Below are 112,510 nucleotides of genomic sequence, written 5' to 3'. Positions count from 1 at the left end.
GGACGAATACGCCACGGCGGGCTGCGCGACGTTCGTCGCCGGGGCCTGGGGCGTGGGGGAAACCGACTTCAGCGACGGCGAGCCCACGAACGACGAGTGCGCCCTGGTGCCCGTGATGGCGGACGGGGAGCCCTTCTGGATCGCGTCGCGCGAGTTCGAGGGCGACATCCATCTCGAGGGGCTGGAGCACAGCTTCTCGACCGCCGCGGCGTTGATATCCGAGACGAGCTACTCGCTCGTCCTCCGCAACTTCACCTTCGAGGAGATCTTCTCCGGCAGCCTCACCGTGACGTACCTGACAGGCGATACCGTCACCCTCTCCATCGAGTAGAGCTCGTCCTTTGAGGAGGCGGGAGCGGTGAGCGACGAGGTCTCCCCGTGCTCACCGCGACCGTCGAGAGCCGCGAGAGCTGCGAACGATGCTACTCGTACGCCCACAGGACGAGGAACTTGGTCGTGTTGCTCCCCGGATTGAACGCGTCACCCTCGTGGATGCTTGCCGTGAACCTGATCGCTCGGTTGTTGTCGAACAGCGACGCACTGTGCCCGATAGAGCCCTTGTGGCCATCGATCTGGACGGAGACCGTGCCGGGGACGATCTTTCTCCCATCTCCGAGCCGCTTGTAGCGACGGTGAGCTCGGCTGTATTCGGCGGGCGTCGGCGCCTTGTAAGAGCAGGACGGCCTGCCTTCGCAAGCTGCTACGCTGGCTGATCGTGGAGGACGACGCGAGGCTCAGACGCGCGCTGGGCGAGGCACCTCGAGGTGCGCGGCGTCGAGGTCGTCGCCTGCGCGTCGATGGCCGAGGCGTATCGCGCGCTCGCGGACGGGGCGTTTCAAGGGATCATCGCCGGCGGACCTCGATCCAGGTCGAGGAGCAGGTCCGCACCATCCTGGTCGACGAGGCGCTCGCGCGCGCCGGAGGGAGCCGGCGGAAGGCGGCGCAGCTCCTGAACATCTCGCGCCAGCTGCTCCAGCACAGCCTCCGGCGGCGGTCGTAGGCGGTCGTAGGCGGTCGTAGAAGAGGCCCGCGCCACGAAAATACGGCGAGGTTCGACGCGTGCCTGTGCTACAGCGCGAGAGCGCCGCGCGAGAACGCGGGATGGATCGGCGCAAAAATGACGCGATCCACGCCTGAGCTCGACGCTCGTCCGTCAGCTCACGCAAATTCGCGCAAATTCACGCAAGTCGAGAGGGACATCAGGCGATGACTCGAACACGAACCACGACCCGCGAAGTCGCACGTTCGGTGACGTGGGGCCTCGTCGCCACGATGGTGCTCGGGGCCCTCATCCTGGTGGGCTCCCGCAACCTCGCCCACTTCGATGCGGCGCTCGTGGCCTACACCTTCTCGATCCTCTTCGCGACCTTCGGCCTCACGTACCGCTACGTGATGTGGCTATCGCGTCCACCGACCGCGCTCTACTGGCGGCGCGGCTGGCAAGCGTTCCTCCGGCGCGGCTTCCGGCTGCGCAACGCCCGCTCCTGGCTGTCCCGCTTCAGCCTGGATGTGCTCATGAACCGCTTCATCGTGCGGCGCGGAGCGCTGCGCGGCTTGACGCACCTGCTCATCATGTGGGGCTGCACCCTCGCCGTGGCGATCACGTTTCCGCTCGTCTTCGGCTGGCTCCACTTTCGTCCGGTGCCCTCCGATCCGGCGCTCTACGAAGCGGTGGTCTTCGGATTTCCTGCGTTCCAGTTCCCCCACGACTCGGCGCTGGGGTTCTTCCTGTTCCACGGCCTCGTGTGGGCGTCGTTCCTCGTGATCGCGGGGGTCATGCTGGCCATGCGGCGCCGGATGCGGGAGCAGGGCGCGGGCGCGCTGCAGCGGTTCGCCGAGGATCTCATGCCGCTCCTCCTGCTGTTCGCCGTGAGCGTCACGGGGCTCATGCTGACGGCGAGCTATACGTGGATGAAAGGGTACGGGTTCACGTTCATCTCCATCCTGCACGCCGTCACCGTGATCATGACGTTCGTCTGGCTGCCGTTCGGCAAGTTCTTCCATATCTTCCAGCGCCCGGCCCAGCTGGGCGTCGGCTTCTACAAGGACATGGGGCGCGCCGAGGAGAAGGCGCACTGCCGGCGCTGTGGACACGCCTTCACCTCGCGGATGCACGTGCTCGATCTGATCCAGGTGGAGCGAGAGCTGGGATACCGCTACGAGATCCCTGGCAGCGAGGCCGAGCACTACCAATGGATCTGCCCGCCCTGCCGGCGCGCGTCGTTCGCGCTGGCGCAGGGGTTGTCGTGGCATGGCCGCCGCGGCGGCGCGCCGCTGCCGAGCGAGGGGCCTCTCCCCATGCCGGTGTATGCCAATCCTGGGCTCGGCGAGGGCCCTCTGGACACGGAAGACGCGGAGAATTTTCACCCATGAACGGATCGAAGGACACCTCCGGAAATGCTGCGGCGCGGCCCGCCTTGCCGACGCCGGAGCTGGATCTCGGCGTGATCCGCGAGTTCGGACCTCACCGGGCCTACGCGAGCGACCTCCGCGTCGACAGCGGCGTCGAGCCCGACAAGCTCGTGAAGACGCATTGCTGCTTTTGCGGTCAGCAGTGCGGAATGCAGCTCAAGGTCAAGGACAACACGATCGTCGGGATCGAGCCGTGGTACGAGTTCCCCTTCAACCGCGGCATGCTCTGCCCGAAGGGGGTCAAGCGCTACCTGCAACAGGCGCACCCCGATCGCCTGCTCTCCGCCTACGAGAAGGACCCGGCGGCGCCTTCGGGCTTCCGGAGGCTCGCTTATGAAGACGGGATCCGCCGGGTCGCGGACGCCATCGAGCGTATTCAGCGGGAGCACGGCCGGGACGCGTTCGCCCTCCTGTCGGGCGCCAGCCTGACGACCGAAAAGACGTACTTGATGGGCAAGTTCGCCCACATGTGCCTGCGGACGGCCAACATCGACTACAACGGCCGGCTGTGCATGGTCAGCGCGGGGGCGGGCAACAAGAAGGCGTTCGGCGTCGACCGCGCGGCGAACCCGTGGAGCGACATCCTGGGCAGCGAGGTGATCGTCGTCGCCGGCGCCAACGTGGCAGAGTGCGCGCCGATCACCACGGACTACCTCTGGCAGGCGCGCGAGCACGGGGCGAAGATCATCGTCGTCGATCCGCGCATCACGCCGATCGCCCGGACGTGCGACCTGTTCCTCCCCGTCAAACCGGGGCGCGACACCGCCCTCTTCAACGGCATCTTGCAGCTGATGATCGAGAACGACTGGCTCGATCACGACTTCATCCGGCAGCACACCGTGGGCTTCGACGCGGTGGCCGAGCTGGTGCGCGAATGGACGCCGCGGAGGACCGCGGAGGTCACAGGGATCGCGGAGAAGACGATCCGGCAGGCCGCCGAGTGGTGGGGCACGGCGAAGACGAGCTTCTTGCTGCACGCCCGTGGGATCGAGCACCACAGCCACGGCGTGCAGAACGTCCTCAGCACGATCAACATCGTCCTTGCTTCGGGGCGCATCGGGCGGCCGGGCTCCGGCTACGCCACCATCACGGGTCAGGCCAACGGGCAGGGCGGCCGCGAGCACGGGCAGAAGTGCGATCAGCTGCCGGGCGGCCGCGATCTCGGCAATCCCGAGCATCGGGCGTACGTGGCGAGCGTCTGGGGCATGAGCCCCGACGACCTCCCGCGGCCCGGCGTCGATGCGTACGAGATCATGCGCAAGGCCCACGCCGGAGAGATCCGCGGCCTGCTCTCCATCTGCTTCAACCCGGTCGTGTCGCTCCCGGACAACAACTTCGTCCGCGCAGCGCTCGAGAAGCTCGATTTCTTCGTCGCGATCGACTTCTTCATGAGCGAGACGGCGCGCTACGCGGACATCGTGCTTCCGGGATCGCTCCAGGAGGAGGACGAAGGGACGGTGACGCAGGTGGAGGGGCGCATCGTTCGCATCAACAAGGCGGTCGATTGTCCCGGGGAGGCGCGGCAGGACTGGCGGATCATCCAGGACATCGCGAAGGCCCTCGGCCGGGAGCGCGGGCTCACCTTCGAGAGCCCGCGGGAGATGTTCGATGAGCTCCGGATCGCCTCGAAGGGCGGCATCTGCGATTACTCCGGCGTGACGTACGAGCGGATCGAGGAGAACTTCGGCGTCTTCTGGCCGTGCCGGAGCGAGACGCCGGAGGGAGCGCCCGACCCGGGCCCCCAGGGGACCGTGCGGCTGTTCGAGCCCGGTTCGTGGAACCCCGTGGCCAAGGGGAGCGGTCCGTTCTACTTCCCCGACGGGAAGGCTCGCTTCAACCCCACGCCCTACGTCGGGCCCGCCGAGGACGTCGACGACGCGTACCCGGTCATCCTCACGACCGGGCGGGTCGTCAGCCAGTTCCTGTCCGGCAACCAGACGCGCCGCATCGGGCCGCTCGTCGATCATTGCCCGGAGCCGCGTGTGGAGATCCACCCGCGGCTCGCCGGGCAGCTCGGGATCGCCGAGGGGGACTGGACCCAGGTCGAGAGTCGTCGAGGGAGCGTCACGTTGCGCGCGTCCGTGGTCAAGACCATCCGGCCGGACACCGTCTTCGTCCCCTACCACTGGGGCGGCCGGAAGAGCGCCAACCAGCTCACGATCTCCGCGCAGGATCCGATCTCGAAGATCCCCGAATACAAGGTTTGCGCCGTCCGGGTGAGCAAGGCCGACGCTCCTCCGAACCACGCAATGATCCTCGAACCCCAGCAGTGAGCGGAGGCTCCTCGTACGATGCCCGTCCCCGAGACGCACGAATTCTTCGTCGACCCCAGCCGCTGCATCGGCTGTCAGTCGTGCATCCAGGCCTGCACCGAGTGTGACACGCACAAGGGGCAATCGATGATCCAGCTCGACTACGTGGATCGAGCGCGCTCGACGCAGACGCTGCCGGTCATCTGCATGCACTGCGACTCGCCCACCTGCGCCGAGGTCTGCCCCGCCGACGCCATCAAGCGCACCGAGGACGGCGTCGTCCAGACGGCGCGAAAGCCGCGCTGCATCGCCTGTAACAACTGCGTGCTCGCGTGTCCGTTCGGTGTCCCGAAGATGAACACCCGGATGAACCTGATGATGAAATGCGACATGTGCTACGACCGCACGTCGGTGGGGCTCAAGCCGATGTGCGCCTCGGTGTGTCCGAGCCAGGCGCTCGCCTTCGGCACGCGCGAGGAGATGGCCAGGCTCCGCCCGCGCGCCAGGCCGGTGAACACGTTCCGCTTCGGGGCCCAGACGATCCGGACCAAGGTGAACGTCATGGTCCCGGCGGATTCGGCGCAGGAGATCATCGACGTCACCGCGGCGATGTACGAGCCCACCATCGGCCATGACATGCTCGACGACGTGTTCGCGGGCGAAGGGGGAGCATGAGCCAGCCCATGACCGGCGATCGAGGCCCTCTCGAGCCGCGCTCGGTGCCGCCGGACCGAGCCCCGGACACCGTGCAGCCGCGCTGGCGGCGCGACTTCCCGATCGACTGGGCGGAGGACGACTATGTCTCGCGCCGCGATCTGATCAAATACGTCGTGTTGACGAGCGGCGCCTTCGCCGTCGGACACCTCTGGCTCGTCTACAAGAGCCTGTTCGGCCGGCGCGAGGCGAGGGCGCCGGCGCGCCCGGTGGCCGCCGTCAGCGAGCTCCCCGTGGGGGGGGCCAAGACGTTCACCTATCCCGAGGGCAGCACGCCGCGGCTCCTGGTGAAGACGGGGCCGCGCGCCTTCGTGGCGTACGATCAGCAGTGCACGCACCTCCAGTGCCCGGTCATCCCCGCGGTCGAGCAAGGCAAGCTCCACTGCCCCTGCCATAACGGCTGGTTCGACCTGCACACAGGGGCTCCGCTCGCCGGTCCGCCGCAGCGACGGCTCCCTCGCGTGCTGCTCGAGGTGCGCGACGAGACCGTCTATGCGACCGGCGTCGAGGACTCGGCGACATGAAGCCGAGGAGCCGCATCGCCCGCGCCCAGCGCATGACGATCATCAACGGGATGCTCGTCTTCGTGATCTTGGTCGTCGTGCTTCAGCTCTGGCTCTTCACGGCGACGGTGAACGCGATGCTGGGCGGCGACACGACGGTCGCGCTCCCCGCGGCGCTCGTGAGCCTTTTGTGCCTGGGTCTCAACATAGGACTCCTCCGGTACCTGGTCCGGTTCGAATAGATGGACGGCTCAGGCAGGACGACGCTGACCCGCCGGATCGCGCGCGGAGTCGAGGACCTGTATCCCGGCTATTTTGCGCTCGTCATGGCGACGGGCATCGTCTCGATCGCGTCCGAGCTCGTCGGTCTGTCATGGACCGCCCGCGCCCTGCTCGGGGTCAACCTCGCGATCTACGCGCTCCTGAGCCTGCTCCTGCTCACGCGCCTCGCCGTCTACCCCGGGCGCGTGCTGGGCGATCTCCGCGATCACGGCCGCGGTCCTGGGTTCTTCACGCTCGTCGCCGGGACTTGCGTGCTCGGAACGCAGCTCCTCGTCGTCGGCGGTGAGCCCTCCGCCGCGCGCGTGCTCTGGTTCGCGGGCATCGCGCTGTGGGGGGTCGTCATGTACAGCTTCCTCACCGCGGTCATCGTGCGCGAGCAGAAACCCTCGCTCGAAGAGGGCATCAACGGCGCCTGGCTCATCGCGATCGTCGCCACGCAGGGGGTCTCCGTCCTCGGTTCGCTCCTTGCTCCCGGCATGACGGCGCCCGCCCCGGTGCTGTTCTTCGCGCTGTGCATGTTCCTGCTCGGCGCCCTGCTCTACCTCACGATCATCACGCTGATCTTCTACCGCTTCACCTTCCTTCCGATGACGATGGAACGGTTGACGCCGCCCTACTGGATCAACATGGGGGCGGTGGCCATCACGACCCTCGCGGGCTCGACGCTGCTGCTCGCCCGGGAGGCGTCGCCGCTGATCGCGAGGATCGAGGCGTTCCTGACAGGCTTCACGCTCTTCTTCTGGGTCGCCGCGACCTGGTGGATCCCGCTCCTGGTCATCCTGGGGATCTGGCGCCACGCCGTCCACCGGTTTCCCTTTCGTTACGATCCCCAGTACTGGGGAATGGTGTTCCCGCTGGGGATGTACACCGTCTGTACGATTCGATTGGCGCGAGCCGTCGATCTGGATTTCTTGCTGATCATCCCCCGCTACTCGAGCTACGTGGCGCTCCTTTCGTGGATCGTGGTCTTCGTCGCGATGGTCCTCTCGCTGCTGGCCTCGGGCAAGGCACAGGCCCGAGCGCCATCCGCCTGAGGGGGGCGACGGCGGCCCGCCGGCGCGCGTCCGCCACGGTCGCCCGAAAGCGCGCGTCCGCCACCTGCCAGGCTCGCTCGCCGGCGCTCCGGCGAGCCGGTGGATCTCGCGCCGCGCTCCAGCCCGCACGCCCTCCGCGCCAGGCGAGCCGAGCCGTTCGGCGTCACGCCGCTCAGCGGGCAGGCGCTCGCGCCGCGGGTCGTCCACGCGGCGCTGCCGGCGGCGGAGCGGCTCGTGACGACCTGTACGCGCTGCTGCAGCTCGTCGACCCGGCGCTGCTCGGGCCGCTCTGGCGGTTCAACGCCGACTTCCACCGCCAGGCCCCCGGAGCGCTGGCCGCGGCGCGGGGCTCGCGGCGCTCCGACCTCCGCGCTCCGATCCGCGGTCCGAGGTTGCGGAAGGGGTCGATCACCTGACATCTCCCGGCATCATCGCGCCTCGCGCGCAGAGCAGAGAGCGCGTGTGCAGGGAGCGGACCGCGGTCCCGCGTCGGTCGCTGCCGCGGGGCGATCCTCCTCTGGAGGGCGCGTCGTCGCTTCTCGGCATGAATGTCTCGGCTGCGCGCGGCATCGGAGGGATACGCACCGTATCGATTCGCGGTGCCCGGCGGGGCCCCTCGGGCATCGCCTGCGCTCGAGGAGATCACGATGGGTCGCAGCCGGTTCCGCTGGGAGCGCGATCGGGCTGGCCAGCCGGTTCGTGCTGGAAGCGCTGTTGATCGACAGGAGCAGGGCGGGGGCGCGCGCGGCGGGACATCCAGGGGGCTTCGCCCCGGCTGCGCGGCGACGGGCGGTGGGGGACTTTGGCCGAAGGTGGGGGTCTTTGGAACCGCCGAGAACGTCAAGCGCGCCAAGCGCGCCAAGAAAACAACAATAATCTTGGCGTCTTATGGCGCCTTGGCGGTTCCGTCATTCCGGGCGATCCCGCGGTGTCCGGACACGGGGACCGCGCGGGCTCGCGGCGAGATCTCTGCGGCCTGGACCATCCCGTCCGGACCAAAATGCGAAGCCTTACTAAATTGTGTTGCCATAGTCGGCTGACCCATATACAGGGTTAATCTGTGGGGGACCGCGCGTGCATGACGCTCCCGCGTCGCAGGGGTATCAGGGCGACGGCGGACTCTCATGACCACCGGACCAGGCGCTCGGAGTCCGGCCGCGCTTGATTCTGCGGTGCCCGGCCAAGGGAACCGCGGGGGGCTCACGGCCTGATCTCTGCGGCCTGGACCATCTTGTCCGGACCAAATGCGCCGGACCAAGCTGCGCTAACTTACGAAATTGTGTTGTCGTGGTCGACTGATTCATCTATAGATCTAATCGTGGGGGACTGCGCGCGCATGAAGCTCCCGCCTCGCGGGGGTATCAGGGCGACGGTGGGCTCTCATGACCATTGAACCATTGGCGGAGGGTACGATTCATGGACAAGCACATTCGATATGCTCTATCGACCCTGCTCGCGGCTACCTCGCTGGGCGTGGCGGGAACAGCGCATGCCTACGTGACCATCACGGGGGACGTGTCGCCCGGAAGCCCGAGCGACCCGTGGGATCTGGGGTCGAGCACCCTCCGCGTGGGCGGCGCGAGCGACCCCTGGGAGCCCACCTTCAATAGCGGGGAGGTGATCGTCGCGAGCGGCGGACAGCTGTTCAGCGCGGGCGCATTGGTGGGGAATGATCGCAACGGCACGGTTCAGGTCATCGGGTACGGCTCGAAGTGGACCAACAGCGGATCCATCCAGCTCTGCGTCGGTGGCGATGATTGTCATGGGCTGCTCGTCGTCCAGAGCGGCGCCGAGGTGCTCACCGAGGATCTCGTGGTAGGCGATCGCTCCTCCCTGAACCATGGGGTCCTGCGCGTCGAAGGGTATGACGCCACCGTGACGAGCCTGGGGGATACGTACGTCGGCCTCAGGGCGCAGGGCAGCGTCGAGCTCAAGCAAGGGGCGAGCTTCTTCTCGAACAATGTCTACATCGGCGGTGCGTCGGGCTGCTCGAGCTGCAACGGCCACGTGACCGCGGCAGGCTCCGGGACGAAGTGGGTGAGCACAGGAGAGTTCGTCGTGGGGATGTACAGCCTGGGCACGCTGGACATCGACCGGGCCGAGGTCTCCACGATCAATGCCAGGATCGGCTACCGAGACGCTCTGATGAGCCCCGCGGCCAGCGTGCACGGTTGGGGTGGTACGTGGACCAACCAGGGGCTCTTTCGCGTGGGGACGGTGGAAGGAAGTGGCGAGCTCACCATCGGGGCGTACGGGAGCCTCGTGACGGAAGATACCGAGATCCATTCCGAGCTTGGCCACGCCTTCATCAAGGTGAATGACGTCTACGCGTCATGGCTCAACAGCGGCGACGTCACCGTCTTTGCCAGCGGCAATCAGTCTCCGTCGCTCTTGGTCGGCAAGGACGCCTTCGTGAGCATCGACGGCCTCCTCCGGACCGCGCCGAAGGCCGTCGGCCTCTATCCCTACCTGGGGCCCTCCGTGCGCATCGAGGACGGCGACCTCATCGCGGGCGCCATGGAGGTCGAGGAGGGCGACCTCGACTTCGCCGGCGGGCGCCTCGAGACCGGCAGCTTCGTGGGCGATCTCGCCAACATGCAGTCCGGAGAGCTCTCGGTCGGAGAGGCTCACCCGGCGACGGACATCGTCGGCGGCTACAGCCAGGGGCCGGGGGCCACCCTGAGGATCGTCGTCGGGGGAGCGAGCCCCTCGCCGCTCCTCCAGGTCGACGGGGACCTCCTCCTCGATGGGGGGCTGGAGGTCGTCCCGGCCGACAGCTCCGTGTCGTTTCAGGTCGGGGACACCATCGCCCTGCTGGGCTGGGGCGGTGACCTCGCGGGGACGTTCGCCGCCGTGAACATCGCCGTGCCGCTCGCCCCAGGCCTCGCCTGGGACACCTCGGCGCTCTACACCAGCGGCGAGATCACCGTCGTGCCCGCGACCTGATCACGCCACGCCCCGGCGCCCGCGCCTACTTCGGCCCCGCCCTGCCGATCGCGATGACGTTCTGCTGCGCGGCCGGCTTGCCGCCCTCGTTCGCTGACACGAACGCGCGCGGGTGCGCCCTGAGGAGCGTCACGGTGAGCGTGATGCCCCAGCCGTCGTTGGTCTTGAGCTCGGCGTGACCGTGGCTGTCCTCGACCGCCACGATCAGCCGGCCGAGCGGCTCGAGGCCGGCCGGCGCGGAGCCAGGGGCGGTGAGCACGCGCTGGAGCGCCGACTCCGGCAGCCCCAGGCCGAAGCCGACGTCCAGGATCGACAGCTGCACGCCCTGGGGCGCCTCGCGCACCGACACCACGGGGCCGTGGCCAGGGAGCCCGCGGCCCGCGACGTCGGTCAAGAACGCCTCGAGCACCTGCTCGAGCTCGCCGCGGTGCCCGAGGGCGTGCGTCGCGCCGCGGATGGGCTCGAGCCGCACGGCCCGGCCCGTCGCGCGCGCGGCGCTCGCGACGGCATCGGCCACGACGTCGCCGAGCTGGAAGGCGCAGAGCGGATCGGCGGCGTCGCGCACCGCGAGCGGCCGCACGTTGTCGGACACCGGGGCGGCCTGCTGGACCGGGATGAGCGCGGCGACGTAGCCCGCGATCCACGAGGAGCCGTCGGACTCGCGCCGCAGGGGGCGCACCGAGATCACGGCCGGCTCGGGCCCGCTGACGCTCAGCTCGATGCCGTCGTCGCTCGCCATCACGCTGGAGAGCGACACGGCGGCGTCGCTGGCGGACGTGGCGCCGAGGACGTCGCCCAGCGTGAGCGAGCCCGGCGGGAGCGCCGCGCTCGCGCTCTCCGCGGGCACCGTGACGTCGCGCGCCCGCAGCCACTTCGCGAACTCCGGCGCGACGAAGCGGACGTCGCCGAAGGCGTCGGCGTACAGCAGCCCGACCGGCGCGCTGCGCAGCAGCGACCCGAAGAGCTGGAGATCGTCGAGCGCGACGCGCGCGCCCTCGACGAGGTCGTCCTCCGGCGAGCCGCCGCCGCGCGCCTCGCCCGCGCCGCCCTGGGCCGTGCGCGCGAGGCGCTTCCTGCGCAGGAGCAGCGCGAGCTCGCGGCCGACGTGCTCGGCCCGCTCGGGCTCGCGCGAGAACGTCTGCTCGGCGACCGGGCCGCAGAAGAACACGTACCCCTCGATCTCGCCGAACGCGATGAGCGGGACCACGACCGCCGGCATGTCCTGCTTCGTCAGGAACCGGCGCGAGAGGCGGATCGCCGGCACGCCCTGCTCGCTGCTGTACGGGGGGCGGCGGACGTCGTTGCGGCGCTCGGCGACGAGGCTCTCGCCGCCGCCTTGCCTGTCGTTCCAGAACCGGAGGTGCCAGCTCCCCGCGGGCAGCTCCGCGACGAGCACGAGATCGGCCGGGTGCGCCTGCTCCGCGAGGCGCGCCACGCGCGGCCAGAACTCCTCGTCCGGCAGCGTGTGGACGCCCTGCATGCGGAACAGCGCGGCGCGCTGGATGAGCTCCGCGGCGCGATCGACGGAGCGCTGGGCGACGAACCCGCGCACGATCATGACCCCCGCGAATGCGACAGCGAGGCCGAACAGCGCGCTCGGCAGCGCGATGAGGCTCGCCTCGGCCCGCGCGGCGAGCACGCCCTGCCCCGCCGCGAGCGCGAACACGCCGAGGAACAGCGCGGCCGTGGCGACCAGGCTCCCGTAGCGGCGGCGCGCGATCCACACGAACCCGCCCGCGAGCAGCACGAACAGCGCCGGCACCCACGCCGGCGCCGCGGCGCGCCGGCCGCCGTCGAGCAGCCCGCCGAGCACCGCGGCGACGCCCCTCGCCGGCGGCAGCGCCGACGTCGCGACCGCCTGGGGCGCGACGCCGCCGGCGCCCACCGCGACCACGGCGACGCGGCCCTCGAGCGCGCTCGCGGGGACCTGGCCGTCCGCGAGATCGCGCAGGCTGACCGCCGGGACGCTCTGCGGCGCCTTCTTGAGCACCCAGGGCGCCGCCGAGACGCCGAGCGCGCCGAGCTCCGGCGCGCGCTCCCCCGCCGCGAGCGGGAAGAAGCCGACGACATCGCCGGCGCTCAGGCGGAGCAGCTCGGGCGGCATCCGGACGACCGGCACGGCGCCCGCGGCGCTCGTGGCGTTCACGGCGCCCGCGCGGCTCGCTGCGCCGCCGCCGCCGCAGAACGCGTCGGCCGGGGGGATCAGCAGCGCGCCGCGCGCGCGCCCGCGCTCGAGCAGCCCGGGGAGCGAGCGCTCGCAGATCCCTTCGCGCAGCGCCTCGGGCGAGGCCGTGACGAGCAGCACCTGCGCGGACGGCGCGGCGTCGGCGAGCGCGGACGCGGTGAGGCCGCGCGCCACGTAGTCGAGCCGATCGAGCGGCGCCACGGCGGCGATCAGCGCCCCCGCGGCGATCGAGAGCACGTCAGGCGTGAGCCACCCGAAGCGCGTCGCCTCCGCCTGCGCGGCCATCGGGCGCGGGATGCGAAAGGGCTTGGGGATCCGCGGACGGTAAGTCTTCGCCATAATCCATGAAGGCCGCGGCTCTCGAGGGGGTGCGCGGGACGCCCCGGGCAGCCTGAGCGTCGCATCGTGGTCGAATCAATACAATTGTCCACCCGGGTCCGCCGCGCCAAGAGCATCGGCCGTGCGACGAGAAGGTCGCTCCCTGGGGCCCCAGGCGCAGCCGTTGCGCCCGCCTCTATCGCCCTCCGGTGCGCCGCGATCGCCGACCTGGCCGTGGCGCCGCGGTGAATCCCGGGCCGCGGCGAAGCGGTTCGCGACAGGGTGCGACGTGGTGCTCCCAACGCTCCGCCGACGCGCGTTGTGTTGCGGGCGGCGCACGTGTGATGCGACGTCAGCGCGCTGTGACGATTCGGCTGGATCGGCCTGTCGGAAGGGGTTTGAATCCTTGGTGCATATGCGCCGTGCTTCACCTGTGCTTCGTGCCGCGCCCGTCCTCGGTCTGCTCAGCTTGGTCAGCAGCGTGGCCTTCTCGGGCTCTGGCTGTGGCTGCGAGTCGAGTGTGCAGATCGCCGATTCATCGGGCAGCGGGGGCGCGGGAGGCGGCGGGGGCGCCGGCGGCGCGGCCGGGAGCGGCGGCGGCGGCGCGGCCGGGAGCGGCGGCGGCGGCGCGGCCGGGAGCGGCGGCGGCGGCGCGGCCGAGGCCGGCGGCGGTGGGGCCGGCGGGGCCGGCGGGGAGGAGCTGCCGGACGAGCTGCCCGACTTCACCGAGGAGGAGCGTGAGCCCACCGAGGCCACGGACGGCATCCCGAGCCCGCTGCCGGGCGTGTACACCGACAAGGGCGTGGCCGGCGGCGACGAGGTGGTCCGCGCGCTGATGGGCTTCCCCATCCGCAACTCGGGGCTGCTCGAGCAGCGGATCGCCGAGATCTACGACCCGGCGGGCCCGCGGTTCCGCCAGTACATGACCCGGGACGAGTGGGTCGCGGCGTACGCGCCGCGGGAGCGCGACGTGCACCTCGTGAAGCTCTGGCTCGAGGAGCAGGGGATGCAGGTGAACTTCACGGCCGCGAACCGGCTGCTGATCCAGTTCACCGGCACGGTGAGCCAGTTCAACGAGACCTTCGACACGGAGCTCCGGGTCTTCGAGCGGGAGAACCCTCAGGCGGGCAATCCGCCCTTCGACGTCTACGGCGCCCTCGGCCAGCTCACCGTGCCGACGTGGGTGTCGGAACGCACGACCGGCATCATCACGGCGGATCTCGCGGCGAGCACCAGGCCGCTCCCGGGCGAGGCCGGGGAGATCGAGCCGGATCCGCCGGACGGCGTCGAGGGGGGGCTGGCCCCGGCGCAGATCGCGGGCGCGTACGACATCGACGATCTCTACGAGCTCGGGTTCACCGGCGAGGGCGTGAAGCTCGGGGTCACGATCGGCGCGACCTTCAAGTACAAGGACCTGCAGTCGTTCTGGCGCGCGCTCGGCGTGGAGCGGGCGAACCCGCTGGTCGTCCAGACGATGGAGCCGGTCTCGACGCGCTATGTGGAGTCGACGCTCGACGTGGCGTGGGCGGGCGGCCTCGCGCCGGGCGCGGACCTCGTGGTGTACCAGGGCCCCGACGCGCGCAACACGTCGATGGTCTACACGTTCAACGAGGCCATCGGCCGCGGCGAGGTGTCGGTCATCACGGACTCGTTCGCCCACCGCGAGGACTCCGAGCCGCCGGCCGTGCGGCTCCAGTACCACCGCTCGGCGCAGATGGCCGCGGCGCTCGGGATCACCGTGGTCGCGGCGACCGGCGACTCGGCGCAGACCGACACGCCCTCGGCGAGCCCGTACGTGACCGGGGTCGGCGGGACGTCGCTCTGGCTCGACGAGGACGGCGAGGTCGAGGACGAGCTCGCCTGGTCCGGCTCCGGCTCCGGCCCGACGCTCTCGTTCCCGATCCCCTCCTGGCAGGTCGGGGTCGTCGAGGGATCCGGCGGCAAGCGGGCGGTCGCGGACGTCGCCATGCACGCCGCGCCCTCGCCGAGGCCGTACTGGGTCTACTACCTCGGCGAGTGGCGGACGTACGGGGGGACGTCGTTCTCGGCGCCCGCGTTCGCGGGGCTCATCGCCGTGGTGAACAGCTACCGCGCCGCGCAGGGCCTGCCGCGCGCCGGGTTCCTCAACTCGATCCTCTATACGACCCCCGCGGTGCAGGCGACGTTCCGCGACGTCGTGCGCGGCCAGACGGAGTTCTTTGCCGCGGGGCCCGGCTGGGACTACCCGACGGGCTGGGGCGCGCCGAGCGCGATCGGCCTGGCCACCACGCTGCCGTAGCGCGCCCGCCCTGGCGACCGCGCCGGGCGGCGGCGCGCGCCGACCCGCCCCGCCGCCGCCGCCCCGCCGCATGCTCGAGAACCTGCCGCTCTTTCCCCCGAACGGGCTCGATCGGAGCCTCCACACCGCGGTCCTGATCGGCCTCGTCTTCGGGACGTTCTTCACCGAGACGCTCGGCTGGACGTACGCGGGGCTCGTCGTGCCCGGCTACCTCGCGACGGTGTTCTTCGCGGCCCCGGTCACCGCGGTGTTCATCATCGCGGAGTCGATCGTGACGTACCTGTTCGTCGCGCTGATCGGCCGCTGGATCACCCGGACCGGCGCGTGGTCCACGGCGTTCGGGCGCGAGCGGTTCTACCTGTTCATCGTCGGCGCGGTGATCGTGCGGCTCTTCGTCGAGGGCTTCGTCGTGCCCGAGGTCTCGGCGCGCTACGACTTCGTGCACTCGCGGGAGCTCTACAGCATCGGGCTCGTGCTGGTGCCGCTCATCGCGAACGCCTTCTGGAACAGCGGCTTCTTGCGCGCGGCGCCGCGGCTCGCGGTCGTCACGGCGCTGACGGCGCTCGTGCTCGGCGTGCTGCTCCGGACGACGAACCTCTCGGTCTCGCGCTTCCAGGTGCTCAACGAGAGCCTGTCGCTCGAGTTCCTCGAGCTGCCGAAGGCCCACATCATCCTGGTCATCGGCGCGCTGCTCGGCGCGCGCAACAACGTCCGCTACGGGTGGGACTACAACGGCATCCTCGTGCCCGGCCTGCTCGCCGTGGCGTGGTACGAGCCGACGAAGCTGCTCACGACGACGATCGAGGCGCTGGTCGTCTTCTACCTCTCGCGCTGGATCACCTCGGTCCGCCCGTTCTCGCGGATGCTGCTCGTGGGGCCGCGGCGGATGATCTTCGTGTACGTGCTCGGCTTCCTCATGAAGATGGCGATCGGCTTCGCCATGGTGCGGTACGCGCCGGGGCTGCAGATGGTCGACTACTTCGGCTTCGGTTACCTGCTCCCGAGCCTGCTCGCCGTGAAGATGTGGAACAAGGAGCACGTCGGCATCGTGATCATGCCGACGATCCAGGTGTCGTTCACCGCGTTCCTCGTCGGCAACGGCGTCGGTTACGCGCTCGTGGCGCTCGGCTGGGGCGGCGCGCCGCCGCCGCCCGCGGCCGCGGCGAGGCCGGTGCCGCGCATCGAGAGCGCCGCGCTGTCGCTCGTGCTGGCGGACACGGCGCCCCGGCCCGGCCCGCGCCCGAGGGCGGCCGCCATCGCCGCCGACATCGAGTCGCGGCGGATCGCCCACCGGCTCGCGCGCAGCGTGCTGCGCGACGGGCGGCCGGCGGACGAGCTGCTCGGCGCGGCGGAGCGCGCGCGGGTGTCGGTGGCGCGGGAGGGCGACGGCGAGCGGCCGTGGTACGTGCTGAGCCCGCGGTTCGACGATCCGGACGACACGCCGAGCGCGCCGCGGGCGGCGATCCGCAAGCGCGTCGGCCGGAGCCCGACGTCCGCGCCCGAGTGGCTGGTGCTGGCCGCGCCCACCGAGCTCGGCTCCGCGCTGCCGGCGGTGGCGCTCCGGGTCGCGGAGCTGCTCGACGCGGCGGGGGTCGTGCTCCTGTCGCGCCACGGGGCGATCCGGCGCCACGACGAGGCGTTCGTGGCCGCGATGCTCGACGCCATGGAGAGCCCCCAGGTGCTCCTCGTCGAGCCGGGCGGCGGCGACGGGCCGGAGCTCAGCGTGGTCGGCTCGCCGGCGGGGCTGCCCGTCGTGTCGATCGGCCTGGGGCTCGGCGCCGAGACGGCGATGACGTTCCGCCCGGCGGCGGAGCCGTCCACGCCCCTCGGCGACGCGCCGCGCTTGCACGTGCCGCGCGAGGTCGCCGAGGCGGTCGGCGCGCGCTCCCTCGGCGCGCCGGAGGCCGTGCGCTGGACCGGGACGCTGGAGGAGGAGCTCGCGAAGCGGATGGTGTCCTTGACGGAGGTCCAGCCGGGCCGCTTCCGCCCGCCGTCGCTCGAGGAGCTCAGGCTGTTCGACGCCGTGGTGGCGCCGCGCCTGATCGCGGCGGCGACGCGCCCCGGCGGCGCGCCCGGCGCGGCGCCGCCGACCGCGTGGGAGCGGGCGATCCTCGGGCGCCTCGGCTTCCGCGAGGTGCGCATCGGCGGCACCGACGCGGCGCCGGCGGCGTGGGGCATCGCGGAGCCCGGGCCGGCCGAGGGCGGCCCGGAGCGGCGCGGGAACCCGGCGTGGCTCGTGCTGGCGCATGCGTCGGCGTCGCCGCCGGCGGCGTCGACAAGCGCCATCTTGCCCGCGCCGCCCTCGGCGGAGGCGGTCAAGTCATCCATGACGGGCGCGATGCTCGTCGAGGTGCCCGCGCCGCGGTGGCAGATCGGGGCGTTCGGCGCGGGGCTCGCGCTCGCCGACGCGCTCTCGGCGCAGTCGCTGCTGCTCGCCGGGGCGGTGCCCACGGCCGAGCCGAGCGGGGCCGCCGACGTGCGGCGCGCCGAGGGGCTGCGCAGCTACTTCCAGCGGGCGCACGAGGTCTGGGTCGGGGACGGCGGCAACGCGCTGTCGGTGCAGGCGATCGAGGCGGATCGGACCTACGAGCGGGACGCGGTGATCTCGTTCGGGTACGAGGTCGTGCGGCCCGGGCACGTGCCGATGTTCGCGGGGCCGCTGCTGGAGACGATGCGCGATCTCGAGCTGCGCGTCGGGATCTTCGACGGCACGCGCGAGCAGGTGCCGTTCAGCGGCGCGACGGACATGGCGATGGCCTACGCGAAGCGGTTCGCCGAGGGGCGGTTCGCGATCGTGTACCTGGGCAGCGCGGTCCGGCGCTTCTTCGAGCTCCGGCGCTTCGTCGAGCCGGGGCAGGGGGAGACGCGCCTCGAGGCGCGGCTCGCGCGGCTCGGCGTGACGCCCGAGCCGCTCGACGTGGCCGCGCGCGCTCGGGCGCTCGCGTCGTGCGCGGGGAGCGCCGGCGCAGGAGCGAGCGGGGACGAGCTCTGCCCGACCCGGGGTGTGACCGCAGCGTGCGACCTTGCCGCTGCGATAGAGCCCTTCCGGCGCTACACGACCGAGCGGAACCCGTATTACCTGAGGGCGCACTTCTCGGCACAGACGGCTGCGCGGCGGGGCGAGGCGCGGTGTCATGTCGAGATCGGGCGCGACGTGATCACGGGGCGCCCGTGGGTCATCGCGGCGCGGCCGGGGGAGGCGCAGCTGCTGCCGATCGACGGCGCGCTCGTCGCGGTGCCGGGCGCGGCCGTGCCCGGCGGTTCGCGGCTGCGGCGCGCGGTCACGGTCGGCACGAGCGCGCTCCGGGTCGAGGCGGCCGGGCCCGGGGCGGCGCCGCAGCAGGGGGCCCCGTGACCGCCCCGGCGAAGCGCCGCGAGCCGGCGGGCCACGAGGCGGCCGCCTCGCCGCGCTCCCACGCGGCGCGGCCGCCGTCCCGGGCGCGCCTGGCGACGGCGGGGTTCCGCGCCCGCGACGGCGCGCCGCGCAGGGCGCTGAACCCGCGGTGGCTGATCGCGATGGCGCTGCTCGGGGTGACGGCGTTCGCGCTCTCGCAGCTGTCGAGCGCGCCGCCGCTGGGCAGCGCGCTGCCGGCCGAGGACGAGATCCTAGCTTATCACATCGAGCCGGAGCGGGACCTCGTGATCAAGATCCCGGCCGAGATCGACGCGGTGGAGGTGACGACCTGGGGGAGCGTGAGGGCCGACGCCTGCGACTCGGCGCGGCGCTACCCGTACGGGTTCGTCGCGGCGTTCGTGAACGAGCGCGGGGAGGAGGTCGCGCGGCACGCGATCGATCTGGAGAGCCGGGTCAGCTGCGATCCGGATCGTCCGCTCGGCGAGGGCGAGTACGCGGCGCGGCTCGCGAGCGGCGGGGGCGCGGTGACGGATCCGCGCTCGACGCTGCTCATCACGCACGACGTGCTCCCGCTGGGCGGGCAGGTGCGGCTCCGGGCGAAGCCCGCGGTGGGGAGCGACGGCGGCGACGGCGCGCGCGCGCCGAGCGAGCTGACGATCCTGTCCCGGCTGGAGGGGCGCTACCAGCGCAGCGAGGCGTCGCGCGCGGTCTACGAGCAGAGCCTGGACGCCGAGGAGCGGCGGCAGCTCGGGCTCCGGGCGTCGGCGCTCGGCTTCGCCGACCTGCCGGAGCCCGCGCGGAAGGAGCTGCTCCGGGGCTGGGCGCGGCGGCTCGAGGCGGGGGGCCGCGAGGGGATCGACTACGAGATGTCGCGCCTGCTCTTGCGGCGGTTCCGGATGCCGTACCCGCGCGCCGAGGGGCGGGGCGCGTCCGAGTTCGTGATCGGCGAGCGCCGCGCGGCCGCGCTGAACTTCCGCGGCCCGCTGTCGCTCGACATCGAGGGCCCGCCGGGCCGCACGGTGCGGGTCGCCGACGGCGCGAGCGGGTCCGCGAGCGTCGAGCTCGGCCCGCTCGGGAGGGCCACGGTGCGGCTCCTGCGGGAGGACATCCGGACGGTGGTGATCGACGGCGTCGGCCCGGATTTCGGCGTGCGGTTCGGCGCGCCGGGGGCGCAGGCGATGCAGCAGATCGGCGAGATCGTCCACCCGGCGATGCCCTCGCCCGCGGGCGAGGGCGGCCCCGACGCCGCGCCGGGGGCGCTCCCGCCGGGGGCCGCCGCGGAGCCGCCCGCGGCGCGAGCGGAGGCGGCTCCGGCGCGGCTGCAGACGCCGCCGGACGTGCGGATCGTGCGCTACCTGGCGCTGGATCCGAGCGACCCGGTGATCGCGCGGATGGCGCCCGGGCAAGAGCTCCTCGGGCTGCTGATCCGGACGGAGATCGACGCGGGCGGGGGCGCGAACCAGGGCGACGCGACGGTGGTGGCGCGGTGGGGCCCTGGGCCGTCGGAGCGGGCCGAGCTCAAGGTGACGCTCCCGCGATCGCGGTTCGAGTGGTGGAACGAGGGGTTCGACGCGTCCGAGCCGCGGCTCGCGATCCTCCGGCCGCCGGCGGGGGTGGAGCGGATCGAGATCACGGGCGACGCGAGGGCGCGCCTGCGGCTGCGCGCGATCGAGCCGGGCGTGAACGAGACGCTGTACCGGCTGCCGTACCGGGTCACGCTGGCCGAGGACGAGACGTGGCGCTACGCGCCGTTCGACGTGAGCACGTGGACGGACGTGCGGGCGCTCAACCTCGACGATCTGGAGCGGAAGGAGCGCTTCTCGGATCTGCGCGAGCAGGTGCGGATCGAGCGGGCGGGGGAGGGCGCGAGGTCGAGCGCGGATCGGCCGGAGCGGGTGCTCGTCCCGGAGCACGCGCCGGTGCGCCGGCGGCTGCTGATGCCGGCGTGGCAGTCGGCGGGGGAGCCGTCGCCGGGCGACGCGTGGACGCCGCTGCTCGTGGCGAAGGACGTGCGGGTGGACGGGGCGGGGGCGCGGGCGGGGCGGCTGTCGGTGATCTACCGGGCCGCGCGCGCGTCGCTGGGCAAGGAGGTGGCGGTGCGCGTGGACGGCGAGGTGGCGCTGAGGGAGCCGATCGTGGCGCTGTCGGGGTCGCTGCGGGTGGTGGCGCCGGCGGGCGCGCGGCGGGTCGAGATCGAGGGGCTGGGCGAGACGGGGGTGGCGTACACGGACGCGCCGCCGGCGAACGGCGGGGCGATCGTGCGCCGGCGCGACGTGTTCGAGCTGACGCGCGCCCGGCCGATGACGTACGAGTTCGAGCAGGAGGCGGGCGAGACGCTGCACCTGGTGCTGTTCGTGGTGACGCCCGGGGAGAACGCGGACTACCGGATCCGGTACCGGCTCGAGGGGGCGAAGCCGGCGTCGCGGGAGGCGGCGTTCTTCCGGCGGGTGACGATCCCGGACGGCGTGCTGGCGGGCCGCGGCGGCGACCTGACGCGCGCGACGCTGTGGGAGGCGGCGACGGAGAAGCGCGGCACGGATGGCGTGGGGCGCGCGGTGATCCGGCTGGGCGACGACCTTTCGCCGGGGGAGCGGGCGGTGCGGCTGTCGCTGCTGGGGCGGCAGCCGGGCGATACGGGGGAGCCGGCGAAGGCGGTCTGGGTCGGGGCGGTGCTGGTCGGGCAGAAGGCGCCGGGGCGGGACGACGGGCCGAGGCTGTGGGTGGAGGACGATCCGTGAGGAGGAGCGGGTGAGGCGTGGCGCCGAGCCTCGGCAAGGGATTCCAGCGCCGTCGGGGACCGATGTGGAGAAGGCGCGCAGCCGACCTTCTTGACCGAGGCAGGTGGAAAGCAATCGAGCCAGCCCGAGGAGCACTCCTTCCCCGAGTTATTCCAGGGCTCGACGGACCCGAGCGCGCCGTCGCCGATTGTCCTGTTCGTCGGGTAAAAGGAGCGAGAAGTTTTCGCCGTCGATCACGAGAAGTAACCCGTGGTGCCGGAGGAAGTCCCGGCCGAGCAACAGATCTTCATAGCCTGGCATTTCTCGAAACTCCGGCCGCTCAGCGCCTCCGACCTGCCATGCGAGCTGGGGCGAGGGTGGGAGCTCAAGCACGCAGCCGCCGATGCTCATCGAGACCTTCTCGCGGATCCAGCCCCCAGGTCCGATGAGCGGCAAGCGGAGCGTTTCGCGAGGCAACGCGGTCCTCCAGCGTGCCTCGAGCCAGCGATGGCTCAGCAACGTGCAGTCCGCTCCAGAGTCGATGAAGGCATCAGCTTCGAGCGGCGTGCCCCCGAGCCACCGCTCGAACTGGATCCTGACCGGGACGACCAGACCCAGGTCATGTTCCTGAGGCTGGCCCTGGTGCTCCGTAAAGAACCGAGAGACGCCGAACGGCTGACGCTGGACGATCACCATGCTCAGGCGCCGCGCAGCGAGCGACCACGGACTACCGGATCGCGTTCAGGTAGCCGAACCCCAGGCTCGATAAAGACTGGCGCGCCGTCGGGACCCTCCTCGAACGCCGACTCATAGCTGTGGATCGCCTCCTCTCGATCGGTGGAATGAAAGAACACTCGCGTTCCGATCATGACGACGAACTCGCCAGGAAACTTGCTCGCTTCCTCATACTGGCGCCGGATCAGACGCTGCCGTGCTTGTGACGGCGAGTCATTGACATGAGCCGACGACCGCTGAGCCGCCTCGATGTCCTCTTCGGCCGCATCGTCAGGGTCACTTTCCAGGTGCCATGGAGGTGGACTGATGAAGCTCGACAGGTTGGGCGCGGCTCTGGCCAGCAGAGCCATGGATCGTGGCGAGAGGATAAGGACGGTGGACCCTTCGCGGGAGAGGCGGCCCCTCAACAGATCGAGGCGCTTCCACTCGTCACCCGAGAACGTCTCCAGCCCGGAGACGACGAACAGCGCGCCTCCGCCCGCACGCAGACGCCTCGCGAGCGCGGACGCATCCGGGGGAGCGTCCAGGTGCTGCCCCCTGCAACGGCGAGCGATGCGTCGCGCCAGGGACAGCGTGTCTCCCTCGGAGACGACGACCGCCCGGATTGCGCCAGGAGCGAGCTCCGCGTCGTTCCTGCGGCACAGCTCGTCAAGACGAATCGACGGGAGCCCGACGGCGCTCATGCCGCCCCCTGGCGATTGGCCATCTGTTCAAGGAGCGGTTCCAGAGTGGGCTGAACGACGAACCGTGAGCTGCCGTTCCGATACTCCAGCACGCGGCGGGTCATGAGGAGCACCATGTCGTCGTCCGACGTCGGGACAAAGGTCCCCGTCTGCCGCACGCGCTGCAGGACCTCGATTTCGGCGGGCTTGAGCCCGAAGATCAGCTGACGCCCGAAGGCGTCAGCGATCGCGTCGATGTGCTCTTCCTCGATACGATCCGCGCCGCGCATGTACGCCTCTTCTCCCGCCGAACGAGCCAGAGAAATGAGATCGCGGAGTACGCCGCCGGAGCGCTCGGCGAGCTTTCGACATACGGGCTCGGGGAGCAACTCCGACGGCGCTCGCCTTTGAAGGATGTCGACCAGGAAGGCGCGCCCTTGCTCGTCCTGCTGAACATCGACCGCGTGCTGCGGGTAGAAGTGCTGAAAGAAGTCGGTGACCGTGCGGTGCGGACCGAACATGGATCGGAGCGGCCCCACAAGGACGAGGCCAATACCGGCCTTCTGGATGGCGCGGACGTCCTGCTCGACCGCGGTCGCGAACGCCGCCGGGTCCGGCAGCCGGTCGAGTGAGTCGAACAGGAGCACGAGGTACGGAACGCGCCTGCGGAGGCCGCTGCGGATCTCAGCGAGCCGGTGGGCCTTGTCCTCCACAGACCAATCGAGCGGCTTCTCTGGCGAGGACAGGAGCGGCTTCTCTTCAATGATGTCGTAGTAGCCGCGCTCCGGCTCATCATCATCGGGCTCACCATGATCATACGGCTCACCGGGGTCGTCGTCGAAGGGGACCCATACGTGACGATCATGGCCGTATGCCCAGCGCCGGAACTGCTCGCCGGCCTCGTGCGCCACCTTGTCGTCCCCGGGTTCCAGGTGCCGATGGGCGGCAAGCCCGGCAGCGACGATCAGCGTCCCAGGTGCCATGCTCTGGAGATCATGGATGAGGCTCAGGTCGATGTACTCGGCGCGCGTATCCGCGAGTTTATTCAAGCGGTCGCACGCGACCAGGAGCTGCGTGGTCTTGCCCGACCCGATGCCGCCGACAATCAGGTGCGACGAGGAGGGATCGATCTCCAGCCGCGCGGCGACCTCGTCGGCCGTGGACCGCCCCGGCCGCGGTACGTAGAGGCCGTCGCGGACCGCACCGCGCGGATCTCCGGCGGGATTGAACCGCGCCATGTACTCACGAAATTTTTCGAGCCGCGTGGTCACCTGGGGGAGTATGGCAGCTTGCTCCCGAGCGCGTCCACATGCGTGGCGCGTGAGCCCACGAGGGGCCCGGACGCGGACGTGGCCCCCTGTACGCTGCCCTGGCGCATGCCATGACCGCACCACCGCCTGCAAGCACGCCGATGGAGACCAGCGCCAACCCCGCCGCCGCGTTCGACCGTGACGATCTCCTGGCGCGCTTCCCATCCGCGCCGACCGGCCGAGGTGGTCGCTGCTGGGGCCGCAGGCGGGCGATACGGGTGAGCCCGGCGAAGGCGATCTGTGCTGATCGGGCAGCGGGCGCCGGGGCGGGACGACGGGCCAAGGCTGTGGGGAGGACGATCCGTCAGGCGGAGCCGGGATGGAGCGTCGGATCGGTGTGGAGGGCAGAGCGTCGTCGAGGCGCCTGGTATGTGGCGCGCCGCTGAACTCCGCTTCTCATGAGCGTTTGTGTCGCCATTCGACTCGATGGGTCGCTGTCATCTTCACGAGCGGCTTGCCGCGCCGCGCGCCGCTCAGCCACGTGGGTGCTACGTCGAGCGGAACCACGGGCTCGCTCGTTGACGGGTTGGTCGTGCGCCTTTTTTGTTGTAGGGTCCCCCCGCGCGCCCCCGCGGCTCGCTGCAGCGGAACGAGCACACATGGCGGAAACGACGACGAGCCCGCTCGGGAAATGCCTTGTTGCGGTGCCTATCCTTCGCCTCCCCGACACCCGTCGTGATGCCAGCCGCGCGCGAGGCGCGCGCGCCTTCGCCGGCCTCGCGTCTGCCGTCGCGGTCGCGCTCGGGGGCGCGGCGGCGCACGCGCAGGAGCCCGGGCGCGACCCGGTGGCCGCGGAGGCGCTCTTCAAGGCCGCGCGCGCGCTCGTCGACAAGGGGGACGACGCGGCGGGGTGCCCGAAGTTCGAGGCGAGCCTCGCGCTCAACCCCTCGGCGAGCACCCAGATCAACATCGCGCGTTGCCGCGAGCGAGAGGGCAAGCTCGCGACGGCCTGGCACGATTACCATCGCGCCCTCGTCCTGAACCGCGAGACGGCCGGGGAGCAGCGGCGGCGGAGCCTGGAGGAGGTCGCGAACCAGGGGATCGCGGCCCTCGAGCCGCGCGTGCCGAAGCTCGTGATCGTGGTCAAGGGCGCGCCCGCCGGCATGGAAGTGCTGCGCGACGGCACGGCGCTCCCGGCGGCCGCGCTGGGAGAGCCGCTGCCGGTCGATCCCGGCCCGCACGAGATCCGCGCGAGCGCCCCCGGGCACCAGGCAGAGACCCGCTCGATCACGCTCGCGGAGGGCGAGACGACGACGGTCGAGCTCACGCTGCGACCCGCGGCTGCGGCCGCGGCCAGCGCCGCGACGCCGCCCACCAAGGCGAACGAGGCGCGAGGCGGGGGCACCCCGACCTGGGCCTGGATCTCCGGAGCCGCCGGGATCGCCCTTGCCGGTGCGTCGGTCGGGTTCCTGATCGACGACCTCTCCGCGATCAGCGCATTGCGCGAGAACTGCCGCGAGGTCCCGGGCGGGACGTACTGCGCCCCCGGCTATGACTTCGCGGCTGACAATGCGCGCAAGAACCGCGATTTCGGCCTCTTCGTCGGCCTGGGCGCCGCGGGGCTCGTCGCGATGGGGGTGGCGGTTTATGGGATCGTCCGGCCGGGTGACGAGGCGGCGCCCGCGCCGGCGGCCGTCGCGGTCCCCTGGATCGCGCCGTCCGGCGCTGGCGCCAGCATCTCCGGGAGCTTCTGATGCGCATGGGCGAGAGCAACCGCGTGGTGGTCTTCAGGCCTCTTGCCGCGCTGGCGATCCCGCTGGCCGCGGCGGGCGCGTGCATCCCTGACGTGGAGCCCGACGTCTTCGTCGTGCCGCACTGCGAACAGGTCGCGCCCACCTGCGGTCCGGCGGCCGATGAGAGCTGCTGCGCGGCGGGCGAGGTGGTGGGCGGCCAGTTCAACCGCCTGAACGACGCGCGTTATCCTGCCACGGTCGCCGATTTCCAGCTCGATCGCTTCGAGGCGACGGTGGGCCGGTTCCGGCAGTTCGTCGCGGGCTATCCGGCGACCAGGCCGAAGGCGGGAGCGGGCGCTCATCCGCTCATCGAGGGCAGCGGCTGGGACCCGGCGTGGGATGCGAGCTTGCCCGCGGGGCAGCACGAGCTGCGGGCCTCGCTGCAATGCGACGCCAACTTCCGGACGTGGACCGATGAGCCCGCCGGCAACGAGGCCGCGCCGATCAACTGCGTGAGCTGGTATCTCGCGTTCGCCTTCTGCGCCTGGGACGAGGGCCGGCTGCCCACGGAGGCGGAGTGGAACTACGCCGCGGTCGGGGGGAACGATCACCTCGCCTATCCGTGGGGCGACGAGGCCCCGAGCCAGGATCTGGCGGTGTTCGGCTGCGATACCACGACGACGGTGTGCCCGATCCCGTCCGTCGGGTCGAAATCCCCGGCGGGCGACGGGAGATGGGAGCAGGCGGATCTGGCGGGCAGCCTGTTCGAGTGGGTCCTCGATTACCACGCCGATCTGACAGGGGCGTGCACCAACTGCGCGACACTGACCGACGGAGGCTTCGGAAGGGGCTCCCGCGGAGGGGCGTTCTCCCACACCGAGGAGACGCTCAGTCCGACGTACCGTATCGGCGAGCTGCCGGAGAGGACGCTGTCTTTCTACGGGTTCCGCTGCGCGCGGGACGAGTAGGGGCGACGACACGACGGCGGCGTCGAGGCCTGTGGTGTCGTCGACTCGATGGCTTTCAGGAACCGTTTCCGGGGCGGTCGGACCGGTCGGCCAGGAGCGTTTCCGGTGTCCGGAGGCGGTCGGACCGGTCGGCCGGGAACGCACCCCCTCGCCGATCGCGCGCTTGCGCTCGAACCCGGAAATCGGGTAGCCCGGTAGATCACGGCGCGAGGCGTGAGTGGGCATGGTGCAAGGGTAATCGCCGTGGATCTCGACGCCTTCCCCGGGGCCGCCGCCCGCCGCGCGCTGCTCGCCGCGGCGCTCGTGCTCGCCTTCGGGGTCGCCCACGGCGTCCCGGGGGCACGCGAGGCCGCCGCCGCCGAGCCGCTCGTCTGGGTGGCGCCGGAGAGCGCCCGCGTCGTGCCGTGGAGCAGCGGACCGCAGCAGGGCGCTCCCGCTCCGGACGAGGCGCGCGCCGCGCCCGTCGTAGCCGACCCCACCGCGCCCGTCGCGCTCACCGCGGGGCAGCTGCTCCTCGTGCCCGTGCAGCCAGGCGACCGGCTGGAAGTGCGGGGCGACGTCGCAGGGATCGGCCTCGGCTCCGGCGTCGGGAGCGCGCCCGATGTGATCACCTGGAAGCCGCTGCCTCCCGTCGGGGCCGGCGCGCGCGATTTCGCGGTGCCGACGTGGTCGAGCGCGCGCTTCGTCGTCGTGCGCGCGGCCGCCGCGCGCGGCGCCGGGAGCACGCCGGTCGCCGTGCGGGTCGCCGCACGGGAGCGCGCGCCGCTGGCCTGGTACCGCCTCGACGAGGACGTCGCCGCGTGGCTCGGCGGCCGCGCGCCCGCGCCGGCCACCGCGCCGGGCGAGGCGGGCGCGCTGCTCCGCTGGGTCGACGCCGCGCGCGCGGCGCTCTCCGCCCCGGCCGCGGCGGGCGCGCCCTCCGCGCGCCTCGCCCCCGCCGCCGCGCGGCTCGACCCGGCCGCGGCCGCATGGCTCACCGCGCGCTATCTCGAGGAGTCGCTGCTCCTCCGGCCGCTCGTCGAGCCGTACTTCGTGGCGCGCGGCGTCGAGCTGCGCGGAGGCCGCGAAGGCCCCGATCTCCCGGCCATCGAGCGCGCCACGCCATGGCGCTCGCTCGGCGCCGGGGCGCGGCTCGAGCTCCGCGCGCCCGGCGCGGACGTGCTGCGCATCGCCCTCCGGGCGCGCACCTACGGGACCACGCGCGTCGTGGTGCGCGCTGGCGGCGCCGTCGTCCGGGAGCTCGTCGTTCGCGCCGGGTCGCGCCTCGCGGACGCCGCGCGCTGGAGCGAGCCGCGGTGGATCCGGGTGCCGCTGCCGGTCGATGCGCGCGCGGCGACCGTCGACGTCGTCGAGGGGGAGCTCGCCGTCGCCGCCAGCGGCTACCAGCAACGCGCCGGCGTCGCCGAGCTGCTCGCGCCGCAGCGCGACCGCGCCGCCCTGCTCGATCGCGCGGCGCGGCGCGATCAGGCCGGCGACGGCGATCGCGCGCCGGTCCACGCCGAGGCGCCGCGGCTCCTCGCCGCCGCGGACCGGGCCGCCGCGCCGGGCGCCGCGAAGGCCGCGCTCGACCTCGCCGCGCGGCCGGCCGTGCCGCCGCCGCTCCGGGCGCTCCTCCTCGCCGAGTCGGTGCGGTGGGCGCCCTCCTCCGGCGCGGCGTTCGCGCGCGCGGCGCAAGCCTACACGGCGGCGCAGGCGTCGGCCGCGGCCCAAGGCGACGCGGCGGCGCAGGGCCGCGCGGCGGCGGGCGCCACGTCGCTCCAGCGCGCCATCCTCGCGCGGCTCGCCGCCGCGCACGCGGAGCCGGGCGCCGCGGACGCGCCCTGGTCCGGGCCCGCTCAGCCCGGGGCCGCGGCGCCGCGCGAGCCCGCCGGAGGCCGCGCGCACCCGGACGACGTCGCGGCCGTGTCCGCGCTGGGCGCGGCGATGTCGCCGCCGCGCGATGGCCGCCGGCCAGCGGGGGCGCCGCTCGCGGAGCGGTACGCGCTCGGCCATGGCGACGTCGAGAGCGCGGCGCCGCTCGCGCGCACCGCCTGGGCGCGCGAGGCCCCGTGGGACGCGCTCGACATCCCCGACGGCGTGGCCGCGTGGAGCGCGATCGCGCAGCCTCGCGACGCGCTGCCGCCGGCGGGAGGCGGCACACCGGGGCGCGCCGCCGCGGACGGCCTCTGCGAGGTGGACGCGGAGTCCGGGCTCCGCTGGACGCTCCTCGACGCCGCGCGCGCGCAGATCGACGTCGAAGCGCCGCCGGGGGCCCACGCGCGGGTGCTCCTGCGGAGCGCCTCGAGCCAGGTGGTCCCCGAGTCGCCGGTGCTCATCGACGGCGCGCCGGCCGCGGTGCACGGCGGCGCCGGGCTCACGTCGGTCGTCGCCGTGGCGCCCGGGGCGCGCACGTTCCAGCGGCCCGCGGGCGCTCCGCCGGTGCTCGCGCGCATCCCGCGCAGCGGGCGCGCGCCGTGCGCGTCCCTGCGCGAGATCGTGCAGTGGGCCTGGGTCGACGGCTCCGCGACCTTCGCGCTCCCCGACCCGGAGCGCGCCACGCTGGCCCGCGTCGTCATCGCGCCGCCCGCCGTGGCGGGCGAGGCGGCGCTGGCGTCCGGAGCGCAAGGCGCCGCTGCGCCGTCGCCTGGAGCGCAGGGCGCCGCTGCGCCGGCGCCCGGAGCCGCTGCGCCGGCGCCCGGAGCCGCTGCGCCGGCGCCCGGAGCGCGAGGCGCGCCGCCCCCGGCCGACGGCCCCGCGCGCGTGCTCCGCGTGCGCGCTGGCGCCGCCGTCCACGAGGCCTGGGTGCGCGCCGGCGCCACGGGCTCGATCGAGGTCCCGGTCCCCGCCGGCGCGCACGAGCTGCGCGTCGAGACCGATGCGCCGGCGCTGCTCCGCGCCTCGGTGCGCCTGCACCCCGCCGCGCCCGGCGCCCCGCGCGCCGTCACGCCGGTGCGCCCGCCGGACGGCGCGCCCGTCGACGGCACCCTCGAGCAGATCCGGGGCGCCACGCGCGCCCTCCGCGCCGCGCCCTCGCCTGCCCGCGCCGCGCTCCACGCGCAGCGCGCCGCGGCGCTCGACGCCCTCGGCTTCCCGGCGCTCGCCGCGCTCGACCGCCCCGCCGAGGAGGATCGCTGGGACGCGGCGCATCTTCCCGGCGCGCCGACCGCGGGCGCGCCGCCGAGCACCGTCTTGACCCTGCCGCCGGGCAGCCCGGTGGCGGTCCCGCTCGGCCTGCCCGCGCGCGTGCCGCCGCTCCCGCTGCCCGACGACCGCGCGCCCCTCGCGGCCGCGCGCGGCGCGCGCGCCAGCGTCGACCCGCGGCGCGGCGTCGCGCTGCTCGCGGGCCCTGCGGGCGACAGCTCGGGCGCGGACGCGCTGCTGCTCGGCCTCCTCGCCGAGCGCTCCAGCGAGGTGCAGCTCGCCGCCGACGCCTTCGCCCGGATCGGGCTCGCCCACCGCTCCGCCGCGGCGCTCGCCCGGGCCGCGAACCTGGCCACCGACGTGGCTTCCGCCGCCCCGGCGCCCGATCGACGGCTCACGCTGCGCGCCCTCGCGCTCGCCGAGCTCGCCGTCCAGGAGGCCGCCCGCGAGGCCTCCGCCGGTCAGCAAGGCGCCGCGCCCGCGGCCTCGGGGAACGCCGCACAGGGCCCGGCCGCGGCGCCTCCCGCCGGCGCCGCGCCGCCGCCTGTCCAGCTCCCGCCGGCCGCCCTCGCGCGGCTGGCCCCGGTGACCGGCTGGGCCGTGCCGCCGCGCGCCGACGCCACGGCCGGCACGGCCACGCTCGAGATCCGGGCCAGGGCCGATCGCGACCTGCCGCTCCGCGTGCGGGTGCGGCGCGCGCTCGTCGACGCGCCGGAGGCGTCGCTCCTCATCACCGACGGCGCGCGCGCCGAGTTCCGGCTCGACCGCGCCGCGCCGGGCGCGATCGTGCTCGACGGCGTCTGCCGGGCGCTCGACCGCGAGGAGACCCCCTGCGCGTTCTCGATCGCGCTCGACGGCGTACCGGTCGCGTGCTCCGCGGCGCCCGCGCCGATGGCCGACCGCTGCGTCGTGCAGGTGCCGCGGGGCAGCCACCGCATCGAGGCGCGGCCTCCGGCGGACCGGAGCGTCCTCGGCTGGATCCGCGCGACCGCGGGCGGCGCGGCGCAGCCCTTCTCGGGCCGCGTCCTGTCGACCTGGAACGACATCGACCCGGCGCGCCCCCTGGAGCTCGCGTTCGTCGGCCCGACCGTGGTGCGCGTCCGCGCCCGCGCCGCCTACGAGTGCGCGTCGCCCCGCGCGCGCGCCGCGCCCGCGGACGGCGGGGATCCAGCTTGCCATCCCGAGGTCGCTGCGGCCGCGCCCTCCGGCCAGCTGCGCTTCTCGGTGGCGCCGCTCGACGGTGCCGGCGGCGAGGCCGGCGGCCGCGCGGTGGAGGAGGGCACCCTCGCGCTCGACGCCTCCGAGGACCGCGCCGCGCGCCGCCTGGGCGTCACGCGCGAGCCGTTCTTCTGGCTCGGCGGCGAGGTCGAGTCCCGCGTCGCCGTCCTGCCCGAGGGCCCGCATGTGCTGCGCGTCGCCTCGCCCGGCGGCCGGGCGCTGCTCCGCGTCGAGCTCGCCGTCGCGAACGGCGCGCCCCGCCCCCGCGCGCCGCCGCCTGCGCCGCCGCCGCTGCCCGCGCCGATCGCGCCCGCGGACGAGCTGCTTCGCCCGGCGCCCCCGGTGGGAGAGGACCCGGACCCGGGGCCGCTCTCCGTCGGCGGCTACGCGCGCCTCACCGACAGCGAGCTCGCCGAGGAGGACCACCGTCTTCCGGTCCGCTCCCTCGAGCTCGGCCTCGACGTGCACCGCGAGCTGATCGCGCGGCGCGCCTGGATCGCGGCCGCGGGGTTCGGCCGCCTGCGCGACGGCCCGGAGAGCTTCGGCGCGGAGGCGCGCTTCGACCTGAGCTCGAGCGGCTGGGTTCCCGGCGGTTCGCTGAGCGGCCGCGTCGTGTTCCAGCCGGACGCCAGCGAGGCCATGGGCGCCAGGGCGAGCGCGAGCGCGTTCTGGTCCATCCCGCTCGGCGAGCTCACGCTCTCGCCGTGGGCGGGCTTCACGTGGCTCATGGTGGACGAGTCGCTGCGGGGCTTCATCGGCGCCGACAAGGACGTCTACACGCCGTACGGCGCCGGACACGACACGCAGGCCTCGCTCGGGGCGCGCCTGCGGTACCGGCCGTTCGTCGACGCGCTCGTCACGGCGGGCACGTCGCTGCGCCTGAGCCCGGCGCCGTCGGCGCTCGACCGCATCGACGCGACGCTCGACCTCGACCTGCTCCCCGGCAGGGGGCTGTGGCCGTGGATCCAGCTCGGCTGGCTCGCGAGCTACCGGCCGGTGAACGAGACGCGCGACGAGGCCTTCCTGCGCGACGCGTTCACCGCGGGGCTCACGTTCTGGAGCTGGCTCGCGCGCGGGCACCGCGCCTCGCTCGGCGTGGAAGGGACGTTCCTGTTCGACGTCCCGAGCCTGGCCGAGACATCGCCGCGCGCCTCGGGGCTGGTCTTCCTCCGCTACGACTACACAGCCCGCCGCGGCCTCCGCGACTTCACGCCGGCGTCGACGCCGTTCCGCGACCGGCAGGAGGAGGGGAGCGGGCGCGTCGAGCGCGAGCGGCCCGCCGTCGAGCCCTCGTGGGAAGAGCCGTGAAGCAGGCGAGCGGTGGCGCTGTCGATCGTAGCCTCAGCGAGAACGATGAGAGCTGCCGCCGTGAGCTTCGCGCACTGCATGCCAGTGTGCTCAACGCTTCGTCAGCTTCGGTCCGATATAGACGATGTACAGCGGGCAGTCGTGTCGTATGGGATAAGTGAAGTGCATACGCATCTGCCCGATCTTTACCTTCCCATGCCAGGTGCAGAGCATTCTCGATCCCGATCCCTCCGGATCTGGGAACGTCAGCTCGCTGCGAAAGTCACTCTTCTCGCTGTCCGACGAGTCGGTGAACCACGCCTTGTCCCCGACGAAGTGATTTTGATACAGATCCATGCCGGCCGCCGTGAGTCTTCCGCTTTTATCGAAGCTCCCCTTGAGCGTCTCGAGTGTAGAGAGCAGCACCTGGAACCGCTCCGCGGCGCCTGGGATGAAAGGGTGCCCGTCCAGCCATCGAATGACATCGGATGTGAGCACAAGCCGCGGGCACTCCTCGCGCGCCCATTGCACGAGCGCTTCCCATGAGTTCAGCGGATGTCGGGTGTCACGCAGGTATTGCTCCAATGCAGGGAGCGCCCAGTAATTGTGGAGCAGGACGGTCTGTCGCACAGCGTCGTCCTGCACGCGGTCGACCGAGACCGGCGTGTACATCCAGTCCGACGGCTCGAAGCTCACGACAGCTCGAGGCAGTCCCCGGAGCGCTGCCATCGCTGCTTCTCCGATGCCTGTCTCTGTCACGAGGCTGCCCCTCACCTCGAACCAGTCATCCGGGCCATGGATCGGGTCGTCATCCCAAAAAGGACCTTGCTGGGCCAGCCAGGTGACGACCACACTGGAGAGATTCTTGTCGCCCGCCGCCCGCAATGCTTGGCGGACAGAAATTCCTGGACTTCCTGGACTGATGGACGCGTCGAGCAGCTTGCGCGGGCAGCGTACGATGCGACCGCTCCGCAGTATACGCTGGCGTATTGCAAGTAGACGCTTCAGCGACTCGATGAAAGACGGTGCTGTCGGGAACTGAGCGTGTATGGAGCAGTCGTTGATGACGAGATCCGTCACGGTTCGAACCCTGCGAAGTAGTTCATGTCCTTCTCGAATTGATCGAAGAATCCTTGAGGCCAGTGATCGATGTTGCCCTCTCGGTCCACGCTTGGTGAGATTACCTGTGCCTCATTTCGCGCTTCCGCGACGGATCGAGGCTGGAAGAAGTGAAGCGCCACGTCCTCCGGAGGAAGCAGCGATGTTCTGACTGCACGGCGGAGGCCATTGAGGACATGATCGGAGTGTGTTTCAGTGATGACTTGAATGCCGGCGCTGGCTACCATTGATAGGAACATGCCGATCTTCGCTTGGCCCATCGGATGCAGGTGAACCTCAGGATTCTCTACGAGAATGATGTCGCCCTTCTCCGCATGTAGACAAGCCACGAGGATGGGCAGCACGTGCGTGATTCCGAAGCCGACGTGCTGTGGGCGGTGATGATCGGTATCCGGGCTTGTCCGGATGCCAAGGGTAACGAGGTTAGCCCTCGGGACGCGCTGCACCTCGAACGAGACACCCGGGAAGAAGTCCGCGATCCAGGCCTGAGTCTGCTTGTAGAGCGTAGGCGCCGGTTCTCCCTTGCAGCGCATGTGCTCCGGCACCTCGTGATCCTCGTACCAGTAGAGCATTCCGGGCGCCCGATCGCCCTGAGGGCCGACCGTGCGGTGTCGGGGAAGATCATAAAGAGGATACGTCTCTCGAGGCCCGGTTCGCTCTGCGCAAATGTACGTCAACCCCTCGAGGAGCGTGGCGACCGAGGCGCGCGCCATGGATGCGTGCGGCGGCAGGAGGCTCACCGGATTATCCTCGATGCGGAAGACTTCCCTTGGCCCTTCCGTAAGTACCAGCCGCGACAGCGGGACGGAAATGTCTTGCCGATCGGATGAGCTGCTCTCGAATGTCCAGACGCAGCCGAAATTTGTGCCGGAAAGACCGATAGAGAATTGCCGTCGCCCATTCACCTTGTCGACGACGTCGCCGAGCGTGCCCAGCGACAGGATTGATCCATCGAGCAAGAGGTTCGAGCCCCAATTCGTGTCGACGGCGGTCTGGTGAAGGAGCGTAAGTGCCTGGATGACCGTGGACTTGCCTGATGCGTTCAGCCCCGTGAGCAAGGTGAAGGGCTGGAGAGGTAGCCTCAGCGTTCGAAAGCACTTGAATAAATCCAGCCAGAGGCTAGTGAGCATTGAACACCTCTCCGAGCAACTTCTCGGCGGCTTTGAAACGCCCTTCGACCTGTTTACGGCCGTTCGTTCCGTATGTGATATCACGAAGGAATTCCTCCTGTTTCATCAGGAGGAAAAATCCGTCCCGAATCTGTTCCTTGTGACTCTTGACGACGGTATGTTCATGGCGCGCGAGGCCTGTCGAGAAGATATCGAAAAGCGACATGTTGAATGTCGAGCGGGTCTCCCTGTCACGATCGTGCTTCCGGAATGCGTGTTTTCCGAAGACGAGCTGATTGTTGCGCATGCTCTCAAGGAATGCCGTCTTCAGACTCTCAACCTCAGCGGCGGGCATCCTATTGATCTCGGTGAGCGCGTCGCCGAGGAACTGATCCATGTCGTCACCGTAGCTAAACGAGCCGAGTAAATAGAAGGCACAGAAGCGGTTGACGGCCTCTCGATCGCGCATCGTTTTACTGTCGAGACTGCCACCGGTGGTGTTTTTAAAGAGCGGATCGTGGGCCAGTTCCTTAAGCAATTTCGTTGCTTTTCCCTGGTAGAGAGCGTTGCGCATCTGCTGCCGAGTGAGCGGCACACCGCCGTTTACGCGTTCGAAGATGTCGAGTCGAGCGCGATCCGGGACCTTGGAGTCGATCATGTAAAGTGTGAGTTGAGTGTCCTCGATTCGGTTCTGAAGCTTTGCTGGTAGATCGCTGAACTTCTTGTTCTTGAGATCCGGATTTGGGAGTTTGAGCTTGAGGCTGTCTCCGAGAAAATGCTGGAAAGTGGTCAGCCGCTGAAGCCCGTCAACGACCACAAGCTTTCCGTCCGCATTTTCGGCAAGGTAGAAGACTGGCAACGGGATGCGCATGAGCACGGACTCAATCAGCCGGCTCTGGCGCTCTTCGTTCCATACGAAGTCGCGCTGGAAGTCAGGGTCCATGATATAGAAACCCTTGCCGATACGGCGGGTCACGACCTCATGGATGGTCCGTGTCTCCGTTCGGATCGTCAGGCTGTCGAGCGGGTAGTCTCCCAAGTCACTGGGCTGCTCCCAGCCTTCGGGGTCCTTCACATCGCTCTGCTCCGTCATTGGCGTCGCTCCTGGCATCGCTAGATTCCGCGTTCGGTACCCGAAGGCTAGTACACCGCGTTCCGGAAGCACAGGTGCATCGAGGGCGCCTCTGTCGGTTGATCCTGGTTGCGTTGCCACTGCCTCCCGCGGGGTTGGAGAGCCGCCGCCTGCCAGGAATTACCCGTTCAGATCGCGCTAGGAACGGCCGGTCGGATCGCGAGCGAGCCCTGCACGTGCCTCGGTACGGGGTGCCGCGGCGCTGGATCATGCCAAGGGGTTCTCTTCGCGAAAAAATAGAGAAAAATCATCGACTTAGTGAATTGTCAGATCTCCACCATTTCGGCCTCCGCGGGCGACGCGACTGCGTGGCCGGCAGGAGGAGGGCAGCGGACTCATTGAGCAGAAGCGGCCAGCGGCGGAGCCGTCCGTAGGGTGGACGATCGGCGGCGCAGCGTCTCCTCCGACCCCGTTCGTCCCTGGCATCACTGTAGGCGCTCGAACTCTGCCTTCACGGCCGCGAGGCGTGCCTCGCGCTGCGCGCCGAGCTGTTCGACGCGGCGCCGAGCGGCGGATAGCTCGTCCTCCAACGCGAGGATGCGGTCGATGCTCGACTCCTCTGTCGGTCCACTCCACCTCCTCGAACAGCCGCGCCGCGGCGCCTGGCGTGGCCCGGTGTGCGGCGACCTCGGACCTCTCGCGCAGCGGGCGCGCAGGTCTAGGGAGCGCTGGAACGTCCCGTCGATCGTCACCGGGCGCTCCAGCTTGCTCCTCGGCGCGACCCGCAGGACGCCGAGCGGCCTCTCGCTCGCCTCGGCGAAGTTCACCGCGTTGAAAGCCCTCGGTGCTGGCGTTTTTCACGATGTCCAGCGCACGTGTACGCGCCGATCCCAGCCGCCGCGGTTCTCGAACACGTACCTGCGCCGGTGCTTGCGGACGAAGTGCTCCTTAAGGACCCCGCCGTCGAAGATCAGCGGCTGCGTCGCGTCCGCCGGGCGCTCGGTCGCCCGGAGCTCAACGTTGAAATCCGCGCCGAACAGGAGGAACGCGCGATCGCGCAGCTTGAGGCGCGGCATCCACGTCTCCCCGGCGAAGCCGCTCGCGTCGTAGATGGCGACAGGCCCCGCGGGCAGCGTCTGCGCGGTGGTGTTCGCGACGCGCGCGGCGGTGCGGCCCCGCTCCGCCTCGCCTTCGAACCCCGTGAGCCGCTGCGCCTCGACGTCCTGCTGGGTGAAGGGGACGAGCGCCGAGCCGTGGGCCCGCAGGTGCAGCCCCTCGGCCAGCCGGTACGTGAACAGCGGGCCGTTCTCGACGCCGGCCGCCTGGGCGAGGTCGGCGAGGTTGGCGATGCTGAGTAGCTCACGCTTCGCGGTGCTCCCGTCGGGCGTGGTCACCCCGCCGAGCGCTCTCCGGGCACGCGTGGCGTAGCCCCCTCTCAGTCCACCGCCGCCCGCGCCGAAGCCCCGTCCGGTGCTCGAGCCATCGACGTTGTGGCCCCGCAGCAAGTTGAAGGTCCTGTCGGCGAGCCGCAGGACGGTCGGCCGCGTCGTGTTCCAGCCGGACGCCAGCGAGGCCATGGGCGCCAGGGCGAGCGCGAGCGCGTTCTGGTCCATCCCGCTCGGCGAGCTCACGCTCTCGCCGTGGGCGGGCTTCACGTGGCTCATGATGGACGAGTCGCTGCGGGGCTTCATCGGCGCCGACAAGGACGTCTACACGCCGTACGGCGCCAGGCACGACACGCAGGCCTCGCTCGGGGCGCGCCTGCGGTACCGGCCGTTCGCCGACGCGCTCGTCACGGCGGGCACGTCGCTGCGCCTGAGCCCGGCGCCGTCGGCGCTCGACCGCATCGACGCGACGCTCGACCTCGACCTGCTCCCCGGCAGGGGGCTGTGGCCGTGGATCCAGCTTGGCTGGCTCGCGAGCTACCGGCCGGTGAACGAGACGCGCGACGAGGCCTTCCTGCGCGACGCGTTCACCGCGGGGCTCACGTTCTGGAGCTGGCTCGCCCGCGGGCACCGCGCCTCGCTCGGCGCGGAGGGGACGTTCCTGTTCGACGTCCCGAGCCTGGCCGAGACCTCGCCGCGCGTCTCGGGGTTGATCTTCCTCCGCTACGACTACACCGCCCGCCGCGGCCTCCGCGACTTCACGCCGGCGTCGACGCCGTTCCGCGATCGGCAGGAGGAGGGGAGCGGGCGCATCGAGCGGGAGCGGCCCGCCGTCGAGCCCTCGTGGGAAGAGCCGTGAAGCAGGCTGCCCTGCCGGCGCGGGCGCGCGCCCTCTCGCCGGACGACGCGTGCCCCGCGTCCCCCGCGGATTGACCGGCTCGTGGTGCAGGTGCAGGCCGCCACAGGCGCCTGCAGCGGTAGGAAGCGGGCCGCGAATCTGCGCGCTCGTGCGACATCGACGAACCCGCAAGAACCATTGAACGGAAACACGTCGAGAGGGAACGCACGCGCATGACACTCAGCAAGCTCTCGATTCCGCTCTTCTGCATGGCGTCGCTCCTCCTGGGTTGCCCGAGCAGCTCTCCCGAGGAGGCAGACACCACCTACGACGAGCTGCTCCAGCAAGGGGTGGACAAGATCCGCGCTGGCGGGATCGTCGCCGTGCATGCCGAGGTGCTCGACGGCGACCGACGGATCCTCGCCCGCAGCGGCGTGGCGCAGCTCGGCGGCGAGCAGCCGATCGACTTCGACAGCTACTTCCGGATGGGCAGCAACACCAAGACGTTCGTCGCCGTCGTCGCGCTGCAGCTCGCCGGAGAAGGAGCGCTGTCGCTGGACGACACGGTCGAGCAGTGGCTCCCCGGCGTCGTGTCGGGCAACGGCAATGACGGCTCGCTGATCACGATCCGCCAGCTGCTTCAGCACACGACCGGCCTCTACAACTACACCGGTCAGGAGGAGCCGAGTCTGGCCGCGCTGCGCTCCGCCGACGAGTACATGCAGCATCGGCTCGACCCCATGGAGCCGGAAGACCTCGTGGCGCTCGCCATGGAACACAAGCCGAATTTCGAACCGGAGACGCAGTGGGCCTACTCCAACACGAACTACGTGCTCGCCGGCATGATCATCGAGCGCGCCACCGGAAATCACTGGAGCGAGGAGGTCGAGGTGCGCATCCTCGATCCGCTCGGCCTGGACCGCACGTTCGAGCCAGGCGGCGAGACGGATCTGCCTGCCCCGCACGCCGTGGCATACCAGCAGTACGAGGTCGGCGGGCCGCTCATCGACGTCACGATCGCGAACCAGAGCTTCGCCGACGCCGCCGGCTCCCTCGTCACGACCACCGCGGACCTCGCGAAATTCTGGCGGGCGCTGAGCGAAGGCTCGCTGCTCGGGCCGGAGCAGATGGCGGAGCTCCACGACACGGTCCCGGCGCCGGCCTTCGACGCGATCGCGCCTGGCTCCGGTTATGGTCTCGGGATCCTGTGGATCCCGACCAGCTGCGGTGGAGGATACTGGAGCCATGCCGGCGACACGCTCGGGTACTCGACCCGGAACGCCGCGAGCGACGACGGCTCGCGCGTCGTCGTCATGTCGCTGTCGACGTCGACCAACGACATCGAGGCCAGCTACGCCACGATCGTCGACACCTTCGAGATCATCGATCAGCTCATGTGCGCCGATTGAACGTGCGCCCGGCGCGAGCGGCGCGGCCGCCCCGAGCCGTCCGAGCGCCGCGCAGCTCGGCCCGCTCGATCCCGGGCAGATCCTGGGTCATCGAGTCTATTTTTTGACGGTTGAATGCACAAAGTGCAACTTCCACTCATTTCCAACCTTCTTGAAAATCGCGCTCTCCAGAAAGTCGCGTGCAATGGTGCTCGCGTCGTTCTGCGCCCACCGACGGGCTGCGCTCCGCCGGTGTGAGCTGGACGAAATCCGCGAGCGCGCCGGCAGCTCTTGTCAGCGCACGAGGGGCTCCGAGGCGTGCTTCAGGCCGGTCAGCACCCTGTAGCGGGCGGCGATGGCCTCCAGCTCGCCGGGAGCGAAGACGTCCTCGATACGGTCGAAGCCGTCGGGCGCGCGCTCATAGGCGATCTGCAAGCACTGCTCCGGACCGTTGCGGCGATTGGACGCGACGATGGCGGCGGTAGCCGGCAGGCGCTCGGCCTCGTAGGCGGCCAGCGCCTCCACCGGATCGGCATGGGCGGCGAGCGCGCGGACCAGGGCGCGGGCGTCCAGGATGGCCTGGCTCGCCCCGTTGGAGCCGTTCGGATACATGGGATGGGCGGCGTCGCCCAGCAGCGTCATGCGCCCATGGCTCCAGCGCGGCAGGGGATCGCGGTCGACCAGCGGGAACTCGTAGATCGCCTCGGCGCTCCGGATCAGGTCGGGCACATCCAGCCAGCCGAAGCGCCAGTCCTCGAACCTGGGCAGGAAGTCGGCGGGGTCGCCCCGCCGGTTCCAGTCCTCCCGTCGCAGGCTCCTGGCGAACGCGAGATCGGCCGCCCAGTTGATCTTCTGGCGGCCGTCCGGCCCCGGTGGGGAGATCGGATAGACGACGAACTTCTGGTCCTGGTGCCCGGCGATGATCATGCTGGCGCCGGTGAGGAAGGGCATCGCCAGGGTGGTCCCCCGCCAGAGGATGTGACCGCCGTAGATCGGAGGCCCCTCGTCCGGATAGAGGCCGGCGCGCGCCGCCGAGTGGATGCCGTCGGCGCAGATCAGGAGGTCGGCGGAGACCTTCCAGGCCACGCCCTCGCGGTTGAGGAAGCGCGCCACGATGCGGCCCTCGCCCTCTTCGTGGTCCAGGAGGCGCCGATCGCAGAGCACCCGGTCGGGGCCCAGCCGCTCGACGGCGGCGTCGAACAGCACGCCTTGGAGGGCGCCGCGGTGGAGGGAGAGCTGCGGCGTGGCATGACCCGCGAAGCGGCCGCGGGGCTCGCCCCAGATGCGCTGGCCGAAGCGGTTGAAATAGAGGAGCTCGCGGGTCGCCACGCTCTGGGCCAACAGAGCCTCGAAAAGACCCAGCTCGCCCAGCACCTCGGCGGCGTGGGGCAGGAGGTTGATGCCGACCCCGAGCGGCAGGATGGTGGGCGCCGCCTCGAACACCGTCACCTCATGACCCGAGGCGTGCAGCGCCAGCGCCGCGGCCAGGCCGCCGATCCCACCGCCCGCGACGATCACCTGCATAAGTCCTCCCGTAGACATGCGGCTCGACGCCGCCCCTCGTTGAAGCCGCCGCCGATCGCCGGCACGGCGGCCGCGGAGGGTCATCATCGCGGCCGCCGAGCATTGAAACAAGCGCGCCGAGCGGTCCACGGTTCCTTACCACGATGACCTCGCCGTCGCTCGAGGACAGCACGTACCTGGCATCCAGCACCATGCCCGGTCGGAGCAGCGGGTCGTCTCCTCCCCATCAGGTCCTGAAGGTCGTCGAGCAGGAGGCCCTCGGGATCACCCGCAGGCTACATGTCCGAGAACTCGATCCTCTCGAACTCGAGGAGCAGCGCGAGGTTCGCGGGATCGGTGCGCGACGGCGCGAAGCCGATCCACCGGAGGCCGCTGGCCCTCGCCCTTTCCCATGTCGCGCGGCATGCCGCGAACCAGTCACGAACGAACTCGTCCTGGCTATCTCGGAACTCTTCCGGCCGGTACATCATGGATCGATAAGACTGGAGCATTACGACCTTCATGAACGTGGACAGCTCGACGTCGCGCGGCTGCTCATCCGACCAGGCCAGCATCCCCTTGGTCAGCTCGTAGCTCACCCTCGCGTCCGGATCCTCCGTGAGCGCCTCGATCTTCGCCCGGTCGGCGGGCGGGAACAGCTCGTTCGAGTCACTGTCGAACAAGTCGTTCATTCGACGAGCGTACACAGGTGTCCATACCGCGTCCAGGGGCCGCCCGCGTCCGCTTGGCGGCCGCGCGCGTGACGCAGCGTGCGGCCAAGGACACTGGCGAGCGCCTGCGGTGGAGCTCTCGCTTGTCGAACGGCTCTCCTCGCATGTCGTGGGGATCGACGTCGTAGCCGGTGTCGGACGTCCCGAAATGGGACTCTTGATGTGAACTCTCTCCGGGCGAATGCGACCACTACCGACCGGCGCGCAGACGCCGTCCTGGACCGCGCCGGCCGCGACCGCGCACGCCTCGCACGCCCCATCGCAGGCCGAGCTGCAGCAGACGCCGTCCACGCAGCGCTCGCTGCCGCCCCCGCACTCCGCCGCGGAGCTTCAGGGCTCGCCGGGGCGGCGGCGCTCCAGGGTGAACAGCTCGGCGCTCGCGATCGGGACGACGTCGTCGCCCGTCGCGCCATCGTAGTCGCCGATGAGGCCGCCCGCGAGGAGGACCCTGCCGTCCAGGAGCAGCGTCGCCGTGTGATAGCCGCGCGGGACGAGCATCGACGGGCCCAGCGTGGAGCGGCCCGCCGTGGGGTCATAGATCTCGGTGCTGTCGTGAAAGCGAAGACTCGGGCAGGGCCACGATCCATCGTCGCAAGGGAGCATGCGCTCCATGCTCCCCGTGAGCAGGACCTGCCCGTCCGGGAGCGACACGGCGCGTTGGCCGACGATATCGTAGCCGCCAAACGAGCGGGTCGCTCTGGGGACCAAGGAAGACCCTGCCGTCGGCGAGCAGCGCGGCGCCGTCGCTGTTGCCGTACCCGCCGCGCAGCAGCCTGGCGCCGACGTGCCATTCGCCGGTCGCGGGATCGTAGATCTCGCAGGTGGACGTCGCCTCTCCGCCCCCGCCTGCGACGAGGACCCTGCCGTCGAGGAGCCGCGTCGCCGTGTGGTGCGCCCGCGCGACGCTCATCGAGGCGGCGGCCCGCAGCGGGAGCCGCGCCTGCTGCGCGACGCCGGGAGCGCCGCGCTCGGGCTATCCCCCGGCGCAGCCCGCGACGAGGGCGAGGCTCAGCAAGAGAGGCACGAGGAGCGCGGCGCGCCCCCCGCACCGGTCGACGAGATCGCGCGCGCTCCGCCGGCAGCGCGGAGCCCAGGACGGTGATCGAGGACGGCCCATGGTTTCGCCTTTCCTTTGGTGAGAGCCCACGACATACCGGACGGACCGACCTTCGCGGCCGACGCCGCGCTTCGCGTCTGGTGCGCGCGCCCGACCCCAAGTTCACGGCGCGCGCGTCGCGATCGAGGTCCTCGCCACGCGGTGGTCCGGTCAGGAGCGTCGACGGCGGGACCGTCGAGGTCGCGCGGCTCGTCCGTCCCGTCTTCGTCGTGGATCGCGCCGAGCGACCAGCCCCTTGCCGAGCGGGAAGCTCGCCCATGCATCGACGGGGCCGCGTCCACGCCACGGCCCGCGGGGCGAGCGACGCGCTGCAACGGAGAGTCTTCGCCTGCGCCACCGATCTGTCACGAGCGCGGAGCATGCTGTTTCCCAGGAACATGCGGATCGACCCGCCAGCCACACTGGGACGACACACCGTGACCCTGTACATCGGGCCCGTGGAGGACGAAGGCCCCGAGGCCAGCGAGTCGTTTGGCGAAGCCATCTGGTTCGACCGCCGGGATCCACGATCCATTCGCCGCGCCCAGGAGATCCTCCGGGACCGGCTGCGGCTCTCGGTCGCGCCGACGCTGTGCGACGAGCCTCCGCCTGGCCTCGGGGCAGCGCTGGGCCGGATCCTCGCGGCCCTCGTCAACGTGCTCGAGCGCTGGCATCGGCGCCACGCCGGTGAAACCCACCTTGCGCTCGAGCCGCGAAGGACGGAATCGAGCCGCAAGGCGTCTCCATCCTGTTAGCGCGTGTCGGCAAACCTGAACAAACAGGCGTTTCGGACTCCGAGAGGTCCCTGCTGGTGATCTCGTCCCACGGCCGCTCCTCCGCGAGCGCGGCTCGGTCACGCCCGTGGCCGGCGCCTCGGCGGAGAGGCCGCCGTGAGAGGGGTTCTCGGTCCTCGCCGCCGCGAGCGGGTCGATCCTGAGCTTCGGAAAGGCGCGGGCGCTGGAGCTCGCGCCGATCCGCGTCAACGTGCTGATGGCGGGCGGATCTCTCCAGGGCCGGCGCGTCGTCATCGTCGACGGCACGAGCGGAGGCCGAGCGCCCTGGTCACTGGCCGGCAGGCGGCTGCCAGAGCTCTACCTTGTTTCCTTCTGGATCGATGACCCAGGCAAACTTCCCGTACTCGGAATCGTCAATCTTCTCGAGGACGTTGCAGCCTTCTTCGCGCAAGGCCTTGACGAGGGCGTGGAGATCCTCGACCCGGTAGTTGACCATGAACGTCGCAGTGCTGGGCGCAAACTGGTCGCCTTGCGCCGAAGCAATGGACCAGACGGTCGTTCCAGCGACCGGCTTACCTTCACCGTCGGTCCAGGTGAAAGCCGTGCCACCCCATGCTTGGACATCGATTCCGAGGTGCCGCTTGTACCAGGCCTGTAGCGCCGGAGCGTCTTTGGCTTTGAAGAAGATGCCGCCAATGCCAGTGACACGCTTCATGGAACCTCCGAGGACGGGTGGTGGTGAGGGAGCGCGTGTTTTCCACGACCTGACGCCTGAGTCAAGCCGTGTCGCGAAGCGGGGTCGGCTTGGACGATCTGCTGGCTATCACTTGGCTATCACTTGGTTATCGCTCCATGGGTTGGCGGATGATGGTCTTCCACTTGGCCGGATCGGCGCGACGTATGTCGCTCAGATACACCTCGTGGTGCTTTCCTGCAAGCGCCGAGCGCGCAACGATAAAATCATGGACTCGCTGAATGGTCGGCCCTTCTTCAGTGAAGGGGCCAATGTGAAGTATCTGGGCGCATGATCCTTCGCTGAAATTCTCCAGTCTGAGCGCGTCCAGCGCGGGGAGTGCCTTCTTCCGCCTCACTTCCGCCATGGCCGCCTGAATCATCGCCTCCTCCACGAAATGAGGCTGCATGATCATCATCGTCCATCTCCACCTCGACCTGTCGTTGGAGGTGAAGACGGACATGTCATCCGACCACCAGAGACCTTCGAGAGGCATGACGGCGTAGTCGATTCCTTGCGACCCCTTCTTTGTCATGAACTTCGTCGTGTAGGCAACGGAGAACAGCGCTTCCACTGCCTCGGCATACGCCTGTGATGTGTTGGGGTCGCCCTCGCCGTCGATCATGAGGAACTGAAATGTCGGCACTTCAACCTGGACCACCTCCTTCGCGGATGCCTGGTAGAGATGTTTGAGTTCCCGCTTGAGATCAATTTTCGACACGAATCCACCTGATGATATGGAGGCGCGCCGCCTCCGCAGAGGGCGCAGCTCGGCTCGGGCTCGCGGCGTCACGCGCTGCAGCCGCCGTCCGCCGGGGTCGCCGCCGGGGCGAGCGCTGCCGAGAAGCGCGCCATGTGAGGATCGACGTCCTCGGCGCGCATGCCCTTCTGGATCGCGCCCTGGCGGAGCGCCTGCAGCACGCGCTCGAGATCCTCGCGCGACGGCGCGTCGTAGGAGGCGTGCACGTCCTCGAAGACGTGGCGGAAAGCGGGCTTCAGCGCCTCGGGCTCGCCGGCGTTCATGGACACGAAGCACGCGAAGACCTCGTCGCGGACGGCGCTCAGGTCCTGCGCGGCGCCGTGGATCACCGGATGCTTCCCCTGGTGCCAGGCGCTCATGCCGCCGGCCATCGAGGCCACCCGCCTGAAGCCGCGCTGCTCGAGGTCGACCGCCGCCTTGCCCGACCGGTCGCCGCCGCGGCAGACCGTGACGATCGGCAGCTCCCGCTCCCACGTCGAGGCCGCGTCCTCAAGCCTCTTCCGCGGCACGAGCTCCGCGCCGGCGATGTGCCCCAGGGTCCCGACGTACTCCTCGGGCTCCCGCACGTCGACCAGCCGCACGTCGCAGCCGTGCGCCGCGACCCACGCCGCCGGCACCTCCGGCGTCCCCGTCGACGTCCGGACGACGGGCGCCCAGGCGCGCTCGGGCTTCGGCTCGCCGGTCACCGTCTCGCCGTCGGGCGTCCCGCACTGCAGGTTCGACGGGACGGCCACCTCCATCTGTTTCGGCTTCGCCAGGTGGAGCTCGCTCATGATCTTCACGAACTCCTCCTCGGTCCGCCCGCTGCGGAGGCGGGGGTTCAGCCGGAGCTCCTCGGCGACGGTCGTCACGGTCCGCCCCTTGTAGTCGTGGGCCGGGTAGAGGAGCGTCTCCGGCGGCAGCGTGAAGATCTGGTCGCGCACCGAGCGATAGAGCTTCCGCGCGTCGCCCTGCTGGAAATCGGTGCGCCCACAGCTCCGGATGAGCAATGCGTCGCCCGTGAAGGCCATCGACCTGTCCGCGGTGACGTAGGTGACGCAGCCGTCGGTGTGGCCCGGGGTCTCGCGGACCTCGAGCGCCTGATGGCCGAACCGGATCACGTCGCCCTGCTTCACCGGCACATCGGCGCAGGCCACGCTGCCCTTGGCGGAGAGCACGGTCCGGCAGCCCAGCCGCCGGCGGAGGATGCCCGCGGAGGTCACGTGATCGGCGTGCACGTGCGTGTCGAGGGTGTAAATGAGCTTCAGGCCGAGGTCGCTCAGGAGCTCGATATCCCGCTCTACCTGATCGCGCACCGGATCGATGAGCACGGCCTCGCGGGTGACCGGATCCGCCAGGAGATAGGTGTACGTGGACGACGTGGGATCGAAGAGCTGTCGGAACAACATAACAATACCTCCAGAGACCTAGAGTACCGCATGAGATGGATTCGCGTCGTGCGCCGCGGTATCCCTCGGGCCCCGGCGCCGGGAGCCCCGCCGACGAAGGAGCAGCGCCGAGGCGACGCCCGCGACCGCGACGCCGGCCAGCAGGTACGGCCAGTACGCGGCGAGCACCGCGGCGAGCACCGGCGCCGGGATCTGGCGGCCGAGCATGTACACGCCCATGGCCACCAATGCGCGACGCGGCCGCTCGAATAGGCGCCGAGCATGGCCGCGGCGCCGAACACCAGGGCCGTACGCCACCGGACGCGGCCGGCACGCGCGTGGGGAATCAGGGCCGCGGCGCTGGTCACACCGACGACGAGCAGCGACGTGGCGATCGCGCTCTTCGTCTCCGCCCCGAGCGCATAGACGAGGATGGGGACGGTCAGGATCGAGCCTCCCCCGCCGAGCAGGCCGAGCGAGACCCCGACGAGCACGGACAGCGTGAGCCCGAGGAGCATGCCCGTGTCCTTGCGAGCACCGTACCAGTGGCTTTGACGGCGTAGGAGAGGTGCCCGCCACATCGCCATGCACAGGCTGCATGCCGCGCGCAATCCGGGCACCCCGATGACGGAGACCAGCGCGGGATAACGCAGGGCGCGGCCGCCGTGCTCCGTATCGCGCGCTTCCGTGAAGCGCGCCGCCGTGGTGCACAATCCCTCCCTGCGCGCCGCCTTCGCCTCACGCGCGGAGCGGGCGCGCTGTCCGCGGTGGGTATATCCCTTGCACGCTGTCGTGCGAGGGAGATACCAAGCCATGAAGAAGGTGCGGGAGATCGGGTTGGCGGCGGCGATGGCGCTGGCGCTCGCGGGGTGCGCGGCCCAGCCGGGCGCGGCCGCGGCGACGGCCCATGGCGAGACGCGCGCGGGCTGCACCCACGAGGGATGCGCCGGCAAGAAGAAGGCCTCGTGCTCCTGCTGCAGCGGCCACGGCGACGGTCATCAGAGCCAGCCGCAGCGCGGCGGGAGCGGCGGCGAGGGCAGCGGGGCGCACGCGGGGCACGGCGGCATGATGGGCGGGATGGGGCACCACGGCCGCGCGCAGATGGGGATGCACGGCGCGGGGCCGCGCGGGGGCGGACACGGCATGGGCGCGCCCGGCGGACACGGGCCCATGGGCGGCGACTCCGCAGCTTCCTCGGACATGCAGCTGTTCCATTACCTGCTCGATCACCGCGGGCAGATCCGCCGGAAGATCACGATGCTGCCCGATGGCGTGGAGACGCTGACCGAATCCGATGATCCGGCCGTGGCGCAGGGGATTCGCGATCACGTGCAGGCGATGCGCCTCCGCCTGGAGGAGCGCCGCCCGATCCACGCCCGAGATCCCCTGTTCGCCGCGATCTTCGCCCACGCCGACCGGATCACGATGACCACGACCAGCACCGACAAGGGCATCCGCGTGAAGGAGACCTCCACGTCGCCCGAGGTCGTCCGGCTGATCCAGGCCCACGCGACCGTGATCGACGCGTTCCTGGCGAACGGGCGCGCCGAGATGCACCGCGACCACCCGGCGCCGCAGGCGAAGCCCTGACGGGCCCGCGAGGGGTGGTCCGCCGGCCTCAACAGATGCGCGGGAGCTGCTCCCCCGAGAGCGGCCTGATAGGGCTCGAAGAACAGGAATTGCAGCGCGGTCCGCGTGCACATCACGCCGGACGAAGGGTCGAGCACGTCGCAATCCGCGCCGCTACAATGCAGGCACTCGCGATCGAGGTGCGGCGCGCTCGTGTGCACTCGCCAGCGCGTGCCGCCGATGGGTGGGCGGTTACGGCGCGACGGCGAGCCCGGCGTGCCGCAACGCCCGTCGAAGCCCGGCCCCGCCGAGTCCGAGCGTCAGCGCGACACCACACACGATCTCGCCACACGGCGCCGACGTGCTGCGCTGGCAGGGGCCCCAGCTCGCCGGAGAGGCCGCGGACTCGGACGCGGGCGAGCTCGAAGAATCCCCGGCCGCGACCCCCGCGCCGGAGCCCGCGCGGCCTATTCCTGCAACGGGGCCCCGGGGGGCGACGGCGGCGAGGGCGGCTATGGCGGCCCGGCGGCGCGGCGGCAACTCGATCGGTATCGCAACCCTCGACGAGGACCGGCTCACGGCCCTGGGCGTCACCTTCACGCTGGGACCGCCGGCAACGGCGGCATCGGCTGAGACGACCAAGGCGAGATGATCTCGGGCGAGGACGGCGTCGCCGTGGAGAGGCGCCGGTTTCCTGAATCGCTGGGGTGGAGCTCGCCCGCGCCGGCGCAACGTCCCGCCGATCGCCTGCCGGCAAAGACCGTCCGATTCATCGCCTTGTCGGGCCGCGTCCGTCCATCGTCAGGAGAGCACTTCGGTGGCCGTCTTCGCCCCGAGGACGTTCTCGATCCAGCGGTCGAGGGTCGCGACGTCCGTGCATGCCCGGATGCGCGCGCTCTCGTCCTCGGTGAGCACGATCCCTGCACGCGCAAGCAGCCGCAGCAGCGTGTCCCTCTTGCCCTCACGCATGCCCTTGAGCTCGCCCTCACGCATGCCCTTGAGCTCGCCCTCGCGCATGCCCTTGAGCTCGCCCTCACGCATGCCCTCGAGCTTGCCGCGATCGATGAGCCTTTGCAACGACGGGGGAAAGGTCGCCTCGCCTTCGATCTGCCGTTCCATGACCAGTGCCTCCAGAGCCTGTCTCATCGGCTCACGCAACCCGTTCCAGATGACCTGAAAATAGACCATCGCGTGCGCCTGGTCGAGCCGGCCGAGGGCAGCGAGCGCCGCCTGCACCACGGTCAGCCCGCTCGGCCCGTTGCCGTGCGCCACCGCCGAGAGCACGGCTAGCTCGATCTCCGTCTCCGCGTCGGCCGGGTCCGTGATCTCGGGCACGACCGCTGGACCGAGCACCAGCGGATCGACGTGGCCGCGACCCAGGCCGAGGTCGATGTTCTCCGCCGCCCAGGCCGCCACGCCCGCGTCCGGCGCGACCACGAGGACGATCGTGCCGCAGCGCTTCCTGGCGCGCACGACCGCGACGTACGCTGGCCACGAGTACTTCTTGTCCGGGTCCACGTCGCGCTGCACCTCGATGACGATCGCCAGCACCAGCACGTCGCTCTCGTCGCGAAGCTCGAGCACCAGATCGGCGCGGTACTCCACCGGGATGAGCTGGTCGAGCGACGACTCGACCACCGCGACCGAGGCGTGCGGCGGCACCTCGACGTGGAGGAGCATCGCGAGCAACCGGGGCGCGAGCTCCGGGTGCTCGCGGAACATCTCGACGAGGGCGTTGTGCTCGAGCGTCGGCATGACGCTCGGCCTCGAGCACGCCCCATGCCGGCACGAAACGCCGGGGAGATGCGAAGAGAGCTCCAGCTCAGGGGGTGGCGGCGCCATGGCGGACGGGGCGGCCAGCGACGCCGGCTGGGAAGCGGACTGGGCCGGCGACGGCGGCTGGGGCACACCGGGCCAGGGCGGCGGCGGAGGCGGCGTCCGCTCGTACGGGGACCACGGGATCTACGGCGCGCGAGGCACCGTCGGCGCCCCCGGCCAGGGCATCGGGCGCATCAGCGAGGCCGGCTGGGAAGCGGACTGGGCCGGCGAAGGCGGGCGGGGCACGCCGGGCCAGGGCGGCGGCGGCGGTCGCAGGGGCGGGCTCGGCGCGTGCGGCGCGGCGTCCAAGCGGGGCGCCGGGGGAGGGGGAGGAGCGGGCGGGGCCGGCGGCTGCGGCGGACGAGGCGGCAAGGGGGCGAGAACGGCTACCCGAGCATCGGCATCGTCGCGCTGCACGCTCATGCATCTGCCCAGATCACACGGACATCGTAGGGCGCCATGAGCCGATCGGCGGTGACGAGCTGGATGTCCTCGACCTGGGCCTGCGCGACCAGGATCCGATCCAGTGGATCCTTGTGATGCGGGGGAAGTCCGGCGATCTGGAGGGTGTGCCGTTGCTCGATGGGCAGAGAAAGGTGACCGAGGGCGGCCATGCGAGAAGGAATGTATTCAGCAGGCGGGATGGGAAGGGAGAGCTTTCCGAGCGCGTGCTTGCGGACAATTCCCCACGCTGTCGCTGCCGAGATGTAGACGTCAGTACCTTCTGCGACGAGCATCTCCAGGACGTCGCGCCTGATCCTCTAGAGAGCGACAAACGGGTTAAAACCACGAGAGAAAGCAGGAATTTCACAGGGAGCAGCCGTCTTCAGCTCGGCAACCGTTGAAACCATCGTTGCTTCAAAGAGCGCTTCGAGCCCAGGCGGCCGAGGTGCGTGTCGCCGAACGCCGTCCCGTACTTGAGCCCATAGCCCAGCATCCGATCGAAGCCGATGTGCCCGACCCAGATCGCCGCGCCGAGCAGCAGCGCCGGCGAGCCGAGCGCGACCGACGCGACCGCGAGCAGCGCCGGAGCCAGATGGCTGTGCCCCGCGTTGTAGGCCACCGCGCCCACCCGCGGGCCCGCAAGGTAGCCGAGCAGCGACAGGTCGGGCAGGAGGAACAGCGCCGCGAACCATCCCCAGCTCCCGCCCAGGTGCCCGTAGGCGAGCAGCGCTGCTCCGAGCACGAGCGCGCCCTCGAGGCGCAGGAGCGCGCGCGGCATGCCCTTGGCCCCGCCCGCCGAGACCTCGCAGGCGGGCTGCGGCACGGGGCGGCGGGTAGAGGGAGCAAGGTCGAGCGCAGGGAGCGTCGTGGCGGCGGTCATGGTCGTTCTCCTCGTCGTGCGTACCGGCGCGGGTGCCGGCGACGTGGAGAGCATGGTCGCCGCGGATGCTCATGAACATTGTACAAATGCGTCCATCCGCTCATCATCTTTTGATGAGCCCAGCCGAGCCCTCGTGGGACCTCTACGGTGCCTTCCTTGCCGTCATGCGCACCGGCAGCCTCTCCGCCGCCGCGCGTGCCCTCGGCGTCGCGCAGCCCACCGTGCGCCGCCAGATCGAGCAGCTCGAGTCGCAGCTCGGCGTCGTGCTCTTCACCCGCGCGCCGAACGGCCTGGTGCCGACCGAGCTCGCGCTTGCCACGCTGCCCTACGCCGAGTCCATCGCTGCGAGCGCGCGCGCCCTCGTGCGCGCCGTGTCGAGCCCCGCCGATGCCGACCGCGGCACCGTGCGCGTCACGTGCAGCGAGGTCGTCGGCGTCGAGGTGCTCCCCCCGATGCTCGCCGCGCTCCGCGTCGCTCATCCGCGCCTCCAGATCGAGCTCGTCGCCACGAATCGCACCGAGGATCTCCTGCGCCGCGACGCCGATGTCGCCGTGCGCATGGCGGAGCCGACGCAGGCCGGCCTGGTGAGGCGCTGCGCCGGGCGCGTCGAGCTCGGCCTCTTCGCCACCAGGGCGTACCTCGCCGCGCGCGCTGCCCCGACGTCGCTCGCGGGGCTCGTGCCGGACCACGCCCTCATCGGCGCCGACGGCTCCCGCGCCATGATCGACGCGCTCGCCGCCGCCGGGCTCGTCACCAGGCCGCGCGATTATGCGTTCCGCAGCGACAGCGACATCGCGCAGCTCGCCGCGGTGCGCGCCGGCCTCGGCATCGGGGTGTGCCAGCTCCCGCTCAGCCGGCGGCCGGTGCCGCTCGTGCGCGTGCTGCCCGCGCTCGCCTTCCACCTGGACGTCTGGGTCGTCATGCACGAGGATCTGCGCGCCGTGCGCCGCGTCCGCCTCGTCTTCGAGCACCTCGTCGCGCTGCTTGGTGCCTACGCGACCCAGGGACGCGCAACACGGCCGGTGGCGGAGAAGGCCCGGCCGCCGGGCACGCGGGGAAGGCCCAGCTCGGGCCGAGCGGCGAGGGCCCGTTCATGACGGCCGAGGTGGCTACCTGGCGCCGCGGTGCTCGGAGCTGGCCAGTCAGGCCGCCTCTGGGCCTCTCTCTGCACGGAGGCGTCACGAGGGACGTCGCGCGGTCGGCGACCATTCGAGCCGGAGCTCCGGATACTCCTGCCCAAAGGGGTCGCGCTCCAGCTGCGCGGCTTTGCTGAACTCGACATCTCGTGCGCCGTCGACGTAGAGCAGCCGAAACGGGCGGCAGCTGCCGTCCACAAAGGCGACGCAGAAGGTCGTGAACGGATTCGTCAGCCCCGCGGGGCCAAGGATGAACGCTTCAAGCGCCGTACGATCGGCGAAGCCCCGGACAGAGGACGCTGGCACATGGGCGTCGTGATCGACGACGAGGAAGCGATCGTTCAGCTCGAGCTCCGTGGAAAACGGCGGCTGAAGAACGCCGGTCGTCATTTCGATCCTGGAGAGCGTCTCCAAGAGGTCGCCGCCGTCGAACGCCCAGGGATCAGCGACAGCGCATGCGGTCAGGGCGTCGGCCAGCTGAATCAGGTTCATGGAAGCGCTCATCCACTCGTTAGCCAGGACAGCGATGGCGACTGCTGGAGCCCGATACGCCACGCAGACACAAGTCCTCGCTTGGATTGCGTGTCGATTGCAATCAGAAGCTCACGATCATGAACGACCAGCGCGACCTCGAGCGGGGCAGGGAGCTCATGCCGGACGCGACGAGGATGGATTCTGGCGAGGGGCTCAAAGCCGTCACGCTGGCGAGGCGCGAGGGAGCGGCCGAGAGGCCCCGGCCGCGGCGCCGGCGCCTCAGCCGCGGGTATGGGCGAGCGCGTAGGCCATGCCGCTCTGCAGCGTGCCGAGCGTCAGCAGGCCGCCGAGCCCGGCGGCGTGGCGGACGAGCAGCTGGGCCGTCTCGGGCCGCACCCCGGTGAGGATCGCCTGGGCGCCGACCAGGCGCAGCGCGCTCGCGGCCCGGGCGAGGATGGCAGCCGGGGCGGCGTCGAGCTGGCGCACGCCGGTGATGTCGAGGATCACCACCTGCGCGCGCGTCCGGACCGAGCCCTCGAGGGCCGTCGCCAGCACCTGCGACGCGCGGGCGTCGTCGAGCACCCCGATCAGCGGCATCACCACGATGCTCTCCGTGATCGGCAGCAGCGGCGCCGCCATGTCCGCCAGGCGCTCCTCCTGGACGCGCAAGATCTCCGCCTGCGCCGCCGACCGCTCGCGCTCGGCCCGCTCGCGCTCGCCGATCTCGCGGCGCGTCTGCGCGTGGGCCTCGCGCAGCGCCTCGCCCTGGCGCACCAGGTCGGCGTTGACCGCCTGGAGCTGATCGAGCGCGGTCTTCAGCTCGTGCGTGCGCGCCTCGACCTGCTGCTCGAGCTGCTCGCGGGCCTGCTGCACGCTGGCGTACAGCCCGGCGTTCTCGATCGCCACCGCCACCTGCGCCGACAGCAGCTGCAGCAGCTCGACGCGCTCGGGCGCGAAGGCGTCGCGGATCGCGTTGTTCTCGACGTAGAGGATCCCCGACAGCCGGCCCTGGTGGAGCAGCGGCAGGCACAGCACCGAGCGCGGGCGCTGGCTGGCGACGTAGGGGTCGCGGGCGAAGCGGGGCTCGGCGCCGGCGTCGCCGAGCAGCACGCACTCGCGGCTGCGAGCGACGAAGCGGACCACCGAGGTCGCCAGGGCGGCGTCGTCGCGCATCGGCTGGTCGAGGCCGACGCGGACCTCGTCGGGCGCGGTGCGCATCTCGGCGGCGATCGACAGGTCCTCGCCCCGCGGCACGAGCAGGAAGCCGCGCTGGGCGCCGGCGCGGAGCATGACGATCCGCATCAGGCGGTCGAGCAGCCGGTCCAGCACCAGCTCGCCGGCGACCGCCTGGGCGGCGCGCATCAGGCCCTCGAGGTCGAGCGAGCCGACGCCGAGCCCGCGGTTGGTGCTCGTCGAGCGGCCCGTGCTGTGCCCGGCGCGCGCGGGCGCGGGCGGGGCGAGCAGGTCGGCGCGGGTGAGCAGCAGCTGGTTCGCCTTGGCGGCCGCGCCCCAGCGGGCGAAGCCGACGTGGGCGTCCTGCAGGTAGGCGCCGGCCAGCGCGCGACGGTTGCGGCGCAGGTGCAGCCGCGCCGCGCACTCGCTCGCCAGCGCCGCGTGGAGCACGAACCCGCGCGCCTGCGCCTCGGTGATCGCCTGCTCGTAGCCCGCGATCGCCTCGGCGTCGCGGCCGGCCAGGCGCGCCGCCTCGGCGTCGAGCAGGTGCTGGAGCGCCACGAACTGCGACGGGTTGCTCGTCGACCACGGCCGCAGTGCCGCGCGCTCGCGCTCGAGCTGTCGCGCCAGCGCCTCGCGCTCCGCCTCGCCGGCCGCGTCCCAGCGGGCCGCGGCGACCAGGCCCGAATACGAGTACTGCTCGGGCGAGTACATGTGCCCGGCCCCGGCGCCGCTCTCGTGCAGCTCGCGGGCGCGGGCGGCGAGCTCGAGCCCGCGCTCGTACTCGCCGTACAGGTAGGCGAGGCGCAGCTTGCTGACCGCGTAGAGCCACGGCACGAGCCCTCCGGGCGGCATGTGGGCGACGAACGCGTCCTCGTCGAAGCCGTCGCCGCCGAGGGCGCTCGTCGCCGACTCGCCCATCAAGTTGACGACCACGCGGCGCATGAACTCGACCACCGCCGTCGACGCGACGTCGCGGGTCTTGCGCAGGAGCGCCGTGACGTCGTCGATGCGGGCCTCGGCGCCGCGGATGTCGGCGTCGGCGATCAGCGCCAGCGCGGCCGATTGCAGGCAGTAGAACGACACGTAGGCGAAGTTGCCGACCTCGAGCGCGACGCGCCGCGCCGAATCGCGGTACTCCTCGCCGGCCGCGTACGGCTGGCGGTAGAACACGACCGACGTGCCGAACAAGAAGTGCACCATGCAGCGGGTGCGCAGGTTGCCGGTGCGCTCGTTGAGCTTGACCCCGAGCTCGCCGAATTCGTAGGCCTTGCCGAGCTCGCCGGTGACGCCGGCGAGCAGGAGGCTGTACACCGCGTAGCTGTAGTCCGACCCGTCGACGTTGCCGTGGCGCAGCGACAGGTTGACCATGTGCAGCACGATCAGGGGGAACAGCGCCGGCCTGCCGACGAACACGGGCCCCGACATCGACGCCAGGAGCCGCATCACGACCTCGACGTCCGGGTCGCGCGCCGGCGGGGCGTCGAGCAGGGCGCCGATCCGCCGCTCGCCGAGGTGCTCGTGGGCCGCCGCAAACGCGGCCGCGACGGCCTCCTGCAGCGCCGGGCCCTCGTCGGGCAGGCCGATGCCGTACATCGCCAGCGCCGCGCGCCCGGCCGCGACCACCGCCGCGAAGTCGCCCATCGCCGCGTGCAGGAGGACGCGGAGGTCGTAGACCTGCGCCCGCTCCTCGCGCGAGCGCGCCCGCGCGAGCGCCTCCTCGAACAGCGCGTCGGCCTCGGCGAATGCCCCGCACAGGTACGCGCACTCGGCCAGCTCGACGCGCAGCGCGAACCCGAGCTCGAACCAGCGCGCCCACGGGTCGGCGCCGAGGCACTCGCAGCCGGCCTGGAAGTACTGCCGCGCCGCGTGGTAGGCCGTCGCCGCGCGCGCCCGCCGGCCCGCGCGGAGGTTGAGCCGCGAAAGCTCGAGCCGCTCGTCGCCGCCGATCCGCGGCAGCGCCAGGTCGAGGTGGCCGACGACCTCGAACAGCGCCTCGTCGGGCACGCCCGCCGGGTGCGCGTCGCGCAGCAGCCGGCCGACGCGCAGGTGCGTCGCCTCCCGCACCTCGCTCGCCAGCAGCGAGTCGGCGGCCTGCTGCACGCGGTCGTGGAGGAAGCGGTGGAGATCGTCGCCCTCGCCGCCGGCGAGCGGTACCACCAGGCCCTCGCGGATCAGCTCGCCGAGCGCCGCGGTCGCGTCGTCGTCGCCGTCGTCGCCGCCGACGGCCGCGAGCACGCGCCACGAGAAGCGATAGCCGACGCACGCGGCCCGCTGCAGCAGCCGCTGGGCCGCGGGGGTCAGGCGGCGGATCTTGCCGGTGACGAGGGTGACGACGTTGTCGGTGACGTCGCGCGCCTGCACCTGCGCGTCGTCCCACACCCACCGGCGCGCGGCGGGGTCCCAGCGCAGGAGGCCGTCCTCGGCGAGCAGCAGCAGGAACTGGCCGATGAAGAACGGGTTGCAGTGGGTCTTCTCGCCGACGATCCGCGCCAGCGCGGCGACCTGCGGCCGCTCCATCACCAGCGTGTCCGCCAGCAGCTCCTCGACGTCGGCGAGCGCCAGCGGACCGAGCGGCACGTCGCCGACCTCGACCCCCGCCGCGCGCAGATCGGCGAGCGCGGCCGGCAGCGGGTGCTCGCGGCCGACGTCGTCGTCGCGGTAGGTGCCGAGCACCAGCAGGTACCTGCATTCGGCGTCGAGCAGCATCTCTTGCAGGAGGCGCAGCGACGCCGGGTCGACCCACTGCAGATCGTCGAACACGAGCACGAGCGGGTGGTCGGCGGCGGCGAAGACCCGCAGCAGGGCGGTGAAGATCAGGTTGAAGCGGTTCTGCGACTCGGCCGGGCCGAGCCGCGGGACCTCGGGCTGCGGGCCGACGATGAGCTCGAGCTCGGGGATCAGATCGGTGAGGAGCTTGCCGCTGCTGCCGAGGGCGGACGCGAGGGCGCGCCGCCACGCCTCGAGGACCTCGGGCGCGGCCGTCAGCAGGGTGCGGCACAGCTCGCGCAGCGCCGTGGCGATCGGGGCGTACGGCGCGCCGTGGTCGTACTGATCGCACTTGGCGGCGACGAAGAACCCGCCGCCGCGGGCGACCGGCGCCGCCAGCGTCTGGACCAGCGCCGACTTGCCGGCGCCGCCGGGCGCGCGCACGAGCAGCAGCGTGCGCGCGCCGTCGGCGACGCGGGTGAAGGTCGCGAGCAGGGCGTCGATCTCCTGCTGCCGTCCGTACAGGCGCGGCGGGATCCGCGGGGTCGACGGCCGGTCGGCGCTGCCGAGCGCGAACGGCTCGATCGTCCCCGTCGCCGCCCACGCGGCCGCGCAGCGCTGCAGGTCGGCCCGCAGCCCGGCCGCGCTCTGGTAGCGATCCTCGGCCGCCTTGGCGAGCAGCTTCATGATGATGTCCGACAGCACCGGAGGCACCTTCGGCATCCGCGCCGCCGGGGCGACCGGCACGCGCGCGAGCTGGCTGTGGACCAGCGCCATCGCGTCGCCGGCCTCGAACGGCAGCACCCCGGTCACCAGCTCGTAGAGCGTCACGCCGAGCGAGTACAGGTCCGAGCGCGCGTCGACCGGCCGGTTCATGCGCCCGGTCTGCTCGGGCGACATGTACGCCAGCGTGCCCGCCATCCCCGCGCCCGCGTCGACGCGCGGCGCCCCGTCCTCGCCGCCGGCGATCGCCAGGCTGAAGTCGATCAGCTTCACCTGCCCGGTCGCCGGGTCGTAGACGATGTTGTGCGGCTTGACGTCGCGGTGCAGCAGCGGATAGCGGTGCAGCAGGTCGAGCGTGCCCGCCACCTCGACGCCGATCGCCAGCACCGCCGCGAGGTCGAGGGCGCCGGCGTGGAACAGCACGTCGAGCGAGCGGCCGCCGCAGTCCTCGAGCACCAGCGCGAGCTCGTCGCCGATCGTCTCGAGCGCGTGCGGCTTGATCACCCCCGGCAGATCGAGCGATCGCAGCACCGCGAACTCCCGCCGCAGCGCGGCGTGGATCGCCGGCGCGAGCGGCCCACCCTTGCCGATCTTGACGACCACCCGGGCGCCGTCGCGGGCGCGGACGGCCCGATGGATCACCACGCCCTCGCTCTCGTGCAGCTTCGCGGTGAACGTGTACGCGCCCTGTTCTGCCATGCTCTTGTGCCTCGTGATCCGTCGATCGTCGCGCCCAGCCGCCGCGCGAATCCTCGATCGCGCCACCGCTTCCGAGCGTACGTCCCGAGCGTACGTGACGCGGCGCGACCGGGTAAAGCATCCGCGCCAGCGCATCGTCGCCTCGCTTACTGCCGCGGCGATCCGAGGCTCGCGGAGACCGCGGACTGTGCGCGGCAACACGCGCCGGCGTCGGCTGCAAGTGCCGGTCAGGGGCCTCTTGCTGACCGGCAAAGCTCCTGCAGAGCGGGGTACGTCGATGCAAGATGCTCCCGCCACGCGGCCCCAGTCGCAGCAGTGTCCGGGGACATCGCCACTCTCCGAGACCGCGTGCTGCTCCGCCCCACGTCGCGCCGGACTTCGATGACGATCGCCAGCACGAGCGTGCCCTTTTCGTCTCGAAGCTCGAACATGCGGGCGGTCTCCTGTGCAGCCCGTCGGCCCTCCTGAGCAGCCCCGGCGGGCCTCCTGCGCAGCCCCGGCGTCGTCTCGCGCGCCTTTGTGGTTGCTGCGCAATTGTTCCTCCCTCGTGCGCCCCCCTCCGCCAGCTCCGTGGCCCGCTGCCCGCGGCGCCGGGCACGCCGCTCCCTTCGATCTGATGCGCGGCACACCGCCTCTCCTGGCCCTCGGCCCGAGCGCCTCCTTTGAAAGACCGTACCCCGGTCTTTACCCGCCCGACGCCCTGCCAATCTGCCGCGGTCCGGGCAGCCCGCGAAGCGCGCTGCCCGGACCGTCGGCAGCATTGGCTCGTTGGGCAGCTCCGCGTGTATCGCGCGGCTCACAAACGCGGCTCCCATGGAAGTTAGTCAAAGCCTGGTTCCTGCAGACTCGTGCTTCTTGAGCTTCACGCCCATTCTCAGGCTTCTCCGGCGGCTGCGAGGACGTGCTGCTTCAGCGCGGCGCCGCCAGCGCGATGGCCGCAGCCTCTCCGGGGTCGAGCTGCACGAGGAGCTGCCGCAGAAAAGGCCCATCGAGCGGCGCGGCCACGACCAACGCATTGGCACCTGGCGCCTCACGCCAAGCGCCGAGGGCGTGCTGGCCTCGATCGAGCTCGTCGACCACCTGGGCGGGAAGGAGCACGCGCCCGAACAGAAGCCCGAGCAACGGAAGCTGTCCGATCCGGAGGACGTGCGACACGGGCGTGTTGTTCTGTCGTTCTCGAAGCAGGGCACGTGGTGCTTGCTCCAGATTCGTGACGGCGTTCGACTGTGGATCGACGCTCCGTCGGCCCAACGTCGCAATCAGCTGTGCTGCGCGACGAAGGGGCGCGCGGCACCGTCGGCGCACCCGGCCAGGGCATCGGGCGCATCAGCGAGGCCGGCTGGGAAGCGGACTGGGCCGGCGACGGCGGCTGGGGCACGCCGGGCCAGGGAGGCGGCGGACGCGGCGGCCGCAGGGGCGGGCTCGGCGTGTGCGGCGCGGCGTCCAGGGGGGGCGCCGGGGGAGGATCGGGAGGGGCCGGCGGCTGGGCGGACGAGGCGGCGACGGGGGCGAGAACGGCTACCCGAGCATCGGCATCGTCGCGCTGCACGCTCATGCATCTGCCCAGATCACACGGACATCGTAGGGCGTCATGAGCCGATCGGCGGTGACGAGCTGGATGTCCTCGACCTGGGCCTGCGCGACCAGGATCCGATCCAATGGATCCTTGTGATGCGGGGGAAGTCCGGCGACCTGGAGGGTGTGCCGTTGCTCGATGGGCAGAGAAAGGTGACCGAGGGCGGCCATGCGAGAAGGAATGTATTCGGCAGGCGGGATGGGAAGGGAGAGCTTTCCGAGCGCGTGCTTGATGACGATTTCCCACGCTGTCGCTGCCGAGATGTAGACGTCAGTACCTTCTGCGACGAGCATCTCCACGACGTCGCGCCTGATCCTCTCGGGGTCGGCGACGAGCCAGAGCCAGCAGTGTGTGTCGAGCAGCAACCTCATGTCTCGCCATCGAACGCTCGCTGTAGGTCCTCCGGCAGCGGCGCGTCGAAGTCATCGGCGATCTGGACCGTACCCCGATCCATGCCAAGCGCTGCCCGCTTGTCGCGTGGCGCAGCCTTCTGCGGGGCGGTGATGAGGACGATCACCTCCGCTGGACCTTCTGGAAGGTCTGCGGGCACCAGCAGCTCTACCCGACGGTCTGCGGGGATGACGATGGGGATCTTGGCGGCTTGCACGGTGCTTCCTCCTGCTCCGTTATCGGCGATCTCAGTCTAGCGTCAGAGCTCCCCGGCGTCACGCGCGATGCCCGAGGCGGGCCGCCCGGTGCGCGCGGCCCGGACGAACACGTCCGGCAGGCGCCGGCCCGACCCGGCGCGATGTGCCGGAACCTGTGCCTGAACGACCGTACCCCGGTCTTTACCCGCCCAACGACTGCGGTTCTGCCCGCGAGTTGGGCGGCACGTGCCGCGAGAAATCCGCCGGGATGGGCACAAGTTCAACCACCGCCGACCACGATTGGGACGAGGCCGGAGAGGTCGATCTGCGCGACGATATCGACGGCGAATCAGCGCGTCAGAGTGCCTTCGATGTCCCATCGGGTAATTGGTCGAGGGCGTCACCTTCACGCTGGGGCCGCCGGGCAAGGGCGGCATCCGCTGGGACGACCAGGGCGAGATGATCTCGGGAGAGGACGGCGTCGCCGTGGAGACGCTCCGGTTTCCTGAATGGTTGGATTGGAGCTCGCCCAGCGAGCCGCGTCGGTGGAAGCGGGCGCGTCCTCAGGCCCGGGGGGAGGACCACCGAGCGCGGCACAGAGCCGCCGCTGATGGGCTGCGTCGTTACGAAGTTCTTCATCGAGCCACCGCGACCGGGCCTGGCGGGCCGTGCGCCGTGTTCAGCATCTGCCTGGAGGAGGCCATGGCGAGGCCCGCCATCGCCCTTCCGTGATAGGAGACCGCACCAGTCGCCGGTATGTACGGGATGCTTCCCACGTGGTCGCGGAGCCGCGCGCGCGGGTCGCGGTCAATTCGCCCGCTGCGGCGGTGGTGGCGGCCAAGGCAGGCCTGGGGATCACGAGAGCCCTGGACTACCAGATCGCATCGGAGCTGCGAAGCGGAGCCCTCACGCCGCTCCTCGAGGCCTTCGAAGTGCCTGCTCTTCCGATCCACCTCGTCTTCTCCGGTCAGGGCCGCCTACCGCTGAAGGTCCGCGCCTTCCTGGACTGGATGGCGCCCCGGCTGCAGGCCCGGCTTGCGGCCGAAGGCGTCGGGGTGCCGGCGGGGCAACCGAGGCCAGGCGCCTAGCGGCCCGCCGAGGCGACGGCAGCCTCTCGTTTTACGAGAGGGAGCCTAACGATCTGATCCACTGCAGCGCCGCCGGCGCGACGGCTTAAGCCTGGGCGCACGCGTGGGTATCAACTATCGCACCCGTCCCCATTGGGACCGCGAGGTCATGGCGTTCACGAGCGGCCGCGGCGCGGACGCCGTGATCGAGATGGCCGCGGGCGAGAACCTCGCTACCTCCGTCGAAGCCCTGGCCTACGGCGGAAGGATCCTGCTCGTCGGCCTTCTGGACAGCGACCGCATCTCGACCCCGGTTGGCCCGCTGCTCCTGCGTCGCGCGACGATCAATGCGATCGGCGTCGGACCCCGGCGAGCGCTGGAGGACATGATCAGGGCCATCGATGGTCTCGGGATCCGCCCCGTTGTGGCCGCGACCTATGACTTGGACGATCTCCCGGCGGCCGTCGCCCATCTCCAGGGGGGCGCCGTCGGCAAGGTCGTCATGCGCGTCCAAGCCTAGACGAACGATCGGGCCGCTTCCGAACGGGCATCGTCGAACGGAATCTGGCGAAGCTGGATGCGCAGCGCGCCGAGTACGAGACCTGGAAGGACGTATCCCACAGCACGTATTTCTCGTGATGGTGACCAGGGGGATCGGTCGAGCTGAGTTGGGCCTGGGCGGAGCTATCGCCGATCGCCTCGTCACGATGCTTTGCGAACGAGCGTCACCTCGCGCGGTGGCAGCCGCACGATCTTCCGCCCGCTCTTGGCCTCACGCGCCTTGAGCGCTTCGGCGAGCTCATCGATATCGTACTCGTACTCCTTGGCGATGGCGTCGCGGGCAGCACGAACCTCGTCAATGATGGAATCGGAATAGCGCATGATGTTACTCCTCCACGAGCTCCAGAGGCGTGCAGATAATCGGAGGCTCGAAGCCACCAGAACGGCAGATCTCCTCGCTCTTGGGGCGCATCGTGGCGTTGGCGAGCGGCTCGCCGCTACGACGTCGGGTGCAGAGCCCGGGTTGGCTCGTCACTGGACGTCCAACCATCAGGGCTTGATGGGACCGCATGCGGCGCTCCCATCACCTCTTTCTCCAGTAGTCCTCGGTCGTCTGCTCGGTCTCATCGAGGCTCTGGATCAGCGCGGCCGCCACGGCCGCTCGGTCCTCCGCCGACAGACGCAGCGCTGCGACCAGGACATTCTCGACGTCGCTCATGATGCAGGGACCTTACCGCAAGTTCGGTCGGGTCACGAGCCGGGCCCGCCTCGGCGCGGGTCCTGGGCGAGGGGCCGTGGCTCGCGGGGGCGCGGCGTCAGCCGAGCACGCCGAACAGCTCGCCTTCGAGCGGCCGCGAGCGGAACCCGTCGGGCCCCTCGGGCAGCTCGCCTGCGACGGTGATGCGGCGAACGACGCGCGGCAGGTCGAAGTGGGCGTAGTCGATGGGGCCGGCGTGGGCGGTGGCCTGGTTGTCCCATACGGCGATCGCGTTGGGCGTCCAGCGGAAGCGCACCGCGTACTCGGGCCGTGTCACCTCGTCGGCCAGCATGTCGAGCAGCGCCTGGCTCTCGCGCTCTCGCAGGCCCACGATGTGGCTCGTCGTCCCCGGGTTGACGAACAGCGATTTGCGGCCGGTCCGCGGGTGCACGCGCACGAGCGGGTGAAGCGCGGCGAACGGGCCTACGGCCTTGCGGCCCGGCCTGGGCTCTCCGCTATCGTAGCTGCTCGTGCGGTGGACGGCCTGGAGCCCGTTGACGAGCGCCTTGATCGTGGGCGACAGGCCGTCGTAGGCGCACTCGAGGTTGCTCCAGAGCGTGTCGCCGCCGTACGGCGGGATCTCCACGCCGCGCAGGATGGAGTACCTGTTCGGGTTGGCGACGAAGGTGATGTCGATGTGCCAGCCCTTGTAGTCGCGCGGCGGCTTGGCGGTGGGGATGGAGAGGTCCGACCGGTGGTTCTCCTTGTACTCGGCGGCCTTTCGTTCCCAGATCTCGGGGTGCTCAGGGAGCCCCAGCGCGATCGGGTGGGCCGGCGTCAGCGGGCCGAAGGTGCGGCCGAAGGTGAGCAGCTGTTCGTTGGAGATGTCCTGCTCGCGGAAGAAGATCACCTTCCATTGGAGCAGGGTTTGCTCGATTGCCTGCACCGTGGCAGGGGCCAGCGGCTTGCGCAGGTCGACGCCGTGGATCTCCGCCCCGATCACGGGCGTCAGCGGTCGTACATCCAGCCGCAGAGGGTGGGTCTGTTGTTCGGCAATGAGGGCGGACATGGCACTCTTCTCGCAGTCTTGAACGATGAACGAGCCTGGACGCCAGCTCGCGGCTCGCCCTGAGCATGCGCCGTTCCAGTTTAGTGACTCGAGAAATTCTTGTGGGGCCGCACAGCTCGGGGCATGGTTCCACCCCGCCGTGGCGACGCGGTCGCGCGGTCCGTCGCGCCGAGCGCGCGTGGAGCAAGGGGGTGCTCGCGACGATGCACGGCGAGGTGGCGGAAGCGGGATGTGCCGCCACGCCTGTTCCGCAGGCAGCAGCCTTGCGGGTGCAGTGTTGCGCACGAAGCAGTCCCCGGGGGGACCGATCAGCGAGGCCGGCTGAGAAGCGGACTGGGCCGGCGACGGCGGCTGGGGCACGCCGGGCCAGGGCGGCGGCGGAGGCGGCGTGCGGGGCGCGCGGCGCGCACGGCAGTGAGGTGATCGCGGGGCGGGGGGACCAGGCGGAGCGGCAGCGCGGCGGCCTCCTGCGCAGCGCCGTCGGCCGTCCTGCGCAGCCCATGGGCCTTCCTGCACAAGACCCGGCGCCCTCCTGTGCGGCCCCGTCGACCCTCCTGCGCAGCCCCGGGGGGGTTCCTGCGCGGCCTGGGCGCCTTCCTGTGCACCTCCACTGGTGTCCTGCGCAACATTCGCCCCTGTCCTGCGCGGCCTCCGCACCCCTCCTGCGCGCCCCCGTTGGTGTCCTTCGTCACCGTCGTCCGGCTCCTGGGCAGCCCCGGGGAGTCTCCTGGGCAGCCCCGGCGTCGTCTCGCGCGCCTTTTGTGATTGCTGCGCAATTCTTCCTCCCTCGTGCGCCCCCTCCGCCAGCTCCGTGGCCCGCTGCCCGCGGGCTGGGTCGGCGTCCGGGGCGAGGAAGGCAAGAGGGGCGGCATCGGCCAAGGGGGCGCACCTCCTCGAACACCTCGGTGTCAGGCAAGCAGAGGACCTCCCGCCGGCCGCCGCGAGCTGCGCTCTCGGCGACGGGCTGCGCCCGGTGGCGGGGTGAGTGCTCGCCGGCTGGAATCCATGGTTCGGCGGCTCAGGGTGCGGAACGCCGGCCGATGCCTATGCGGCGTTCTCCTCCGGAGTATTCGTGAAGATGAACTCGATGTTTTGCAGGGCACCGGACCCAAGTTGCTGGCGCAGGTAGCTCCAGACCGTTTCCTGTCGCTGCGCCTCGTTCTGGTCACGGAACGACCCGGACACCACGGTCGCGATGAGGCTCTGCTCTCCGACGACGTTCGCTTCGTCGACGTTGGGCATCGTGGTGAGGGCTTGCTCCAGTTCTGCTCGCGTCGCCATGTTCGTCCTCCTGACGTCCTACAGTTGAGCCAGCACACCCGCGCCGAATTGCTCCAACGCTTCGCTCCACACCTCGACGGTTTCCTGCTGGAGAGCGCGCGCGGCGTGATGACCGCGCCCCGTTGCGGTGTTGCGGTCGGCGCGGTGAACGATCCAGTGCCGGCGCTTCATCATGGGACCCAGCTTATCTCGGTAGGGAACCAACAGAACCTTCGGCAGTGGCGAAGCGGGTCTCGATCTCTGCCTTCATGCCATCCATCCTGGAACCAGCCTGCCGCACTGTCCAGCGAGCGAGCCTCGGCGTCGAGCCCACCGCCGAGACCGTCGAAGGAGGGGGGAGGGCGCGATCTCGAGGCGCAATTGTTCACTCCCGCCGCCAACGGTGACACCTACAGCCGATCATGGAGGTGCGTCGGCGCTGCGATGGGCTTGCAGTGCCCGGGGACATAGCCGCTCTCCGAGACCGAGTGGTGTTCGATGTCCATGGCGCGGGAGTTGAAGCTGACGGACGACCCGCTGCTCCCCAGCGCGATAGCTGCCGCCAACCTGAATCCAGAGCGACATGCGTACGCTGCCCGGAAGGGAAGAGCCCGGCGCCGACGTCGGCGGTGGATCGAGACGTTCCACGACCGCGTCCTGAAGCCAACCGTTGGCAGTGAGCCAGCTCTGAAGATCTGCGGCGGGGCGGAGGAACATGTTCGCCGTTTACCGATTGTGAGTAGTCGTGCACAGGTGCTGTTTCAGGTGGGCGCGTGGGCGTGGGTCGTCACCGGGATCGGGCACCTCGCGATCACCGCGCTGCTGCTCGGTCGCCCCGCGATGCCCGCCGCGGAGACCGCGGTCCTGGATGCGATGCGGGCGCACCGGATGACATGATGGGGCTGTCGCGCGACCTGCTCGGCCTCTTCAGGGGGTTCAGCGTGGCCATGGGCCTGGTGCTCGCGCTGCACGGCGCCGTCTGCGTGCTCGCCGCGCCCGCCCTCGCCGCGCTCCCTGCTGTCGTGCGCTGAACGCGGCGGTGTCGCTGGCGCTGCTGGCCATCGCCGTCCGCGCGTTTCCGCCGCCGCCGATCGTGACCCTGCTGGTCGCGACGGCGTGCTTCGGCGCGGCGCTCGTGGTGGGCTGAGCGTGCGGGCGAAGATCGCCCATAGCCCATCGCAGTCGCCACGAGCGGGCCGTCGGACGAACCGTTGCGGGAGCGCTCGTTCAGGTTCCGGCGGAGCGCGCCGCCGCCGCGAGGCGGAGGACCGCAGGCTGGGGCGCGAACGCGGTCCCTTCGGCGCGGCGCCTCCGGCTGCCCGGCCGCCGCGCGCCCTCCAGGCGGCCCAGGCCCCCCATGCGGCGCTCGCCGCGGTCGACGACCATGGATGGTCTCGGGCGAGGACGGCGTCGCTCTGGAGACGCTCCGGTTTGCTGCATCGCTGGATTGGAGCTCGCCCAGCGAGCCGCGTCGGTGGAAGCCGGCGCGTCCACAGGCCCAGGTGGGTTAGTAGATTCGGATTCGTTCAAAATCGGCGATGGCCATCTCCAAGAGCCGCAGAAACGTCCTACCTCCGGGCTCTGTCAGCAGCGTGAGGTTGGGATACGTGAACTCGCACGGCACGACCACACGACCGTCATCGGACCAAGGGTACTCCGCATTCGCGGGCGAGATCTCACGATCGACCGCGGGCGCCAGTTTCTCGATCTCGCGGGCCAGCTTTCGCGCAACCTTCACGGTCTCTCGGAGCAGCTCATCTTTTCCTGCGTAGCGCTGCTTGATCTCGGGCGACCCGAGGTAACTCTGCATGAACCGGGAGAATGCCACGTGTTCGGTGGTGAGCCGCTCCTCGTCCGTGTCCGTGTCCCGGAATCTGTACGCCTTCGCAACCTTCTCGCCGGCCATCTGGAGGCAGTGGAGCAGATGACAGATCGGGACACCTGGAATACTCGACAGGAGCCGATAGATCTCGAAATCGCTGCCGCCTTGCTTCATATAGGCAAGCGCCCAGCTCGCCCGGTCGGGGACGGACGTCGCGACGTCACGCGGCATCGGCATCCCGAGGCCGGAGGAACTCTCGTGCGGTCTCGAGCGACCACCCCGCAGGCAGCGGGATCTTGCGCTGACGAATGGCGTCTATCTCGGCCGGCGTGACCTCGGCGACCACGCTCGGGTAGGTGATGTCTCCTGCGGCCCCGAACGCGAAGGGTACCACGCGTCCAGTCTCAACACTCGCCGCGTTCACCTCAAGGAGCTTGATCGGCTCGCCGGCTGCGTTCTCATCCGTCGCGATGATCCGGTAGACCGCGCGGAGTTCCGGCTCGATCCTGAAATGCCAGGCGATCAGGCTTGCAGCTACCTCGTCCTTCTCGTGCACGTCGACCTCCTCGCTCGTAGGTGTGCGGGCAGGGTAGCACATCGGGCGGTCGCGAGCTCCGGCGGGCACCTCGCGATCACCGCGCTGCTGCTCGGTCGCCCCGCGCCGCCCGCCGCGGAGACCGCGGTCCTCGGCGCGATGCGGGCGCACCGGATGACCATGATGGGGCTGTCGCGCGACCTGCTCGGCCTCTTCAGGGGGTTCAGCGTGGCCATGGGCCTGGTGCTCGCGCTGCACGGCGCCGTCTGCGTGCTCGCCGCGCCCGCCCTCGTCGCGCTCCCTGCTGTCGTGGCGCTGAACGCGGCGGTGTCGCTGGCGCTGCTGGCCATCGCCGTCCGCGCGTTTCCGCCGCCGCCGATCGTGACCATGCTGGTGTTGACGCTCAGGCTGATTGATGGCGTTGCGCGCCGTCTGGTTGATGGCCATCACGAGCTTGCGCGGGCGAGGTCGAGGAGGGCGATGGCCATCACCCGCCTGCGCGGGCCGCGCCGCTGGGCGATGGCCATCTCCGGCGCACGGGGGCGCTCAACGCGCGATGGCCATCGCGTCGGATGACCCGTAGGCGCCGACGGCGCGATGGCTGCCGGCGCCTGCCACGCGTGAGCGTAGACGCCGTTCAGTCGGCGTCACCCTTCACGTCGCCGATCACCCGGGCCATGACGTCCCGCTCGACGAGCTTCTTTTTCCGCCGAGCCGACTCGCGCAGCGCGGCGGTGGCCACGCGGTCGATCTCGCGCAGGCTCGAGCCGGCGGCCTCGTGCAGCGAGGTCAGCGCCTCGGAGGTAAAGAGATCGCGATCGCAGCCGGCACGGCCGAGCCGCAGGCGGACATACTCGCTCGTATCATCCGCCGTCATCGGTCCGATCGACAGGCGCCGGTCGATCCGCGAGTACAGGGAGCGGTTTTTGCGCAGCTCAAGCCGGTCCTTGAGGTCGGGCAGCCCCACCAGGATCAGACTCAGCAGCGCCCGGCTGTCCCATTCGTAATTCGCCAAGATGTGAAGATGGTCCAACGTGTCCTGATGAAGTAGGTGCGCCTCGTCGAGCAGAAAGACCGGGTGAATCCGTTCTCGTCCGAGGTTCTCGACGTGCGCGCTGATCGCGTAGAAGACGGCGGCCGCGGTCGCGGCAGGGGTCAGGCCGAGGGCCTGGCAGAGCTGCCGGTAGAAGTCGCGGCGTCCGAGCGTGGCGTTGTGGCAGTAGGTCAGGCGGAATCCGGCCTGCGGCAAGCGATGGCGCAGCGCGCGCAGCACGCACGTCTTGCCGGCGCCCGGCTCGCCGACGAGCAGCACCTGGGAGCGCTCGTGGACCGCGTCGCACAGCTCCTGGACGAGCTCATGTTTCGAGGGCGGCAGCCAGAGATCGCTGTCCGGGATCTCCTTGGAGAAGGGCGACTCGGAGAGCCCGAGGAATCGGATGAAGGACTCGCTCATCGAGCACCTCCCTCGGAGCTGTCGTCGGGCTGTGAGGCCTGCGGCCTTTCGCTTGCAGCCCGCAGCAGCGCCCTCGTCGGAGCGAAGTCGGTGGGGCGGCTCGGCCCTTGTGCGAGCGGACCGCCCCGTGGCGGCCGCCGGCGCCGCGCGTTCTTCGCCGGATCGAGGAGGCGGAGCGGCAGGCGCTTGCCCTCGTGCTCGACCCACGGGGTCGCGTCCGGGGCGACGTGACAATGAGCCACCGTGACCAGCTGGCCAGCCAGGTAGCCCTGGTCGAGCTCCCACGCTTCGCCGTCGATGGAGATCACGTTGTCGCTGGACACGCGCCGCCGGCTGCGTTCGGTCAGCGCGGCGCGCAGCGCCCGCTCCTCGATCGCGCCCTCGCCGGCGGGCTTTTGCGCGTACAGCTTCGCGGGGCTCTTGCCCATCAGCCCGGCGTGCGGCGCCGCGTGATAACGCCGTTCGAGGAAGGCCTTGAGCCGAGCGTCGATGTCCTTGAGCGACGCGACCTCGCCGAGGAAGCTCAGGCACCCCTCGCGCAACGTCCGCCAGAAGCGCTCCATCTTGCCGCGCGCCTGCGGGTCATAGGGCTTCGCATGCAGCAGGGTGATACCGAGCCGCGAGCACGCCGTCCGGAGGACTTCGCCCCGGTAGGTGGAGCCATTGTCCAGGTAAAGGGCATCCGGTTTGCCGTGACGGCGAAGCGCGTCCACGAGCAGCCCGAGCATGTCGACCTCCCTCTCGGTCGAGTGCGCCTCGAGCGCGACGACGTAGCGAGAGGCATCGTCGAGCAAGCCATGGATGCGGACAGGCACCGTCCGACCGCCCATCTTGCACTGCGGCAGGTGGCAGACGTCACCGTGCCAGAGCGCTCCGGGCCGCTCGGCCTGCCAGCGCAGCCGTGTCCTCGGCTGTTGCTCCGAGCGCTCCGCCCGACGCGACAGACCCGCCGCCGCATACAACCGTCGCACGGTCGGCGCCGAGACCTGGGCCGGATCGATGCGCCCCTCGTCGACGAGCGTGCTCAGGATGAGCGACACCGAGGCCGCGGGATGCTCGCGCCGGATGTCGAGCAAGAGCTCGCGCAGCTCGGCGCGCAGCTCCTGCGCGAAGCCGCGATCGGAGCGCGGCTCGGGACGAAGGCCGGCGAGGCCTGCGGCGCGGTAGGCGTACAGCCAGCGCTCGAGCGTGGGGACCGAATAGGTGCGCGTGCTGTCGGCGCCCGGCGGCCGGAAGCGCTGGGCGCTCAAGGCGCGCAGCTCGGTGGCGAGCCGTCCGCGGCCGAGCTCGCGGTGCATGACGGGGCCGATGACCGAAGCGCGAAAGATCGCGACGGCCTCGGCGTGATCGGCAGGTCCGAGATCCATATCGAAAGGTCCTTTCTGCGCCCTGCGGCGCGGGGCCCTTGTGCGCCACCGAGGCTCGTCGAGGGAGGGATCCTCTCGGGTGGGCCTTGTTCTCTGGGCTCGTCGCTGTCAGCCGCCCTCACGCTGCGTGCGCAGCGCCGAGGAACGCTCGGTGCTCCAGCGCTTCGCCCCGGGAGGTCGGCTCCGCGTAGGCGGCGAGCGAGGCCGCCGCGCTCGCTGCCACGCGGCGCAGCATCGCGCTGGGATCAGACAACGGCAGTGCGGCAAAGAGGCGTCGATGCGCGACGGCGCGCGTCCAGCGGCGGAGCGTGGCCCAGCCGGTGAAGGCCGTGGCGCCCAGGATCGTCTGCGGGCTGATCCGCCGGCGCACCTCGCGGGCGGTCGCCAGCACCAGCCCGTAGAGCGCAAGAGCGAAGCCGATCGCCGCGGCGCTGTAGTGCCGCCGCGGCAGCAGCTCGCGTGGACCGACGAGGATCACCGCCCCGCAGGGCAGGCAGCGGTAACGGCGCAGCTTGAGCACGAGAAGAACGGCGGGCGCGTTCGGGTCGGCCGGGCCACGCACCTGCCGCTCGCGAAGGCCATGGCCGTGGAGGCCAAGAGGTCCCCCGACGGGCTGGCTCGCCGCTCCGCACGCAGGGCAGCGAGCGGGGCGCACCGCCTCGACCGTGGGCAACTGCTGCTGCCAGCTCTTGATATCGAGCGCGCTGTGGACGAGACTGTGACCGCTTCGATTCCTCGACATGCGAACCGGAGCACGACGAGGAGGTTGTCCGCCAAGACTGGGCCTCCTCGTCGCCTTTTGTGGCTGGCACCGCGCCGATGCTCCGCTCCCACTCCGCGGCCGCTCCTACACCCGTGGGCGGCGGGAAAAGTGAGGATGAGCGTGACAATTTCGGTCGGGACGAAGCAATGCATCTCGACGTGGCGAGCCGGGGCGGCGACGCGAACGTCCGCGTTCCCCATGATCTGAGAAAAAGCGCAGGGAGGAGCAGACGGAGTGAGAATTTGAGATGGGTCGCGGGAATGCAGCCGGCGGGCACGACGAGGCGCCAGGAGGCGCCCCTGCACTCACGGTGGACGATGCCTCGTGCGGGGATGCGTACCCTCCTCCATCAAGGAGCTTGAGCGAGATGTCGGCCTGAAGCCTTATTGAGGCTGGGCGCTAACAAATGGTTCGGACCGCCGCCGCCGCCGCTTCGGCGATCCAGAACGCGAGATTTGCATGATGTCCCGCCAGTTGGTAAATGTGCTGGGTCGCGAACCTGCCGACCTGCTCTGCAATGAGCTCGGCGCGCGCGATGGAGTATGGCTTCGAGGGCGGCATAGGAGGCAGTCTGGCTCGAAGTGGGCGGCGTACGTCTCGCTAACGAGACGGTCGATCAGCGGCAGCGCGAAGCGCCGTCCGCTACAGCGGTTTGTCGGGCAGCGACATGTAGACGCCAAGCCGCTCCAGCATGCAAGACTTGCATGCTAAGAGCGGATAGCGTCACGTGACGCGCGGCAAGCGCGCGGTGACGTGAGCCGCCAACTCGTGTTGCGGGAAAGACCTACCGGACTTCGCAATTAGGCTAATGCTGCCGTCCGCTCCCAGTCGAATGGAGTATTCGCCGCAGCAATCTTCGAGATGGCGCTTCGTAGCGGCGAGGCCGGCAACATAACCCAGTTCACGAAAGAAAACCATGGAACGGGTCGAGCAAGTTGGACTGAACAGACAGTGCCGTCCAGTCCACCTGGATAAGAAAATCTTGTAACCGCGGATCGCAACTACCGCGAGAAGGCCCAGCAGTCGGTCGATTATACTCAGAACATTACCGCTGTTCCCCATGCGAACACCTCGAATGCCTGCTTCGGTCCGGTACATCCCTGAGCGCTCGCCACCCGATTCTGAAATCCAATGAACAGGACACCGTGGGCACCGATTGCGGTGGCGCTCTCCTCAAGACGCTGGAGAGCGGCGTGGTACGCGCCTTGCGTGTTGAGCGTCCCGCCGCAACCATCGACCACGCTGGCGAACCCAAATACCATTTTCAATACCTGATATGATTGCGTCACCCCGCCGGAACACATCAACATGCTACCATCTCCTCCCGGAAGCGACGCGATTCGAGACCATAAGCATCGCCCCCCATTGCGTTTAGAACCGAAGCGTATGATGGCACACCTATGCCTGGCATGTCCAGAGTAAACTCAAGCCGCAGATCGTCATAGGCTAGTCCGTGGTGCGAGGTTCGGGTTCTCACGGAATATATCGATGAACGGTTGCGAAAGAACTACTTGTTCGCGGGCTCGGACAAGGGGGCTGAGCTGCTTGCCATCGGCTACACGATCTTCGGCTCGTGTCGGATGCACGGCGTCAACGAGAGTGCGCGGCAATAGCGCTGCACGGCGCCGTCTGCGTGCTCGCGGCGCCCGCCCTCGCCGCGCTCCCTGCTGTCGTGGCGCTGAACGCGGCGGTGTCGCTGGCGCTGCTGGCCATCGCCGTCCGGGCGTTTCCGCCGCCGCCGATCGTGACCATGCTGGTCGCGACGGCGTGCTTCGGCGCGGCGCTCGTGGTGCGCTGAGCGTGCGGGCGAAGATAGCCCATAGCCCATCGCAGTCGCCACGAGCGGGCCGTCGGACGAACCGTTGCGGCTTCGCTCGTTCAGGTTCCGGCGGACCGCGCCGCCATCGCGAGGCGGCGGCCCGCAGGCTGGGGCGTGAACGCGGTCCCTTCGGCGCGGCGCCTCCGGCTGCCCGTCCGCCGCGCGCCCTCCAGGCACCCCAGGCCCCACATGCGGCTCTCGCCGCGGTCGACGACCACGGCGATGGGTTGGGCGGTTACGGCGCGACGGCGAGCCCGGCGTGCCGCAACGCCCGTCGAAGCCCGGCCCCGCCGAGACCGAGCGTCAGCGCGACACCCAACGCGGAGAGGAGCATAGCTTCCACGAGGGCATGATCGCTCAGATGGGCCTCGCCCGGCCAGGGCGACGCCCGTTCGCGCGAGGCGGCCGACGGGAGCCGCGCTCGGGTATAGTCGCCGCCTATGCTCGATCGCCAACAGGTGTTGCTCCAGACGCGGGCCCGACTGCACCCGGAGCGCATCGCCCGGCGGGAGGGCGCGCTCGCGCGAGCGCGCATGCTGATCGAGGGCTCCCTCGGGCAGCTCGACGAGATCGGTCTCCGGCGGCTGCTTCAGCTCTTCAACGCCGACCACGTCGACGGCCGCGACGTGAACAATCGCTTCGCCACCGGCCTGGTCGGCAACAACGCGAACCTGCTGGTCGCCGCGCTTGACGGCGTGAACGCGGCGGTGCCTTCTTTATGGCAAGCCGACGATGCCTGGCTCGCCGAGCACCTGGTCGCGCTCCGCCGCGGGGGCAGCCTGCCGGGCGGCGGCTGGCTGTTCCCGTCGATGATCCTGCACACCCGGGATCCCATGCGCTTCTCGCCGGCGACCACGACGATGGCGCGGGGGCTCGCCGCGATCGACGGCGGCCCGCCCATCGCGCTCGGCAAGCCGACCGGGTACCTCGACTACAGCGCACGCGTCCGCAAGCTCCTCGAGGAACACACGATCTCGCCACACGGCGCCGACGTGCTGCTCTGGCAGGGGGCCCAGCTCGCCGGAGAGGCCGCGGACCCGGACGCGGGCGAGATCGAAGAATCCCCGGCCGCGACCCCCGCGCCGGAGCCCGCGCGGCCGACCGTCGGAGGCGACGCCACGACCGTCGGCCTGGCCGCTCGGGGTCTCGACTCCTCGGCCAAGCTGTCACGCTCGACCCGCCCTCCCGAGAAAGACCCGAGCGCCCCGCGGCCAGCGCCATCCACGCCTGCGAGGCCCGCCTCGGTCGGCTGGCTGCACCTCACCGACCTCCACCAGGGCATGGGCGGCACGAGCTGGCTGTGGCCGAACGTCATGGCCACGCTGTTCGACGACCTCGCGCGCCTGCACGACCTGTGCGGCCCGTGGGACCTCGTGCTGTTCACCGGGGACCTGACCCAGCGCGGCAGCGCCGACGAGTTCAAGAAGCTCGACGCCACCCTCGACAGGCTGTGGCGGCGCTTCGACCAGCTCGGCTCGCAGCCGCTGCTGATCACCGTGCCCGGCAACCACGACCTGAGGCGCCCCAGCGATCTCGATCCGTACGTGCTCGCCCTCTCGCAGTGGCACGCCAACGCGCGCCTGCGCGACCAGGTGTTCGACGTGAATGACAGCCTCGGCTACCGCGAGCGCCTCGCGCAGATCTTCAGGCCCTACACCGCGTGGGTCGATTCCTGCCGGTGGCACGTCCGCGACCGCCGGACGCTCGGTCTCCTGCCGGGCGACAGCTCGTACTCGCTGTCGCTCCACGGCCTCGAGCTCGGCGTCATCGGTCTCAACTCGGCCTTCCTGCAGCTCACCGGCGGCGACTACCAGGAGCGCCTCGCCGTGGACCCGCGCCAGCTCCACGTCGTCTGCGACGAGGACGCCCCCGAGTGGTTGCAGCGCCACCACATCAACCTGCTGCTCACCCACCACCCGCCCGAGTGGCTCCACCCGCAGGCACGCCAGGACTTCCGCCAGGAGGTCGACCCGGCCGGTCGCTTCGCCGCCCACTTCTTCGGCCACATGCACGAGGGCACCGCCACCTCGACCGCCCACGGCGGCGGCCACGCGCGTCACGCCCTGCAGGGCGCCTCCCTCTTCGGTCTCGAGGAGCACGACGGCCCCGGCGGCCGCGGCGTCACCCGCCTCCACGGCTTCAGCGCCGGCCGCTTCGAGCTGCTCCCCGGCGCCGCGCAGGCCCGCGTGCGCGTCTTTCCCCGGCGCATGTTCACGAGCGCCGGCGGGCGGAAGATCGACCGTGACGTCTCCGCCTACCACCTCGATGAGCGCGGCTCGTTCGCCTACGAGGTCCCGGCCGCCCGCCGCACATGACGCCTCGCCCGCGCCATGCTCACCCTCCGGCAACTGGTCGTGGCGCAACCTCCTCGGCCGTGCAGCCCACCCGAGCATCGAACGCATCAGCGAGGCCGGCTGGGAGGCGGACCGGGCCAGCGACGGCGGCCGGGGCACGCCGGGCCAGGGCGGCGGCGAAGGCGGCGGCCGCAGGGGCGGGCTCGGCGTGTGCGGCGCGGCGTTTAAGGGGGGCACCGGGGGAGGATCGGGCGGCGCCGGCGGGTGGTGGACGACCGACCGTGCTGCCGCAATGGACCGAAGAAACGGTGGCGACGAGCAACAACGTCGCGCAGTTCACCGTCTTCCGCATGCTCGATCCCTGTGCGGCAGGCGAAGTGTCCCCGATCCCCGGCGACGTCAAGGGGGCCGCCACCGGCGTCCCGCGCCGCTGTGCCCGCGCAACGTGCTGGCGGTGCACCGCCTTGTTGGGCCGCGCGCGTGGCTTTTCTTCGCGAGTCCGCAGAAGAGCCAGCGGCCTTTCGTGAGTACATAGAAGTGCCACAAGGGCGATGCCGTAAGCACAGGCGCGCTTTGCAGCGTGGGCGCGGCTCGCACGACAGGCGCTTCGCACCACGGCCGCTTTGCACGGCCGGCCCGCTTCGCTCCAGAGATCAGAGTTCGACACGGCACTCTGCGGCAAGATCGAACCGGCCGGGCATATCCGCGGCCCTACCGGGATACGCTACTAGTGCTGATGGCCACACGGGCAGTTGCCGATACCTACGTATCGCCCCGGGGTGGCGGCGCTCACGTAATCGCTAGGGTTGCCGAAGATGGTGGTAAAGACCGTACATCCGCGCGGAGTGGTGACAATCCAGAGAGCTTCATCGTACTGCCGTCCGTGAGCCTCGCGGCACGCCAGATCGTGCCCGTGCTCGACGACGAAATCTCCGTTGCTGCCCTGCGCGGTTAGGTACGTCTGCCATGCCTGGGCGAGCCGCCCCGCCTCTCCAGCGCACTGCTTGTCAGTCACGTTTTGCGACACCGTTACAATTGCCATCGGTAGATCTCCGTCAGTAAAAGTGTACGATTGAAACGAACTGCCGATTGCGTCCTTCGCGGCCTCCGTTACAGGGCATCGTACTTTCGCGGACATCTCGTCGTCAACTATGCGCATGGATCGCAGGGGCGGAGCGGTGGAAAATCCGCACGTAGGGTGGTTCCGGCTCCTGGTGTGGAATGATGCCCGACGATCAAACGGTTGCATGGTGCGTCAGTTCGCGAGGCTGCCGGCCCGCCTCTCAACGTGGATTTCGCGCCTACGAAGCCGATCTGAGGCGTGAGAAATCCGTCGTCGTAAACGGAAGTCCTTGAAAGAAAGGCTCGGCGTGGCGACCCGTCCGGGTTGCTATGACCAAACGAAGGCACACGCCGAGCACCTCCAAGGTGCGTCGACGCGAGTTCGGGTTCAAGAGGAAAGGCGACGGGTGGCACCCGGGGCGAATCCGGCGGCCAGATCCTGCCGGGATTCACGTCGAGCCCACGGAGAAGAACCTGACGGGCGTCGCAGGGCTTGGCCCCTTCGGCGCCTTCATCCGCGAGCTCGGCATCGACGCGGCCCTGAGCCGCAGGTTCTCCCGGCTGAAGACCGGCCGCACGGTCATCTACCCGATGGCTGCGCAGATGCGCCTGCTGATGGACAGCGCGCTCGCCGGCGAGGAGCGCGTCTTCGGCCTCGAGGCGCTCGCCGTCGATCCGCTCTTCGTGCGTCTCGCAGGCGGCGTCGTCCCGAGCATCGACACCGTCTACCGGGACCTGTGCCGGTTCGATGAGGAGGCGCTCGACGCGCTGCACAGCATGGTCGTCGACCACGGGCTCGCCCTCGTTGCTCGCCGAAAGCACCGGTTCGTGCACATCGACGTCGACACGACCGTGGAGCCGCTCTTCGGGATGCAAGAGGGGGCACTGCCGGGCCCGAACCCACGCTATCGCGGAAGGCCGAGCTATCATCCGATCCTGGCGCGCATCGCCGAGGTCGAGGCCATCGTCGGGGCCAAGCTGCGACCGGGCGACACGAGCTTCGGCGAAGTCGATGTGCCCTTCGTCGAGGAGTGCATTGACCGGGCGCGCGCCGCAGCGCCGAGCGCGGCCATCTACGTGCGGATCGACGGCGCGGGGGATTGCAGCGCCTTGATGCACGCCGTCGCCGCGAAGGGATGCTTCTTCCTGACCAAGGCGCGGATGAGCCCCGATCTGGTGGGCAGGGTCGCGTACGCCACCGGATGGCGTACCGTCGACCGGGATGCCGACGGTCGTCCTCGACGGCAGGTGACCGAGGTCCCCTTCCGGCGCAGCGGTTGGCCGAATGGAGTCCGCGTGATCGCCGTACGCACACGCGATCGGGACAACGGCAAGCAGATCTACCTCTGGGAAGGCCTCGACTACACGGTGCAGGTCTTCTTGACCAACGAGCCGGTCGAAGCGCCCGAAGACGTCGCGGCGCGGTATGACCTGCGCGCGGGCATCGAGCCGCTCATCGGCGATCTCAAGCACGGCTGGGGATGCGGTCGCGTGCCGAGCCAGAGCTTCAACGCCAATCATGCCGCGCTGCTGCTGAAGCTGCTGACCGCCAACCTGATGCGCCGGTATGTGCTCGACCATGTTCCGCACCTCGCGAGCTGGCGAACGCCGTGGCTGCGGCGCGCGCTGATCCTCGTCCCTGGAAGGTTGGCCCGCTCGAGTCGGGGCACGAAGCTGCACGTGCCGGAGCGCTCGCAGCTCGCTCGCCGGCTCAATTGAGCCCGGAACCAGCCGAATTCATGGTGGGGGTAAGGGGGACGTGTGCCTTCGCGGCGCGCTGAGCGCGCCCGATTGTAATCGACGTCGCATTCGTCGGTGGAACGCCGCTCGCGCGTCGCCGTCGGCCCACTCGTGCCCCGTGGGCGCGAAATCCACGCTCAAAGCGTGTCGGGCGTGCAACGGATCTCGTAAGGGTCGTGGGTGGTTGCAATTTACCCACGACCGGTACCGACACCTCGTGAGGTAACGGGCGGCGCTCGTCAGCCGAAACGGCCTGTTGGACCGGCCAGCATGATTGATGCATAGGCGGCCATTAGGGTCTCATCCACCCGGCAATTTAGGCCTTGACAACCTTGAGGCTACCTAGTCCTAGCTTCATCCTTCGCCCGCCGTGTTCAAACCAGAAATGGTCGTCTTTAACTTCAACTTTTCCCTCCAGAGCCGAGCCTTTAACTGCCTCCATCAATCCGACGTCTCCAAATGTGTCTTTGGCCTTAGCTAGGACACTCTCCCAATACAGAACCTCGGAAAGGCGATTTTGTATCTCGTCGACAAAGTTTTCGAATTCGCTCTCCGATATCGCACCCTCCAACTTGTCAAGACGTTCGCGCAAAAGCCTCGCGCTCCAGACGGTACTCATCTTCCAGAAGCTAGTTGGCCAAATAGTGATTCCCTGATGCCCGCCAGGCGCGATGACGGGCTTGTGGCAGAGTTGCGCGAAGGCGGCCATGAGTACGCGCTCCAGACCCGTGTCGGGCAAAAATTGCCGTACGCGGTCACAGAACTGGTCGACGCGATCCATTCCCCTCCACACACCCTGCATGCGAGCATCCAGCGCTTCGAGCCACTCGACGAGTAATGCTCTGTCGGTGATCAAGGACTCTTTCATCGTCATTTCGGATTGCGATCGCCAAAAGACGTTGATCGGTGGACACTCGCTGCGCCCCTTATGAAGTACGACGCGCCATCCATTATTCTGAGAGACGATCTCAGGGGGACTCGACGTCGGACATGTTGTGAGAATAACCTCGACGCAAGACCCGCTGGCAGTCACGCTCCAGTGGTCTTGCTCGCGCGCAGTTCGGACCCCGTCGCCTACAACCACTGCGATGTTCCAATCGCCTCCACCCACCCGAAAGGCGATGCGCCGAGGGTCCTCAAGGAGGCGTCTAGTGCCGCTGATTGTCGAGCTTGCACGATTCGACATAACCCGTACGCGGGCATTCGCGAACCAGAGCAAAACACTCTCGTCGGGCTCGTTTGGAACAATGACTTTCCACGCGCGCCACTTCGCGAGGCTGCCTCCATGTTGCGGAGGTTGCAAGAGGGGAACTGGAGTCGCACCCAATGGCATATGGTCATTCGCGGAGGTCAAAACGTAGTAGTCTCCGCCAGGGAGCACGATGTCCCGGGAAAGTACTCGAGTTCCAAGCGCGGCCGCATCGAACACCATTCGCCTTGAACTGTGGGCGTTATACGGTAGGATCTTGAGATCCATACGCTTGCGCTCGGGTAGCTCATTTTGCGAAATCTGTGCACTCCATCGAGACACTGTGTCAACAGTGAGAACCCATATTCCGTCTTCGGTTGCGCGGATGCTGCGCGCAGGAGATGCGTCGTTGTTGCCGGTCCACAGGATTGAGCCTGCAGCAGCATAAAACGGGCACTGCGGGCTCGACGTGCCACGAGCATGCGCGAAATGCACTTTGTTTCGGTCCCCGTCGCGAAGTTGGACTGGGGCTGCGCAAGCCGCATGGGGACATACGTGCGCCTCGCGACGGTGAGCTTCGCTGGCTACAACGCCGCGACCCGTGGCAACGAGAATTGCAAAGTCCATGTGAGAGCCTCAGCACGTGTTCACGTTTCACGCAGTCCGGGCGCAGCTTGAGCACGATTCGTTTCACGACGCGAGATCCGCGCTATGACGGAACCGTCGTTTCGTCGATGTACCGTCCCGCCGGTGCCCGTCCAACGACAGTGTCAGCCGAGGCGCGATGCGCTCTCGACTGCATGCAAGTTTTGCCTGAACTCGATATCGCTCGTGCTCATTGACCTGACAACTGAATGGCCTCACCACACTGAGGGCACATGTGGTGCTTCTTGAAAACAGGCTGATCTTCTGGAAAGTGCGCTCGACAATGTGGGCATGATCGCTCATCTGGGCTACGCAGGTACTCATCGGGTAGAACAGTGTTCCGGATCTTTCGACGATCCGGGTCCTGTAGCTCTAAAAGCTTCTCGACCCAATCCGGTAGCATCTGTTCGGGCTCTACGCCAGCTTCCCGCGCCTCCTTCAAAACAACATCGGACGCCTTCAAAATGTGGCGGTAATTGGGAGCGTTGAGGTGATCGATTACCACGCAGTAGTCGATGGCAAGCACCACAAACCGTTCGCCGGAATACGTTGGTGAACTGTAGTTTCGATCGTATATATGAAGAATTCTATTGTGCACGAGGTACTGAAGAGGAACGGAGCCTGCGAAACGCTCACGTACCATAAATACGCCCTGGTGCTTTCCCTGCAATATTTCTTTCAATATGCCTTGAAACAGCTTTGAGCCTGCAATGTTCTCCTTGATGGAGTCGAGCTTCTCTGCCCCAAAGTCTCGCGCGGCACTTGTCACATTATCGACGTTGATCTTTGGCGCTTCGGACTCTCTCCAGTATAGGTAAGACTTCTTGAACAAATTCAGGTAGTCCCGCGGGTTGCCGTGGGAGAACTTCAGTAACCGAACATGTGCCTCCTCGGTGAAAAGTTCAGCCAGAAAGTGGTCGGCGGAGGTGGGCAATGTCACCATGTGGCGTGGAATCCGCCGCAATGCATGGACAAGGTGCTTGTGAAGAACGGCGGGCAAAACTCGAGCGGCACGCTCAGGATTGCGCTGATAAACGAGGTCGGCATCGAGATCTATGGCCTGATAGATGTCGCCGTTGCGCTCAAAGCCAATGATGTCAAGCCCCTCGCTAATCGCGAAGTTTGTTTGAAAAGGAAGCGTCGCAATCTTGACTGCGATTTTTCTACTTGGTAGGAAAGTTCGCTTGATGAGATCCGCGAGATAAGGTTGTACAGAAGAAGTGAAGAACGCCCACTCATCCAACAGCACGTAGAGTCGCTCAAGATCGTTCGCGTCCAGGAACTGCTCGATCGCTTCGCGGATGGCGACGTATGAGATTCGCTTAGCACTAAGGTATTGCGTTTCGGTCTTCTGTTCTCTCTTTTTCAGCCAGCCCCAAAGACCCTTTGCGGTGGCGCCTGCCTTCGATGGGTCATGAGACAGTGATGCTTCGATGCTGCCCCCAGCCTCTTTGCTTTCGTGGTCGGATGTGGTCGATTTCGAGATGCCTAGAGCCGTGGGACGGTCAACGCCAACCACTGCGGCAGTCAGGAGAGTTTCAATGGCTCGATGGCTGTTCTCAGCAACGCGTTTGTCCCATTCTGAGCGTTCTGTGGGAATCTCATTCTGCCAAAGCTCGCGAGCGGCGATATCTCGCAGTCCGTCCGCAATGCGAAGGATTAGCTCGCGAAACATCTGACGGGTAGCGACCTTCGGAGATTCTGACTCTCCAGACTCAATGGCTAGATCCCTTGCGTCGATATAAATTGCGCAGTGGAGATCTTTGCTGATGTTTGTGTTTATGCTTCCTGCGAGGAATCCAAAGAGGTGAGTTTTGCCAGTTCCTCTGCGGCCATCGATGTACTGATGGATCGGTGTTGTGCATTTCTCGGCGTGGCCCATGTTTACATAGGCATCGAGGAGGACGTCGCGAGCAAGTTGCTCGCTCTTCGGGACGAGGTCGCAGACCGCTTCGAAAATAACTATGTCGCGGTAATTCATGGAATCTGTTGCTCGAGGAGATGGCTCTATATGTAATCTGTGCAGCGGATGGTGAGTCTGCCGGACCGTCGAGCGTGATCGCGCGCCAGCCGCAGTGCGCGCGGACCTCCGACCCCCGTCGTGCCGCCCCTACGCATCGTCGAATGGCAGCGTATCCGACGGCTACCCCGCCTTGTCAAGGAGACGAGCGCAGGCGCGTGCGAGCTCCACACCAGGCAAGGCGCGAGCGGGCCGTCGACGTCGTATTCGTCCAAGCCGACGAAGAAGTCCTGCAACGGTGCGGACGATCAACGGCCGGGCTATTCAAGCTCCGCGGTTTGCCGAGGCTTCCACCACGCGAGGCAGCGTCCACAGTCGCAGCAGAGCAGGCATCAACCGTGAGCCACGCGCGCGGATGGCCGCGGGCTGTCGAGGGGCGGACACCGGAGTCTCGCTATCAGGTGCCAGCGGGACGCTTGCGCGGCCGGCCGCGCTTGATCTCCGGCATCTCCGCAGGCCGGAGGAGAGCCGCCGGTGAAACGTCGAGCGCGTTCGCGAGCCGAACGAGCGCGCCCAAGCTCACGCTCTGCCGCATGCTTTCGATGTCCTGCAGCGTCCGGAGATCGAGCTCGGCAGCTTCCGCGAGGCCCTCCTGGGTCATGCCGCGCTTCTGGCGCAAACGCCGAAGGTTCGCGGCGATGTAGACCAGAACCGTGTCCAGCGTGAGGGTGCGCACCAGATCGTGCGTACACCCTTGCCCAGTCCAGAATAACGCGGCCCGACCGTGCTTTTCCTTGACGCTTCCTGCCGGCAGCCCGTAGGGTTGCAGGACCGCGAATAGTGCCGCCCGCGGGTGCTGGTAACACCCCGGGCGGCGTGGCCGAACCCCGCAGACACGAGGTCCGACATGGGAACAGTACGTTCACGCCCTGAGCAGGGCCAAGAGATCGATCCGCCGTCCCGCCGCCGTCCCCGTCCCGCTGCTTCCAACCGGCTCGCCCGCCCGCCCAAACCCCTTCAGCACCAGCCCCCTCACCCCGCCGTCTACCTCGACCCCGCCGCGCTCCTCGAACAGCGCCCGCTCATCCGCCGCACCCTCCGCGCCCGCGGCGTTCTCCCCGCCGATCTCGACGACCTTACCCAGGACACCGTCCTCGGCGCCTGGCGCAGCATGCGCGCCGGCCGCTTCCGCCCGTCTCCCGCTCTTCCTCCGGCCGACGCCCACCGCCCCTGGCTCGCCGGCATCGCCTCACGGCAGGCCTCGCACTACCGCGACAAGGCCCACCACCGCCACGAACTCCCCGCGGTCGACCCTGACCGCCTCTCCGCCTTCGCCGCTCCCTCTCCCGAGGCCCGCCTCGTTGCCCGCGGCCTCCTCCGCGCCTTCCACCGTCTCCGCCCCGAGCTGCGCGAGATCCTCTCGCTCGCCGCCACCGGCCTTTCCTCGCTCGAGATCGCCGCCTCCCTCTCGCTCCCGCGCCCCACGGTCGCCACCCGCCTCCGCCTCGCGCGCCGCCTCTTCGCCCGCGCCCTCACCCGCTCTCGGAGGTGGCCCCGATGCGCCCGATGAGCCGCGCCCCCGTCGACGCCCCCGCCGAGACGGCGGCCGAGCTGCCGACCGCGACCGAGGCCGCCCTCCTCGAGCTGGTGCTCGGCCTGCCCGGCGTCGGCCCGCGCCTCCTCGGCACGGCCGCACTCCCCTCGCTCGGTCGCCTCTCGCCCGCGGCGCTGGCCGAGCGCACCCAGATCGCCCTCTTCGACGCGACCCGGCTCGCCGCCGCCTTCGAGCTCGGCCGCCGCTACCACGCCGCTCGCGCGCGCCGGGGCGCGCTCCTCACCGACGCCGCCCGCGTGGCGCGGTACTTCGGCCCGAGGCTGGCGTCCCTGGTCCACGAGGAGCTCTGGATCGCGGCGCTCGACACCCACGGCCGCGTCCGCGAGACGCGCCTGCTCGCCCGCGGTTCCGACGACGCCCTCCACGTCGGCCGCTCCACCGTCCTGCGCACGGCGCTGGACATGGCCGCCCACAGCTTCGTCCTGGCCCACAACCACCCGAGCGGCGACCCGACGCCGACCCGCGAGGACGAAGCGATGACCCTGGAGCTGCGCCACCTCTCGGCGGAACTGCACGTCCCGCTCACCGCCCACGTCATCGTCACGCCCAGCGGCCGCTACGCCGCCGTCCACGAGTAGGCCCTCGGGGCGCGCAGCGCCCCTGCGCATCCAGCCCGCCACCTCCAGCGCACCACCCCCGCCCGCATCTCCGTAGCCTCCGGCAGCCGCACAATCAGCTGGAGCACGCGGAGCCGAAGGCGGTGCCTTGGTTCTCCCAACCTCGGTCGGGTCACTCCGCCTCGTGGCCGGGGACCGTCGCCTCTCACGACGAGCGGCGCGTCCACGTGCGGGTCGAAGAGATCGTCCGGCAAGAAAGGCGTGGTCGCGCGGACAGAGCTCACGCCGGACGAAGCCCTGTCAGGGGTCAAAGAGTAACTTCGGGTGGATCTGGAGGGATCACGATGCGCGGCGAGCTCGGCGCGGTAAGCCGGAGGAAGTCCGAGCCGTTGAACGTCACGAGCGCATCCGCGCCGGCATGCTCGGCAGCCACGAGGTGCAGGGCATCGAAGAGGACGCCGGAAGAGAGCAGGCGATCGGTGCACCGCTGCATCGCCTCGTCGTACACGGCCGGATCCACAGGGCGGACGTCGTACACACTCCGGACCCGACGGACGACTTGCAACGCCTGCTCCGGGCTCGCTCGCGCCGGCTTCGGCAGGCGGGTGAGCACGGACCAGAGCTCCGCGAGGGCGTGCCAGGTGGCCAGGCCGCTCACCCGTCCCTCGGCCACCGCGTCGATCCAGACGACGGCGCGATCGTGGTGCGGATGCGCCCGGTGCAGTCCGGCGACGAGCACGCTCGTATCGAAGGCGAGCTTCACGAGTCTCCCTGGATCCGGTTCGCTCGTGCATCGCGATCGGGGCGATGGTCGAACACTTCCGCCGGCATGGTGGCGTCAGCGTCGACGAGCAGCAGGCCGTGCCGCTCGGTCAAGGTGACGCCCTCACGTCGAGCTGGATGATCTGCAGCAGGGACGTCGCTGGCGGCCTCGTGCGCGACCAGCTCGATCACGCGAAGCCGATCGGTGACAGGGAGGGCGCGGATGGCGGCGACGATCTGCTCGACAGTCATGCCCGGCAGGATGCCATCCCAGCAGCTGGGAAGGAAGTCGAGGATCGGTTGCAGATGCGTTGAACAGGCGGAACGAGCGCGGGCGCGTCCTCGGCGAGCAACTCCGCCACGTCGTCCAGGAGTTCCGCAACCACGGGCAACTCCTTGCGCTGCCGCGTATCTGCTCGGGCGTGAGCGGCGAGCTCGTCACGCCCAGCATGTCGGCCACCTCGCGGGTGCTCTGCGGCGTCACAGGCTCGTTGCTGCTCGGCCCCTTGGTGGGGCTCGAGCTCTTCTTCGTCGTTGTTCGGAGGGCCATGAAGTCCCCCTGGCGGGTTCAAGGTCGATGATGGCTGCGTCAGCATGGAATGATGGGTCGGCCATCATCGAAGCCTGCGCGGCCAACCCCGGAGCAGGGCCCGGCCAACCTTCAGCACGGGTTCGGCACCATCGCGACGGGAGCGGTGGTGTACGTCTGCCGCGAGGCGCATGTGAAACGCTCCGGCATCCAGCCGCCGATGGGGAAGCGCGCCTGCGCAGCCGCCGAGCCGCGCGGTACAATCCCCCCGTGAACCTTCCCGAGCTGGAAGCCGAAGCGCTGAAGCTGCCCGTCGCGGAGCGCGCACGTCTCGCAGAGACGCTTCTGGCAAGCCTGGATGAGCTCTCCGAGGAGGAGCACAGGCGCCTCTGGACCGAGGAAGCGACGCGCCGGGACGCAGAGCTCGACGCAGATCCGTCCCGGGGGCGACCGGCCGAGGACGTCTTTCGTGACGCCCGCGCGCGGCTCCGGTGACGCTCCCGGGCATCGTTCACGACCGGGCGGAGGTCGAGCTGAACGAGGCCAGCCTCCGGCAGCGGCGGCTCAGGCTGGCGGATGGCGCCCCCGCCCCATCTGGTCCGGCCTGGTGGATGGCCATCGCGGAAGTCTCTGGTCACGACACCGGGCAGGATCCGCGCAATGACGGCCGGCGAGACGCCTGGCGCCGTATGCCTGGATGGCGTGGAGTGCGGCACAGCCCGCCGCGATGGGGGGGGCTCGTCCGTCGCATCCGTGCGTGATACGCTCCACCCAAGATGGTCGATCCTGAAGCGGCACCTCCGGTCTACAATGAGGACGGCGTCGACCTCACGCTCATCCGCTGGATGCTGAGCCTCACGCCAGCCGATCGGGTCGCCACCCTCCAGGCCCACATCGACTTCGTCATGCTCGCCCGTGAGAGCAGGCGCGCGCGAGAACCGCATGCCCGCTCCGACGAAGATCGCTGAACTCCTCGGGGTGCTCGCCCGGCATGGAGTCGACTTCATTGTCGTCGGTGGCGTCGCCGCCGTGATCCAGGGAGCCCCCGTCAACACGTTCGATCTGGACGTCGTACACGCTCGCACGCCGGACAATATCGAACGGCTGCTCGGTGCGCTGCGTGAGCTCGATGCCGTCTACCGGATAGATCTCCAGAGGAGGCTTTCACCAACCGCCTCTCATCTGGCCTCCACTGGGCACCAGCTCCTGGCGACCAACATGGGAACGCTGGACCTTCTGGGCACAATCGAGGAAGGGACATCGTACGGCGAACTCTTGGCCGACAGCGAGGAGCTGGATCTCGGTGGGATCTCGATACGTGTCATCACGCTCGAACGGCTCATCGCGATCAAGGAGAAGCTCACCCGACCCAAGGACCAGCTCATGCTCCAGGTGCTCCGCGCGACGCTCGACGAACGGAGACGGACCTGAGCACGGATGCCGTTGGCATCTCTCGCGTCCCTCGTGCACGAGGAGCTCTGGATCGCGGCGCTCGACGCCCACGGCCGGGTCCGTGAGACGTGCCTGGGTGGGAGGTCGGCTCCGTCTCCCTGGCCGAGAGGCGGGTCGTCCGGCGGCTGGTCGGGCGCCTGGCGTGGCGGGTCGCCCAGCGATCCGGGCGCGCGCGGCGACGCCTCGTCCCTGAGCCCGCGGGCGCGCCCCTCGCGGTGAGCCCGCGGGCGCGCCGCTCGCGGGCACGACCCTCGGCTCCCGTCGATTCGCGTTCGTGATGGCTGCCCCGGTGGCGTTCGCCGAGGGCGAGTCGGAGTGACCGCATCCGCGGGCCTCCCCAGCCATCCATGGGGCAGAACGAATGGAGCAGAACGAGGGGAACCTTGGCGCCTCCAGCTCGGAGGTCGTGGATGTCGATGCCGTTCGTTTCGCAGACTCCACTTCGCCCGTGCCCTCACCCGCTCGCGGAGGTGGCCCCGATGAGCCCGATGAGCCGCGCCCCCGCCGAGACGGCGGCCGAGCTGACGACCGCGACCGAGGCCGCCCTCCTCGAGATGGTGCTCGGCCTGCCCGGCGTCGGCCCGCGCCTCCTCGGCACGGCCGCTCTGCCCTCGCTCGGTCGCCTCTCGCCCGCGGCGCTCGCCGAGCGCACCCAGATCGCCCTCTTCGACGCGACCCGGCTCGCTGCCGCCTTCGAGCTCGGCCGCCGCACCCACGCCAGGCCCACATCGACTTCGTCTCGCTCGCCCGTGAGAGCAGGCGCGCGCGAGAACCGCATGTCCGCGCCGACGAAGGTCGCTGAGCTCCTCCGTGTGCTCGCCCGGCACCTTTCGTGCTAAAACGTGCTAAAAACAGGCTTGCCCGCCTCTCCGAGCAACCAAGGACGGAACATGGCAACTCGACAGATTGTGGTGGATGTGCCCGAGAAGGTGCTCCTTGCGGAGAAGATGGACGAAGCTGAGTTCGCGCGAGAGCTCCGCACCCTCGCCGCGGTCAAGCTGTACGAGCTGGGGCGGCTCTCGTCCGGCCGCGCTGCGGAGCTCGCCGGCATGGCGCGGGTCGAATTTCTGTTGAGTCTGGGTCGCTACAAGGTTTTCCCTCTCGACGCCGAGCTCCGCGCGCTGGAGGCCGCCGTTGGTTGAGGCCATCAGCAATACCTCACCCCTGCTGTACCTTCACCGCATCGGCGCCATCGACTGGCTCGCCGAGATGTTCAAAGACGTCTGGGTCCCCAGCGCTGTGGATCTCGAGTTGAGGGAGGGGCGACGCAAGGGGTAGGAGGTCCCCACGCTGAGCACTCATGGGTGGGTGAAGATCGTCGACCCCCAATCCATGCCGTCGGAATGGCTCGCGCTCGACTTGGGAGCGGGAGAGCTTGCAGCCATGGCTCTGGCTCTGGAAAATCCGTCGCGTGTGATTCTCCTCGACGACGCGCTGGCACGACGCACGGCTCAAGCGGCAGGGCTGGTCGTCTGGGGAACGCTCAAGATCTTGCTGGAGGCAAAGTCTCGAGGGATCACGCAAAACGTCGGGCCGTGGGTCGACAAGCTCGCCGATGCGGGCATGTGGCTGTCTGGCGAGGTCCGCCAGAGAATCCTGTCGCTGGCTGGGGAACGGGGTGAGCTGCCGCCTTGATGAACCCTCGATCGTCGAAGCGGCAACGATCCGACCCCAGCGGCGCCCCGACGCCGACCCGCGAGGACGAAGCGATGACCCTGGAGCTGCGCCACCTCGGCTCGGAGCTGCAAGTTCCCCTCACGGCCCACGTCATCGTCACGCCCAGCGGCCGCTACGCCGCCGTCCACGAGGTTGCCCTCGCCCCGTGCAGCGCCCCGCCGCCGGCGCGCTGCGCCCCTGCGCATCCAGCCCGCCACCTCCCGCGCACCGCCCCCGCCGGGAGCTCCGCGAGCCCGGGCAGCGGCAGAGGCGCTGGAGCACGTGGAGCAACCGACCGCGGCTTGGCTAGCCCGAGCTCGGTCAGGTCGCTCCGTGCCTGCGCACCGCCAGTCGGCGTCGGCCATCGCCGGCGTCGCGGCATCTCCTCGCCGATGAGGAAGCGGACCTGCGCAGCCTCCGAGCCGCGCGGTACAGTCCCCCCGTGAACCTTCCCGAGCTGGAAGCCGAAGCCCTGAAGCTGCCCGTCGCGGAGCGCGCACGTCTCGCAGAGGCGCTTCTGGCAAGCCTGGATGAGCTCTCCGAGGAGGAGCACAGGCGCCTCTGGACCGAGGAAACGACGCGCCGGGACGCAGAGCTCGACGCAGATCCGTCCCGGGGGAGACCGGCCGAGGACGTCTCTCGTGACGCCCGCGCGCGGCTCCGGTGACGCTCCCGGTCACTGTTCACGACCGGGCTGAGGTCGAGCTGAACGATTGTGCGCCCGACGTGCGACCTCGACCTGGATGACACGCGAGAAAGGCGCTCGCGAGGTCGGGCAGCGGGAGCCACCCGGCCGCTGCGACGTCCAAGGCGGGAGGACTGCGACGGGCGTACGCGCACAGGGCGACGACAGCCGGCCGGCTTCGGGAGCCATGCTCGCTCGCTATCGTCGGGGATCACCACCGTGGTACAGTGGGTCAGGAGCCCGACGCCGATGCATGATCGCCAAGCCGAACGAACAGCGGCTGAACCCTCCGACGCCGAGAAGAGCTGGGATCAGCGGATTCTCGAAAGAGTTCCCTCCGGCGTTGATCCATCGCTCATCGCCGAGAACCTGCGCTTGACTCCCACCGAGAGAGTCGAGCGGATGCGGAAGGCACTGGAGTTCATCGAGGAAGCGAAGGCAGCCCATGGTCACCGACCTTCGGCGCGTCGTTGAAGCGCTCGTCGGTGAGCATGTCGATTTCGTGATCATCGACGTGCTCGCGGGTAATTCAAGGCCAACTTCGAGCGATGCGTGCGCTCCTGCTCGGCAGGAGGATGGGAGGTCGGCTCCGCTGGATCTGGCAACGAGCTAGGATGTCGGTCGGGAGCGAGCGTAGGGCGAGGGAGGGCACCCCGCCGGGACGACACCCCGCCTCGCGAGGGACCGGCGACGAGCCCTTCCCGTGCGAGCGATTTCTGCTAGACTCATATTGCATGTCGATGGTCGACACCTCGCCGCAAGCGGACGCACGCTACCACGAGCTGCTTCGGCGTATGCCTCCGGAAAAGCGGCTCGAGGCTGCGATGCGGCTGAGCCAGGCGGTCCGTGAGCTCGCCCTCGCGAGCATCCGTGCTCGCCACCCAGGGGCGGACGACCAGGAGCTTCGCGTCCGCCTTGCGGTGAGGCTGTACGGGCACGACTGTGCGCGCCGGCTGTTCGGTCACGTGCCGGCCGACGCCACGTGACGTCATGAGCAGCTCGACGGATGTCGTCTCCGCGCTCGACGTGGCGTTGCGCGTGGCCGCCGCGCTCGAGAACCTTGGGTGCGAGTATTTCATCGGCGGCAGCCTCGCGAGCTCCCTCCAGGGTGAGCCGCGTGCGACGAACGATATCGATCTGGTCGTCGCGATGATGCCCCGTCATGTGCGCGCGTTCGCGGAGCTGCTTGGCCCGGACTTCGAGGTGGATCAAGAGATGCTTCGCGACGCCCTGACCCGCGGAAGTTGCGCGAACATCTTCTACCTACCGATGGTGACGAAGATCGACCTCTTCGCTCTCGGGCCGAGCCCCTACGATGAGGTCGAGTTCAGTCGCCGGCGAAAAGTCAAGGTCCGCGCCAGCGGAGAGGAGCTGTTTGTCAAGGCTCCGGAAGATACCATCCTCCGGAAGCTGCTCTGGTACCGCGAAGGTGGTGAAGTCTCGTCCAAGCAATGGCGTGACATCGTCGAGGTGCTTCGAGTCAGCGGGGCCGAGATCAACGACCAATATTTAAGCATGTGGGCTGAGAAGCTTCGCGTCGATGACCTCCTCACTCGCGCGCAAGCTGAGGCCGCTGCGAAGCTCGGTTCGCAATAGCTTGCTTGAGAGATGGGCCTCGCACCCAGATCGCGCTGTTCGACGCGATCCGGCTCACCGCTGCCCTCGAGCTAGGCCGCCGCTACCACGCCGCCCGCGTGGCGCGAACCTCACGCTCATCCGCTGGATGCTGAGCCTCACGCCAGCAGATCGGGTCGCCGCCCTCCAGGCCCACATCGACTTCGTCACGCTCGCCCGTGAGAGCAGGCGCGCGCGAGAACCGCATGCCCGCTCCGACGAAGATCGCTGAACTCCTCGGGGTGCCCGCCCGGCATCGGGTCGACTTCATTGTCGTCGGTGGCGTCGCCGCCGTGATCCAGGGAGCCCCCGTCAACACGTTCGAGCAAGGAGAAGCTCACCCGACCCAAGGATCAGCTCATGCTCCAGGTGCTCCGCGCGACGCTCGACGAACGGAGACGGACCTGAGCACGGATGCCGTTGGCATCTCTCGCGTCCCTCGTGCACGAGGAGCTCTGGATAGCGGTGCTCGACGCCCACGGCCGGGTCCGTGAGACGTGCCTGGGTGGGAGGTCGGCTCCGCTGGATCTGGCAAGGAGCTCGGACGTCGGCCGGGAGCGAGCGCGCGGCGAGGGAGGGCACCCCGCCGGAACACCCCACCGTTCGTGCGACCTACTCTTCAAAGCGACCCGTGGCGTCACGATCGCGGTCGTATCGTCTCGTGAGTGGAAACGGCGGCAACCAGGGCTCGCGACGAACGATCCAGCTTTCGTAGGTTGGCGTCAGTTGATCTGGGGCATCCAGGGATCCCAGGTTCACTTCGATTTCGTCTGCGCTGCGCGCAAAAACAGGCGAGCCGCATCGGGGACAGAAGAACCGCCCGGCGTAGTCGCGGGTTTCGCCATCGATCGTCACCGCATCCTGAGGGAACACCGCAGAAGCGTGAAAAAGGGCTCCATGATGCTTGCGGCAGTCGAGACAGTGACAAAGGCCGACCCGGTAGGGGAGTCCCGACGCCACGATTCGCACGTCGCCGCACAGGCAACCGCCGGTGAATCGATCCATGCTGCGTCTCCTCTAAAATCAAGCGGTCGGAATGGTTGCAACGAACAGCACTGTCATCGCTATTGCGCTGAAGCCCGGCCGGTGAAGGCAGGCTCGGGAAGATCCGCTGCATCAGCGACGCTTGGATCAATCCGAGGAACCTGTGTCCTCGAGGCAGCCGCTGCGGCCGACGGTTCCGCTTGCGCTCGGATCAGCTCGGGCTCTGTGACGCGATGAGCGATCGCAGCCAGTCGTCCGAGGCCTTGCGGTACTCGGGGATGCGGCTCCGCTCGGCCGCGGCGAGCGCCTCCTTCAGCCGAGGCGCGTCGAGGTCGTGGATGTAGCCGGGGGTCCCCGGCTGCTGGCGCCACGAGTCCTCGAGGCCGCCCGCGTCGACCGCATCGAAGCCGAGCTCGTCGACGAGGCGCATGACCTTCGCCCGCGCTTCCGGCGGATCCCCCGCGATCGGGAGCGCGACGCGCCCCGGCGTGCCCTTCGGCTTGCCCTTCGCGAGCAGGCTCTCGAAGTAGATGTTGTTGAACGCCTTGACCACCGGCCGCCCGATCTGCTCGGCGACCCACGCGCTCTCGACCTGCCCCGCCTCGATGGCCGGGATGCTGCCGTCGCGGACCGGGTAGTAGTTGTTGGTGTCGATCACGACCACGTCGGCGGGCACGCCGGCGAAGAGATCCTTCGGCAGGTCCACGACCGCGCGCTGGGGGATCGTAACGACCACGATCTCGCCGCCGCGCGCGGCCTCCGCGGCCGTGACGGGGGTGGCCCCGCTCTCGGCGGCAAGCTCGCGCAGCGTGTCCGGCCCGCGCGAGTTCGCGATCACGACCTGGTGACCGAGCTTCCCCAACAGCTTCGCCAGCGACCCGCCGATCAAGCCGGCGCCGATGATTCCGATCTGCATTCGTCACTCCTTCGAGCCGAGCCGCCCGCGATCGAGCGCGGACGCCGGCGGTCCAGGTGCATCGTCTGACGCAGACGGGCGATCGCTCGCGCCGTTCACGTCGGGGATGGGCTGTACCACGACCAGCCACCTTCGGCCCGCGCAGGAGAAGCACACTGCGCCCCGCCGGCGCCGCGCCCCTGCGCATCGAGCCGCCAGCCCCAGCGCATCGCGCCGGCCCACGGCTCCGCAAGCCTCCGGCAGCAACGGCTCAGGCTGGCGGATGGCGCCCCCGCCCCATCTGGTCCGGCCTGGTGGATGGCCATCGCGGAAGTCTCTGGTCACAACACCGGGCAGGCTCCGCGCAATGACGGCCGGCGAGACGCCTGGCGCCGCATGCCTGGATGGAGTGGAGTGCGGGCATCGTGCCGAGTGGGGCCGGTGTTTGCCGTCAAACGGTGGGCACAGTGCCCCCGTCGATCAGGTACTCGCTCCCATGGATGGACGCCGCCCTGTCGGAGGCAAGGAATGCGACGAGCTCCGCGACCTCTTCGGGCCATGCGGGACGCCCGATGGGGATACCACCGAGCGCGTTCATGATGCCCTGCCGGGCCGTGTCTTCATCCGTGCCGGCGCCATGTGCGGGAGCAGCGCGCGATCGAGACGCACGGCGGCCATGAGGTTGAGCGACAGCTCGTCGTGCCAGATGTCCTCGGTGAGCGACGCGAAGCCGCCGCCCGGCGCAGAGGAGCCGCCGACGGTGTGGACCAGGATGTCGATCCCGCCAAGCTCGTCCAGGACCGCGCGGACGACGGCGTCCACCCCTGCCACCGTGGCGAGGTCGGCCTGTACGAAGACGTTCGGCGACTGGCCTGCCGGGAGCGCAGAGCGCGCCGTGGTCGCCGTCACGGCGCCCGCCGCGCCGAGGCGGCGGACGATGGCCTCGCCCGCCCCCTTGGTGCCGCCTGTGACGAGCACGCGCTTGCCGGCGAACTCCTCGGGATCGATCGAGAATCTTCGGGAGTAGGCGAGCGTGGCATCGACGCTCCGCGCGTTCTGCGCGGCGACGTCCCCTGCGAGCGGTTCAGGTACTTGCATGGGCGGTGATTCCTCCTGAGGGACGATGACTCGCGGCCCGGCGCGTGGGCCCCCTCGCGCGCAAAGTTGGGCTAGGCTCATCGGGTGGCAAGAACGCACGAAAAGGTGGGGTACGCACCTGAAGGTGAGTACGACGAGCCGGCGACTCCCGAGATCGCCGCCGAGCGTGTCGAGCAGGCCCTCGAGCTCCTCAAGGGGCGCTGGAAGCTGGTGATCCTCTTCCGCCTGTTCGGAGGGAAGGTGCAGCGCTTCTCGGAGCTCGAACGCGCCATCCCTGGCATCTCGCAGAAGATGCTGAGCCAGCAGCTCCGGCAGATGGAGCGCGACGGGATGATCTGGCGCGTCACGCACCCCGAGGTGCCACCCCGGGTCGAGTACGGGCTCACCGAGTGGGGACAAGCCCTCTGCCCGGCGCTGGACACGCTGCTGCGATGGGCAGCCAAGCGCGGCGCGTCCTCTCCCGTCGATTCGTGTTCGTGATGGCTGCCCCGGTGGCCGCTACGTCGCCGTCCACGAGGTTGCCCTCGCGGCGCGCAGCGCGCCGCCGCCGGCGCGCAGCGCCCCTGCGGATCCGGCCGCCAGCCTCCCGCGCACCGCTCCGGCCGGGAGCTCCGCGAGCCCGGGCAACGGCAGAGGCGCTGGAGCACGTGGAGCAACCGACCGCGGCTTGGCTAGCCCGAGCTCGGTCAGGTCGCTCAGTGCCTGCGCCACGCCAGTCGATGTCGGCCATCGCCGTCGTCGCGGCATCTCCTCGCCGATGGGGAAGCGCGCCTGCGCAGCCTCCGGGCCGCGCGGTACAATCCCCCCGTGAACCCTCCCGAGCTGGAAGCCGAAGCCCTGAAGCTGCCCGTCGCGGAGCGCGCACGTCTCGCAGAGACGCTTCTGGCAAGCCTGGATGAGCTCTCCGAGGAGGAGCACAGGCGCCTCTGGACCGAGGAAGCGACGCGCCGGGACGCAGAGCTCGACGCAGATCCGTCCCGGGGGCGACCGGCCGAGGACGTCTTTCGCGACGCCCGCGCGCGGCTCCGGTGACGCTCCCGGTCATCTTTCACGACCGGGCTGAGGTCGAGCTGAACGATCGTGCCCGTGCAGGCGGACGAGAACGCGCGCCCGGTCTCCGGGTCGTCACCGCCGCGGCCTGGGCGCGCTAACAGCCTCACCTCGGGTCGTCAGTCCGAGAAGTTGATCGCCAGGTGGTACGACGCGGTCTCGGCCTGGTCCACGATCACGCGCATCACCCGGTTGATGCCCGGGGTCGACTCGGAGAAGCGGAGCAGGACGCCTTCGCTGCCGATGTAGTTACCCAGCGTCTCATCGCGGCCGACGATCCTCTTCCGGAGAACGCGGAGCCGGAGCGAGCCACTCAGGACGTCCGCGTGCCCCTCTGCCGTGTTGGCGCGTCCACCGCTGCTGATGCTCCGGTTACCAGAGCCACCCAGGATACAGTGGTCGGTCCCGGATGTGCAGAAGCGCGCGGAGAAGTCCGCCGCCGAGAACGCCGACGCCGCCGTACCGAGCTCTTCGGCGCGCCCCGGTCCGCGGTCACCTGCGCTGTTCGGCTGCCCTTGCGTCGCCAGGGCCTCCGGGTTCCACAGAAGGTCGCCTCCGCATTCCGAGGCGATGAGGTCCGGCGGCGCCGGGCGATTCGTCAGGTGCGTGAACAGCTCGCTGGGCAGAAAGCGGCTGATCTGGATCCCGCGCAGCGGATCGAACCCTGTCTTCTCGAAGACGGATCCGATGAAGACGCCACCCTCTTCATTTCGCAGGAACTCCACGTACCCACCCCCGTCGTAGTCGACTCGCGCGAGCAGGCCCGCCTGGGGGTCGGAGTTCACCTCGAAGTCGTCCTCCATCGTCCCGGCGCCGGCGCTGCAGCCGACGACGGATGCCCCGGCAAGACAGGAGATCATGAAGGCGAATGCGAACGTGAAACGTCGATCGATTTTCATGGCGATCCTCCGCGCTCATTCGACCTTGACCGGCGGTGAGATCGAGACGCGATCCATCTCGTCCCCGGCCCGATGCACCTCGGGCGAGCGGCGATGCCCGGCGCAACGAGCTCGATTCCGCAAGAGACGTTCCATGTGCAGGCGACGCACGGCGACGAGCTCGCCGCGGCACCGTGATACGGTCACCGCATACGAGCGCTTCGATGTCGCCCACGAGCAGAGCGAGGCGCAGGTCCGGTGCAAGATGCTTGCCTTTGTACACGAGCGGCACCGTCGTCTGGCGCACCACGCTGAGCCCTCACGACTCAAGTTCGAAGTCAAGCGCCTCTTCGTGGACGGTTTCGAGCAGCCCCGGACCTCCAAGGCTGCGATGCACCTCGAAGGCCGCATCGACGATCTTGGTTGTCCCATTCTCGTTCATTTCCTCTCCATCGTCCTGCGCCTTTGCGCCTTTGCGCCTTTGCGTTGAATTCTGGCTGCTCCACAGGAGTTGCGCCGTGCGTACGTATGGCGTCGCGGTCAGCTGGCGACGAATCCGGATTTCAGGGCAGCGTGGCCGCGTGTCCGCCGTCGTGTGAGACAGGTCGCGCCATGCTCGCTCGCGTCCAGGCCCTCCGCTGCGCTCCGGCCCGCTGCGCGATCGCCTCCCGGCGACGCCTCGCCGCACGTCGCCAGCCTGCAGCGCCCAGCCCCCGCCCGCATCTCCGTCGCCTCCGGCAGCCGCGCGACGCGCTGGAGCACGCGGAGCCGCCGGCCGTGGCCTGGTTCCCCCAACCTCGGTCTGGTCACGGCGCCTCGGGCGTGACGTCCTTCAGGTGGAGCGCCGTCCACCGAGAGCGAGCTCATGCGCGACGAACGAAGCCCCCTTGCGGCTCGCGCGCGGCGGGGTTCTGCTCGCCGCATGTCCGACCTCACATTCTATTACGCCCCCATGACGAGCGCAGACCGGGTGCACTGGGCGCTCGAGGAGCTCGGCGTCCCCTACGAGAAGGTCAAGCTCGACCTCGCGGCGGGAGATCAGCGCAAGCCCGAGTACCTCGCGCTCAACCCGAACGGCAAGGTCCCGCTGCTGGTCGCGGAGGGGAAGCCGATCTTCGAGGGGCTCGCGATCCTGCTCTACCTCGGCGAGCGCTTCGGCGTGGACAAGGGCCTCTTCCCGCCGCTCAGCGCCGATCGCGCCGAGGCGTTCAAGTGGATGGCCTGGGGCAACGTCACGCTGTTCGAGGCGACGACGCGGCTCCTGCGCAACACCCTGGAGCGCTTCCCCGCCGACGAGCGCAACCCCAAGGTAGCCGAGGGCGCGAAGCAGGACCTCGCGAACGGGATCGAGATCCTCGACCGCGCGCTCGAGGGCAAGGAGTACCTCGTGGGCAACCAGTTCTCGCTCGCCGACGTGTCGCTCGTGACCGCGCTGCCGTTCCTGGCCCGCTTCGGCGTGGACCTCTCGCCTTTCGCGAACGTGAACGCGTGGATCGCCCGCTGCACGAGCCGGCCCGCGGCCCAGCGGGTCAGGCCGGGCTGACGTCTCCGCCCTGGCCGCCCAGCCGCGCTGGCGGCTATCTCATGAGCTTCGTGAGCGCCAGCCGCGGCGGCGGCCACCCAACGCCCAGGCCGACTGGATGAACTGCCGGCTGCTCGACAGGCTGCGCGAACGTCCGCTCCGGACGACGTGTATCCGCAGTACCGGATGCTCCCCTGCTGCGCCAGCAGCAGACGCGCGCGACGGGGCGCCGGGGAAGGGGAGCTGCGACAGACGGATGGGCTCGTCGAGGTCGCGCGTAGAGCTCGCTAGCTTGTTCGCGGACAGCCGCCTCGCACGGTCTCCGGCCGCACTGCCCGCCGCGTCGCGGCGGGATCATCGGCGGGTTGCGCTGGGGCACAGCGGCCGGCTCATCGCTGATGAGCCGGCGCGGCGCTGCGCGGCCCCTCCGCGCTGAGGGTCGCAGGTTCGCCGCGAGCCGCTGCAGGGGGGAACGAAAAAGATGCTGTGCCGCTTGCATATCGCGTTGTAGCGGAGTAGAGTGCCGTTTCCTCACGACGTCACTGGCTCTCGACACGATGCTTTCTCTCTCCCTTTCATAAGGGAGGCTATTGCTCGCGCGGATGACTGGACGACGCACCGTGTGCTTGCGCAGGTTTCGCTGCGCGGCACCTTACCGTTCGATCCGTAGCGGCTTCATCGAATGGCAGGCGGAAGAGCGCTCGCGAGCGCGTCTAGAAGCCGTGAAAGCAACGTGTCATGGGTAATCGTCTTTACGTCGGCAATCTTTCGTACAACACTTCGCGCGAGTCCCTCGAGGCCGCGTTCGCCGGCAGCGGTGAGGTCCGGGAGGTCGCGATGCCGACCGACCGCGAGACCGGCCAGCCGCGCGGGTTCGCGTTCGTCACGATGGGCTCGGCCCAGGCGGCGAACAGCGCGATCTCGCAGCTCAACGGCATGATGCTCGATGGGCGCTCGCTCAAGGTGAACGAGGCGCAAGAGCGCCCGGCCGGCGGCGGCGGCGGGCGCGGCTTCGGCGGTGGCGGCGGTGGCGGCGGGCGCGGCGGCGGCCGCGATCGTTACTGAATCGCTCCGTTCGTTCGATCGACATAGGGCGGCGGACCCCCGAAGGTCCGCCGCTTTTCTTTTGGCTTATCGATAGAGCTCGCGGGTGAGCCAGTCGCCGGATTCAGGCAGATCGCCGAACGCGTTGCAGAGGGCGACCTTGCGTGCTCGCACGTCCGGAATCAATGGGTCTTTCCGGTGAGGATTCACGCTTGTTGTCGAGTCTCTCCCTGGACCGTGAGCGGATGCGCTTCGTGCACCGAACCGGTCCGGGTGGAGCTCCCGACGACCGCGGAGCTCGCGTCAACCACCACGCCCGTCCAGGGGCGTCCTGAGATGGAGTCATCATGCAACGACAGACCGCGTTGAAGCGACAGAAAGAGCGCGCTCGTATCGAGAAGCAGCGCGAGAAGACGGCGAGCCGCCTCGAGCGCCGCAATGACAAGCCGTCGAGCGTCGCCCTGGCGCCGGGAGAAGATCCGGATCTCGCGGGCATCGTCCCGGGACCTCAGCCGCAGATAGTCGACTGAGGCCCGCGGCCGAGGGGAGCCTGCCGGCCGAGGGCGACGTCACCTCGGCGGTCCAACCCACCTGCTCGAGGCCAAGGGGACAAGCGCGCGTATGGCCGCGGGCTGTCGAGGTGCGGACACCAGGGTCCGGCTGCCAGCGCCCAGCGGCCGCCACGCCGCCGTCCACGAACAGGCCCTCGTGCGGCGGAGCGCCCCGCAGCCGGCGCGCTGCGCCCCTGCGCATCCAGCCGCCAACCCCCCGCTGTCGACGACCCAGCCGCCGCCCTCGCCGATGCCCGTCAGCCGAGCCCGCCCTCGAGCGTCCGTTTTGAAAGACGCGCATCCTTCGTGACGGATGTCACCCTTGCTGCGCCAGCAGCAGGCGTGTGCTGCGCGTGTGCTGCTGGAGCAGCAGGCAGCGGGAGGCGCGGCGACGAGGCGGTCGCCATGGCCCTGCTCCGGCTCGGGAGCGTGGCTTGCAAGGCGCCGGCGCGGCAGCAAACCCCGGTTCGGCACAGCGGACGAGCGCGCCGATCGACCGGCCGCTCGCCTCGGTTCGCGTGATGACACCTTCGCCGCCTCTCCCCCAGCGTTATCTCCTCGGCTTCATGGTGCTCGGCCTGCTCGCGGGCTCGAGCAACGGCGTGGCCAAGGTGGTCCTTCCGCTGTATGCCGCCTCGCTCCACGCCTCCCCCTGGCAGATCGGCCTTGTCGGCGGCCTGCAGTTCACCGGCATGCTGCTGCTCTCGATGCCTGTCGGAGGCTTGATCGACCGCCACGGCAGCCGGCCGCTGTTCCGCTTCGGCGGCCTCGCGGGCGCGGCGCTGTACCTGATCGGCTTCACCCACATGGATCGGCCCTGGCAGCTCATCGCGGGCGTGGTCCTCTTCGGGCTGCTCAACCCGTTTCGGATGGTTGCGACCCAGACCGAGTTCCTTCACCTGCTCCCTCGCCTCGGCCCGCGCAAGGCAGGCTGGCAGCGCGCGTCCCACTCGCTCGGCATGTTCTTCGTGGGCCCGATGCTCGGCGCGCAGCTCCTCGGCCTGCTCGGCTACACCGGCGTGTTCGTGGTGACCGGACTCGGGCTGCTGGCGACGGTCTTCGTCGGCGATCGCGTGCTCTCCGGGGCTCCTCCCGGCCGCGGGCGCTCGGCCACGCCGCTCCTCGAGCGCCTGCGCGGGCAGGTCGGGATCATCCTGTCTCGCCGCGAGCTGCGCCAGAGCATGCTCATCGAGCTGTGTGGTCAGATGGCGATGTCCTACTTCGCCGTGTTCGTTGTGTTGATCGGGATCCGCGAGTTTCACCTCTCGGTGCCCCAGGCCGCGACCCTGGTGACCCTCCAGGGCGCCGTGTTCGTGCTGACCTTGCTCCTCGCCGGGGGCGCCCTGGCGCCGCTGCGCGACGCTGCCCGCTACGCGATCGCCTTCTCGCTGCTGCTCGCGACCGAGCTCCTGCTCGCTTTCCCCCTCGGCGTCGCGTCGCTGTGGATCGGGGCGGTCTTGCTCGGGCTCGGGCTGGGCGTGCAGCACCTCACGAGCGTCAATCGCTTCGCGGCGCTCACCGCCGAGCTCGGCCGCGGCCGGGTGGGCGGACTGTTCTCCCTCTCGGGACCGGCCGGGGGCCTGATCGGCGCGGTGGCGGGCGGCTTGCTCGGCCAGCGCTTCGGCCTGTTCAGCGGCTTTCGCGTGCTCGCGGCGCTCTATGCGGTGCTGATGGTGTGGCACGGGCGCGGCGTCCTGACCGAGAACGCCCAGCCCGTCGCGCTCGCCGAGGGCGAGCCGGAGTGACCGCAGCAGCTACGCCAGCTCACGCAAGAACGACAGGACCACCTCTCCCAGGCGCTCGGGTTGTTGAAATGGAAGGCCGTGGCCGGCGTCCTGTACCTGTTCGATCCGTACGCGTGGGTTGAGACCCCGCAGCTCCGTTGCCATCTCGAGCGTGACGACGGGGCTGTCGTCACCGATGACGAGCAGGCTCGGGACGTCAATCGCGCTCACCACGTCGCGGTACGCGGGGTTGGGCGGCGTGAGAACGTCGAACGCGCCCATGCGGGTCTTCAGCCTCGCCTCGGCTTGCAGCTCGATGAGCTCGAGCGAGCGACGCGGGTCTCGGGCTCGGGCCTTCGCAACGAGGTCCGACTTCTGCAAGCCGAGGGCCTGGCGGTGTTGCTCGGCGACGTCGCTGGCGTGCACCTCGCGCTGGCGCTCGGGGCTCAAGAACGTCGGGTCGACAAGGATGAGGCCGCGGATGACCCCCGCCCCTCGACTCGCCACCACCGCGGCGGTCATGCCGCCCATCGAGTGGCCGAGCAGGACCGGACGAGAGAGCGAAAGGCCGCGGATGAGGCCCACGACGTCGCTCGCGTGATCGTCGTACCGGTATCCGTGGTCCGGCGCGCTCGAGCCGCCGTGCCCTCGGGCGTCGGGCATGACGACGTCGAATTCACCTTCGAGCGCCCGCGCCAGGGGAGTCCAGCAGGCGCCGCTCCCCATCAATCCATGGAGCAGGACGACGGGAACCTTGGCGCCTCCGGTTCGAAGGTAGTGGATGGTGATGCCGTTCGTTTCGCAGACTCCACTGATCCAGGTCGTCATGGGGCTGTTCCTGCCTGCCGCAGCTTCGCACGTGGGATGTCTCCCGTCGCCCATTCGACAGGCCTCGTCAGCAGGACTACGCCTTGCGTACCGGCGCCCAACGTGCCAGGTTTCAGCTGCGTCGGCCGAGCGAACGCGAGGGCGGCGTCTGCCGCAAACCGGAGCTGGACGGCGCTCGTTCAGCGGTGACAAGCAGCTGAGGAGCGACGACGAAGCTTGTTCTTCCCTCGGTCGACTCAATCCCCCATGGTTGACTCGTGTCAATCTCGACGACCGCGTACCCGGATGACGTTCGTTGGCCCCGAATCCGACAGGCGAGCGTTACCGGACGCGGGTACGTGCTCGACGCATCAAGGTTCTCCGAGGTCACCACGGGCACCTTCTCGCGAAAGAGGTGGACTTTCCCCTCAGCGTCCGTGAGCTCGCACTCGACCCACCCGGGCTGCGCGTCATCAACGAAGCGCTTGGCCCACGCGAGCAGCGAGGTCAGCTCTGATGGTTCGGATTCTGTTTCCAGAAACGCTCGGACGTCGGCTTCGACGGCATCGACGGTTCCATACACTCCCTCGTCCGCGAGACTGCGCTCGTCGTCGAAACCGAAGCAACGCCCTGCGAGAGGTGCAGGAACCTGCCCCTGGATCGCGAGCTCTTGAAGCACGTGCGTGACCACGCGCCAGATGTCGGCGCGCGCGCGGACCGCGTCACGTACCCGGGCGAGGAACTTTCGAAACACAAGGTCCGGATCGGATCGAGCGGCGATCGCGCGGAGCATTCGCGCCACGTCGGGAGCATTCGGGCGGACAGCGCCCGCAAGCTCGAGGAGCTCTGGCGATGGGCTTGCTTCGCGCGCGACCAGTTCGCACGCCCAATCAATCGCTTCGCGCTTCTCCGTCAGTCCGTGCTCGACGGCCAACGCGAGCGCTCCCGCTTGCTCACGAAGCTCAGGCGTCATTGGGTGACCGCTGACCGCCGCTCCCGCGTGGAGCGCCTTGATCCCCGACCCCATCTCCTTGTGCCGCCCCCACGCACCGTGGGAAGTTAGCGTATCCGACGGCTGCCCCACCTTGTCAAGGAGACCAGCGTAGGGCCGTGCGGGCGCTACACCGGACGAGGGCGCGGCTCGTGCCGGCGGCGGCGAGCCGCGCGCCCGCGTTCGCCCAGTACCGCCCCGCGCCGGAGGGCGGCCGCCGGGCCGGGCACCCGGTCAGGGGCGGCGCGGCGATTTTTTTTCAGGCGACCGATGATTCCTGGCGGGGCCGGGGGTCTACGGGGTGAATCCCAGCACGGAGGCACCCATGACCGCGATCTTCGCCAGCATCCATCCTCGTGACCAGGATCTCACCACCGTGCCCCGGGCCGAGGCGCCGACGAGCGCCGCGGCGCCCGGCGCGGCGCCGTCCAGGTGAGCGCTGTGGGCGGGACGCGTCCTGAGCGGGCTGGGCGTGCTGTTCCTGACGTTCGATGCCGCGGTGAAGGTGCTGCAGCTGTTCCCCGCGGACGCAGCCACGGCCCAGCTCGGATTCCCGGTCAGCCTCGTCCCCACCCTCGGCTACCTCCAGATCGCCTGTCTGGTGACGTACCTGATCCCGCGCACCGCGGTGCTCGGCGCGGTTCTGTGGACCGGTTACCTGGGCGGCGCGATTGCGATCCACGTGCGGGTCGGTAGCCCGCTCTTCAGCCACACGCTCTTTCCGATCTACATCGCCGCGCTCCTCTGGGCGGGGCTCTGGCTGCGCGACCGCCGCGCGCGCGCGCTGCTCGCCAGCCCGGCGTCGCTCGACCGATGAGCTTCACATGGGCTTCCCGCCTCCCCGCCTTCATGGTCAGATCGGGCCGCGGCCAGCCCGCCTCTCGAACCATGGATCGCGAGCAAGGAGACCACCGATGATCAAGGTCTACAACTTCGCGCGCGGGGCCCGCGGCCTGCGCGTCGAGAAGGCCTTGCGCTTCACGGCCGACATGCTCGGCGACATGCCTTTTCTCGCCGGCGAGGGCCTCACGCTCGCCGACATCTCCGTGAGCACCGCGATCGGCATCTATCGCGGCGCGCTCGGCAAGACGCTGCCCGACGAGCTCGTCACCTACCAGGAGCGGATCGCCGCGCGGCCGGAGTACCAGCGCGCGCGCGCGAGGTGCCGCGAGCTCCGGAGCGACGGAGGAGCGCCATCATGAATCGATCGTGGCCCGCGGTGGTCAAGTCGTTGATCTTCGTCCTCGCGGCGATGCCCGCCGCGTGCGGCGACGCCGGCGTGGATCCGGGCGGGGCAGGGGGCTCGCGCCCGGAGTCGCCCGGCGGCTCGGGCACGCCGGCGTCGACGTCCACCTCATCGACGTCCGCCTCATCGACGTCCGCCGGCGGGGGCCCCGGCGTCTGGATCCCGGCGCTCGAGACGTCGTGGCACTGGATGATCGACCACCCCCTGGACCTGGACGACCCCAGGGACATGGGCCTGGTCGATCCCACGGGAGCGCCCATCGAGTCGCCGCCTCCCACGGTCTACGACCTCGACTGGGAGTTCACGCCGGCCGAGACGGTGGCCGCGCTGCACGCGAAGGGCGCCAAGGTCATCTGCTACGTCGACGTCGGCGCGTTCGAGGACTATCGGCCAGACGCCGGCGACTTCCCGGAGTCGGTCAAAGGCAACCCGGACTACCACTGGGAGGGCTCGTTCTGGCTCGACATCCGGCAGATCGATGTCCTCGGGCCGATCATGCTGGCCCGGTTCCAGGTCTGCAAGGACAAGGGCTTCGACGCCATCGAGCCCGACGAGGTCGACGGTTACGCCAACGACTCCGGGTTCCCCCTCCGCTATGAAGACCAGCTCGCCTACAACGTGTTCATCGCGGATCTCGCCCACTCGCTGGGCATGTCCGTCGGGCTCAAGGGCGACATCGAGCAGGCGGAGGACCTGTGGCCGTACTTCGACTGGACGCTGAACGAGCAGTGCTTCGAGTATGAAGAGTGCGAGATCCTCGTCGATACCTTCCTGGCGAACGGCAAGGCCGTGTTCGAGGTGGAGTACGACGATCCGTTCTCCGGTCACATGACCGACAGGTCGCTCTTCTGCGAACAGGCGAACGCCTGGGGCTTCAACAGCATGGAGATGCCGCTCGACCTCGACGGCGGCCGGTGGCCCTGCCGGTGACCCGAGGCCTTCCGAGCGCCGGCATCGTCTGGGAGGAGCGGATCGCGTAGCCGGGGGAGAGGGCGGCGGCGCGTACCCCTCCCGGGGAGAGGGCGGCGGCGCGTACCCCCGACGTTGGCGCCCTCGACGCGCTCGGATCAGCGCCCGAGCGCCCGCGCGGCGATGCGCGCGAACACCGGCCCCGCCACCTTGCCGCCCGTCGCGTGCTCCGCGGCGACCACCGCGCCGACGAGGATGACGAAACGCGGCTGCTCGGCCGGCGCGACCCCGATGAAGCTCGCGTAATTGCGCGGCTCGCCCGCCGCCGATCGCTCGTCCGTGGTGCCGGTCTTCCCGGCGACCCGCACCCCTTGAACACGCGCCGCTTTGCCCGTCGCTTGCTCGTCGCTCACGACGCGCTCCAGCATGCCCATCACCGCCCGCGCCGTCTCGGGGCGGAGCACGCGCTCGTTCTCCGGGTGGTGCTCGAAGAGGACGCTGCCGTCCGCGCCCCGGGCGCGCCGGGCGAGCGTCGGCGCATTGAACGCGCCGTCATTGGCGATCGCGGCATAAGCGGCGGCCATCTGCAGGGGGCTGGCCATCGCGCCGCCATGGCCCGATGCCAGGGCCACGCCGCGGAGCGAGCCGTCCGCGATGACCGGAGGGACCTCGCCGACCGGCGCGCCGCGGAGCTGGATGCGCATCGCCTCGCCGAAATGAAAGCGCCGGAGCCAGCGCCCGAGCGCCTCGCCGCCCAGCTTGTCGAAGATCCGCGAGGCCCCGATGTTCGACGAGAGCGCGAGGATCTGCGGCACCTCGAGCCACTCGTTCGGGCTCGCGTCGCGGAGGATTTCCTTGCCATAGCGCCGCGCTCCCTTGTCGCAGAAGAACCGGTCGGTCATCGCAATGGCCCCCTCGTCGAGAGCGGCCGCGATGGTGAGCGACTTGATGGTCGAGCCGCTGACGCGCGGCGCCGCGGCGGTGCTCGGATCATGGATGGCCAGCACCTCGCCGGTCCTTGGATCGAGCACGATCGCCGTGGCGGCGACAGGGTGCCATTCGTCCTCCAGCCGCTTCAGCTCTTCATCGACGATCGCCTGGATGTCGCGATCGATCGTGAGCTCCAGGCGATCGGCCGGGGCGCCCAGCACGGAGGCGACCTCCGCGGTCAGATGGGCCAGAGAGGCCGGCGCGGCGATAGCAGCGGCGGAGGTGGAGGTCGGAACGGACGAGCCCGCCGGTGCAGAAGCGACCGGCGCAGGGCTCCCGGACGGACTGGCCGCCACGGCCGCGACAGGTCCTTCCTTGTCGGCGGTGACGCACGCCACCACGCCAAGCAGCGCCGCAGCCGACGCGGTGATTGCAACGCCCCGCGCCGCCGACGTGCGCAACGACCCCGCCCGCGGTCGCACGATGGCCTCGACCCGCGCAAAGAGCTGCGAGGGCTCCGCCATCCCGAGCGCTCCGCCCGGCACCTCACGGAGCCGCGCCGCGCTCGTCGCGATGGCCAGCAGGTGCTCGGCATATTCGGTCGGCCGCGTCCCGCTCGCCAGGACCCGCTCGTCCGCCGATAGCTCGCGCTCCATGCGGAGCCTGCGCGCCGCGAGCCACACCAGCGGGTTGAACCAGTGCATTGCACAGGCGAGCTGCCCCACGATCTGGGCAAGACAATCGCGCTGCCGGACGTGCGCCAGCTCGTGTAGCAGCACGGCCCGCCAGCGCGCCTGGCTCCACTCGATCGCCTCCCGCGGCACCAGCACGACCGCCGAAAAGACCCCGGTCACCGCCGGCACATCGATCTCGGAGCTGGCGCACACGCGGGCTTTCATGCGCGCTTCGCGGAGGGTCGCCGTGATCCCGGGAAACGAGAGCGGGGTTGCGCGCCGGGCGATCCCACGCGCCTTGGCGAGGCCATGGGCCAGGCGAGCGAGCACCGCAAATGCCCCGAGCGCCCACACGGCAAGGAGCACCGGGCCCCACGGAAAGGACTGCTTTGCCGGGGCGACCGGCGTGGACGGAGCCTGCTCCACGGCGTGGGAAACAGGCGCGACGGAGGGCGCGGCAATGGCATCCCCGATGGGCTCGGCGAACGGTCTACCCGCGTCCGCGACGCCAAGCTCGGCCACCGGCAGCACGCGCCACGCCGGAACGAGCCGCGAGGCGACCGGCACCAGCGCCGCGGCCGCGAGCCCGAGCACCAGCACGAGGCGGCGCGTGGAGGCCGGCGCGCGGCGGAGCAGCGGCATCACCGCGAGGGCGAGCCCGAGGAGCACGGCGCCCCGCGCGGCATCGACGAGGAACGGCAGCGGGCTCATCTCGATCGGGCTCATCTCAACCCCCTTCTTTCTTGGCGCGCTCGATCACCTGGGCGATGCGATCCAGCTCTTCCCGCGATAACTTGGACTTCGACGTGTCGACCAGCGCGGTGACCGCTTGCTCGACCGAGCCTCCAAAGAACGTCCGCACGACCTGCGCCAGCGCGCTCCTGCGAGCCTCGCTCGGGGCCGTGACCGGCGTGTAGACGTAGCGTTGCCCTTCCTCCACGTGCTTGACGTGCCCGCGCTCCTCCAGCAGGCGCAGCAGCGCGCGGACCGCGGAGTAGCTCGGCGGATCCGCGAGGTTGTCCTTCACCTCGTGCGCGGTCGCGCGCCGCAGGCGGTACAAAATGTCCATGATCTCGCGCTCTCGGCGCGTGAGCGGCGGCTTCGGCATGACGTCCATCCGTAGCCTGGTGCTAAGAAATTAGCAAGCAGCGTGTGCTAATTTCTTAGCACGTGCGATCCGCCCGGAGACCCGAGGCTATCCGCTGGCCAAAGGGTTTCTGGCGCAACGCGACCCGATGTTGCCTCGGAGCTCGGGGTAGTAGACGTGGCGGGTGGCCGACCGGAGGGTCGGGGCGAGGTCGTCGTTGCTGCCGCTCCGGAAGGCCCGGTAGGAGCCTGCTGTCACGGCGGCGCAGTCATGGCATGGCATCGGGTACTTGGTGTTCCACGCGGAGCTCCAGCCAGAGCCTGGGATCTTTGGATGTGCACCCGCGCCATCGCCAGGCGGGCTGGCCTGCGTGCCCATGCCTGCGTTCACGAACGCCCGGAACCGACCCACCGTGACCTCGTACCTGTCGAGGTGGAAGTCGCTCACCGTCGCCGTGTAGCTCCGGTCCAGATAGTCCACGCCGTCGTAGCTTCGAGCGAACGTTCCGCCGGGGACCGGCAAGCTCTCGCAGCAGTCCTCGTTCTCCGATGGCCCGCAGGTCGCCGGCAGCCCGGCGCAACTTGGCGCCGTTCCAGCCCGGGCGCCCGCGTGGCCGCTGCTTCGATCCCCGGCGAGCGTCTCGTCCGCCGCGATCCTCTCCTCGTTTCCGCAGGTGCAACCTGCCGAGAGCAGCAGCCCGAAGAAGGCGATGCAGACGGTGTGGCAAGGAGGGGCAAGCGAAATCATAGGTCACTCACGATGGTCAGCTCCTGCTCTCCTCCGGAGCGCGCGCCACCACGCATGGCGCGCGCCCGTCGACATCGCAGCGCGGTCTCGTTCGGCCTGCGCCCCGATCAGCCCCCGAAGAACGCCTTCGCCTGCTCTCCCAGCACGTTCTCGCCCTTCGGGCTGCTGGCGTGGCAGCCGTCGCTGACCTCGCCCGCGTCGTTGTCGAGGATGAACTTCCCGAGGTAGCTCATGTTCTCGTTGATGGTCGAGTCCTTGGCCAGCTCTTGCGCCTTCATGTCCGTCCAATCGGCGCCGCCCGCTCCCGCGATGAAGCAATCGTGCCCTGCGTTGTAGACAGGCTGGCCCACGATGTAGATGTGCGTGCCCGGGTTGACGTGCTGGCGCGCCGCCTTGACCATGTCACGGAGCTCCTGGTCGGTCGCCCGCTGCGACAGGATGCAGATCTGGACCATGATGGCCTTGACGACGCCTTTCCCGCCGATCGACTCCATCTTCCGGTCGAAGAGCTGCCAGGAAGAGCTGTTCGGGTTGGTCCAGTTCTGGACCACCATGGCGCCCGTTTGATAGTTGTCCGCGTTCCACATGATCTTGCCGCCGACGCGCTTGTAGCCAGTGCCGATGTTGTTGGCCATCGAGCAGCCGGTGTACGCGACCGAGTTGTCGCCTGTCGGAGGCAGGCCGTCATCCCCGCCGCCCGTCCCGGGATCGCCGCCCGTGCTCGTGCTGCTCACCGACGCTGGTCCGCTCGCGTCTGCGCCGCCGGTGCCGCCTCCGCCGGTGCCGGAAGCGCCGCTGGTAGCGCCGCTCGGGGCTCCTCCCGCGCCGGTCGTCCCCGTTGTCGCTCCGGCAGAGCTTGAGCTTCCAGCGCCTGTCCCCCCGCTCGTCGAGCTTCCGGTCGTGGAAGCGCTGGTGCCCGTCGTTTCACCGGTCGCTGCGCTCTCCGACTCCGAACCCTCGTTCGAGTCGACCTCTGAAGCGCAAGCTCCGAGGCTGAGCACGGCCATCCCAAGAGCGCAACGGACCACCAGTCGGGAGGAAAGAACAGGACAATTCATCGTCGTCACCTTCTGTTAGGGGGCGCTGGTCAGGACCTGCAGAGACTCTCGGCTCGCGTCCGACCGTCCTTGTTCTATTGCCGCTGCGACCCGCGTGAATAGACGGCGAGATCGCCGTCACCCCCCTTGGACAGATCTGTCATCCCCCTCGTTGATCTCGAGAGCCATCACGGTGCCAGTCCTCCGAGGGGAGCGTCACCGAAAAGTTCCGTTCGGTCTGACCTCGCGTCTGTGCCAGTTCGCGACCCTTGCCGCCGCCCCCTTCGGTGCCCTACGTGCGCCGCCATGCGCACGTTGTTTCTGGATCTCGACGGCACCTTGACGGATCCGGCCCCTGGCATCGCCGCCTGCTTCGTGCACGCGGCCCGTGTGCTCGGGCACGGCTCGATCGGCCTCGCCGAGGTGCGCCGCTTCATCGGCCCGCCGCTGCGCGAGGTGTTCGCCGAGATCCTGGCGACGCGCGACAGCGTCCGTATCGAGGAGGCCGTGCGCGTCTACCGCGAGCGCTTCGGCACGCTCGGCCTGTTCGAGAACAGCGTGTATCCCGGTGTGCCAGAGGCGCTCGCGCAGCTCCGCCAGGCGGGCCACGGCCTCTGTCTCGTCACCAGCAAGGCGGCCGTCTATGCCGAGCGCATCGTCGACCACTTCGGCCTTCGCTCGAACGTGCCCCGGGTCTACGGCGCCGAGCTGTCGGGCGAGCGCTCGACCAAGGCCGAGCTCATCGCGCACGCCCTCGAGCGCGAGTCGCTCACCCCCGCCGAGGCGTGCATGATCGGCGACCGCGAACACGATGTCCTCGGCGCCAAGGCGCACGGCCTCGTGGCGATCGGGGTGACCTGGGGCTACGGCTCGCGCGCGGAGCTGGAGGCTGCGGGCGCCGACCGCATCGTCGACACGCTGGAGGAGCTCGTGCTGGCGGTGCGTGGGTTGAGGGAGACCCGAGGTCGAGCGGCTCGATGAGGCCGCGCCCCTCCCACGCCCGGGGGGTGTCGGGTTTGTCACTCCCCCCGCGGGCCTGTGCAGCGTTACTCTGTGGCGCGCAACGAGGCCTCTCGTCGATACTTATCAATTTATGACGGTAGAGCTGATTCATGCCATCGTTCGTCAGACCACCGTCCTCATCGCCCAGCTGGCGACCTCGGGCGGCTGGCGTGCACCCCTGGCCCAGCTCGCAGACCAGGTGTTCCAGGACCTGGTCACCGAGCTCGAGCGGCAAGGCGTCAGCCGCAAGGTGGGCGCCGACATGTTCGGCATGGGGCTCCGGACCTATCAGCGCCGCGTCCGGCGGATCACGGAGAGCTCGGTCGAGCGGGGCCGTTCGCTCTGGGAGGCCGTGCTGGACCACATCCGCCGCCGGGGGATCACGCCGCGGGCCGAGATCTTGAGGGCGTTCGCCGGCGAGGATGACGTCCTGCTCCGCGGGGTGCTCTTCGACCTCTGCGAGAGCCGCTTGATCTTCCAGGCGGGGCAGGGGGCTCAGGTGGTGTATCGCGCGGTGTCCGACGACGAGCTGGGCGCGCTGCGCGCGCTCCGCTCCGGCGAAGGTGTCGACGAGCTCGTCTGGGCGATCATCTACCGGGAAGGCCCGCTCGCGCGCGACGAGCTGCTTCAGCGGACGCACATCGAGCGCGCGGAGCTCGACGCCGCCCTGGGGCGCCTCGTGGAATCGGCGCGTGTCGAGCGGACCGGGGAGGGCGCCGGGGCGATGTACAGCGCCGGGAGCCTCTATGTGCTGCTGGGCTCGCCCGTGGGGTGGGAGGCGGCGATCTTCGATCACTTCCAGGCGATGGTGAAGACCATCCTGTGCCGGCTGCGCGAGGATCGCTCCGCGCCCGGCCTTGGCGATCGCGTCGGGGGGAGCACCTATACCCTCGACCTGTGGCCCGGCCATCCGCACGAACGGCGGGCTTACGAGACGCTGGGGCGTCTGCGTGCCCAGCTGGTCGAGCTGCGCGAGCAGGTCGAGGCCTTCAACGCGGCGCACGAGAGGCCGGACAGGTACACGCAGGTCGTTCTGTACATCGGACAGTGCTTGATCCAGCAGGACAGCGGGGGCGGCGATGCGATCTAGGGTGGTCGTGACGGCGTGCCTCATCGCGGGCGTGACGGGCGGAGCGCTCCTCGGCTCGGCCTGCAGGGACATCGGCCCTCAGACCGGGAGCGAGACCAACTTTCTCAGGAGCTGCGATGCCAGCTGCGCGGACGGCCTCTCCTGCATCTGCGGCGTCTGCACGCGCGCCTGTTCTGTCGCCGGCGAATGCGCGGCGCTCGCCTCCGGCGCCGCGTGCGTGGCCGTGGCGGAGCGGCCTGGCGAGGCGGCCTGCGCCGCGGCCGAGAGCGCTGCGTTCTGCGATATCTCCTGCGGCGGCGACGCCGATTGCGAGGCCCTCGGCGCGCCGTTCCGCTGTCAGGGCGGCTTCTGCCGGGTGCCTGACGATGGCGAGGCGACCGCGTGCCCGGCGACCACGCTTTCGCCCGGCGACAACGAGCGCACGGTGACGGTCGGGGACACCACCCGAAGCTACGTCGTTCGCCTCCCCGCGAGCTACACGGGCGCGAGCCCCATGCCGCTGGTGCTCGATTACCATACGCTGGGCGGGACCCCGGCGGAGGAGGCCGAGGCCTCGGGGTACCGCGAGCTCGCCGAGGCCGAGGGGTTCATCGTCGCGTGGCCGCAGGGCATCGACGGCGCGTGGAACATCGGTCCGTGTTGCACGACGTCGCGCGACGTCGACGACGTGGGGTTCGCGCGCGCCCTGGTCCAGGAGGTCCAGAAGGAGGCGTGTGTCGACGTCAAGCGGGTCTATGCCGTCGGCGTCGCGAACGGCGGCGGGATGGCCTACCACCTGGCGTGCAACGCCGCGGACGTCTTTGCCGCGGTCGCTCCCAGCGCGTTCGACCTTCTGGCGGCGTCGGAGCAGCCCTGCCAGCCGTCGCGGCCGGTGACCGAGATCTCGTTCCGGGGTATCGCGGACTTGCTGGTGCCTTACGAAGGCGGGCCTCAGCAGGCGCCGAACGGCGCGAACATCACCTTCCTCGGAGCCGCCGGCACCTTCGAGAGGTGGGCCGAGCTGAACCGGTGCACGGGATCCCCGAGCGCAGCGGACAGCGACGGTTGCTCGACGTACTCGAGCTGCGCAAGCGGCGCGGAGGTGACGCTGTGCACCGCGGAGGGCGGCGGCATGACCTGGGGGAGCCCCGAGATCGGGTGGGCCACGCTGAAGCGGCATTCGCTTCCTTGAGACGGAGGCGGCGACCGATTCCGACGCCGGCCGGTCACCCCGCGTCGGCGCTCACCACCAGCCGATGTCCTGGATGACTATGCCGGCATCATTGACGACGATGCCGGCGTCGAGCAGCGCCTCGATGTGCGGAGTCGTTTGACCGGGACGGCCGGCGCGTGGGAGAACGCCCGGCCCGGACGCGATGACGTTCCTCCCGCTTCAGCCGCCCGATCTGCCTGCCATCCGCGCGCGCGGGACGCCGCGCTGCCGCGGCTGCGGCTTGCCGCAGGCGATGTGCCTCTGCGGCGCGCTGCCCCGGCTCTCCGTGCGCACGCGCGTCGTGCTGCTCACCCACCGGATCGAGCGCACGAGGAGCACCAACACGGGCCGGCTCGTCGCGCGCCTGCTCGAGGGCGCGGAGGTGCGCGTGCGCGGCGAGATCGCGCCGCGGCCGCGCCCGCCGCTGCCGGAGGGCCGCCGGCTCGTGCTCTTCCCGTCGCCCGAGGCGCGCGCCCTCACGCCCGACGACGCGGGCGGCGAGCCGGTGGTGCTGCTCGTCCCTGACGGCAACTGGAACCAGGCGCGCCGCGCGGTCCACCGGGACGCCGACGCGCGCGGCGCCGAGCCGGTCACGCTGCCCGAGGGCGCGCCGAGCCGCTATGGCCTGCGCCGCGCGCCGCACGAGGGCGCCCTGTCGACGCTGGAGGCCGTCGCGCGCGCGCTCGGCCTGCTCGAGGGCGCGGCCATCGAGCGGCGCATGATGGAGGCGTTCGACGTGTGGGTGCACCGCGCGACGCGCGTGCGGCTCACCGGCAAGCTCGAGGAGGGCGCGGCGGTCCTGGGAGAAGATGAATCCGCCGAGGGCCGCGTGAGCGCGGCCTCCGATGGATCAGGCGGCCCGTGAGCGTCTCCGCGCCCGTCACCGGAAGTTCTGCACCGCCCAGACGCTGCCGTCCAGGAAGGTGTGGAACCCGCAAGCCACCTTCGTGAAGCGGGTGCTGCTCATGTTGATGAAGTGGCCGTGCTTCTCGAAATCCTCGCCCGGCCCCTCGTCCCACATGACCTGCAAACACGAGACGATCATCGATTCCGGCGGGCCTCCCCACCCGGGGCACTCGTTCTGGGCGTTCTCGTTGCAAGCGCCGAACGCGCCGTGAAACTCGCCGGTGTTCCCGTCGGACTCGGCCTCTTCATCGGAGCACGACTCCGCCTCGACCCAGCGCGCGAGGGGCGCCAAGCCGAGCGTGGCGCGGTGCTCGTTGATCGTATCGACGCACAGCTGCGCAGCGCCGGTGGCGCCGCCCGAGCCGCCAGCGCCGCTCCCGGAGCCCTCGCCGCTCGAGCCTCCGGTGCCGGCCGTGGTCGAGGCCGTGGCCGAGCCCCCGG

The 112,510-nt window shown here is 70.0% G+C and carries 106 protein-coding genes and 5 pseudogenes (2 of these 111 running past the window's edge); 57 read left to right on the top strand and 54 right to left on the bottom strand.

The features are described 5' to 3' along the window. From WMF27_RS37760 to WMF27_RS37720, 9 genes are all read left to right on the top strand, one after another. A protein-coding gene (locus WMF27_RS37760; protein WP_437764055.1) for a hypothetical protein crosses the window boundary here: on the top strand, window positions 1–331 show its end. It extends 410 nt beyond the left edge of the window; 331 of the gene's 741 nt are visible here — the last part of the coding sequence; its start codon lies beyond the left edge, outside the window; it ends in the stop codon at window positions 329–331. A 384-nt stretch (window positions 332–715) separates the two neighbouring features. Next, a complete protein-coding gene (locus WMF27_RS37755) occupies window positions 716–1,000 on the top strand; it encodes a helix-turn-helix domain-containing protein (protein WP_437764056.1) in 285 nt (94 codons plus the stop codon). Between the two features lie 206 nt (window positions 1,001–1,206). Beyond that, entirely contained in the window at window positions 1,207–2,373 is a 1,167-nt protein-coding gene (locus tag WMF27_RS37750; RefSeq protein WP_437764057.1) for an MFS transporter, read from the top strand. Then, complete coding sequence (locus WMF27_RS37745) at window positions 2,370–4,685, top strand: molybdopterin oxidoreductase family protein (protein ID WP_437764058.1); 2,316 nt, start codon at window positions 2,370–2,372, stop codon at window positions 4,683–4,685. The genes WMF27_RS37750 and WMF27_RS37745 overlap by 4 nt, the downstream gene beginning before the upstream one ends. A gap of 18 nt (window positions 4,686–4,703) precedes the next feature. After that, a complete protein-coding gene (locus WMF27_RS37740; protein ID WP_437764059.1) occupies window positions 4,704–5,339 on the top strand; it encodes a 4Fe-4S dicluster domain-containing protein in 636 nt (211 codons plus the stop codon). Between the two features lie 8 nt (window positions 5,340–5,347). Next, window positions 5,348–5,902 (top strand): ubiquinol-cytochrome c reductase iron-sulfur subunit, encoded by a 555-nt coding sequence (locus WMF27_RS37735; protein ID WP_437764060.1) that lies wholly within the window; start codon window positions 5,348–5,350, stop codon window positions 5,900–5,902. Continuing rightward, the gene (locus WMF27_RS37730) at window positions 5,899–6,123 is read left to right on the top strand and encodes a DUF6755 family protein (protein WP_437764061.1); all 225 of its coding nucleotides are present in this window, start codon (window positions 5,899–5,901) and stop codon (window positions 6,121–6,123) included. Before WMF27_RS37735 ends, WMF27_RS37730 begins: the two co-directional genes overlap by 4 nt. Next, window positions 6,124–7,197, top strand: a complete 1,074-nt coding sequence (locus tag WMF27_RS37725) for a tellurite resistance/C4-dicarboxylate transporter family protein (protein ID WP_437764062.1) — start codon at window positions 6,124–6,126, stop codon at window positions 7,195–7,197. 1,416 nt (window positions 7,198–8,613) lie between these two features. Continuing rightward, on the top strand, window positions 8,614–10,143 hold the full coding sequence (locus WMF27_RS37720; protein ID WP_437764063.1) for a hypothetical protein: 1,530 nt from the start codon (window positions 8,614–8,616) through the stop codon (window positions 10,141–10,143). Window positions 10,144–10,168: 25 nt separating this feature from the next. Here WMF27_RS37720 and WMF27_RS37715 read toward each other — a convergent pair whose 3' ends face one another. Beyond that, window positions 10,169–12,667, bottom strand: a complete 2,499-nt coding sequence (locus WMF27_RS37715) for a hypothetical protein (protein WP_437764064.1) — start codon at window positions 12,665–12,667, stop codon at window positions 10,169–10,171. Window positions 12,668–13,166: 499 nt separating this feature from the next. On the opposite strand from WMF27_RS37715, the gene WMF27_RS37710 reads away from it, so the two are divergent. The 3 genes from WMF27_RS37710 to WMF27_RS37700 all read left to right on the top strand — a co-directional run bounded on the left by WMF27_RS37710 (window position 13,167) and on the right by WMF27_RS37700 (window position 21,017). Continuing rightward, window positions 13,167–14,924 carry a S53 family peptidase gene (locus WMF27_RS37710; RefSeq protein WP_437764065.1) on the top strand — a complete coding sequence of 586 codons (1,758 nt, stop codon included), beginning with the start codon at window positions 13,167–13,169 and terminating at the stop codon, window positions 14,922–14,924. Between the two features lie 70 nt (window positions 14,925–14,994). Beyond that, window positions 14,995–18,279 carry a poly-gamma-glutamate biosynthesis protein PgsC/CapC gene (locus tag WMF27_RS37705; protein WP_437764066.1) on the top strand — a complete coding sequence of 1,095 codons (3,285 nt, stop codon included), beginning with the start codon at window positions 14,995–14,997 and terminating at the stop codon, window positions 18,277–18,279. Further along, on the top strand, window positions 18,276–21,017 hold the full coding sequence (locus WMF27_RS37700; protein WP_437764067.1) for a hypothetical protein: 2,742 nt from the start codon (window positions 18,276–18,278) through the stop codon (window positions 21,015–21,017). The genes WMF27_RS37705 and WMF27_RS37700 overlap by 4 nt, the downstream gene beginning before the upstream one ends. 147 nt (window positions 21,018–21,164) lie before the next feature. On the opposite strand, the gene WMF27_RS37695 is transcribed toward WMF27_RS37700, so the two are convergent. The 3 genes from WMF27_RS37695 to WMF27_RS37685 are packed head-to-tail and all read right to left on the bottom strand — an operon-like array spanning window position 21,165 to window position 23,664. Continuing rightward, a complete protein-coding gene (locus WMF27_RS37695) occupies window positions 21,165–21,692 on the bottom strand; it encodes a hypothetical protein (RefSeq protein WP_437764068.1) in 528 nt (175 codons plus the stop codon). Between the two features lie 2 nt (window positions 21,693–21,694). After that, window positions 21,695–22,414 (bottom strand): hypothetical protein, encoded by a 720-nt coding sequence (locus tag WMF27_RS37690; RefSeq protein WP_437764069.1) that lies wholly within the window; start codon window positions 22,412–22,414, stop codon window positions 21,695–21,697. Beyond that, window positions 22,411–23,664 carry a hypothetical protein gene (locus WMF27_RS37685; protein WP_437764070.1) on the bottom strand — a complete coding sequence of 418 codons (1,254 nt, stop codon included), beginning with the start codon at window positions 23,662–23,664 and terminating at the stop codon, window positions 22,411–22,413. Before WMF27_RS37685 ends, WMF27_RS37690 begins: the two co-directional genes overlap by 4 nt. A gap of 638 nt (window positions 23,665–24,302) precedes the next feature. Here WMF27_RS37685 and WMF27_RS37680 point away from each other — a divergent pair. The 3 genes from WMF27_RS37680 (at window position 24,303) to WMF27_RS37670 (ending at window position 31,990) form a co-directional block, all read left to right on the top strand. After that, window positions 24,303–25,397: a PEGA domain-containing protein gene (locus tag WMF27_RS37680; RefSeq protein ID WP_437764071.1), complete on the top strand. Its 1,095-nt coding sequence runs from the start codon at window positions 24,303–24,305 to the stop codon at window positions 25,395–25,397. Window positions 25,398–25,402: 5 nt separating this feature from the next. Beyond that, window positions 25,403–26,344, top strand: coding sequence for a formylglycine-generating enzyme family protein (locus tag WMF27_RS37675; RefSeq protein ID WP_437943409.1), 942 nt, complete (start codon window positions 25,403–25,405; stop codon window positions 26,342–26,344). Between the two features lie 243 nt (window positions 26,345–26,587). Then, window positions 26,588–31,990, top strand: a complete 5,403-nt coding sequence (locus WMF27_RS37670) for a hypothetical protein (protein WP_437943408.1) — start codon at window positions 26,588–26,590, stop codon at window positions 31,988–31,990. A 90-nt stretch (window positions 31,991–32,080) separates the two neighbouring features. Here the strand turns inward: WMF27_RS37670 and WMF27_RS37665 are convergent, their stop codons facing one another. The 4 genes from WMF27_RS37665 to WMF27_RS37650 all read right to left on the bottom strand — a co-directional run bounded on the left by WMF27_RS37665 (window position 32,081) and on the right by WMF27_RS37650 (window position 36,933). Next, complete coding sequence (locus WMF27_RS37665; protein ID WP_437764074.1) at window positions 32,081–33,049, bottom strand: hypothetical protein; 969 nt, start codon at window positions 33,047–33,049, stop codon at window positions 32,081–32,083. Then, window positions 33,046–34,218 (bottom strand): AAA family ATPase, encoded by a 1,173-nt coding sequence (locus WMF27_RS37660; RefSeq protein WP_437764075.1) that lies wholly within the window; start codon window positions 34,216–34,218, stop codon window positions 33,046–33,048. Before WMF27_RS37660 ends, WMF27_RS37665 begins: the two co-directional genes overlap by 4 nt. After that, entirely contained in the window at window positions 34,208–35,290 is a 1,083-nt protein-coding gene (locus WMF27_RS37655; RefSeq protein WP_437764076.1) for a DUF262 domain-containing protein, read from the bottom strand. The genes WMF27_RS37660 and WMF27_RS37655 overlap by 11 nt, the downstream gene beginning before the upstream one ends. Window positions 35,291–36,126: 836 nt before the next feature. Beyond that, complete coding sequence (locus WMF27_RS37650; RefSeq protein WP_437943407.1) at window positions 36,127–36,933, bottom strand: hypothetical protein; 807 nt, start codon at window positions 36,931–36,933, stop codon at window positions 36,127–36,129. Between WMF27_RS37650 and WMF27_RS37645 the strand changes: the two genes are divergently transcribed. Further along, window positions 36,932–37,513: a hypothetical protein gene (locus tag WMF27_RS37645; protein ID WP_437943406.1), complete on the top strand. Its 582-nt coding sequence runs from the start codon at window positions 36,932–36,934 to the stop codon at window positions 37,511–37,513. The two genes, WMF27_RS37650 and WMF27_RS37645, sit on opposite strands and share 2 nt — an antisense overlap. A 212-nt stretch (window positions 37,514–37,725) precedes the next feature. Continuing rightward, window positions 37,726–38,901: a serine hydrolase domain-containing protein gene (locus WMF27_RS37640; RefSeq protein ID WP_437764079.1), complete on the top strand. Its 1,176-nt coding sequence runs from the start codon at window positions 37,726–37,728 to the stop codon at window positions 38,899–38,901. Window positions 38,902–39,174: 273 nt separating this feature from the next. On the opposite strand, the gene WMF27_RS37635 is transcribed toward WMF27_RS37640, so the two are convergent. From WMF27_RS37635 to WMF27_RS37620, 4 genes and pseudogenes are all read right to left on the bottom strand, one after another. Next, window positions 39,175–40,404 (bottom strand): flavin-dependent oxidoreductase, encoded by a 1,230-nt coding sequence (locus WMF27_RS37635; RefSeq protein ID WP_437764080.1) that lies wholly within the window; start codon window positions 40,402–40,404, stop codon window positions 39,175–39,177. Window positions 40,405–40,679: 275 nt separating this feature from the next. Beyond that, complete coding sequence (locus WMF27_RS37630) at window positions 40,680–41,075, bottom strand: hypothetical protein (protein WP_437764081.1); 396 nt, start codon at window positions 41,073–41,075, stop codon at window positions 40,680–40,682. A gap of 369 nt (window positions 41,076–41,444) precedes the next feature. Continuing rightward, window positions 41,445–41,822, bottom strand: a complete 378-nt coding sequence (locus tag WMF27_RS37625; RefSeq protein WP_437769999.1) for a hypothetical protein — start codon at window positions 41,820–41,822, stop codon at window positions 41,445–41,447. A 76-nt stretch (window positions 41,823–41,898) separates the two neighbouring features. Next, window positions 41,899–42,024 (bottom strand): annotated as a pseudogene (locus WMF27_RS37620) (kelch repeat-containing protein); the annotation flags it as partial. Between the two features lie 623 nt (window positions 42,025–42,647). Between WMF27_RS37620 and WMF27_RS37615 the strand changes: the two are divergent. Beyond that, window positions 42,648–42,965 (top strand): hypothetical protein, encoded by a 318-nt coding sequence (locus WMF27_RS37615; protein WP_437764082.1) that lies wholly within the window; start codon window positions 42,648–42,650, stop codon window positions 42,963–42,965. Window positions 42,966–43,272: 307 nt separating this feature from the next. Here the strand turns inward: WMF27_RS37615 and WMF27_RS37610 are convergent, their stop codons facing one another. From WMF27_RS37610 to WMF27_RS37590, 5 genes and pseudogenes are all read right to left on the bottom strand, one after another. Continuing rightward, complete coding sequence (locus WMF27_RS37610) at window positions 43,273–43,659, bottom strand: VOC family protein (RefSeq protein ID WP_437764083.1); 387 nt, start codon at window positions 43,657–43,659, stop codon at window positions 43,273–43,275. A 127-nt stretch (window positions 43,660–43,786) separates the two neighbouring features. Continuing rightward, window positions 43,787–44,398, bottom strand: coding sequence for a GyrI-like domain-containing protein (locus WMF27_RS37605; protein ID WP_437764084.1), 612 nt, complete (start codon window positions 44,396–44,398; stop codon window positions 43,787–43,789). A 356-nt stretch (window positions 44,399–44,754) separates the two neighbouring features. Next, window positions 44,755–45,825, bottom strand: a pseudogene (locus WMF27_RS37600) (MBL fold metallo-hydrolase); the annotation flags it as partial. Window positions 45,826–45,843: 18 nt separating this feature from the next. After that, window positions 45,844–46,044, bottom strand: a complete 201-nt coding sequence (locus tag WMF27_RS37595) for a hypothetical protein (protein WP_437944568.1) — start codon at window positions 46,042–46,044, stop codon at window positions 45,844–45,846. Then, window positions 46,038–46,322 (bottom strand): annotated as a pseudogene (locus WMF27_RS37590) (TSUP family transporter); the annotation flags it as partial. The gene WMF27_RS37595 and the pseudogene WMF27_RS37590, both read right to left, overlap by 7 nt. 295 nt (window positions 46,323–46,617) lie before the next feature. On the opposite strand from WMF27_RS37590, the gene WMF27_RS37585 reads away from it, so the two are divergent. Continuing rightward, a complete protein-coding gene (locus WMF27_RS37585; protein WP_437943405.1) occupies window positions 46,618–47,394 on the top strand; it encodes a hypothetical protein in 777 nt (258 codons plus the stop codon). A gap of 780 nt (window positions 47,395–48,174) precedes the next feature. On the opposite strand, the gene WMF27_RS37580 is transcribed toward WMF27_RS37585, so the two are convergent. The 3 genes from WMF27_RS37580 to WMF27_RS37570 all read right to left on the bottom strand — a co-directional run bounded on the left by WMF27_RS37580 (window position 48,175) and on the right by WMF27_RS37570 (window position 50,515). Continuing rightward, window positions 48,175–49,128, bottom strand: a complete 954-nt coding sequence (locus WMF27_RS37580) for a hypothetical protein (RefSeq protein ID WP_437764086.1) — start codon at window positions 49,126–49,128, stop codon at window positions 48,175–48,177. Window positions 49,129–49,610: 482 nt separating this feature from the next. Then, window positions 49,611–49,928: a type II toxin-antitoxin system VapC family toxin gene (locus tag WMF27_RS37575; protein WP_437764087.1), complete on the bottom strand. Its 318-nt coding sequence runs from the start codon at window positions 49,926–49,928 to the stop codon at window positions 49,611–49,613. An 89-nt stretch (window positions 49,929–50,017) separates the two neighbouring features. Then, complete coding sequence (locus WMF27_RS37570) at window positions 50,018–50,515, bottom strand: DUF4260 domain-containing protein (protein WP_437943404.1); 498 nt, start codon at window positions 50,513–50,515, stop codon at window positions 50,018–50,020. Between the two features lie 113 nt (window positions 50,516–50,628). On the opposite strand from WMF27_RS37570, the gene WMF27_RS37565 reads away from it, so the two are divergent. Continuing rightward, window positions 50,629–51,612, top strand: a complete 984-nt coding sequence (locus WMF27_RS37565) for a LysR family transcriptional regulator (protein WP_437943403.1) — start codon at window positions 50,629–50,631, stop codon at window positions 51,610–51,612. A gap of 81 nt (window positions 51,613–51,693) precedes the next feature. On the opposite strand, the gene WMF27_RS37560 is transcribed toward WMF27_RS37565, so the two are convergent. The 5 genes from WMF27_RS37560 to WMF27_RS37540 form a co-directional block, all read right to left on the bottom strand. Beyond that, a complete protein-coding gene (locus WMF27_RS37560) occupies window positions 51,694–52,143 on the bottom strand; it encodes a hypothetical protein (protein ID WP_437943402.1) in 450 nt (149 codons plus the stop codon). Window positions 52,144–52,404: 261 nt separating this feature from the next. Continuing rightward, a complete protein-coding gene (locus tag WMF27_RS37555) occupies window positions 52,405–57,630 on the bottom strand; it encodes an AAA family ATPase (RefSeq protein ID WP_437943401.1) in 5,226 nt (1,741 codons plus the stop codon). Between the two features lie 708 nt (window positions 57,631–58,338). Continuing rightward, window positions 58,339–58,551 (bottom strand): hypothetical protein, encoded by a 213-nt coding sequence (locus WMF27_RS37550; RefSeq protein WP_437943400.1) that lies wholly within the window; start codon window positions 58,549–58,551, stop codon window positions 58,339–58,341. Between the two features lie 429 nt (window positions 58,552–58,980). Beyond that, a complete protein-coding gene (locus WMF27_RS37545; RefSeq protein ID WP_437943399.1) occupies window positions 58,981–59,376 on the bottom strand; it encodes a type II toxin-antitoxin system VapC family toxin in 396 nt (131 codons plus the stop codon). Continuing rightward, the gene (locus WMF27_RS37540) at window positions 59,373–59,612 is read right to left on the bottom strand and encodes a hypothetical protein (RefSeq protein ID WP_437764093.1); all 240 of its coding nucleotides are present in this window, start codon (window positions 59,610–59,612) and stop codon (window positions 59,373–59,375) included. Before WMF27_RS37540 ends, WMF27_RS37545 begins: the two co-directional genes overlap by 4 nt. A 648-nt stretch (window positions 59,613–60,260) precedes the next feature. On the opposite strand from WMF27_RS37540, the gene WMF27_RS37535 reads away from it, so the two are divergent. Together WMF27_RS37535 and WMF27_RS37530 are read left to right on the top strand one after the other, a co-directional pair. After that, complete coding sequence (locus WMF27_RS37535; RefSeq protein WP_437943398.1) at window positions 60,261–60,680, top strand: LysR substrate-binding domain-containing protein; 420 nt, start codon at window positions 60,261–60,263, stop codon at window positions 60,678–60,680. Window positions 60,681–60,741: 61 nt separating this feature from the next. Further along, window positions 60,742–61,179 (top strand): zinc-binding dehydrogenase, encoded by a 438-nt coding sequence (locus tag WMF27_RS37530; protein ID WP_437769956.1) that lies wholly within the window; start codon window positions 60,742–60,744, stop codon window positions 61,177–61,179. Between the two features lie 182 nt (window positions 61,180–61,361). On the opposite strand, the gene WMF27_RS37525 is transcribed toward WMF27_RS37530, so the two are convergent. From WMF27_RS37525 to WMF27_RS37505, 5 genes are all read right to left on the bottom strand, one after another. After that, a complete protein-coding gene (locus tag WMF27_RS37525) occupies window positions 61,362–61,541 on the bottom strand; it encodes a hypothetical protein (RefSeq protein ID WP_437764095.1) in 180 nt (59 codons plus the stop codon). A gap of 202 nt (window positions 61,542–61,743) precedes the next feature. Next, entirely contained in the window at window positions 61,744–61,878 is a 135-nt protein-coding gene (locus tag WMF27_RS37520) for a hypothetical protein (RefSeq protein ID WP_437764096.1), read from the bottom strand. A gap of 97 nt (window positions 61,879–61,975) precedes the next feature. After that, entirely contained in the window at window positions 61,976–62,926 is a 951-nt protein-coding gene (locus WMF27_RS37515) for a TauD/TfdA dioxygenase family protein (RefSeq protein ID WP_437943397.1), read from the bottom strand. Between the two features lie 1,044 nt (window positions 62,927–63,970). Further along, the gene (locus WMF27_RS37510) at window positions 63,971–64,207 is read right to left on the bottom strand and encodes an AMP-binding enzyme (RefSeq protein ID WP_437764098.1); all 237 of its coding nucleotides are present in this window, start codon (window positions 64,205–64,207) and stop codon (window positions 63,971–63,973) included. Window positions 64,208–64,225: 18 nt separating this feature from the next. Continuing rightward, complete coding sequence (locus WMF27_RS37505; RefSeq protein ID WP_437943396.1) at window positions 64,226–64,381, bottom strand: hypothetical protein; 156 nt, start codon at window positions 64,379–64,381, stop codon at window positions 64,226–64,228. A 558-nt stretch (window positions 64,382–64,939) separates the two neighbouring features. Between WMF27_RS37505 and WMF27_RS37500 the strand changes: the two genes are divergently transcribed. From WMF27_RS37500 to WMF27_RS37490, 3 genes are read left to right on the top strand one after another with little or no spacing between them, the layout of a single operon-like run. After that, entirely contained in the window at window positions 64,940–65,083 is a 144-nt protein-coding gene (locus tag WMF27_RS37500) for a hypothetical protein (protein ID WP_437943395.1), read from the top strand. Then, window positions 65,080–65,217 carry a hypothetical protein gene (locus WMF27_RS37495; RefSeq protein ID WP_437943394.1) on the top strand — a complete coding sequence of 46 codons (138 nt, stop codon included), beginning with the start codon at window positions 65,080–65,082 and terminating at the stop codon, window positions 65,215–65,217. The genes WMF27_RS37500 and WMF27_RS37495 overlap by 4 nt, the downstream gene beginning before the upstream one ends. An 8-nt stretch (window positions 65,218–65,225) precedes the next feature. Continuing rightward, on the top strand, window positions 65,226–65,333 hold the full coding sequence (locus WMF27_RS37490) for a hypothetical protein (RefSeq protein ID WP_437943393.1): 108 nt from the start codon (window positions 65,226–65,228) through the stop codon (window positions 65,331–65,333). Between the two features lie 360 nt (window positions 65,334–65,693). On the opposite strand, the gene WMF27_RS37485 is transcribed toward WMF27_RS37490, so the two are convergent. Both WMF27_RS37485 and WMF27_RS37480 read right to left on the bottom strand, forming a co-directional pair. After that, window positions 65,694–66,239: a hypothetical protein gene (locus WMF27_RS37485; RefSeq protein WP_437943392.1), complete on the bottom strand. Its 546-nt coding sequence runs from the start codon at window positions 66,237–66,239 to the stop codon at window positions 65,694–65,696. Then, complete coding sequence (locus tag WMF27_RS37480) at window positions 66,229–66,564, bottom strand: hypothetical protein (RefSeq protein WP_437943391.1); 336 nt, start codon at window positions 66,562–66,564, stop codon at window positions 66,229–66,231. Before WMF27_RS37480 ends, WMF27_RS37485 begins: the two co-directional genes overlap by 11 nt. On the opposite strand from WMF27_RS37480, the gene WMF27_RS37475 reads away from it, so the two are divergent. Then, window positions 66,559–67,119: an LIC_13387 family protein gene (locus WMF27_RS37475; RefSeq protein WP_437943390.1), complete on the top strand. Its 561-nt coding sequence runs from the start codon at window positions 66,559–66,561 to the stop codon at window positions 67,117–67,119. The two genes, WMF27_RS37480 and WMF27_RS37475, sit on opposite strands and share 6 nt — an antisense overlap. A gap of 61 nt (window positions 67,120–67,180) precedes the next feature. On the opposite strand, the gene WMF27_RS37470 is transcribed toward WMF27_RS37475, so the two are convergent. The 5 genes from WMF27_RS37470 to WMF27_RS37450 all read right to left on the bottom strand — a co-directional run bounded on the left by WMF27_RS37470 (window position 67,181) and on the right by WMF27_RS37450 (window position 71,436). After that, on the bottom strand, window positions 67,181–67,996 hold the full coding sequence (locus tag WMF27_RS37470) for an ExeA family protein (protein WP_437943389.1): 816 nt from the start codon (window positions 67,994–67,996) through the stop codon (window positions 67,181–67,183). After that, on the bottom strand, window positions 67,993–69,363 hold the full coding sequence (locus WMF27_RS37465) for a DDE-type integrase/transposase/recombinase (protein ID WP_437943388.1): 1,371 nt from the start codon (window positions 69,361–69,363) through the stop codon (window positions 67,993–67,995). Before WMF27_RS37465 ends, WMF27_RS37470 begins: the two co-directional genes overlap by 4 nt. Window positions 69,364–69,481: 118 nt before the next feature. Beyond that, window positions 69,482–69,883: a hypothetical protein gene (locus tag WMF27_RS37460; protein ID WP_437943387.1), complete on the bottom strand. Its 402-nt coding sequence runs from the start codon at window positions 69,881–69,883 to the stop codon at window positions 69,482–69,484. A 966-nt stretch (window positions 69,884–70,849) separates the two neighbouring features. Beyond that, entirely contained in the window at window positions 70,850–71,188 is a 339-nt protein-coding gene (gene yidD / locus WMF27_RS37455) for a membrane protein insertion efficiency factor YidD (RefSeq protein ID WP_437943386.1), read from the bottom strand. Further along, window positions 71,164–71,436, bottom strand: a complete 273-nt coding sequence (locus WMF27_RS37450; RefSeq protein WP_437943385.1) for a heavy metal-binding domain-containing protein — start codon at window positions 71,434–71,436, stop codon at window positions 71,164–71,166. Before WMF27_RS37450 ends, yidD begins: the two co-directional genes overlap by 25 nt. Before the next feature lie 263 nt (window positions 71,437–71,699). Between WMF27_RS37450 and WMF27_RS37445 the strand changes: the two genes are divergently transcribed. Then, complete coding sequence (locus WMF27_RS37445) at window positions 71,700–71,924, top strand: hypothetical protein (protein ID WP_437944567.1); 225 nt, start codon at window positions 71,700–71,702, stop codon at window positions 71,922–71,924. 461 nt (window positions 71,925–72,385) lie between these two features. Further along, window positions 72,386–74,260: a metallophosphoesterase family protein gene (locus tag WMF27_RS37440; RefSeq protein ID WP_437943384.1), complete on the top strand. Its 1,875-nt coding sequence runs from the start codon at window positions 72,386–72,388 to the stop codon at window positions 74,258–74,260. Window positions 74,261–74,966: 706 nt separating this feature from the next. On the opposite strand, the gene WMF27_RS37435 is transcribed toward WMF27_RS37440, so the two are convergent. Continuing rightward, window positions 74,967–75,281 carry a hypothetical protein gene (locus WMF27_RS37435; protein ID WP_437943383.1) on the bottom strand — a complete coding sequence of 105 codons (315 nt, stop codon included), beginning with the start codon at window positions 75,279–75,281 and terminating at the stop codon, window positions 74,967–74,969. A gap of 350 nt (window positions 75,282–75,631) precedes the next feature. Between WMF27_RS37435 and WMF27_RS37430 the strand changes: the two genes are divergently transcribed. Further along, window positions 75,632–77,020, top strand: a complete 1,389-nt coding sequence (locus WMF27_RS37430; protein WP_437763081.1) for an IS1380 family transposase — start codon at window positions 75,632–75,634, stop codon at window positions 77,018–77,020. A gap of 337 nt (window positions 77,021–77,357) precedes the next feature. On the opposite strand, the gene WMF27_RS37425 is transcribed toward WMF27_RS37430, so the two are convergent. The 3 genes from WMF27_RS37425 to WMF27_RS37415 all read right to left on the bottom strand — a co-directional run bounded on the left by WMF27_RS37425 (window position 77,358) and on the right by WMF27_RS37415 (window position 81,571). After that, window positions 77,358–77,909, bottom strand: coding sequence for a hypothetical protein (locus WMF27_RS37425; protein ID WP_437943382.1), 552 nt, complete (start codon window positions 77,907–77,909; stop codon window positions 77,358–77,360). A 1,156-nt stretch (window positions 77,910–79,065) separates the two neighbouring features. Then, complete coding sequence (locus WMF27_RS37420; RefSeq protein ID WP_437943381.1) at window positions 79,066–80,856, bottom strand: hypothetical protein; 1,791 nt, start codon at window positions 80,854–80,856, stop codon at window positions 79,066–79,068. Between the two features lie 436 nt (window positions 80,857–81,292). Further along, window positions 81,293–81,571: a helix-turn-helix domain-containing protein gene (locus tag WMF27_RS37415; protein WP_437943380.1), complete on the bottom strand. Its 279-nt coding sequence runs from the start codon at window positions 81,569–81,571 to the stop codon at window positions 81,293–81,295. 171 nt (window positions 81,572–81,742) lie between these two features. Between WMF27_RS37415 and WMF27_RS37410 the strand changes: the two genes are divergently transcribed. Both WMF27_RS37410 and WMF27_RS37405 read left to right on the top strand, forming a co-directional pair. Then, window positions 81,743–82,405 carry an RNA polymerase sigma factor gene (locus WMF27_RS37410; protein WP_437943379.1) on the top strand — a complete coding sequence of 221 codons (663 nt, stop codon included), beginning with the start codon at window positions 81,743–81,745 and terminating at the stop codon, window positions 82,403–82,405. Then, window positions 82,402–83,028: a JAB domain-containing protein gene (locus tag WMF27_RS37405; RefSeq protein WP_437943378.1), complete on the top strand. Its 627-nt coding sequence runs from the start codon at window positions 82,402–82,404 to the stop codon at window positions 83,026–83,028. Before WMF27_RS37410 ends, WMF27_RS37405 begins: the two co-directional genes overlap by 4 nt. A 286-nt stretch (window positions 83,029–83,314) precedes the next feature. On the opposite strand, the gene WMF27_RS37400 is transcribed toward WMF27_RS37405, so the two are convergent. Beyond that, window positions 83,315–83,770, bottom strand: coding sequence for a type II toxin-antitoxin system VapC family toxin (locus WMF27_RS37400; RefSeq protein WP_437943377.1), 456 nt, complete (start codon window positions 83,768–83,770; stop codon window positions 83,315–83,317). A 44-nt stretch (window positions 83,771–83,814) separates the two neighbouring features. Here WMF27_RS37400 and WMF27_RS37395 point away from each other — a divergent pair, with 44 nt between their 5' ends. The 13 genes and pseudogenes from WMF27_RS37395 (at window position 83,815) to WMF27_RS37335 (ending at window position 89,687) form a co-directional block, all read left to right on the top strand. Continuing rightward, the gene (locus WMF27_RS37395; RefSeq protein ID WP_437764106.1) at window positions 83,815–84,084 is read left to right on the top strand and encodes a hypothetical protein; all 270 of its coding nucleotides are present in this window, start codon (window positions 83,815–83,817) and stop codon (window positions 84,082–84,084) included. Beyond that, window positions 84,081–84,350 carry a hypothetical protein gene (locus tag WMF27_RS37390; protein WP_437764107.1) on the top strand — a complete coding sequence of 90 codons (270 nt, stop codon included), beginning with the start codon at window positions 84,081–84,083 and terminating at the stop codon, window positions 84,348–84,350. Before WMF27_RS37395 ends, WMF27_RS37390 begins: the two co-directional genes overlap by 4 nt. Window positions 84,351–84,568: 218 nt before the next feature. Further along, window positions 84,569–84,793: an addiction module protein gene (locus WMF27_RS37385; protein WP_272102540.1), complete on the top strand. Its 225-nt coding sequence runs from the start codon at window positions 84,569–84,571 to the stop codon at window positions 84,791–84,793. Between the two features lie 281 nt (window positions 84,794–85,074). Continuing rightward, entirely contained in the window at window positions 85,075–85,266 is a 192-nt protein-coding gene (locus WMF27_RS37380) for a hypothetical protein (protein ID WP_437943376.1), read from the top strand. Next, entirely contained in the window at window positions 85,241–85,729 is a 489-nt protein-coding gene (locus WMF27_RS37375; RefSeq protein WP_437764108.1) for a nucleotidyltransferase, read from the top strand. The genes WMF27_RS37380 and WMF27_RS37375 overlap by 26 nt, the downstream gene beginning before the upstream one ends. Window positions 85,730–86,229: 500 nt before the next feature. Then, window positions 86,230–86,469 (top strand): annotated as a pseudogene (locus WMF27_RS37370) (JAB domain-containing protein); the annotation flags it as partial. A gap of 171 nt (window positions 86,470–86,640) precedes the next feature. Next, window positions 86,641–86,892 (top strand): UPF0175 family protein, encoded by a 252-nt coding sequence (locus WMF27_RS37365; RefSeq protein ID WP_129572626.1) that lies wholly within the window; start codon window positions 86,641–86,643, stop codon window positions 86,890–86,892. 166 nt (window positions 86,893–87,058) lie between these two features. Further along, window positions 87,059–87,385 carry a DUF3368 domain-containing protein gene (locus tag WMF27_RS37360; RefSeq protein ID WP_437764109.1) on the top strand — a complete coding sequence of 109 codons (327 nt, stop codon included), beginning with the start codon at window positions 87,059–87,061 and terminating at the stop codon, window positions 87,383–87,385. Then, a complete protein-coding gene (locus WMF27_RS37355; protein ID WP_437943375.1) occupies window positions 87,385–87,852 on the top strand; it encodes a JAB domain-containing protein in 468 nt (155 codons plus the stop codon). The genes WMF27_RS37360 and WMF27_RS37355 overlap by 1 nt, the downstream gene beginning before the upstream one ends. After that, complete coding sequence (locus WMF27_RS37350; RefSeq protein ID WP_437764111.1) at window positions 87,849–88,073, top strand: addiction module protein; 225 nt, start codon at window positions 87,849–87,851, stop codon at window positions 88,071–88,073. Before WMF27_RS37355 ends, WMF27_RS37350 begins: the two co-directional genes overlap by 4 nt. Window positions 88,074–88,340: 267 nt before the next feature. Beyond that, the gene (locus tag WMF27_RS37345) at window positions 88,341–88,565 is read left to right on the top strand and encodes a hypothetical protein (protein ID WP_437943374.1); all 225 of its coding nucleotides are present in this window, start codon (window positions 88,341–88,343) and stop codon (window positions 88,563–88,565) included. Window positions 88,566–88,825: 260 nt separating this feature from the next. Next, window positions 88,826–89,077 carry a hypothetical protein gene (locus WMF27_RS37340; protein ID WP_104985568.1) on the top strand — a complete coding sequence of 84 codons (252 nt, stop codon included), beginning with the start codon at window positions 88,826–88,828 and terminating at the stop codon, window positions 89,075–89,077. A gap of 4 nt (window positions 89,078–89,081) precedes the next feature. Continuing rightward, complete coding sequence (locus WMF27_RS37335; protein ID WP_437943373.1) at window positions 89,082–89,687, top strand: hypothetical protein; 606 nt, start codon at window positions 89,082–89,084, stop codon at window positions 89,685–89,687. Between the two features lie 630 nt (window positions 89,688–90,317). On the opposite strand, the gene WMF27_RS37330 is transcribed toward WMF27_RS37335, so the two are convergent. From WMF27_RS37330 to WMF27_RS37320, 3 genes and pseudogenes are all read right to left on the bottom strand, one after another. Continuing rightward, a complete protein-coding gene (locus WMF27_RS37330) occupies window positions 90,318–90,710 on the bottom strand; it encodes a GFA family protein (RefSeq protein ID WP_437943372.1) in 393 nt (130 codons plus the stop codon). Window positions 90,711–90,900: 190 nt separating this feature from the next. After that, a complete protein-coding gene (locus WMF27_RS37325) occupies window positions 90,901–91,605 on the bottom strand; it encodes an NADPH-dependent F420 reductase (protein WP_437943371.1) in 705 nt (234 codons plus the stop codon). A gap of 430 nt (window positions 91,606–92,035) precedes the next feature. Next, window positions 92,036–92,592, bottom strand: a pseudogene (locus WMF27_RS37320) (SDR family oxidoreductase). Window positions 92,593–92,766: 174 nt separating this feature from the next. On the opposite strand from WMF27_RS37320, the gene WMF27_RS37315 reads away from it, so the two are divergent. Beyond that, window positions 92,767–93,162 (top strand): winged helix-turn-helix transcriptional regulator, encoded by a 396-nt coding sequence (locus tag WMF27_RS37315; RefSeq protein WP_437764116.1) that lies wholly within the window; start codon window positions 92,767–92,769, stop codon window positions 93,160–93,162. 327 nt (window positions 93,163–93,489) lie between these two features. Further along, window positions 93,490–93,714, top strand: a complete 225-nt coding sequence (locus tag WMF27_RS37310) for an addiction module protein (RefSeq protein WP_437764117.1) — start codon at window positions 93,490–93,492, stop codon at window positions 93,712–93,714. Window positions 93,715–93,851: 137 nt separating this feature from the next. Here WMF27_RS37310 and WMF27_RS37305 read toward each other — a convergent pair whose 3' ends face one another. Together WMF27_RS37305 and WMF27_RS37300 are read right to left on the bottom strand one after the other, a co-directional pair. Next, window positions 93,852–94,631, bottom strand: a complete 780-nt coding sequence (locus WMF27_RS37305) for a hypothetical protein (RefSeq protein ID WP_437943370.1) — start codon at window positions 94,629–94,631, stop codon at window positions 93,852–93,854. Window positions 94,632–94,929: 298 nt separating this feature from the next. Further along, window positions 94,930–95,052 (bottom strand): GxxExxY protein, encoded by a 123-nt coding sequence (locus tag WMF27_RS37300; protein WP_437764119.1) that lies wholly within the window; start codon window positions 95,050–95,052, stop codon window positions 94,930–94,932. 480 nt (window positions 95,053–95,532) lie between these two features. Between WMF27_RS37300 and WMF27_RS37295 the strand changes: the two genes are divergently transcribed. From WMF27_RS37295 to WMF27_RS37280, 4 genes are all read left to right on the top strand, one after another. Further along, the gene (locus tag WMF27_RS37295; protein ID WP_437943369.1) at window positions 95,533–96,153 is read left to right on the top strand and encodes a glutathione S-transferase family protein; all 621 of its coding nucleotides are present in this window, start codon (window positions 95,533–95,535) and stop codon (window positions 96,151–96,153) included. Between the two features lie 717 nt (window positions 96,154–96,870). Next, window positions 96,871–97,197: an RNA recognition motif domain-containing protein gene (locus WMF27_RS37290; protein WP_437764121.1), complete on the top strand. Its 327-nt coding sequence runs from the start codon at window positions 96,871–96,873 to the stop codon at window positions 97,195–97,197. A gap of 326 nt (window positions 97,198–97,523) precedes the next feature. Next, a complete protein-coding gene (locus WMF27_RS37285; RefSeq protein ID WP_044966793.1) occupies window positions 97,524–97,706 on the top strand; it encodes a hypothetical protein in 183 nt (60 codons plus the stop codon). 542 nt (window positions 97,707–98,248) lie between these two features. Continuing rightward, on the top strand, window positions 98,249–99,472 hold the full coding sequence (locus tag WMF27_RS37280) for an MFS transporter (protein WP_437764123.1): 1,224 nt from the start codon (window positions 98,249–98,251) through the stop codon (window positions 99,470–99,472). Window positions 99,473–99,481: 9 nt separating this feature from the next. Here WMF27_RS37280 and WMF27_RS37275 read toward each other — a convergent pair whose 3' ends face one another. Further along, window positions 99,482–100,279, bottom strand: coding sequence for an alpha/beta fold hydrolase (locus WMF27_RS37275; RefSeq protein WP_437764124.1), 798 nt, complete (start codon window positions 100,277–100,279; stop codon window positions 99,482–99,484). A 112-nt stretch (window positions 100,280–100,391) separates the two neighbouring features. Further along, complete coding sequence (locus WMF27_RS37270) at window positions 100,392–101,231, bottom strand: hypothetical protein (protein WP_437764125.1); 840 nt, start codon at window positions 101,229–101,231, stop codon at window positions 100,392–100,394. Window positions 101,232–101,688: 457 nt separating this feature from the next. Here WMF27_RS37270 and WMF27_RS37265 point away from each other — a divergent pair, with 457 nt between their 5' ends. From WMF27_RS37265 to WMF27_RS37255, 3 genes are all read left to right on the top strand, one after another. Next, the gene (locus WMF27_RS37265; protein ID WP_437769957.1) at window positions 101,689–102,066 is read left to right on the top strand and encodes a DoxX family protein; all 378 of its coding nucleotides are present in this window, start codon (window positions 101,689–101,691) and stop codon (window positions 102,064–102,066) included. Between the two features lie 97 nt (window positions 102,067–102,163). Then, entirely contained in the window at window positions 102,164–102,451 is a 288-nt protein-coding gene (locus WMF27_RS37260; protein WP_437764126.1) for a hypothetical protein, read from the top strand. Further along, on the top strand, window positions 102,448–103,425 hold the full coding sequence (locus WMF27_RS37255; RefSeq protein ID WP_437764127.1) for an endo alpha-1,4 polygalactosaminidase: 978 nt from the start codon (window positions 102,448–102,450) through the stop codon (window positions 103,423–103,425). The genes WMF27_RS37260 and WMF27_RS37255 overlap by 4 nt, the downstream gene beginning before the upstream one ends. A 137-nt stretch (window positions 103,426–103,562) precedes the next feature. Here WMF27_RS37255 and WMF27_RS37250 read toward each other — a convergent pair whose 3' ends face one another. The 4 genes from WMF27_RS37250 to WMF27_RS37235 all read right to left on the bottom strand — a co-directional run bounded on the left by WMF27_RS37250 (window position 103,563) and on the right by WMF27_RS37235 (window position 107,576). Next, on the bottom strand, window positions 103,563–105,734 hold the full coding sequence (locus tag WMF27_RS37250; RefSeq protein ID WP_437764128.1) for a penicillin-binding transpeptidase domain-containing protein: 2,172 nt from the start codon (window positions 105,732–105,734) through the stop codon (window positions 103,563–103,565). A 1-nt stretch (window position 105,735) separates the two neighbouring features. After that, complete coding sequence (locus tag WMF27_RS37245) at window positions 105,736–106,116, bottom strand: BlaI/MecI/CopY family transcriptional regulator (RefSeq protein WP_437764129.1); 381 nt, start codon at window positions 106,114–106,116, stop codon at window positions 105,736–105,738. A gap of 87 nt (window positions 106,117–106,203) precedes the next feature. Continuing rightward, window positions 106,204–106,842: an SUMF1/EgtB/PvdO family nonheme iron enzyme gene (locus WMF27_RS37240; protein WP_437764130.1), complete on the bottom strand. Its 639-nt coding sequence runs from the start codon at window positions 106,840–106,842 to the stop codon at window positions 106,204–106,206. A 107-nt stretch (window positions 106,843–106,949) separates the two neighbouring features. Beyond that, entirely contained in the window at window positions 106,950–107,576 is a 627-nt protein-coding gene (locus WMF27_RS37235; RefSeq protein ID WP_437764131.1) for a hypothetical protein, read from the bottom strand. A gap of 609 nt (window positions 107,577–108,185) precedes the next feature. Here WMF27_RS37235 and WMF27_RS37230 point away from each other — a divergent pair. The 4 genes from WMF27_RS37230 (at window position 108,186) to WMF27_RS37215 (ending at window position 112,028) form a co-directional block, all read left to right on the top strand. Then, the gene (locus WMF27_RS37230) at window positions 108,186–108,860 is read left to right on the top strand and encodes an HAD hydrolase-like protein (protein WP_437764132.1); all 675 of its coding nucleotides are present in this window, start codon (window positions 108,186–108,188) and stop codon (window positions 108,858–108,860) included. Window positions 108,861–108,972: 112 nt separating this feature from the next. Then, window positions 108,973–109,971, top strand: coding sequence for a hypothetical protein (locus WMF27_RS37225; protein ID WP_437764133.1), 999 nt, complete (start codon window positions 108,973–108,975; stop codon window positions 109,969–109,971). Beyond that, window positions 109,961–111,142 (top strand): alpha/beta hydrolase family esterase, encoded by a 1,182-nt coding sequence (locus tag WMF27_RS37220; protein WP_437943368.1) that lies wholly within the window; start codon window positions 109,961–109,963, stop codon window positions 111,140–111,142. The genes WMF27_RS37225 and WMF27_RS37220 overlap by 11 nt, the downstream gene beginning before the upstream one ends. A 184-nt stretch (window positions 111,143–111,326) precedes the next feature. After that, window positions 111,327–112,028: a tRNA-uridine aminocarboxypropyltransferase gene (locus WMF27_RS37215; RefSeq protein ID WP_437943367.1), complete on the top strand. Its 702-nt coding sequence runs from the start codon at window positions 111,327–111,329 to the stop codon at window positions 112,026–112,028. A gap of 15 nt (window positions 112,029–112,043) precedes the next feature. Here the strand turns inward: WMF27_RS37215 and WMF27_RS37210 are convergent, their stop codons facing one another. Continuing rightward, on the bottom strand, window positions 112,044–112,510 hold the 3' portion of the coding sequence (locus tag WMF27_RS37210; protein WP_437943366.1) for a CAP domain-containing protein. It continues 394 nt past the right edge of the window; 467 of the gene's 861 nt are visible here — the last part of the coding sequence; its start codon lies beyond the right edge, outside the window; its stop codon occupies window positions 112,044–112,046.

Origin of the sequence: Sorangium sp. So ce281 (genome assembly GCF_051527395.1) — a bacterium.
GTDB lineage: Bacteria > Myxococcota_A > Polyangia > Polyangiales > Polyangiaceae > Sorangium > Sorangium cellulosum_B.
The sequence above is the reverse complement of the archived record's forward strand: the minus strand, read 5'-3'. Positions and strand labels throughout refer to the sequence as shown.

Coding starts and splice junctions, on each gene's coding strand:
- WMF27_RS37750 (WP_437764057.1), top strand. CDS start 1,207: ATGACTCGAACACGAACCACGACCCGCGAAGTCGCACGTTCGGTGACG.
- WMF27_RS37745 (WP_437764058.1), top strand. CDS start 2,370: ATGAACGGATCGAAGGACACCTCCGGAAATGCTGCGGCGCGGCCCGCC.
- WMF27_RS37740 (WP_437764059.1), top strand. CDS start 4,704: ATGCCCGTCCCCGAGACGCACGAATTCTTCGTCGACCCCAGCCGCTGC.
- WMF27_RS37735 (WP_437764060.1), top strand. CDS start 5,348: ATGACCGGCGATCGAGGCCCTCTCGAGCCGCGCTCGGTGCCGCCGGAC.
- WMF27_RS37730 (WP_437764061.1), top strand. CDS start 5,899: ATGAAGCCGAGGAGCCGCATCGCCCGCGCCCAGCGCATGACGATCATC.
- WMF27_RS37725 (WP_437764062.1), top strand. CDS start 6,124: ATGGACGGCTCAGGCAGGACGACGCTGACCCGCCGGATCGCGCGCGGA.
- WMF27_RS37720 (WP_437764063.1), top strand. CDS start 8,614: ATGGACAAGCACATTCGATATGCTCTATCGACCCTGCTCGCGGCTACC.
- WMF27_RS37715 (WP_437764064.1), bottom strand. CDS start 12,667: ATGGCGAAGACTTACCGTCCGCGGATCCCCAAGCCCTTTCGCATCCCG.
- WMF27_RS37705 (WP_437764066.1), top strand. CDS start 14,995: ATGCTCGAGAACCTGCCGCTCTTTCCCCCGAACGGGCTCGATCGGAGC.
- WMF27_RS37695 (WP_437764068.1), bottom strand. CDS start 21,692: ATGGTGATCGTCCAGCGTCAGCCGTTCGGCGTCTCTCGGTTCTTTACG.
- WMF27_RS37690 (WP_437764069.1), bottom strand. CDS start 22,414: ATGAGCGCCGTCGGGCTCCCGTCGATTCGTCTTGACGAGCTGTGCCGC.
- WMF27_RS37680 (WP_437764071.1), top strand. CDS start 24,303: ATGGCGGAAACGACGACGAGCCCGCTCGGGAAATGCCTTGTTGCGGTG.
- WMF27_RS37675 (WP_437943409.1), top strand. CDS start 25,403: ATGGGCGAGAGCAACCGCGTGGTGGTCTTCAGGCCTCTTGCCGCGCTG.
- WMF27_RS37660 (WP_437764075.1), bottom strand. CDS start 34,218: ATGCTCACTAGCCTCTGGCTGGATTTATTCAAGTGCTTTCGAACGCTG.
- WMF27_RS37655 (WP_437764076.1), bottom strand. CDS start 35,290: ATGACGGAGCAGAGCGATGTGAAGGACCCCGAAGGCTGGGAGCAGCCC.
- WMF27_RS37645 (WP_437943406.1), top strand. CDS start 36,932: ATGATGGACGAGTCGCTGCGGGGCTTCATCGGCGCCGACAAGGACGTC.
- WMF27_RS37650 (WP_437943407.1), bottom strand. CDS start 36,933: ATGAGCCACGTGAAGCCCGCCCACGGCGAGAGCGTGAGCTCGCCGAGC.
- WMF27_RS37640 (WP_437764079.1), top strand. CDS start 37,726: ATGACACTCAGCAAGCTCTCGATTCCGCTCTTCTGCATGGCGTCGCTC.
- WMF27_RS37635 (WP_437764080.1), bottom strand. CDS start 40,404: ATGCAGGTGATCGTCGCGGGCGGTGGGATCGGCGGCCTGGCCGCGGCG.
- WMF27_RS37630 (WP_437764081.1), bottom strand. CDS start 41,075: ATGAACGACTTGTTCGACAGTGACTCGAACGAGCTGTTCCCGCCCGCC.
- WMF27_RS37610 (WP_437764083.1), bottom strand. CDS start 43,659: ATGAAGCGTGTCACTGGCATTGGCGGCATCTTCTTCAAAGCCAAAGAC.
- WMF27_RS37595 (WP_437944568.1), bottom strand. CDS start 46,044: ATGGGCGTGTACATGCTCGGCCGCCAGATCCCGGCGCCGGTGCTCGCC.
- WMF27_RS37585 (WP_437943405.1), top strand. CDS start 46,618: ATGAAGAAGGTGCGGGAGATCGGGTTGGCGGCGGCGATGGCGCTGGCG.
- WMF27_RS37580 (WP_437764086.1), bottom strand. CDS start 49,128: ATGCCGACGCTCGAGCACAACGCCCTCGTCGAGATGTTCCGCGAGCAC.
- WMF27_RS37575 (WP_437764087.1), bottom strand. CDS start 49,928: ATGCTCGTCGCAGAAGGTACTGACGTCTACATCTCGGCAGCGACAGCG.
- WMF27_RS37570 (WP_437943404.1), bottom strand. CDS start 50,515: ATGACCGCCGCCACGACGCTCCCTGCGCTCGACCTTGCTCCCTCTACC.
- WMF27_RS37565 (WP_437943403.1), top strand. CDS start 50,629: ATGAGCCCAGCCGAGCCCTCGTGGGACCTCTACGGTGCCTTCCTTGCC.
- WMF27_RS37560 (WP_437943402.1), bottom strand. CDS start 52,143: ATGAACCTGATTCAGCTGGCCGACGCCCTGACCGCATGCGCTGTCGCT.
- WMF27_RS37545 (WP_437943399.1), bottom strand. CDS start 59,376: ATGAGGTTGCTGCTCGACACACACTGCTGGCTCTGGCTCGTCGCCGAC.
- WMF27_RS37525 (WP_437764095.1), bottom strand. CDS start 61,541: ATGCGCTATTCCGATTCCATCATTGACGAGGTTCGTGCTGCCCGCGAC.
- WMF27_RS37520 (WP_437764096.1), bottom strand. CDS start 61,878: ATGAGCGACGTCGAGAATGTCCTGGTCGCAGCGCTGCGTCTGTCGGCG.
- WMF27_RS37515 (WP_437943397.1), bottom strand. CDS start 62,926: ATGTCCGCCCTCATTGCCGAACAACAGACCCACCCTCTGCGGCTGGAT.
- WMF27_RS37510 (WP_437764098.1), bottom strand. CDS start 64,207: ATGGCGACGCGAGCAGAACTGGAGCAAGCCCTCACCACGATGCCCAAC.
- WMF27_RS37505 (WP_437943396.1), bottom strand. CDS start 64,381: ATGATGAAGCGCCGGCACTGGATCGTTCACCGCGCCGACCGCAACACC.
- WMF27_RS37495 (WP_437943394.1), top strand. CDS start 65,080: ATGATGGGGCTGTCGCGCGACCTGCTCGGCCTCTTCAGGGGGTTCAGC.
- WMF27_RS37485 (WP_437943392.1), bottom strand. CDS start 66,239: ATGCCGCGTGACGTCGCGACGTCCGTCCCCGACCGGGCGAGCTGGGCG.
- WMF27_RS37470 (WP_437943389.1), bottom strand. CDS start 67,996: ATGAGCGAGTCCTTCATCCGATTCCTCGGGCTCTCCGAGTCGCCCTTC.
- WMF27_RS37465 (WP_437943388.1), bottom strand. CDS start 69,363: ATGGATCTCGGACCTGCCGATCACGCCGAGGCCGTCGCGATCTTTCGC.
- yidD (WP_437943386.1), bottom strand. CDS start 71,188: ATGGGGAACAGCGGTAATGTTCTGAGTATAATCGACCGACTGCTGGGC.
- WMF27_RS37450 (WP_437943385.1), bottom strand. CDS start 71,436: ATGTTGATGTGTTCCGGCGGGGTGACGCAATCATATCAGGTATTGAAA.
- WMF27_RS37440 (WP_437943384.1), top strand. CDS start 72,386: ATGCTCGATCGCCAACAGGTGTTGCTCCAGACGCGGGCCCGACTGCAC.
- WMF27_RS37435 (WP_437943383.1), bottom strand. CDS start 75,281: ATGGCAATTGTAACGGTGTCGCAAAACGTGACTGACAAGCAGTGCGCT.
- WMF27_RS37430 (WP_437763081.1), top strand. CDS start 75,632: ATGACCAAACGAAGGCACACGCCGAGCACCTCCAAGGTGCGTCGACGC.
- WMF27_RS37425 (WP_437943382.1), bottom strand. CDS start 77,909: ATGAAAGAGTCCTTGATCACCGACAGAGCATTACTCGTCGAGTGGCTC.
- WMF27_RS37420 (WP_437943381.1), bottom strand. CDS start 80,856: ATGAATTACCGCGACATAGTTATTTTCGAAGCGGTCTGCGACCTCGTC.
- WMF27_RS37410 (WP_437943379.1), top strand. CDS start 81,743: ATGGGAACAGTACGTTCACGCCCTGAGCAGGGCCAAGAGATCGATCCG.
- WMF27_RS37405 (WP_437943378.1), top strand. CDS start 82,402: ATGAGCCGCGCCCCCGTCGACGCCCCCGCCGAGACGGCGGCCGAGCTG.
- WMF27_RS37395 (WP_437764106.1), top strand. CDS start 83,815: ATGGTCGAACACTTCCGCCGGCATGGTGGCGTCAGCGTCGACGAGCAG.
- WMF27_RS37380 (WP_437943376.1), top strand. CDS start 85,075: ATGGTCGATCCTGAAGCGGCACCTCCGGTCTACAATGAGGACGGCGTC.
- WMF27_RS37375 (WP_437764108.1), top strand. CDS start 85,241: ATGCCCGCTCCGACGAAGATCGCTGAACTCCTCGGGGTGCTCGCCCGG.
- WMF27_RS37365 (WP_129572626.1), top strand. CDS start 86,641: ATGGCAACTCGACAGATTGTGGTGGATGTGCCCGAGAAGGTGCTCCTT.
- WMF27_RS37355 (WP_437943375.1), top strand. CDS start 87,385: ATGAACCCTCGATCGTCGAAGCGGCAACGATCCGACCCCAGCGGCGCC.
- WMF27_RS37345 (WP_437943374.1), top strand. CDS start 88,341: ATGCATGATCGCCAAGCCGAACGAACAGCGGCTGAACCCTCCGACGCC.
- WMF27_RS37340 (WP_104985568.1), top strand. CDS start 88,826: ATGTCGATGGTCGACACCTCGCCGCAAGCGGACGCACGCTACCACGAG.
- WMF27_RS37335 (WP_437943373.1), top strand. CDS start 89,082: ATGAGCAGCTCGACGGATGTCGTCTCCGCGCTCGACGTGGCGTTGCGC.
- WMF27_RS37330 (WP_437943372.1), bottom strand. CDS start 90,710: ATGGATCGATTCACCGGCGGTTGCCTGTGCGGCGACGTGCGAATCGTG.
- WMF27_RS37325 (WP_437943371.1), bottom strand. CDS start 91,605: ATGCAGATCGGAATCATCGGCGCCGGCTTGATCGGCGGGTCGCTGGCG.
- WMF27_RS37305 (WP_437943370.1), bottom strand. CDS start 94,631: ATGAAAATCGATCGACGTTTCACGTTCGCATTCGCCTTCATGATCTCC.
- WMF27_RS37300 (WP_437764119.1), bottom strand. CDS start 95,052: ATGAACGAGAATGGGACAACCAAGATCGTCGATGCGGCCTTCGAGGTG.
- WMF27_RS37295 (WP_437943369.1), top strand. CDS start 95,533: ATGTCCGACCTCACATTCTATTACGCCCCCATGACGAGCGCAGACCGG.
- WMF27_RS37290 (WP_437764121.1), top strand. CDS start 96,871: ATGGGTAATCGTCTTTACGTCGGCAATCTTTCGTACAACACTTCGCGC.
- WMF27_RS37285 (WP_044966793.1), top strand. CDS start 97,524: ATGCAACGACAGACCGCGTTGAAGCGACAGAAAGAGCGCGCTCGTATC.
- WMF27_RS37280 (WP_437764123.1), top strand. CDS start 98,249: ATGACACCTTCGCCGCCTCTCCCCCAGCGTTATCTCCTCGGCTTCATG.
- WMF27_RS37275 (WP_437764124.1), bottom strand. CDS start 100,279: ATGACGACCTGGATCAGTGGAGTCTGCGAAACGAACGGCATCACCATC.
- WMF27_RS37270 (WP_437764125.1), bottom strand. CDS start 101,231: ATGACGCCTGAGCTTCGTGAGCAAGCGGGAGCGCTCGCGTTGGCCGTC.
- WMF27_RS37260 (WP_437764126.1), top strand. CDS start 102,164: ATGATCAAGGTCTACAACTTCGCGCGCGGGGCCCGCGGCCTGCGCGTC.
- WMF27_RS37255 (WP_437764127.1), top strand. CDS start 102,448: ATGAATCGATCGTGGCCCGCGGTGGTCAAGTCGTTGATCTTCGTCCTC.
- WMF27_RS37250 (WP_437764128.1), bottom strand. CDS start 105,734: ATGAGCCCGATCGAGATGAGCCCGCTGCCGTTCCTCGTCGATGCCGCG.
- WMF27_RS37245 (WP_437764129.1), bottom strand. CDS start 106,116: ATGCCGAAGCCGCCGCTCACGCGCCGAGAGCGCGAGATCATGGACATT.
- WMF27_RS37240 (WP_437764130.1), bottom strand. CDS start 106,842: ATGATTTCGCTTGCCCCTCCTTGCCACACCGTCTGCATCGCCTTCTTC.
- WMF27_RS37230 (WP_437764132.1), top strand. CDS start 108,186: ATGCGCACGTTGTTTCTGGATCTCGACGGCACCTTGACGGATCCGGCC.
- WMF27_RS37225 (WP_437764133.1), top strand. CDS start 108,973: ATGACGGTAGAGCTGATTCATGCCATCGTTCGTCAGACCACCGTCCTC.
- WMF27_RS37220 (WP_437943368.1), top strand. CDS start 109,961: ATGCGATCTAGGGTGGTCGTGACGGCGTGCCTCATCGCGGGCGTGACG.
- WMF27_RS37215 (WP_437943367.1), top strand. CDS start 111,327: ATGACGTTCCTCCCGCTTCAGCCGCCCGATCTGCCTGCCATCCGCGCG.